The organism is Halorubrum orientale, from assembly GCF_059623105.1.
Genome location: NZ_JBSPSR010000001.1, coordinates 170,573 through 281,093, shown reverse-complemented (window position 1 = coordinate 281,093; position 110,521 = coordinate 170,573). Strand labels below are relative to the sequence as shown.

The 110,521-nt window shown below is 66.1% G+C and carries 114 protein-coding genes, 2 tRNA genes and 2 pseudogenes (2 of these 118 cut by a window edge); 49 read left to right on the top strand and 69 right to left on the bottom strand.

Annotation, left to right across the window (positions count from 1 at the left end):
* The 7 genes from ACWUI7_RS01405 to ACWUI7_RS01375 form a co-directional block, all read right to left on the bottom strand.
* Positions 1-947, bottom strand: partial view of a methionine synthase gene (locus tag ACWUI7_RS01405; RefSeq protein ID WP_496640370.1) — the 5' portion only. It extends 127 nt beyond the left edge of the window; only the first 947 of its 1,074 coding nucleotides appear in the window; its start codon is at positions 945-947; its stop codon lies off the left edge, out of view.
* A complete protein-coding gene (locus ACWUI7_RS01400; protein WP_496640368.1) occupies positions 947-1,945 on the bottom strand; it encodes a 5-methyltetrahydropteroyltriglutamate--homocysteine methyltransferase in 999 nt (332 codons plus the stop codon). The genes ACWUI7_RS01405 and ACWUI7_RS01400 overlap by 1 nt, the downstream gene beginning before the upstream one ends.
* Before the next feature lie 45 nt (positions 1,946-1,990).
* The gene (locus ACWUI7_RS01395; RefSeq protein ID WP_496640367.1) at positions 1,991-2,569 is read right to left on the bottom strand and encodes a HemK2/MTQ2 family protein methyltransferase; all 579 of its coding nucleotides are present in this window, start codon (positions 2,567-2,569) and stop codon (positions 1,991-1,993) included.
* Complete coding sequence (locus tag ACWUI7_RS01390; protein WP_496640585.1) at positions 2,566-3,759, bottom strand: mechanosensitive ion channel family protein; 1,194 nt, start codon at positions 3,757-3,759, stop codon at positions 2,566-2,568. The genes ACWUI7_RS01395 and ACWUI7_RS01390 overlap by 4 nt, the downstream gene beginning before the upstream one ends.
* Before the next feature lie 65 nt (positions 3,760-3,824).
* The gene (locus tag ACWUI7_RS01385; RefSeq protein ID WP_496640365.1) at positions 3,825-4,745 is read right to left on the bottom strand and encodes a 16S ribosomal RNA methyltransferase A; all 921 of its coding nucleotides are present in this window, start codon (positions 4,743-4,745) and stop codon (positions 3,825-3,827) included.
* A gap of 134 nt (positions 4,746-4,879) precedes the next feature.
* A complete protein-coding gene (locus ACWUI7_RS01380; protein WP_496640364.1) occupies positions 4,880-5,236 on the bottom strand; it encodes an RNA polymerase Rpb4 family protein in 357 nt (118 codons plus the stop codon).
* Position 5,237: 1 nt separating this feature from the next.
* Positions 5,238-5,528 carry a 50S ribosomal protein L21e gene (locus ACWUI7_RS01375; protein WP_496640362.1) on the bottom strand — a complete coding sequence of 97 codons (291 nt, stop codon included), beginning with the start codon at positions 5,526-5,528 and terminating at the stop codon, positions 5,238-5,240.
* Between the two features lie 177 nt (positions 5,529-5,705).
* Between ACWUI7_RS01375 and mptA the strand changes: the two genes are divergently transcribed.
* Positions 5,706-6,632 (top strand): GTP cyclohydrolase MptA, encoded by a 927-nt coding sequence (mptA, locus tag ACWUI7_RS01370; RefSeq protein WP_496640361.1) that lies wholly within the window; start codon positions 5,706-5,708, stop codon positions 6,630-6,632.
* 18 nt (positions 6,633-6,650) lie between these two features.
* Here mptA and ACWUI7_RS01365 read toward each other — a convergent pair whose 3' ends face one another.
* Together ACWUI7_RS01365 and ACWUI7_RS01360 are read right to left on the bottom strand one after the other, a co-directional pair.
* A complete protein-coding gene (locus tag ACWUI7_RS01365) occupies positions 6,651-8,321 on the bottom strand; it encodes a DUF255 domain-containing protein (RefSeq protein ID WP_496640359.1) in 1,671 nt (556 codons plus the stop codon).
* A 74-nt stretch (positions 8,322-8,395) separates the two neighbouring features.
* Complete coding sequence (locus ACWUI7_RS01360) at positions 8,396-8,695, bottom strand: DUF8028 family protein (RefSeq protein WP_496640358.1); 300 nt, start codon at positions 8,693-8,695, stop codon at positions 8,396-8,398.
* 224 nt (positions 8,696-8,919) lie between these two features.
* Between ACWUI7_RS01360 and ACWUI7_RS01355 the strand changes: the two genes are divergently transcribed.
* From ACWUI7_RS01355 to ACWUI7_RS01345, 3 genes are all read left to right on the top strand, one after another.
* Positions 8,920-9,951 carry an asparaginase gene (locus ACWUI7_RS01355; protein WP_496640357.1) on the top strand — a complete coding sequence of 344 codons (1,032 nt, stop codon included), beginning with the start codon at positions 8,920-8,922 and terminating at the stop codon, positions 9,949-9,951.
* 62 nt (positions 9,952-10,013) lie between these two features.
* The gene (locus tag ACWUI7_RS01350) at positions 10,014-11,210 is read left to right on the top strand and encodes a hypothetical protein (RefSeq protein WP_496640356.1); all 1,197 of its coding nucleotides are present in this window, start codon (positions 10,014-10,016) and stop codon (positions 11,208-11,210) included.
* On the top strand, positions 11,207-11,380 hold the full coding sequence (locus ACWUI7_RS01345; RefSeq protein WP_496640355.1) for a hypothetical protein: 174 nt from the start codon (positions 11,207-11,209) through the stop codon (positions 11,378-11,380). The genes ACWUI7_RS01350 and ACWUI7_RS01345 overlap by 4 nt, the downstream gene beginning before the upstream one ends.
* Before the next feature lie 63 nt (positions 11,381-11,443).
* Here the strand turns inward: ACWUI7_RS01345 and ACWUI7_RS01340 are convergent, their stop codons facing one another.
* The 4 genes from ACWUI7_RS01340 to ACWUI7_RS01325 form a co-directional block, all read right to left on the bottom strand.
* Positions 11,444-12,184 carry a hypothetical protein gene (locus tag ACWUI7_RS01340; RefSeq protein WP_496640354.1) on the bottom strand — a complete coding sequence of 247 codons (741 nt, stop codon included), beginning with the start codon at positions 12,182-12,184 and terminating at the stop codon, positions 11,444-11,446.
* Between the two features lie 89 nt (positions 12,185-12,273).
* Positions 12,274-14,124 carry a PAS domain-containing protein gene (locus ACWUI7_RS01335; protein ID WP_496640352.1) on the bottom strand — a complete coding sequence of 617 codons (1,851 nt, stop codon included), beginning with the start codon at positions 14,122-14,124 and terminating at the stop codon, positions 12,274-12,276.
* Positions 14,117-15,565: an ATPase domain-containing protein gene (locus ACWUI7_RS01330; protein ID WP_496640351.1), complete on the bottom strand. Its 1,449-nt coding sequence runs from the start codon at positions 15,563-15,565 to the stop codon at positions 14,117-14,119. Before ACWUI7_RS01330 ends, ACWUI7_RS01335 begins: the two co-directional genes overlap by 8 nt.
* 107 nt (positions 15,566-15,672) lie before the next feature.
* Positions 15,673-16,167, bottom strand: a complete 495-nt coding sequence (locus ACWUI7_RS01325) for a thioredoxin family protein (RefSeq protein ID WP_496640350.1) — start codon at positions 16,165-16,167, stop codon at positions 15,673-15,675.
* An 83-nt stretch (positions 16,168-16,250) separates the two neighbouring features.
* Between ACWUI7_RS01325 and ACWUI7_RS01320 the strand changes: the two genes are divergently transcribed.
* A complete protein-coding gene (locus ACWUI7_RS01320) occupies positions 16,251-16,703 on the top strand; it encodes a pyridoxamine 5'-phosphate oxidase family protein (RefSeq protein WP_496640349.1) in 453 nt (150 codons plus the stop codon).
* Positions 16,704-16,741: 38 nt separating this feature from the next.
* Here the strand turns inward: ACWUI7_RS01320 and ACWUI7_RS01315 are convergent, their stop codons facing one another.
* The 5 genes from ACWUI7_RS01315 to ACWUI7_RS01295 form a co-directional block, all read right to left on the bottom strand.
* Positions 16,742-18,799, bottom strand: coding sequence for a type II secretion system F family protein (locus ACWUI7_RS01315; RefSeq protein WP_496640348.1), 2,058 nt, complete (start codon positions 18,797-18,799; stop codon positions 16,742-16,744).
* Entirely contained in the window at positions 18,796-21,216 is a 2,421-nt protein-coding gene (locus ACWUI7_RS01310; protein WP_496640347.1) for a type II/IV secretion system ATPase subunit, read from the bottom strand. The genes ACWUI7_RS01315 and ACWUI7_RS01310 overlap by 4 nt, the downstream gene beginning before the upstream one ends.
* A 188-nt stretch (positions 21,217-21,404) precedes the next feature.
* Positions 21,405-22,592 carry a cell division protein FtsZ gene (ftsZ, locus tag ACWUI7_RS01305; RefSeq protein ID WP_496640346.1) on the bottom strand — a complete coding sequence of 396 codons (1,188 nt, stop codon included), beginning with the start codon at positions 22,590-22,592 and terminating at the stop codon, positions 21,405-21,407.
* Positions 22,593-22,596: 4 nt separating this feature from the next.
* Complete coding sequence (gene cdrS, locus ACWUI7_RS01300; protein ID WP_496640345.1) at positions 22,597-22,776, bottom strand: transcriptional regulator CdrS; 180 nt, start codon at positions 22,774-22,776, stop codon at positions 22,597-22,599.
* A gap of 193 nt (positions 22,777-22,969) precedes the next feature.
* Positions 22,970-23,548, bottom strand: coding sequence for a double zinc ribbon domain-containing protein (locus tag ACWUI7_RS01295; RefSeq protein ID WP_496640344.1), 579 nt, complete (start codon positions 23,546-23,548; stop codon positions 22,970-22,972).
* A 120-nt stretch (positions 23,549-23,668) separates the two neighbouring features.
* Here ACWUI7_RS01295 and ACWUI7_RS01290 point away from each other — a divergent pair, with 120 nt between their 5' ends.
* From ACWUI7_RS01290 to ACWUI7_RS01275, 4 genes are read left to right on the top strand one after another with little or no spacing between them, the layout of a single operon-like run.
* Positions 23,669-24,100 (top strand): DUF7518 family protein, encoded by a 432-nt coding sequence (locus ACWUI7_RS01290; protein ID WP_496640343.1) that lies wholly within the window; start codon positions 23,669-23,671, stop codon positions 24,098-24,100.
* A 15-nt stretch (positions 24,101-24,115) separates the two neighbouring features.
* A complete protein-coding gene (smc, locus tag ACWUI7_RS01285) occupies positions 24,116-27,685 on the top strand; it encodes a chromosome segregation protein SMC (protein ID WP_496640342.1) in 3,570 nt (1,189 codons plus the stop codon).
* Positions 27,678-28,622 carry a segregation/condensation protein A gene (locus tag ACWUI7_RS01280; protein ID WP_496640341.1) on the top strand — a complete coding sequence of 315 codons (945 nt, stop codon included), beginning with the start codon at positions 27,678-27,680 and terminating at the stop codon, positions 28,620-28,622. The genes smc and ACWUI7_RS01280 overlap by 8 nt, the downstream gene beginning before the upstream one ends.
* Before the next feature lie 51 nt (positions 28,623-28,673).
* Positions 28,674-29,894, top strand: coding sequence for a glycosyltransferase family 2 protein (locus tag ACWUI7_RS01275; protein ID WP_496640340.1), 1,221 nt, complete (start codon positions 28,674-28,676; stop codon positions 29,892-29,894).
* A 27-nt stretch (positions 29,895-29,921) separates the two neighbouring features.
* Here the strand turns inward: ACWUI7_RS01275 and mtnP are convergent, their stop codons facing one another.
* The 5 genes from mtnP to ACWUI7_RS01250 all read right to left on the bottom strand — a co-directional run bounded on the left by mtnP (position 29,922) and on the right by ACWUI7_RS01250 (position 33,542).
* Positions 29,922-30,782: an S-methyl-5'-thioadenosine phosphorylase gene (gene mtnP / locus ACWUI7_RS01270; RefSeq protein ID WP_496640339.1), complete on the bottom strand. Its 861-nt coding sequence runs from the start codon at positions 30,780-30,782 to the stop codon at positions 29,922-29,924.
* Positions 30,783-30,833: 51 nt separating this feature from the next.
* Entirely contained in the window at positions 30,834-31,829 is a 996-nt protein-coding gene (locus tag ACWUI7_RS01265; protein ID WP_496640338.1) for a YeiH family protein, read from the bottom strand.
* Positions 31,829-32,047 carry a hypothetical protein gene (locus ACWUI7_RS01260; RefSeq protein ID WP_496640337.1) on the bottom strand — a complete coding sequence of 73 codons (219 nt, stop codon included), beginning with the start codon at positions 32,045-32,047 and terminating at the stop codon, positions 31,829-31,831. The genes ACWUI7_RS01265 and ACWUI7_RS01260 overlap by 1 nt, the downstream gene beginning before the upstream one ends.
* A gap of 67 nt (positions 32,048-32,114) precedes the next feature.
* Positions 32,115-32,840 (bottom strand): HD domain-containing protein, encoded by a 726-nt coding sequence (locus ACWUI7_RS01255; RefSeq protein WP_496640336.1) that lies wholly within the window; start codon positions 32,838-32,840, stop codon positions 32,115-32,117.
* A 6-nt stretch (positions 32,841-32,846) separates the two neighbouring features.
* Positions 32,847-33,542, bottom strand: a complete 696-nt coding sequence (locus ACWUI7_RS01250; protein WP_496640335.1) for a phosphoribosyltransferase — start codon at positions 33,540-33,542, stop codon at positions 32,847-32,849.
* A gap of 101 nt (positions 33,543-33,643) precedes the next feature.
* Between ACWUI7_RS01250 and gatB the strand changes: the two genes are divergently transcribed.
* The 4 genes and pseudogenes from gatB to ACWUI7_RS01230 all read left to right on the top strand — a co-directional run bounded on the left by gatB (position 33,644) and on the right by ACWUI7_RS01230 (position 36,480).
* Complete coding sequence (gene gatB / locus ACWUI7_RS01245) at positions 33,644-35,131, top strand: Asp-tRNA(Asn)/Glu-tRNA(Gln) amidotransferase subunit GatB (RefSeq protein ID WP_496640334.1); 1,488 nt, start codon at positions 33,644-33,646, stop codon at positions 35,129-35,131.
* Between the two features lie 82 nt (positions 35,132-35,213).
* A pseudogene (gene samp2 / locus ACWUI7_RS01240) lies at positions 35,214-35,411 on the top strand (ubiquitin-like small modifier protein SAMP2); the annotation flags it as partial.
* Positions 35,412-35,546: 135 nt separating this feature from the next.
* Positions 35,547-35,906 (top strand): GNAT family N-acetyltransferase, encoded by a 360-nt coding sequence (locus tag ACWUI7_RS01235; RefSeq protein WP_496640584.1) that lies wholly within the window; start codon positions 35,547-35,549, stop codon positions 35,904-35,906.
* A 61-nt stretch (positions 35,907-35,967) separates the two neighbouring features.
* On the top strand, positions 35,968-36,480 hold the full coding sequence (locus ACWUI7_RS01230; RefSeq protein ID WP_496640333.1) for an RDD family protein: 513 nt from the start codon (positions 35,968-35,970) through the stop codon (positions 36,478-36,480).
* Positions 36,481-36,492: 12 nt separating this feature from the next.
* Here ACWUI7_RS01230 and phoU read toward each other — a convergent pair whose 3' ends face one another.
* From phoU to ACWUI7_RS01205, 5 genes are read right to left on the bottom strand one after another with little or no spacing between them, the layout of a single operon-like run.
* Complete coding sequence (gene phoU / locus ACWUI7_RS01225; protein ID WP_496640332.1) at positions 36,493-37,167, bottom strand: phosphate signaling complex protein PhoU; 675 nt, start codon at positions 37,165-37,167, stop codon at positions 36,493-36,495.
* On the bottom strand, positions 37,168-38,040 hold the full coding sequence (gene pstB, locus ACWUI7_RS01220; RefSeq protein ID WP_496640331.1) for a phosphate ABC transporter ATP-binding protein PstB: 873 nt from the start codon (positions 38,038-38,040) through the stop codon (positions 37,168-37,170).
* Between the two features lie 2 nt (positions 38,041-38,042).
* Positions 38,043-39,797, bottom strand: a complete 1,755-nt coding sequence (gene pstA / locus ACWUI7_RS01215; protein ID WP_496640330.1) for a phosphate ABC transporter permease PstA — start codon at positions 39,795-39,797, stop codon at positions 38,043-38,045.
* A complete protein-coding gene (gene pstC, locus ACWUI7_RS01210) occupies positions 39,797-40,771 on the bottom strand; it encodes a phosphate ABC transporter permease subunit PstC (protein ID WP_496640329.1) in 975 nt (324 codons plus the stop codon). Before pstC ends, pstA begins: the two co-directional genes overlap by 1 nt.
* A 55-nt stretch (positions 40,772-40,826) precedes the next feature.
* Positions 40,827-41,891 (bottom strand): PstS family phosphate ABC transporter substrate-binding protein, encoded by a 1,065-nt coding sequence (locus ACWUI7_RS01205; RefSeq protein WP_496640328.1) that lies wholly within the window; start codon positions 41,889-41,891, stop codon positions 40,827-40,829.
* Between the two features lie 242 nt (positions 41,892-42,133).
* On the opposite strand from ACWUI7_RS01205, the gene ACWUI7_RS01200 reads away from it, so the two are divergent.
* A complete protein-coding gene (locus ACWUI7_RS01200; RefSeq protein ID WP_496640327.1) occupies positions 42,134-42,982 on the top strand; it encodes a DUF7260 family protein in 849 nt (282 codons plus the stop codon).
* Positions 42,983-43,058: 76 nt separating this feature from the next.
* On the opposite strand, the gene ACWUI7_RS01195 is transcribed toward ACWUI7_RS01200, so the two are convergent.
* Complete coding sequence (locus tag ACWUI7_RS01195; RefSeq protein ID WP_496640326.1) at positions 43,059-43,517, bottom strand: DUF5796 family protein; 459 nt, start codon at positions 43,515-43,517, stop codon at positions 43,059-43,061.
* A gap of 106 nt (positions 43,518-43,623) precedes the next feature.
* Here ACWUI7_RS01195 and ACWUI7_RS01190 point away from each other — a divergent pair, with 106 nt between their 5' ends.
* Entirely contained in the window at positions 43,624-44,526 is a 903-nt protein-coding gene (locus ACWUI7_RS01190) for a shikimate kinase (protein ID WP_496640583.1), read from the top strand.
* Positions 44,523-44,819, top strand: coding sequence for a chorismate mutase (locus ACWUI7_RS01185; RefSeq protein ID WP_496640325.1), 297 nt, complete (start codon positions 44,523-44,525; stop codon positions 44,817-44,819). Before ACWUI7_RS01190 ends, ACWUI7_RS01185 begins: the two co-directional genes overlap by 4 nt.
* Before the next feature lies 1 nt (position 44,820).
* Here the strand turns inward: ACWUI7_RS01185 and ACWUI7_RS01180 are convergent.
* The 7 genes and pseudogenes from ACWUI7_RS01180 to ACWUI7_RS01150 all read right to left on the bottom strand — a co-directional run.
* A pseudogene (locus ACWUI7_RS01180) lies at positions 44,821-45,033 on the bottom strand (type II toxin-antitoxin system PemK/MazF family toxin); the annotation flags it as partial.
* A gap of 196 nt (positions 45,034-45,229) precedes the next feature.
* Positions 45,230-45,607, bottom strand: a complete 378-nt coding sequence (locus ACWUI7_RS01175; protein ID WP_496640324.1) for a DUF5811 family protein — start codon at positions 45,605-45,607, stop codon at positions 45,230-45,232.
* Between the two features lie 115 nt (positions 45,608-45,722).
* On the bottom strand, positions 45,723-46,268 hold the full coding sequence (locus tag ACWUI7_RS01170) for a pyruvoyl-dependent arginine decarboxylase (RefSeq protein ID WP_496640323.1): 546 nt from the start codon (positions 46,266-46,268) through the stop codon (positions 45,723-45,725).
* A 118-nt stretch (positions 46,269-46,386) separates the two neighbouring features.
* Positions 46,387-47,610, bottom strand: a complete 1,224-nt coding sequence (gene pan2, locus ACWUI7_RS01165; protein ID WP_496640322.1) for a proteasome-activating nucleotidase Pan2 — start codon at positions 47,608-47,610, stop codon at positions 46,387-46,389.
* A gap of 141 nt (positions 47,611-47,751) precedes the next feature.
* Complete coding sequence (locus ACWUI7_RS01160) at positions 47,752-48,840, bottom strand: aminopeptidase (protein WP_496640321.1); 1,089 nt, start codon at positions 48,838-48,840, stop codon at positions 47,752-47,754.
* A 110-nt stretch (positions 48,841-48,950) separates the two neighbouring features.
* Complete coding sequence (locus tag ACWUI7_RS01155) at positions 48,951-49,565, bottom strand: LysE family translocator (RefSeq protein WP_496640320.1); 615 nt, start codon at positions 49,563-49,565, stop codon at positions 48,951-48,953.
* A gap of 145 nt (positions 49,566-49,710) precedes the next feature.
* Complete coding sequence (locus ACWUI7_RS01150) at positions 49,711-49,998, bottom strand: HPr family phosphocarrier protein (protein WP_496640319.1); 288 nt, start codon at positions 49,996-49,998, stop codon at positions 49,711-49,713.
* 135 nt (positions 49,999-50,133) lie between these two features.
* Here ACWUI7_RS01150 and ACWUI7_RS01145 point away from each other — a divergent pair, with 135 nt between their 5' ends.
* The 4 genes from ACWUI7_RS01145 (at position 50,134) to cofH (ending at position 54,457) form a co-directional block, all read left to right on the top strand.
* Positions 50,134-51,075 (top strand): HFX_2341 family transcriptional regulator, encoded by a 942-nt coding sequence (locus ACWUI7_RS01145; RefSeq protein WP_496640318.1) that lies wholly within the window; start codon positions 50,134-50,136, stop codon positions 51,073-51,075.
* Between the two features lie 183 nt (positions 51,076-51,258).
* Positions 51,259-51,480, top strand: coding sequence for a DUF3311 domain-containing protein (locus ACWUI7_RS01140; protein WP_496640317.1), 222 nt, complete (start codon positions 51,259-51,261; stop codon positions 51,478-51,480).
* The gene (locus tag ACWUI7_RS01135; RefSeq protein WP_496640316.1) at positions 51,473-52,948 is read left to right on the top strand and encodes a sodium:solute symporter family protein; all 1,476 of its coding nucleotides are present in this window, start codon (positions 51,473-51,475) and stop codon (positions 52,946-52,948) included. Before ACWUI7_RS01140 ends, ACWUI7_RS01135 begins: the two co-directional genes overlap by 8 nt.
* Positions 52,949-53,065: 117 nt before the next feature.
* On the top strand, positions 53,066-54,457 hold the full coding sequence (gene cofH, locus ACWUI7_RS01130; protein WP_496640315.1) for a 7,8-didemethyl-8-hydroxy-5-deazariboflavin synthase subunit CofH: 1,392 nt from the start codon (positions 53,066-53,068) through the stop codon (positions 54,455-54,457).
* Between the two features lie 433 nt (positions 54,458-54,890).
* On the opposite strand, the gene hmgA is transcribed toward cofH, so the two are convergent.
* The gene (gene hmgA / locus ACWUI7_RS01125) at positions 54,891-56,111 is read right to left on the bottom strand and encodes a hydroxymethylglutaryl-CoA reductase (NADPH) (RefSeq protein ID WP_496640314.1); all 1,221 of its coding nucleotides are present in this window, start codon (positions 56,109-56,111) and stop codon (positions 54,891-54,893) included.
* Between the two features lie 73 nt (positions 56,112-56,184).
* Positions 56,185-56,658 (bottom strand): GNAT family N-acetyltransferase, encoded by a 474-nt coding sequence (locus ACWUI7_RS01120; protein WP_496640313.1) that lies wholly within the window; start codon positions 56,656-56,658, stop codon positions 56,185-56,187.
* A 150-nt stretch (positions 56,659-56,808) separates the two neighbouring features.
* On the opposite strand from ACWUI7_RS01120, the gene ACWUI7_RS01115 reads away from it, so the two are divergent.
* Together ACWUI7_RS01115 and ACWUI7_RS01110 are read left to right on the top strand one after the other, a co-directional pair.
* Positions 56,809-57,237 carry an archease gene (locus tag ACWUI7_RS01115; protein WP_496640582.1) on the top strand — a complete coding sequence of 143 codons (429 nt, stop codon included), beginning with the start codon at positions 56,809-56,811 and terminating at the stop codon, positions 57,235-57,237.
* A 126-nt stretch (positions 57,238-57,363) separates the two neighbouring features.
* Complete coding sequence (locus ACWUI7_RS01110; protein WP_496640312.1) at positions 57,364-58,872, top strand: RtcB family protein; 1,509 nt, start codon at positions 57,364-57,366, stop codon at positions 58,870-58,872.
* A 17-nt stretch (positions 58,873-58,889) separates the two neighbouring features.
* Here the strand turns inward: ACWUI7_RS01110 and ACWUI7_RS01105 are convergent, their stop codons facing one another.
* The 3 genes from ACWUI7_RS01105 to ACWUI7_RS01095 form a co-directional block, all read right to left on the bottom strand.
* Complete coding sequence (locus ACWUI7_RS01105) at positions 58,890-59,519, bottom strand: thymidine kinase (RefSeq protein ID WP_496640311.1); 630 nt, start codon at positions 59,517-59,519, stop codon at positions 58,890-58,892.
* 92 nt (positions 59,520-59,611) lie between these two features.
* Positions 59,612-60,067 (bottom strand): hypothetical protein, encoded by a 456-nt coding sequence (locus tag ACWUI7_RS01100; RefSeq protein ID WP_496640310.1) that lies wholly within the window; start codon positions 60,065-60,067, stop codon positions 59,612-59,614.
* A gap of 63 nt (positions 60,068-60,130) precedes the next feature.
* On the bottom strand, positions 60,131-61,378 hold the full coding sequence (locus ACWUI7_RS01095) for an HD domain-containing protein (protein ID WP_496640309.1): 1,248 nt from the start codon (positions 61,376-61,378) through the stop codon (positions 60,131-60,133).
* 99 nt (positions 61,379-61,477) lie between these two features.
* On the opposite strand from ACWUI7_RS01095, the gene ACWUI7_RS01090 reads away from it, so the two are divergent.
* Positions 61,478-61,876 (top strand): universal stress protein, encoded by a 399-nt coding sequence (locus ACWUI7_RS01090; RefSeq protein ID WP_496640308.1) that lies wholly within the window; start codon positions 61,478-61,480, stop codon positions 61,874-61,876.
* Positions 61,877-61,888: 12 nt separating this feature from the next.
* Here the strand turns inward: ACWUI7_RS01090 and ACWUI7_RS01085 are convergent, their stop codons facing one another.
* Both ACWUI7_RS01085 and ACWUI7_RS01080 read right to left on the bottom strand, forming a co-directional pair.
* Positions 61,889-63,061, bottom strand: coding sequence for an HD domain-containing protein (locus ACWUI7_RS01085; protein WP_496640307.1), 1,173 nt, complete (start codon positions 63,059-63,061; stop codon positions 61,889-61,891).
* A 25-nt stretch (positions 63,062-63,086) separates the two neighbouring features.
* The gene (locus ACWUI7_RS01080; RefSeq protein ID WP_496640306.1) at positions 63,087-63,632 is read right to left on the bottom strand and encodes a helix-turn-helix domain-containing protein; all 546 of its coding nucleotides are present in this window, start codon (positions 63,630-63,632) and stop codon (positions 63,087-63,089) included.
* A gap of 135 nt (positions 63,633-63,767) precedes the next feature.
* Between ACWUI7_RS01080 and ACWUI7_RS01075 the strand changes: the two genes are divergently transcribed.
* Positions 63,768-65,054 carry an MFS transporter gene (locus tag ACWUI7_RS01075; RefSeq protein WP_496640305.1) on the top strand — a complete coding sequence of 429 codons (1,287 nt, stop codon included), beginning with the start codon at positions 63,768-63,770 and terminating at the stop codon, positions 65,052-65,054.
* Between the two features lie 58 nt (positions 65,055-65,112).
* On the opposite strand, the gene ACWUI7_RS01070 is transcribed toward ACWUI7_RS01075, so the two are convergent.
* Positions 65,113-66,087, bottom strand: a complete 975-nt coding sequence (locus ACWUI7_RS01070) for a nucleoside recognition protein (protein WP_496640581.1) — start codon at positions 66,085-66,087, stop codon at positions 65,113-65,115.
* A 133-nt stretch (positions 66,088-66,220) separates the two neighbouring features.
* Here ACWUI7_RS01070 and ACWUI7_RS01065 point away from each other — a divergent pair, with 133 nt between their 5' ends.
* Complete coding sequence (locus ACWUI7_RS01065; protein WP_496640304.1) at positions 66,221-67,126, top strand: HVO_0234 family beta-propeller protein; 906 nt, start codon at positions 66,221-66,223, stop codon at positions 67,124-67,126.
* Positions 67,127-67,160: 34 nt separating this feature from the next.
* Here ACWUI7_RS01065 and ACWUI7_RS01060 read toward each other — a convergent pair whose 3' ends face one another.
* A complete protein-coding gene (locus tag ACWUI7_RS01060; protein WP_496640303.1) occupies positions 67,161-68,111 on the bottom strand; it encodes an aminopeptidase in 951 nt (316 codons plus the stop codon).
* A gap of 194 nt (positions 68,112-68,305) precedes the next feature.
* Between ACWUI7_RS01060 and ACWUI7_RS01055 the strand changes: the two genes are divergently transcribed.
* The gene (locus ACWUI7_RS01055) at positions 68,306-69,373 is read left to right on the top strand and encodes a type II glyceraldehyde-3-phosphate dehydrogenase (protein WP_496640302.1); all 1,068 of its coding nucleotides are present in this window, start codon (positions 68,306-68,308) and stop codon (positions 69,371-69,373) included.
* 17 nt (positions 69,374-69,390) lie between these two features.
* On the opposite strand, the gene ACWUI7_RS01050 is transcribed toward ACWUI7_RS01055, so the two are convergent.
* Both ACWUI7_RS01050 and ACWUI7_RS01045 read right to left on the bottom strand, forming a co-directional pair.
* Positions 69,391-69,582: a hypothetical protein gene (locus ACWUI7_RS01050; RefSeq protein ID WP_496640301.1), complete on the bottom strand. Its 192-nt coding sequence runs from the start codon at positions 69,580-69,582 to the stop codon at positions 69,391-69,393.
* Positions 69,583-69,654: 72 nt separating this feature from the next.
* Positions 69,655-71,157, bottom strand: a complete 1,503-nt coding sequence (locus ACWUI7_RS01045; protein WP_496640300.1) for an amidase — start codon at positions 71,155-71,157, stop codon at positions 69,655-69,657.
* Positions 71,158-71,409: 252 nt separating this feature from the next.
* Here ACWUI7_RS01045 and ACWUI7_RS01040 point away from each other — a divergent pair, with 252 nt between their 5' ends.
* The 5 genes from ACWUI7_RS01040 to ACWUI7_RS01020 all read left to right on the top strand — a co-directional run bounded on the left by ACWUI7_RS01040 (position 71,410) and on the right by ACWUI7_RS01020 (position 77,423).
* Entirely contained in the window at positions 71,410-73,116 is a 1,707-nt protein-coding gene (locus ACWUI7_RS01040) for an ABC transporter substrate-binding protein (protein WP_496640299.1), read from the top strand.
* A 102-nt stretch (positions 73,117-73,218) separates the two neighbouring features.
* Positions 73,219-74,178 (top strand): ABC transporter permease, encoded by a 960-nt coding sequence (locus ACWUI7_RS01035; protein ID WP_496640298.1) that lies wholly within the window; start codon positions 73,219-73,221, stop codon positions 74,176-74,178.
* A 2-nt stretch (positions 74,179-74,180) separates the two neighbouring features.
* The gene (locus ACWUI7_RS01030) at positions 74,181-75,077 is read left to right on the top strand and encodes an ABC transporter permease (protein ID WP_496640297.1); all 897 of its coding nucleotides are present in this window, start codon (positions 74,181-74,183) and stop codon (positions 75,075-75,077) included.
* A complete protein-coding gene (locus tag ACWUI7_RS01025; protein ID WP_496640296.1) occupies positions 75,074-76,303 on the top strand; it encodes an ABC transporter ATP-binding protein in 1,230 nt (409 codons plus the stop codon). Before ACWUI7_RS01030 ends, ACWUI7_RS01025 begins: the two co-directional genes overlap by 4 nt.
* Positions 76,293-77,423, top strand: coding sequence for an ABC transporter ATP-binding protein (locus ACWUI7_RS01020; protein WP_496640295.1), 1,131 nt, complete (start codon positions 76,293-76,295; stop codon positions 77,421-77,423). The genes ACWUI7_RS01025 and ACWUI7_RS01020 overlap by 11 nt, the downstream gene beginning before the upstream one ends.
* A gap of 87 nt (positions 77,424-77,510) precedes the next feature.
* On the opposite strand, the gene ACWUI7_RS01015 is transcribed toward ACWUI7_RS01020, so the two are convergent.
* The 3 genes from ACWUI7_RS01015 to ACWUI7_RS01005 form a co-directional block, all read right to left on the bottom strand.
* On the bottom strand, positions 77,511-77,810 hold the full coding sequence (locus ACWUI7_RS01015) for a WNWW family protein (RefSeq protein ID WP_496640294.1): 300 nt from the start codon (positions 77,808-77,810) through the stop codon (positions 77,511-77,513).
* A gap of 108 nt (positions 77,811-77,918) precedes the next feature.
* Complete coding sequence (locus ACWUI7_RS01010) at positions 77,919-80,303, bottom strand: heavy metal translocating P-type ATPase (protein WP_496640293.1); 2,385 nt, start codon at positions 80,301-80,303, stop codon at positions 77,919-77,921.
* Between the two features lie 113 nt (positions 80,304-80,416).
* On the bottom strand, positions 80,417-80,920 hold the full coding sequence (locus ACWUI7_RS01005) for a DUF367 family protein (protein ID WP_496640292.1): 504 nt from the start codon (positions 80,918-80,920) through the stop codon (positions 80,417-80,419).
* Between the two features lie 171 nt (positions 80,921-81,091).
* Here ACWUI7_RS01005 and ACWUI7_RS01000 point away from each other — a divergent pair, with 171 nt between their 5' ends.
* Entirely contained in the window at positions 81,092-81,847 is a 756-nt protein-coding gene (locus ACWUI7_RS01000) for a coenzyme F420-0:L-glutamate ligase (protein ID WP_496640291.1), read from the top strand.
* 32 nt (positions 81,848-81,879) lie between these two features.
* Positions 81,880-82,863 carry a 5,10-methylenetetrahydromethanopterin reductase gene (locus ACWUI7_RS00995; RefSeq protein WP_496640580.1) on the top strand — a complete coding sequence of 328 codons (984 nt, stop codon included), beginning with the start codon at positions 81,880-81,882 and terminating at the stop codon, positions 82,861-82,863.
* A 4-nt stretch (positions 82,864-82,867) separates the two neighbouring features.
* On the opposite strand, the gene ACWUI7_RS00990 is transcribed toward ACWUI7_RS00995, so the two are convergent.
* On the bottom strand, positions 82,868-83,107 hold the full coding sequence (locus ACWUI7_RS00990; RefSeq protein ID WP_496640290.1) for a DUF8024 family protein: 240 nt from the start codon (positions 83,105-83,107) through the stop codon (positions 82,868-82,870).
* 106 nt (positions 83,108-83,213) lie between these two features.
* On the opposite strand from ACWUI7_RS00990, the gene ACWUI7_RS00985 reads away from it, so the two are divergent.
* The 3 genes from ACWUI7_RS00985 (at position 83,214) to ACWUI7_RS00975 (ending at position 85,402) form a co-directional block, all read left to right on the top strand.
* Entirely contained in the window at positions 83,214-83,396 is a 183-nt protein-coding gene (locus ACWUI7_RS00985) for a hypothetical protein (RefSeq protein ID WP_496640289.1), read from the top strand.
* A gap of 115 nt (positions 83,397-83,511) precedes the next feature.
* Entirely contained in the window at positions 83,512-84,909 is a 1,398-nt protein-coding gene (locus ACWUI7_RS00980; protein WP_496640288.1) for a cryptochrome/photolyase family protein, read from the top strand.
* A gap of 43 nt (positions 84,910-84,952) precedes the next feature.
* A complete protein-coding gene (locus ACWUI7_RS00975) occupies positions 84,953-85,402 on the top strand; it encodes an acyl-CoA thioesterase (RefSeq protein ID WP_496640287.1) in 450 nt (149 codons plus the stop codon).
* Positions 85,403-85,416: 14 nt separating this feature from the next.
* On the opposite strand, the gene ACWUI7_RS00970 is transcribed toward ACWUI7_RS00975, so the two are convergent.
* Positions 85,417-86,241 (bottom strand): ABC transporter permease, encoded by an 825-nt coding sequence (locus tag ACWUI7_RS00970; RefSeq protein ID WP_496640286.1) that lies wholly within the window; start codon positions 86,239-86,241, stop codon positions 85,417-85,419.
* Positions 86,238-87,287, bottom strand: coding sequence for an ABC transporter ATP-binding protein (locus tag ACWUI7_RS00965; protein ID WP_496640285.1), 1,050 nt, complete (start codon positions 87,285-87,287; stop codon positions 86,238-86,240). The genes ACWUI7_RS00970 and ACWUI7_RS00965 overlap by 4 nt, the downstream gene beginning before the upstream one ends.
* A gap of 56 nt (positions 87,288-87,343) precedes the next feature.
* Between ACWUI7_RS00965 and ACWUI7_RS00960 the strand changes: the two genes are divergently transcribed.
* A complete protein-coding gene (locus tag ACWUI7_RS00960) occupies positions 87,344-87,802 on the top strand; it encodes a DUF8743 domain-containing protein (RefSeq protein WP_496640284.1) in 459 nt (152 codons plus the stop codon).
* 4 nt (positions 87,803-87,806) lie between these two features.
* Here ACWUI7_RS00960 and ACWUI7_RS00955 read toward each other — a convergent pair whose 3' ends face one another.
* The 3 genes from ACWUI7_RS00955 to ACWUI7_RS00945 form a co-directional block, all read right to left on the bottom strand.
* Complete coding sequence (locus tag ACWUI7_RS00955; protein WP_496640283.1) at positions 87,807-88,739, bottom strand: ABC transporter substrate-binding protein; 933 nt, start codon at positions 88,737-88,739, stop codon at positions 87,807-87,809.
* A gap of 93 nt (positions 88,740-88,832) precedes the next feature.
* Complete coding sequence (locus tag ACWUI7_RS00950) at positions 88,833-89,144, bottom strand: DUF8101 family protein (protein ID WP_496640282.1); 312 nt, start codon at positions 89,142-89,144, stop codon at positions 88,833-88,835.
* On the bottom strand, positions 89,134-89,748 hold the full coding sequence (locus ACWUI7_RS00945) for a class I SAM-dependent methyltransferase (RefSeq protein WP_496640281.1): 615 nt from the start codon (positions 89,746-89,748) through the stop codon (positions 89,134-89,136). The genes ACWUI7_RS00950 and ACWUI7_RS00945 overlap by 11 nt, the downstream gene beginning before the upstream one ends.
* A 111-nt stretch (positions 89,749-89,859) precedes the next feature.
* Here ACWUI7_RS00945 and ACWUI7_RS00940 point away from each other — a divergent pair, with 111 nt between their 5' ends.
* On the top strand, positions 89,860-90,873 hold the full coding sequence (locus ACWUI7_RS00940; protein ID WP_496640280.1) for an aldo/keto reductase: 1,014 nt from the start codon (positions 89,860-89,862) through the stop codon (positions 90,871-90,873).
* A 17-nt stretch (positions 90,874-90,890) separates the two neighbouring features.
* Here the strand turns inward: ACWUI7_RS00940 and hisH are convergent, their stop codons facing one another.
* The 8 genes from hisH to ACWUI7_RS00900 form a co-directional block, all read right to left on the bottom strand.
* A complete protein-coding gene (hisH, locus tag ACWUI7_RS00935) occupies positions 90,891-91,547 on the bottom strand; it encodes an imidazole glycerol phosphate synthase subunit HisH (protein ID WP_496640278.1) in 657 nt (218 codons plus the stop codon).
* Between the two features lie 43 nt (positions 91,548-91,590).
* Positions 91,591-92,559, bottom strand: a complete 969-nt coding sequence (phnE, locus tag ACWUI7_RS00930) for a phosphonate ABC transporter, permease protein PhnE (RefSeq protein ID WP_496640277.1) — start codon at positions 92,557-92,559, stop codon at positions 91,591-91,593.
* Positions 92,556-93,398 (bottom strand): phosphonate ABC transporter ATP-binding protein, encoded by an 843-nt coding sequence (locus ACWUI7_RS00925; RefSeq protein ID WP_496640276.1) that lies wholly within the window; start codon positions 93,396-93,398, stop codon positions 92,556-92,558. Before ACWUI7_RS00925 ends, phnE begins: the two co-directional genes overlap by 4 nt.
* Before the next feature lie 24 nt (positions 93,399-93,422).
* On the bottom strand, positions 93,423-94,484 hold the full coding sequence (locus ACWUI7_RS00920) for a PhnD/SsuA/transferrin family substrate-binding protein (RefSeq protein WP_496640275.1): 1,062 nt from the start codon (positions 94,482-94,484) through the stop codon (positions 93,423-93,425).
* Between the two features lie 133 nt (positions 94,485-94,617).
* Positions 94,618-95,241: a uracil-DNA glycosylase gene (locus ACWUI7_RS00915; RefSeq protein WP_496640274.1), complete on the bottom strand. Its 624-nt coding sequence runs from the start codon at positions 95,239-95,241 to the stop codon at positions 94,618-94,620.
* Positions 95,242-95,281: 40 nt separating this feature from the next.
* The gene (locus ACWUI7_RS00910; protein WP_496640273.1) at positions 95,282-96,703 is read right to left on the bottom strand and encodes a glycerate kinase type-2 family protein; all 1,422 of its coding nucleotides are present in this window, start codon (positions 96,701-96,703) and stop codon (positions 95,282-95,284) included.
* Positions 96,704-96,778: 75 nt separating this feature from the next.
* Positions 96,779-97,426, bottom strand: coding sequence for an endonuclease dU (locus ACWUI7_RS00905; protein WP_496640271.1), 648 nt, complete (start codon positions 97,424-97,426; stop codon positions 96,779-96,781).
* Positions 97,423-97,602: a DUF5786 family protein gene (locus ACWUI7_RS00900; protein WP_435161985.1), complete on the bottom strand. Its 180-nt coding sequence runs from the start codon at positions 97,600-97,602 to the stop codon at positions 97,423-97,425. Before ACWUI7_RS00900 ends, ACWUI7_RS00905 begins: the two co-directional genes overlap by 4 nt.
* 89 nt (positions 97,603-97,691) lie before the next feature.
* On the opposite strand from ACWUI7_RS00900, the gene ACWUI7_RS00895 reads away from it, so the two are divergent.
* The 4 genes from ACWUI7_RS00895 to ACWUI7_RS00880 are packed head-to-tail and all read left to right on the top strand — an operon-like array spanning position 97,692 to position 101,317.
* Positions 97,692-98,318: an MBL fold metallo-hydrolase gene (locus tag ACWUI7_RS00895; RefSeq protein ID WP_496640270.1), complete on the top strand. Its 627-nt coding sequence runs from the start codon at positions 97,692-97,694 to the stop codon at positions 98,316-98,318.
* Positions 98,319-98,365: 47 nt separating this feature from the next.
* Positions 98,366-99,874: a stage II sporulation protein M gene (locus tag ACWUI7_RS00890; RefSeq protein ID WP_496640269.1), complete on the top strand. Its 1,509-nt coding sequence runs from the start codon at positions 98,366-98,368 to the stop codon at positions 99,872-99,874.
* Between the two features lie 39 nt (positions 99,875-99,913).
* Positions 99,914-100,471, top strand: a complete 558-nt coding sequence (locus ACWUI7_RS00885) for an Hsp20/alpha crystallin family protein (RefSeq protein ID WP_496640268.1) — start codon at positions 99,914-99,916, stop codon at positions 100,469-100,471.
* Between the two features lie 48 nt (positions 100,472-100,519).
* Entirely contained in the window at positions 100,520-101,317 is a 798-nt protein-coding gene (locus tag ACWUI7_RS00880) for a protein-L-isoaspartate O-methyltransferase family protein (protein WP_496640267.1), read from the top strand.
* Here the strand turns inward: ACWUI7_RS00880 and ACWUI7_RS00875 are convergent.
* Complete coding sequence (locus ACWUI7_RS00875) at positions 101,314-101,781, bottom strand: DUF7382 domain-containing protein (protein ID WP_496640266.1); 468 nt, start codon at positions 101,779-101,781, stop codon at positions 101,314-101,316. The two genes, ACWUI7_RS00880 and ACWUI7_RS00875, sit on opposite strands and share 4 nt — an antisense overlap.
* A 96-nt stretch (positions 101,782-101,877) precedes the next feature.
* Between ACWUI7_RS00875 and ACWUI7_RS00870 the strand changes: the two genes are divergently transcribed.
* From ACWUI7_RS00870 to ACWUI7_RS00855, 4 genes are all read left to right on the top strand, one after another.
* On the top strand, positions 101,878-103,002 hold the full coding sequence (locus ACWUI7_RS00870; protein WP_496640265.1) for an ATP-binding protein: 1,125 nt from the start codon (positions 101,878-101,880) through the stop codon (positions 103,000-103,002).
* A gap of 64 nt (positions 103,003-103,066) precedes the next feature.
* Positions 103,067-103,426 (top strand): fluoride efflux transporter FluC, encoded by a 360-nt coding sequence (locus ACWUI7_RS00865; RefSeq protein WP_496640264.1) that lies wholly within the window; start codon positions 103,067-103,069, stop codon positions 103,424-103,426.
* Positions 103,423-103,782: a fluoride efflux transporter FluC gene (locus ACWUI7_RS00860; RefSeq protein ID WP_496640262.1), complete on the top strand. Its 360-nt coding sequence runs from the start codon at positions 103,423-103,425 to the stop codon at positions 103,780-103,782. Before ACWUI7_RS00865 ends, ACWUI7_RS00860 begins: the two co-directional genes overlap by 4 nt.
* A gap of 49 nt (positions 103,783-103,831) precedes the next feature.
* Positions 103,832-104,182, top strand: coding sequence for a hypothetical protein (locus tag ACWUI7_RS00855; RefSeq protein WP_496640261.1), 351 nt, complete (start codon positions 103,832-103,834; stop codon positions 104,180-104,182).
* Positions 104,183-104,204: 22 nt separating this feature from the next.
* Here the strand turns inward: ACWUI7_RS00855 and cca are convergent, their stop codons facing one another.
* Complete coding sequence (cca, locus tag ACWUI7_RS00850; protein WP_496640260.1) at positions 104,205-105,635, bottom strand: CCA tRNA nucleotidyltransferase; 1,431 nt, start codon at positions 105,633-105,635, stop codon at positions 104,205-104,207.
* 147 nt (positions 105,636-105,782) lie between these two features.
* Between cca and ACWUI7_RS00845 the strand changes: the two genes are divergently transcribed.
* Both ACWUI7_RS00845 and ACWUI7_RS00840 read left to right on the top strand, forming a co-directional pair.
* Positions 105,783-105,855: transfer RNA gene (locus tag ACWUI7_RS00845), tRNA-Asn, on the top strand.
* 87 nt (positions 105,856-105,942) lie between these two features.
* Positions 105,943-106,017 (top strand) — tRNA-Ile (locus ACWUI7_RS00840).
* Between the two features lie 307 nt (positions 106,018-106,324).
* Here the strand turns inward: ACWUI7_RS00840 and ACWUI7_RS00835 are convergent.
* Positions 106,325-107,323 (bottom strand): radical SAM protein, encoded by a 999-nt coding sequence (locus tag ACWUI7_RS00835; RefSeq protein ID WP_496640259.1) that lies wholly within the window; start codon positions 107,321-107,323, stop codon positions 106,325-106,327.
* Positions 107,324-107,473: 150 nt separating this feature from the next.
* Here ACWUI7_RS00835 and ACWUI7_RS00830 point away from each other — a divergent pair, with 150 nt between their 5' ends.
* Complete coding sequence (locus tag ACWUI7_RS00830) at positions 107,474-108,583, top strand: DUF373 family protein (protein ID WP_496640258.1); 1,110 nt, start codon at positions 107,474-107,476, stop codon at positions 108,581-108,583.
* 19 nt (positions 108,584-108,602) lie between these two features.
* Here the strand turns inward: ACWUI7_RS00830 and ACWUI7_RS00825 are convergent, their stop codons facing one another.
* Together ACWUI7_RS00825 and ACWUI7_RS00820 are read right to left on the bottom strand one after the other, a co-directional pair.
* On the bottom strand, positions 108,603-109,568 hold the full coding sequence (locus tag ACWUI7_RS00825) for a cell division protein CdpA domain-containing protein (RefSeq protein WP_496640257.1): 966 nt from the start codon (positions 109,566-109,568) through the stop codon (positions 108,603-108,605).
* Positions 109,569-109,629: 61 nt separating this feature from the next.
* On the bottom strand, positions 109,630-110,521 hold the 3' portion of the coding sequence (locus ACWUI7_RS00820) for a phosphotransacetylase family protein (RefSeq protein ID WP_496640256.1). The gene runs 170 nt beyond the window's last position; only the last 892 of its 1,062 coding nucleotides appear in the window; its start codon lies off the right edge, out of view — the gene reads right to left on this strand; the stop codon is at positions 109,630-109,632.

Sequence of the window (110,521 nt, the reverse complement as noted above, 5' to 3'; positions counted from 1 at the left end):
CCACAGTCGGGCGAGATCGTGAGTTTCTCTGGCGGCACGACGCGCAGGCCCTCTCTGATGTTCGCTTTGATCTCCTCGACGGGCTCGACTTCGGCGGTGTGGGCGTCGACGACGCCTAACGCGAGGTCGGGTTCGAACGTGGGGTCGGTGAACGTCGGGATCTGCTCGTAATCGCCATTACACAGCTCAACGTCAAACTCGTCGATTGGGTAGTCGTTGATCTCGGGGTAGATCCGCGAGTAGTCGCCGTAACAGACGTGAAGTCCGATCCGCACCTCCTCGGGAATGCCAGAGACGATCCGGTCGAGGGCCTCGCCGACGATGGCGTGGTCTTCGGGCGTCGTCGCCAGCGCGGGCTCATCGATCTGGATGTACCGCGCGCCGGCATCGACGAGCTGCTCGACCTCCTCATTCACGAGGTCCGCGAGGTCGTAGACCAGCTCCTCGGTGGAAGGATACGCCTCGTTGAACGCCCAGAAGCCGAGCGTGTACGGCCCCGTAATCGGGACCTTCACCGGGCGCTCGGCCACACCAGTGGTGAAGTCAAACTCGTCGACAAGCCACGGTTCGTCGTAGGTGACCTCCTCGACGACGCTCGGCTTATCGAAATAGTTGTGCCCCCACACCTTCACCGGTCCGTTGAACTCGTAACCGTCGATGCGGTCGGCGAAGAACTCCACCATCTCGTTGCGGCGCATCTCGCCGTCGACGACGGTGTCGAGCCCGGCGCGCTCGTGTTCATGGGTTATCAGCCGGCAGGCGTCGTCGTGTGCCTCTGTAAGGTTTGTCGCGTCAAACTTCGAGTCGGGGTCCTTAACCAGCTCGTCAACGCGGTTCAGCCACTTCGGCTTGGGATACGAGCCAACGACGGTAGTCAACAGGAACGTCTCGTTCGGGTGATCTGCGGGGCGGAACTGCGCGCGGTTGCCAGCAGGGGTGCGAACCATTACGCCACCACCTCCGTGGCGGCCGCGAGCGCCGCGAGCTTCGCGCGGTACTTGTTCTCTGGGAGATAAAACAGCTCGGTGTTCGGGAGCAGGTATGTGGTCTCGTACGATTGTGCCGGCGCCTTCGACTCGAACCAATCGACCCGCTCGGCTATCGTCTCTGGCTCCTCAACGAGCGTGTTCTGGCCGTCAACGAGCCCCAAGGCGACGGAGTCGGTCGCGCCGTACTCCTGAACGTTATACACCGTGTCGTCGCGGTCGCCAGCGATAAGATCGAGCCCCAACGCGTCTGCGCCTGCCTCGTCGACGAGGTGCGCGTAGAGTTTCTCGTCAAGCGCGCCCCAGTAGGTGTGAACAACCACGTCGGCGTCGGTAGCGTCGGCGACAGTCCGGATCGCGTCGGTCGCGCGCGACTCGGTGCCGTCAACTGGCGGGTTCTCGACGAGCGACGGCTCAAGGAGGAACAACGTCTCGTGTTCGGGGAACCCGGTGACCTCACCGGCGAGGTAGTCGGCGATCGCGGCCTGGAACGTCGCCTCGTCACCGTAGTGCTCGTCGGTCGCGAGGTCAGCGAGTGAGTAGGGGCCGGGCAGCGTCGCCGCGAGCGGTTCGTCGGGCGCGATAGTGGCTGCCGCCTCGAGTTCGGCCGCGACGTCGCCGGAGGCGTCGAGCGCCCCGGTGACCCGCGGATCGCGGTAGAAGTTGTTGTTGTCGTAGTAGCGGACGATCCCACCGGTCTCGACAGCGTCGTGGAGCGTGAGCGGATGCGCGAGCATGTCGTCCCACCGGCCCTGTCCCTCGACGAGCAGGTCGAGGCCGGCCTCGAGTTGGTCGTCGACGTGTTCGATGCGTACCTCGTCGTACGCTTCGGCTATCGCCCCGCCCTCGTTGCCGCCCAAGAGATCACCCTTCTGATGTCCCTTGAGCTCAGATAACGACTCTTTCGCCCAGTCCGGGAGCGGGTAGATTCCCGGCGTAGCCGCGACTCGTTCGGTCATCACCGAGCATTCGGTATGCCGCTGTATAATATTTGCGAACCGTATTTATGCGCCCGAATTATCTACCGCCTCGAGTCGCAACACGGTGAGCGTCTCGAACGGGAACGACGCCTCACGCGCGACGGTGTGTGAGAAGCCCGCGGCCGTGACCAACTCGAGTACTGCCTCGTACTCCGTGAGCGACGAGACGAGGAGGAAGACGACGCCACCGGGCGCGAGCACTCGACCGACGTCGGTCAAGAACGGCTTGATGACCTCCCGGCCGGATTCACCACCAGAGAGCGCTTGTTCCATCCAGTCGTCCCACTCGTTGTCGGGGTCTGTCGGGAGATACGGCGGATTGAAACACACTGTGTCGAAGGCGTCGGCACGAAACGGCTCGAGGAGGTCGGCGACGACCGCCTCGACGCCACGGTCGCATGCCTCACGGGCCGCGTGCGGATTTCGGTCGCTGCCGACGACGTGGAGACCACGCTCGGTCGCGAGCTGTTCTGCGACCCACCCGGACCCGGTGCCGACCTCGAGGACGCGGCCGTGGGCTCCCGCGACCGCTGCCTCGGCGAGGAGCCCCGAGTCTTCTGCGGGACGGTACACCGTCGGCTGGTCGCGATCGAGTCGGGTCACGTGTCGGACTCCCCGGTGTCGGTCGTCGACGCGCCCGTGTCGGCCGGTGCGTCCGCCTGGGTCGGATCGGCCTCTGTGTTCGCGTTGGTCTGTACGGCGTCCGTCGCCTCGCCGCCGACCCGGGCGTCGAGGGCGGTGTCGACGGCATCGGTCCGGCGCGACAGCGTCTGTTGTGGGAACGGGATGGTGATCCCTGCCGCCTCGAGGGCGGCTTTGATACCGTGCATCGCGTCGGTCTGTGTCCGCCATCGCTTTCGCATGCTCGGATTCGAGATCCAGTAGCGGACGCCGAGCACCACCGCCGAGTCGGCGAACTGCTTCGTCACGGCGTTCGGCTGTGGCATCCGGGTGACCCCGTCGACGTCGACGACGGCGTCTTCGACGACCGCGGTTGCCCGCTCGAGGTCGGCCGCGTAGTCGACGCCGACCTCGACTTCGATACGGAGTCGGTCGCGCCGCGATCGGTCGACGATCGCGCCGGACCGCACCTCGTCGTTCGGAATGGTGACCGTCTCACCGTCGAACGACCGCAGTCGTGTACTGAGGATCGATATCTCCGTCACCGTGCCCTCGTACTCGGCGACCGACACCCAGTCGCCGACCTCGAACGGGCGCGAAAACATCAAGACAAAGCCAGCGAGGACCGCCCCGAGCGTCTGGCGGGCGGCCATCCCGACGACGATCCCCAAAAACCCAGCCCCAACGAGGAGGCCGCCGACGTTGTCGGTGAAGAGCCCGACGGTCACCAGCCCGACTGCGGTGTACACCGAGAGTTGGAGCACCCGCCGAAGCACCTCTTCTTGGTGGTCGGAGACCGCCGTGCTCTCGGCGGCAACTTCGCGAATCACCCCACCGAGGAAGTCTGTGAGGGCGTACGCGCTCGCGAGCAGGATCACCGCGAGCACGACGTTCGACAACTGGTCTGCGATCGCCGCCGACTGGACAGCGTCTACGATTGCGCCGCTTCGCTCCCACACCACGAGGAGCGCGAGCACGCCAGCCGCGGTGGTGGCCGCCACCGACGTCGAGAGGAGTAGCCGGTGCGTCGTCGAGAGGGCGTCAGCGCGACGCTTCACACGGCCGACGACGAGACGGGTCGCGAACACGGCGGCGGCGACGGCAACAGTGACCGCGATCCGTCGAAGTGTGGCGGTGTCGAGTCGATCAACGACGCCAGTAGCGACCGGCATATCCGGTAGGACGACTAACAGCTCGATCGCGGCAAACACGCTGCCAGCGCCGGCCGCAGCGACCATTACGACGGGTCCGCCTCCGGTTCGCCGTGGGTCGCCGCGAGCCGCGCGAGCGCTGCGAATACTGACGGCGAGAGGTCACCCGGTCGACGCGAGAGTCGCGACTCCTCGGCCGCCTCAACGACCGCCTCGGGGGTGCCGAGCCCGGAAATGTGGGCAGTGTTTCGGATGGCGTTTCGAACCGTCTTCCGGCGCTGGGTGAAAAGCGCTTTCACGAAGCGTAAAAAGAACGCCTCATCGTCGACTGTATACGCCGGCTCCCGTGGCACACAGCGGACGACCGCGCTCTCGACGGCGGGCTGTGGGTCGAACGCCTCCTTTGGAATGCGCTCGACGATCTCGACGTCGGCGTAGTGCTGCGCAGAGACGGAGAGCCGGCCGTACGCCGACTCTCCGGCCGACGCGACCATCCGGTCGGCGAACTCGGCTTGAAACATCAACACAAGTGGCCGGCCGGTCGGCAGGAGTCTGAAGGCGATCGCAGAGGAGACGCCGTACGGCAGGTTCGCGACACAGGCGGAAAAGGACGGCAGCGATACGTCGAGAGCGTCTCCCTCGACTACCTCGAGCGCGCCCGTCTCGACGGCCCCCGAGAATTCCGTCTGCAGAAACGCGGCGAATGCCGGATCTCGCTCGACGACCGTAACCCGTCCAGACGGCGACGTCGTCGCCGGGTCGTCCGTACCGTCACCCGCGTGTGCGAGCAGTCGGTCGGTGAGGGCGCCGGCGCCGCCGCCGATCTCGAGGAGGTGGCTCGTGTCGGTGGTTTCCGGAAGGTAGGTCGGGAGTCGGTCGAGCACGCGATCGTCGACGAGGAAGTGTTGATCGCGGTCGGGGTTCGCCTGGGCGCCGGCGCGGCGCGCAAGGCCGTCCGGATCGCGCGACCCGTACGCGGGCGTGGGTCTCGTCGATCGATCGGTCATACCTGAGTGTAGGCCGTCAGCCGGCGTAAACCCCACGTTTGCCGGCTAAAGAGTGTCGACAGCGATACCAGGGAATCCCGAGCGTCTCAGCGACGTTCAAATGCGTTCCGCGACGGTGACGACCGTCGGATCCGTTACGCGTACTTGGCGACGATGGCGAGGACCTCGTCGAGCTCCTCGCCGTCGAGCGAGTAGCGCTCCTGGGCGAACACCGACCGAAGCTCGGTGCGGTCTTCGGGGAGGAGGTCGGTGATCTTCACCGCGGTCGAGACGTCGATTGGATCGAGGTCGATGAGCGCTTCGACGAGCTCGCGGGATTCCTCGGCGTCGAGGTGGCCGAATCGATTCACGTGTTCGATCGCGCGAGCGAGTTCGTACCGAAGCTCTCGCTCCTCGTCGGCTGCGCGGTCGGCTTCGATCTCGGCGAGGATGGCTTTCGCCTCGGCGGTGGTCAAGTACTCCTCGTCGACTTTCTCCTTGAATATCGTCATCTTACTGCTGCGAGCGCATGTGCGCGGCGCGGACGATGAGCGTCTTCGTCGTTCCGCCGTCCGATATCTCGACGGTGAACGCGGCCCCCTGTTTCCCGGTGACGGTGCCGGTGCGACCGTCGAACCGCGGGTGGTACCGCCCGTCCTGCACGCTCGGGTCGATCTTGAGGTGGACGGTCTCGCCGGGTTCGAACTCCTGGATCGCTCGCTGTGGCGGAGACGTGCCACGGTCTCGTGGGTCGTTCGACAGCTTGTTTCGGGTCGCCTTCTGGGGGCCATTGGAACTCGGCATAGTCGTTGAGAAATGATTCCGCTGCCGAGGGTATAAATCGTGCGTTACGCGACGAGGGCGGTATCAGGCGGCACGACAGCTGTCGGGTGCTCTCGAGGGAGCTGTGTGATCGGTCGACCAACCGAGGTGTCGTGGTATCGAAAGCACTAATCACGTCGCTACCGTGGAATATGCGTAATGAGTCATCAGCTGCCGGACGTACAGGCGTCGGCTCCCGACGTGACGGTCGGGCTCTCGCAGGTCGGCGTCACCGGCGTAGAGAAACTCGTCAAGCTCGCGCGCAAAGACGAGCGCCCGATCGTTCTCATGGCGGAGTTCGAGGTGTTCGTCGATCTCCCGAGCGGCCGGAAAGGAATCGACATGTCACGGAACCTCGCGACGATAGACGAGATCTTAGAGGAGATCACCCGCGAGGAAGCGTACCGAGTCGAGGACGTCTGTGGCGACGCCGCAGAGCGACTACTCGAGAAACACGACTACACGACCACCGCCGAGGTGTCGATGACGGCGGAGCTCGTCACACGCGAGGAGACGCCTGCTTCAGGGCTCGAAACCCAGAGTACGGCGACAATAATCGCGAGTGCAACCGCGACAGATGAGGGGACCCGCGCGGAGATTGGCGCGGAAGTCACAGGGATGACGGTCTGTCCGTGCTCACAGGGAATGTCCGAATCACGCGCCCGCGAGGAGCTCAACCGGTTGGGCGTCGACGAGGAGACCACAGAAGCCTTCCTTGAGGCCGTCCCACAGCCGGGCCACTCCCAGCGCGGCCACGCGACGCTCACGGTCACGACCGACGGAAATCCAGCGGTCGACCTTCGTGACGTGATCGACGTCGCCCGCGACTCGATGAGTGCGCGGATCTACAACATGGCGAAGCGTCCCGACGAGGACCACATGACGTATCAAGCACACGCCGACGCAAAGTTCGTCGAAGACTGTGTGCGAGCGCTCGCTGAGGGGACGATAGCCGAGTTCGACCACCTGAATGACGACGCCGTGATTCACATGAAACAATCGAACGACGAATCGATCCACCAGCACAACGCCCACGCGGAGCGGGAGGTCACCATGGGCGACCTCAGAGGCGAGCTCGGGCGATAAGCAGGGTCGAAACGGCGTCTACGCCCACGACTCCGCGACGGCTGCGACCCGCGTCATCAGCTCGTCGGGTGTCGTCGCCGGCTCAGAAATATCGTCATCGACGACCACAACTGCCGATCCGGGCGCCACGCGGTGCGGCGTCGGCGCCCCCTCACGATGGGCGTTCGGAACGACTACTTTCTCGTGGTCTGCGACCCGCCAGGCGGCACGGTGGAGGTTACTCCCCGGCTCGTCGCCGACGACGATCGTCGTCGTTCCTCGCTGGAGCCGACCGACGAGACTGCCGTACGCGGCAACTTGGACGCCGAGTCGGTCGGTCGCACCGGCGAACGCCGCGGCTGTCTCGCGGGCGACCACACGGTACCGGTCCTCGCCGGTGATGGCCGCAAGGTCACACAGCCCCAGTGCTAACTCCACGTTACCATCGAGCGGCCGAAACGGCCGGTCGAGGAGGGCCGGTCCGGACCGCGGCCCGTCGACGAACGAGCCGTCGACGCGAAGTCGGTCGATCGCGCGGTCGGCGACCGCCCGGGCGACGTCGACGCCGGATCCGAGCACGCCGCCGGCCCGAACGAAGGCACTCACGACGCGGGAGACGTCTTCGAGGAGGTCGACGGGGGCGGTCTCGTCGTCGGCCGGCCGGAAGTGGCGTACCCGTCCGGTCTCCGTGTCAACGAGGTCACGCGTGAGCCCGTCGAGGATTCGGTCGGCGTACTCCCGGGACTCGGTGTCGTCCGTGTACGCCGCAAGCGTGAGCAGCGCGTCAGCCGCAAGTGCGTTCACCCCCGCGAAGACGGTGAGGTCTCGACGCGGAGGGTCAAGGTCAGTCCGATCTTCGGCCGGGGCAGCGTAGTACGCACGGCCGAGTCCGGGGCCGAAACTTCCCCCGACGCCGTAGCCAGTCCACAGGTCGTCAGTGAGGAAGCCAGCCGCAGCCGCGGCAGGCTCGCGGTACGCGGATGCACCCGTGTAGAGGTACGCGTGAGCGAACGCGCGGACGACCGCCGCGTTCGTATCGGCGGTTTTCTCGTAGGCCACGTCACTCCAGTCACGTGCACCGGCGAACCGAAAGAAGCCGCCGGCGACGTCGTCGGCGAGGTGATCACGGACCGCATCGAGGGTGCGGAGCGCACGGTCGCGATCGCGGGTGAGCGCGAACTCGACGGTACGTGGGAGCGGGAACTTCGCGTCGGTGCCCCAACCGGCGTGGCGCTCGTCGTACGCCGACTCGAGTTGGCCGACGAGGTGACGCTCAACGGCCCCCGAGAGATCTCCGGCGGGCGGTCGGTCGTCTGTCAGCGCCCGGGGAACGCGGCCGGCATCGCGGCCCTCCTCGCGCCACATCTCTCCAACGGACTCGAGGACCTGGCGCATCCCAGCGACACCGAGGTACCCTGCACCCGTGAGGAGCTCGCCGTCGGGGGTGAGAAACGCCGTGGTCGGGAAGCCACCCATGTTGTACCGCTCACGAACGCGTGGTCGGCGGTCGATGTCGACACGGACCGGCACGAACCACTCGTTGACGTTGGCGGCGACCCTGGGCTCGGCATACGTCGTCACGTCCATCTCATGACAGCCCGCACACCAAGTGGCCGAAAGCGAGAGCAGCACGGGACAATCGCGCTCGTCCGCCTCACGGAACGCCTCAGGCCCCCACGGCCGCCACTCGACCTGCGTCGCGTCGGTCATACGATTTGCTCGGGCCGAGAACCGGTAAGCGCTTCGAGACCGGGAGCATGCGGCCGCGTGGGTCGACTGGCCCGTTAGCGAGTGTTGGCGGTGCCGTCGCGGGTGCCGGACGGCTCCGTGCTACCAGTACCACCGGTATCACCGCCCCCGCTCGGGTCGTAGTCGTGGCCGACGGCGAGCGCGAGCGCGTTGAGACAGAGTAAGCCGAGAAACGCCAGTCCGGTCGTGCCCTCGAGGCCAACCGAGAGCAGTATCGGGTAGCCGATAGGCGAGACGACGGCCGTCCAGAACGCGGCTGCACGGACGGTGTGCGTGAGCTGAGCGGCGAGGGGAACGCGGTGAGCGAGTGCCGGGAGGGAGACGCGAGTGGACATCTGACGACTGGACACACGGGTGGTGGCCACATATAGCCCACAGAGCGTTCGACGAGATTCACGGATTTCACGACGGTTTCGGAACCGTTTACGAGCCGACGAGATCAGCGTAGACATTTTACAAACGCCTGAGAGCCGCCGTTTCGATATCTGTGTTGTGCCGGCAGCCACACGACGACTGCCGAGGGGCGAAACCATTTGTCCATCGCCCGAGCAGCACGGTCATGGACCACGACACCGACGAGCCGGGCGCACACGTATGTGTCGTCGCCTGCGGCGGCACCATCGCTTCGGAGCCGGACGCGGACGGCGCGGCACCGGCGAAAGACGGATCGGACCTTATCGACGCGGTGCCGAGTGTAACCGACTACGCGACTGTGTCGGCGCGCGAAGCGTGTGCACAGCCCGGGTTCGACGTTCGCTGGCGAGACCTCTTTGCCGTCGTCACCGTCGCACGCGAGGCCGTCGCCGATGGTGCGGACGGGATCGTCGTAACACACGGGACCGACACGCTCACCGACACCGCCTATGCGCTTGACCTGCTGACCGACCTCCCCATTCCGGTTGTCGTAACCGGAGCTCAGCGACGGCTCGATGAACCGTCGAGTGACGTTTCAGCGAACCTGTCGCTCGCAGTGAGAACAGCCGCTGACGAGCGGTTCGCTCCCGGGGTTCACGTCGCGTTCGACGACGAGGTCCACGCCGGTCGCGCTGCAGTGAAGACTCACAGCAACGCGCTCTCGACGATGGCGTCGCCGGCGTCAGCCCCGGTCGCGACGGTTACACGGTCGACGACGCGACTGCTCCGGGAGCCATGCCGGGGCGTCGCAAGCGAGCCACTGTGTGCGCCTGACGGATCAATAGACGCGTCAGACCCCGAGGCGGCCGAGGAGTCGGTGCCAGCGGTCCCGGTTATCCCGTCGGGGACGGGCGTCTCGGGGGCCGGGATCGAACGGGCGCTCGATGCCGATGTCGGCGGAATCGTCGTCGAGGGGACCGGCCTCGGTAACGCAACCGGTGCCATCGGTGACGCCATCGCCGAGGCCGTACCGCGGGTACCGGTCGTCGTTGCTGGGCGGCCGGTAGGGCCAACCGAACCGGTGTACGGCACGCCCGGAGGCGCGGTCACGCTGTCCGAGCACGGTGTCGTCTTCGCCGACGACCTACCGGCAGCAAAGGCCCGGGTCGGCGTAGCGCTTGGACTGGCAGCCGGCGTCCCGAGAGAGTCGCTCGGCAAGCTCTTCGTGCGGCCCTGAGCGCGACGCGGCTGTCGCCTGCGCCCCCGACACACTTATTCGATGGCGACGTACCTCGACCCATGCATCAGCTATCCAGACGGTCGACGCTGTCGGGCGTCGGGACACTCGGCGGACTCGCGACACTTGCCGGGTGCGTGGACGACGGCGGAGACGGATCGACGGACGGCGGGTCAAACGCGGGAGTCGACACCAACGCGACCGGCACCGACGTCAACGAGGGCGGCTCGTCGTCTGCAGTCACCGACGTGACCGTCCACCAGGTCGGACGGGCACTTTCGGGTCCCGCCTGGCGACGGGACGAGCGACCAGGGTTTTGTACGTTGATCGAAGCGCGCGATGACGCGGCGTGGCTCCTACGCGACGCCGATACCGAGACGACCGCTTTCGTCGAAGAGACGGACTTCGACGCGGCGGTGCTCCTCTACGTCGAGTCGGTTGGACCAAACACCTGTTACGGGCATATCACAGTGGAAGATGTTTCTGTCGACGGTGACCGGCTGACGGTGACTGCGACCGCCGTCAACACGGGCGACGAGGGAGCGATCTGCGGACAAGCGATCACGTTCGTGGGTGTGTTCTGTCGGGTTGCGGTTGCGTCGGCGCCGTCGACGACGCGTGTCACCATCACTGACGGGTTCGACACGACTACCACCCTGTCGGCGGCCGACGGCGTCCGCGACCCCGCCGCGCTCAACGGTGTCGTAGAGCCGAGCGGTGACCCACCGGCGGTCCCGGCTGCATTGACCTGCTCGGATGAGGCGTTCGAGCGCGTAGGGGGTGGCTACGAGCCGCCGGTAAACTGGGGAGCAGGTGGCGGTGTGACGACTGACTCCGGTCTAGCGCTTCGGGTACACAAGCCCGACGGGAGCAACGAGACCACGAGCAACGGCGGCGAGCGTGAGAATGGGTCAGTACGGTTCAATCGAGGCGATACGGTCCAGATCCGGTTAACAAACGTCTCGGCGCGGCCGATAGGCGTCGAGAACCGGCACAAATACGCATTCGAGGTACAGACCGCGGACGGCTGGGTCGACGTGCGCGGCGACGACGACGGCGTGTTCGAGTACACCGACGAGCTGATCCGGCTCTCCCCAGGAGCTGGATTCGAGTGGTCGATCGAACTGACCGAGTCCGGCGTCGTCGCCGACCATCCGCAGTCGAGCGCGCGGGTGTGTCCGTCGCTGCAGCCGGGACGATACCGCTTCGTCTTCCGGGGCGCGAACAACCTCGCTGTCGCCTTCGACTACCTCGGATGACGGGGCTCCGATTCGTCGCCTGCGACCGCTGTGCGACGGTGTTCGCGCGGCCGTCACCACCGGCATCGGCGGAGCGATGTGACGTCTGCGACCGCGGCCACCTCGAAGATATCACGGACCGACTCGGTGGTGACGACTACTTCGCGAGCGCGCTGCGTGAGGACCCGTGAGCTGAGCCGCGTGGGTATCGGGGTGTGAACCACGTCGCGTGAGCGACGAGGCGTCACACGCGGTCACACTGCGTCGGTCGGCGTTGAACACCGCAGACAGAGCGTCGTGTCGGCGACGTAGTTGACGTCGTCCGACCCGCAGTCCGGACAGCGGAACCGTCCCGTGTTGTACTCGGTCGACCCACGCGGCGCGTGGAGTTTCCCGTCGGAGACCCGAGCCTCGACGATGGTCGCGGTTCGGGACCGTTTGAGCCGAACGCGGCGGTCGAGTGCGTCGTCGCCGCTGCCGTGGAGGTCGTCCCACGAGAGGTCGTCCGGCCGTGAGAGGTGTGCCGCGAGTTCCGTGCCGGCCTGGAGGAACGGGCGACCGGTCTCGGCGCCCGGCGAGTCGAGCGTGAGGTCGCCGTACGCTGCGGCCGCACGGTCGTACGCCTCGCTCGCGCGCTCCGTATCGCCGATGGTTGCACGGAGGTCGCCGACAAACTCGTGACACGCCGCTTGCTCGACAGGCGTCTGAAGCACGTGCTCACGGAGCTCGCCGGCGACGACGATACCCTCTGCAGCGTGTGCACGAGCCCGTCCCGCCGCGCCGGCGATCCGACGACACACCGCCGCGGTGGCGAAGGCGGCGAGTGCGCTCCCAGCCCGGGAGCGTTCGGTCGACTCGTACGCGCCGTGTCCGGTCGGTCCGTGACCGGCGAGGCCGGCCCTTGCGGCGGTGACGTAGGCGTCGGCGGCTGCGTCGTACCGCGAGTGGCCGAGTTCGCGGATGGCTACGTCTCGTGCCGGGAGGTCGTCGTCCATACAAACGGGTGGGGAGACGGCCGGTTAACGGGTCCGATCTGGACCGTCTGCGGGCCGCGATTCGCGGGCAGCGATCGGCCGCGCACCGGTCAGTCGTCGGCTCGCGGCAGCGACAGAGTGACGCGCGTGCCGCGTGGGTCGCGGTCGGTGACCGCGATCGACCCCGCAGACCGGTGGACGATCCAGTATACTAACCAGAGCCCGAGACCGCTCCCGTGTGAGAGCGACTCGATTGCACGTCCCGAGACGAGCACCTCGCGGTCGAGATCCGGCATCCCGGGGCCGTCGTCGGTGACAGCGATGGTCACGGCGTCCTCAGCGGGACGGTCGGCGACGCAGATCTCGACGTGCGGCGACTCCCGGTCGTGGTGTGTGGTCGCGTTCGCCGCCAGCTCTGTGACCGCCGTCTGGATCTCGTCGGTCACGAGCGCGAGCGTCTCGGTTGGCGCGTCGACGGCGACGGTCGCCGCCGGATAGTCGTCGTCGAGGTCGGCGGCGACCTGCCGCGCCGTCTCGGCGACGTCTATCGGCCGACGGGTCGCATCCTCGCTGAGCACGGCCGTGATCGCCCGCGACTTCTTGCTCGTCGAGAGGAGGTCGTCGGCGTGCGAGACGATGGTGGCCGCGGCCGCCGCCGACTCACCGGTCGTCTGCTCGCGGATGTCGACCGCGGTACCGCGAATCACGTTCATGTCGTTGCGGATGTTGTGGCGCAACACGTTGTCCATCACCCGAAGCTGTCGAGTCCGCTCTTCGAGGTCGGTGACGTCTCGGCAGATAGCGAGGGTGCCGGCGAGCTCGTCGTCCTCGTCATAGTACGGGTAGCGGCTCGTGCTGAAGAACGCCTCCTTGCCGCTGTGTTCGAACGTCGGAGAGATGGCATAGTGAGCCGGTGACTCGGTCCGGAGCACCGCTCGCTTCTGTCGTTCGATCCGCGTCGCGGTCTCGTCGTCCATGAACGCGTGTTCGTCGGCGCCGACGAGCGCCGACCCCGAGAGCCCGGCGAACTCGACGAGCGCCTCGTTGAACAGGACGAACGCGCCGGAGCGGTCTTGTAACATGATCGGGTCGTCGAGCCGTTGGACGATGTCGCGGTGTCGCTTGAGCCGGTCCTCGAGCGCCCGCTCGTCGGTGACGTCGACCAGGACGGCGACCGTCGCGGTGACCACGTTGTCGTCGACGATCGGCGCGACCGTCTGGTCGACGACGGCCCGCTCGCCGTCGGCCTGCCGATGAATCACCTCGCCGCGCCACGTATCGCCCGCCTCGACCACGTCCCAGACCCGCTCGTCGCGGCCGCCGTCTGGCGAGGAGGCCCGCAACATCGACGCGTGTTCGCCCACCGCCGCTTCGGCGGCGTACCCGGTCGTCGCCTCGAACGCGGGGTTGACGTACTCGATCGTGCCGTCTGCGTCGCCGATCCAGATCGCGTGTCCAGACGCCTCGACCGCCTCGCGAAACCGACGGAGCGCCCTCGCCCACGAGCGCAGTTCGAGCGACTGGTCGCGGAGCCGCAACAGCGCCCGGATGCGCCACGCGAGCTCCGCCTGTCGGATCGGCAACGAGATCAGCTCATCGACCGTCGTCGAGAAGGCGTTGTCGGCGAGCTCGCCGCGGTCAGTTTCGAGAAGGTCGGGCGTCACCTCTGAGACGAGCAGCAACACCGGCACCAGCGCGGGCGTAGCCGCCGATTTGACCGCCTCGATCGCGTCGGTGTATCGGCGCAGCCCGCCCTGGTCGGTGATACAAAGGTCGAAGGCAGCAGCCGTCAGCGGCTCATCGGTGTCCGCGACCGCGTACGCGTCGTGGTCCTCGAGCCACTCACGTAACACGCGTCGGTTCCCGTCGTCGGCGACGAGCGGGTAGATACGGGGCGGCTCCGCAGTGGGTTGCGTGTCGAACGTTACCCCGCCGAGGGGTGTGTCGAGGTCCTCAGCCATTGTCGTGCCAGTCCGGCGTCCCCGTCAGGATGCCGCGGAGCTCAGAGAGCGGCTCACCGACGACGATACCCTCGTCCGTGACCTCGAAGAGGCGAAGACCGGTGTCGACCGCGCTGGTTCGTCGTTTAAGTACCCCGACAACTTTCTGCAGTTCGCCGCGATACTCGACATGGCGGAACACGACGATGTCGTCTGCGAGGTGGCTCACGCGTTGTTCGGTCGCATAGAAGTCGCCGGTGATCTGGTGTACCTCGTTGGTGAACAGCCCGGTGACGCCGATGTTTCGCAGATACCGAGCAACGGCGACGAGTGCGTCAATCGGGTCGCCGGTATCCTCGGCAAACGCCCGCTCGAAGCCCGCGACGCCATCGATCGAGACGACAGTTGCTCCCTCCTCAACCCGCTGTTGGAGCCGGGCGGTGAACTCGTCGACGGTCATCTCGTTAGGACCGATAGACTCGATCGCGACGGTACCCGCCTCACGTAGCTGGCTGAGTGGAATCCCGATCGATTCGGCGCGTGCGACCATCGTTTGGGGGCTCTCCTCGAAGCTGTAGAGCACGGACTCCTCGCCGCGGCGTGCGGCCTGTGTGATGAACTGTAGTGCCGTCGTCGTCTTGCCGACGCCCGTCGGCCCACTGAGAAACGTGAGCGCACCCATGGTGATACCGCCATCGAGGAGCCCGTCGAGGCCCGCGACACCCGAGGCGAGCTCATCGAGTGGGCGGTCACGGTGGTGGCGTTCCGGGTCAAGCTGTGGCCATAGACGCATTCCCGCATCGTCGATCGTCACCGTGTGGGGACCGCGGCGGGCCGCCGATCCACGAAATTTGGGCACCGAGAGTGTCCGGCGGTGCTCGTCGACGTCGAGTGCGATCACGGCGTCGACGAGGAACTGAAGATCGTCGTCTGGAACTGAGCTCGCCGCCTGTGAGGTCAACACGACCGTGACACCGCGCGCTTTCAGGAAATTAATGAGTCCGAGCACCTGCGTCCGAAACTGCCGCTCATCCGGGGCGAGGTGCCTGAGCTCTGTGATCGGATCGACGAGGGCCCGGTCCGGCTCAACGCGGTCGACGCGATCGCGGATCGACTCGGTGATCGGCGACCGTTCGACTTCGTCGGCATGAAACAGATCGTAGGCGCTGTCGCCGTGGAACGCGTCGCCCGACGGCGAGAGGTCGAGAACGTCGACGGTGTCGGTCGGCCGATCGAATCGGTCGGCCGTCTCGTGAAGATACGCGGGTGGCTCACCGAGGTTGATGTACAACCCGGTGTCGGCCGGGTCGGCCGTGAGAAAGTGGAGGCCGAAGATGGTCTTGCCGGCGCCAGGAGCACCCCGAAGCAGGGTCGCGGACTCCGCGAGGAGTCCACCGTCAAGCACCCGGTCGGCGTTGGGGACGCCCGTCGAGCACCGGTCGCGCTCCGTCGCCATCGTCATTGACGGATTTCACGCGGCCGCTAATATAATACGATCGGTCGGGAGACCAATCACCAGTCGGGAGAGACGATCGGACGGTTCACCCGAGCGCCGACAGACGACGGCGGTTAGCCCGCCGCGCTCGTGATTGCTCCTTCGAGCGTGGTTCGGTCTTGGGCACCGACGAAGCGGTCGACGGGTTGTCCGTTTGCGTAGAGGACGAATGTCGGGACGCCGCGGGCGTCGAGCTGTTGGGCGAGCCCCTGGTTGGCGTCGACGTCAACCTTCGCGACGACCGCACCGGTCTCGCTCGCCAACTCCTCGATGGTCGGCTCCATCATCTGACAGGGCCCACACCAGTCGGCGTAGCAGTCGACCAATACGACGTCGTGCTCGTCGACGAGTGTCTGTAGCGCGTCCGGTCCGGATACGTCGACTGGGTCTGTCGGCGCTTCGGTCGCGTCGACGTTCCTGGCCCCGTCTGCGTCGGTGCTGGCTGCATCGGCTCGGGCGCCCCCATCTTCGAATCGCTCGCGAAGCTGTCGGCGTTTCCGTTCGCGAATCTGTTCGCGCTCGTTGCGGGCAGCCTCGTCGCTCGCGTCTGTGTTGTCGGCGTCGCTCATGCAGCAATATTGTCTATATTGAACAATATGCTTTGCGGTCGGGTGGCCGACCACATATATGTCGCGGGAGCGAACAGTTCACCATGGCCGAGCACGACGCGGTTCGGATGGACGACGACCAGCGCGACGAGTTCCTCGAGCGTGCCGGAACCGGCGTGATCGCTCTCGGGACTGACGGCGACGAGCCCCCACACGGCGTGCCGGTCTCGTACGGCTACGACCCGGTCGAGGAGGTGTTCTACTTCCGGCTCGCCGTGGGCCCGACGCGGTCGAAGGGCGCCCTCGATGACCGCCCCGTCACGTTCGTCACCTACGGGGATCCGGACGACCGATGGCGGAGCGTTGTCGCTGCCGGACGGCTCGTCTCGACGACAGACGACGCGGTCGCCGACGAGACGATCGCCGGCCTCGAGCGAACCGGCCGGATACCGATCGTCGACATCTTCGGCGAGCCGACCGCAACCGTCTCGTTCGCGTTTTACCGGCTCGATCCGGACGAGCTTACGGCGCGGATCGAGCGATCACTCGAGCCATGAATACCGAGTGGTGTGGGTGAGTGGTCTTCCGATCGAGCTCACACCACGCCGAGCCCGACGAAGCCGACGTAGCAGGCGCCGACCAACAACCCCGAGTGGAGCAGGGCGCCATACCGACCACCGGCGGCAGCCCCGGCAAACCACCCCGAAGCGATCAGCGTCGCCTGCGCGACGACATATAGTCGAAACCGTTCTAGCGCCGGCACCACGGAGACGACGTCGAACGGTCCGCCGAGCGCCCTCGCAATCGAGACGAGTCGGTCAGCGTCCATCACGCCGGCGGTTATTACCGCGATGAGCCCGGCAACCGACAGCGCCGCCACCCAGCCGCCGACGACGTACCGCCACATCGCCTCTCGAAGCGCACGCTTCTCGTGGGTGAGTCGGTCGACCTCAATTTGAAGCGTCTCGAAGACGGCGTCGACTGCAGCACCCGCGTGGAGTGCACCAGCGACGAGCCCGACCGTCCGGTCGGCGAGGGGCGTGTCGACGCGGTCGACGAACCGGTTGAGTGCGGCCGTCCGAACGTCCCCGGCAGCGGGCTCTGACAGATCCGACTCGCCAATGCTGTCGGCTCCGCCGGTCGTGCTCATCGACAGCGCAAACGCGAGTGACGCAACAGTGGCCGAGAGCACGCCGAGATCGGTCTCGCGCGCCGCGGTCTTCACGGCGGCGGGAAACGGCCGGCCGATCGACGTCTGGCGTGCGACCGCGTAAACAAAATCGGCGAGCCGGCGGTCTTTCGCGTTGTCAATCCGGCGGCGTCGAGCCGCCACGAGTCCGACCGGCAGGGCAAACGCAACGTACGAGAGCAACGCAACCGTCACCAGCGGGTACCCGGCGTACGCGAGCCACCCGCCGACGAGGGCGGCTTGTGGGAGCGCCACCACGGACGTGCTTGCGGGATTCGACAGCGCGGTCTGCATTGCCCCACGAATCCCGGGGGGACGGCGGTAGATCGGATGTGACCCAGTCGGTCTGAGGGCGCTCGTCGCTGTGACACCCACGATTCCGACACCAAGGAGAACACAGACGGAGAGATACACCGCCAGCGCACGGGGTGAAACGGTGCCAACCGGTGTCACAACCGGGCGAGAAAGCGCCGGAACGAACGCACTGGCGACAGTCACCCCAACGACAAACAGCGCAGGGACGACTAAGACGAACACAAAGAGCTCAGCGACGGGTTGTAGATATCGCCGCGCCCGCGTTTGTGCATGCTCCTGTCGATGCGCGAGGAGGCGACTTTCCGTCCGGAGGAATCCCGCAAGTGCCTCGTCGCCCTGTGAGAGATGCTGGCGGAACTTGAGTAAGAATGGGGCGAGCAGGTCACGAGAGGGCGTGTCGCGCGCGACACGCCTGAGCCCTGCGTCGAGGCTTCCCGTGATCTGTGCCGCATTGAGCGCTTTCCGGAACGAGACCGCCGTCCCGCCGTACGCCTCGTTACTAGACACTCGTGTGACCATCGTCCGGGCGTCATCGCTGCCTGCGGCGAGGACGTCGAGATACCGAACCGCTCCTGGAAGCGTGCGTTCGATTCGCGTGCGCCGCGCATCGACGAGCCAGCGAAGGTAACGACCGCCGAGAGCAATCGTCGCGCGTTTAGCTACGATCCCGGCGAGAACGGCGAGAACGGCGGCAATCGACGTCGGCGAGAGACTGGGTGTCACAAACGGTGCGTCGCGAGCGAACGCCCGCGTGGCTTGGGTGGCGATCGTCGGAGCCACCGTCGAGGCAAAAACGAATGCCGGCGGAAGCGCGAGGAGACACCCGACCCACGAGAGCGCGTACAGCCGAGCAATGAAGATACTGAACGGAGTGGACGCGGTCGCCCCACGGTACCGGACGCGGTCGCCGTCGTGTCGACGATCGTCGGCGTGACGAGCGAACAGCGTGTACGCCGCCTCGTCGAGTCGAACGAGCGGTCCCCACCGATTCGGTCGGTCGAGGGGCCCAGAGTGGTCTACGAAACCGGCACGAACCGAAAGAGCGGGACGAGCTGAAGACCCACGTCTGTCCTCCGTCGTGCCACCGCGATCGATCGGCTCGTCCACAACAGCTGACCGAGCCGCCTCGGTCGCTCCATGATCGGTCACGAGGCGCCCCCTGGGACGTCGCCACCGCCATCACCGACGCCATCTCGTTCTTCTGACCGTGGAGACCGCGAGGTCGCCGCAGTCACGTTGTCGGGATCGACGGCAGCCGCGGCTCGGTCAGTGCGCAGCGAGCGCGCAACGCGCTCGACGGTCGCCGCCTCGTCCGCCCTGAGATCCGCGAGAAATTCGAACAATTCGGTGAAGTCGTCGATACTGTCGCGCACGAGGTACTGCACGTAGCGGTGTTTTGTGTGAAACTCGGTCTCAACCTCGGCGACATCCCGGTCGGTTCGGTCCGCCAATCGGGCGAGTGCGTGCATCCCCCGACCTGCATCGGCGTTCGATGGCTCGTCGGTCGGGAGCCCCGTCGTCTGAACCGTCCCGTCCGGATCTCGCCACGCGATCGTATTGTAGTGAACCGTCGCACCGGGTCGCTCGACGACGCCGGCACCACCGTGTTTTGGATTACCGGTTCGGCTTGTTCGTGCGGCCGGGTCGAGCGCCTCGTACTCGGCCGGAGAGAGCGGTTCGACAGTCTGGGTGACGTATCGATCACCGCCGACCTGCCTCAGGAAGACGATGAGGTCGACCTCACGCAGGAGGTACGGGGGAAGCCCCCGCTCAATAGCGCGGTTGACGAGGGTGTCGACGTCGGCCGCGTGCGTGGTACCGACGACGCCATGGCCCGCATTTACCGTTTCTGCGAAGGTCTCGAAGCTCGCTGGGGTGTTGATCTCTGCTATCACCTCGACGTCCGGGTTGAGGTAGTTCGCCTCCGTCATCAACGCGGCCATGTGCACCGATTTGTACTCGTGTTCGTGGTCGCGCGTCGTGAGCGCGACGCCGGTCTCGTGGGGCAGTCGAACCTCCCGGGATCCCTCGTCGATCGAGATGGGCCGGTCATCAAAGGGGATAAACGGCATATGCGCGTTCATCAGCGTCGTCTTGCCGGCCCCGGTCGGTCCCGCAAAGAGGACCACACCGTGGTGTTCATACAGCATCCACAACAGCGTGACGAGCGGGGTGGACAGCGCGTTCTGGCGGACGAGATCGACTGGTGTCAACGGGTTGGCTGCCTGCTTCCGGATAGAGACGTGTGGACCGTCTGCTGAGATGGCGGGTAACGCGACCGCACAGCGGACCGTCTCCGGGACGGCCTCAAGCTCGAGGTTCACTTTCGCCGAAGGGACTGCCGGGGTGAGCTCGACACCATCACGAGCCGCCAGGCGGGTAACGACGTTGACGAACGACGCTTCGTCGGTGAACGCGAGGTTGGTCGGGACCCGACCAGCACCACCGAGGGGGGCGACGCCGGTGTGACCCGGCGACCCTTCCCCGTCAGCATCGAGCAGCGCCGGCCGGGGGACCACTTTCACGCGCTCGTCGACGCGATTCGCCTCGATATCTTCGAGGTGGGGGTCACGGATCGGGACGGTGAGCACGCCCTCACCGACGAAATCGCGCACCACGTAGTACACGAGGTCGTCGATCCGGTCAGTTTCGGTGGGTGGATCCACCGGCTGGGATCGGGATACGCGACCCGTGAAAAGACGGCGAATACGAGCGGCTGCGCGGTCGAGCAGGCTATGAGAGGGACTTCCCGCGAGTCGCCGTGAGAGGTACCGTTGAGCGTGGTCGGCCACAAATCGGTTGAGGTCGTCGATCACGTGGTCGACGGGCGTCTCCCAAATGCGTCGTTTACACTCGCGGATCAACAAGTCGTCACCCGGGAGCAGGTCGGGCTCGAGTGCGGCGTACTTCACCTCGAACGCGTCAGAGCCAAGCAGTCGCTCACGGTACACGACGACGTCGACGGTAAAGCCGGCAAACTCGACGGTGTACCGCGCCAACCGCTCGCCGGCGACCCGCTCAATAAAGTCGGCGTCCGCGTCGACACCCGTCTCGAGCGGGGCAAACGCGTCCGTGTGTACGATGAGTTCCTCGTCGTCACCGACGTCGGCGACAGCGATCCGTTCGTCCAGTGCGATCGGGGTGAGGTCGCCGAATAGCCGAAGCGCACGGAGCGCGTGGTAATCGAGTCGCCGTCGTGCCGCATCGCTTACCGAGAGCAACCGGTCGAGCACCCGGGTGTACTTTGGTTCGAAGCCGGTAGCGGCGAGTTCGATCGCCCCTGCACGGGTGAGCGGACGGCGACCGCGTGCTGATGCGAAGTGCGCACGGACCGCATCGAGAGCGGATTCGTCAGCCGATGAGAGCCGAGGCTCGCGGACGTCATACGCGAAGCCGCCGGTCTCGAGTGACCGAATCGTCGCTACAACGCCAGGTGCCGATTCGTACTGGGCGCAGACGTCGGGCGCGTACCAGGCGTCCGGGTCGGCTGGCGGAATCGGCGCCGGAACCGTTGCCTCCTCGTCGTCGCTACCACCGCCGATCTGTAGGGTTGGTCCGGGAGTCACGTCAACCTTGTCCAATCGTGGTGGCTCCCGCGAGTAAGATAAACTTCGTTTCATGATTCTGAAACCAGAATAGAGAACGAAACCGTCGGCTCAGCCGGTGAATAGCGGCCGTCTATGGGAGTCGTGACTCACGGGAGACAGTCAGTCGGCGAAAATGCGATCGGTGGCGATGTGGTCGGTGTCCGTCGCTACCGAATAACGTCGAGTCCGTTGTTGGTCTCGACGGGATCGGTGCCGCCGTCTTCCCAAGCGGCGCGGTCGGCACTTCCGTTCGCCTCGGCTGCACGCGACCCTGTATCACCGAGGTCGCCGTTGATACTGGCGCGCGACCGGTCCGCCTGCTTTTGGGTTGACGGGCCGAGCACTTGTGCACTCTGGACACCCGTCATGATCGCCATCACGCGGACTTTCCCCTTGTACTCGTCTTGAATTCTGGCACCCCAGATCACGTTGGCACTGGCCTCAAGCCGGTCGGTGATGTTGTTCGCGATCCCTTCGGCCTCTTTTAGTGTCAGGTCCGGGCCGCCGGTGATGTGGACGAGTCCGCCAGAGGCGCCGCGGTAGTCGACGTCAAGGAGTGGGTGATTCATCGCGTCGTTGACCACCTCTTGGGTCTTGTTTTTGTCCTGTGTCTCGCCGACGAGCATGACTGCCACGCCGCCTTGGTTCATAATCGTCGACATGTCGGCGTAATCGAGGTTGATCAGGCTGGGCTGGGTGATCGTCTCGGAGATGCCTTTCACCGTCTCGGCGATGATTTGGTCCATCACCGAGAACGCCTTGCCGATCGGGAGATTCGGCACGTAATCGAGCAGCCGGTTGTTGTCGAGCACGATGATCGAATCGGCCTCGTTCCGAAGCGACTCGAGGCCTTCTTCTGCTTTCACCGTGCGGGCGCGCTCGACGTTGAACGGCGTCGAGACCATCCCGACGACGATGGCACCTTGGTCTTTGGCGATCTGCGAGACGACGGGTGCCGCACCGGTGCCGGTGCCGCCGCCCATCCCCGCGGTGACGAAGACGAGATCGGCATCACCGAGAACCTCCTTGATCGTTCCCTGGGCCATCTCGGTCGCCCGCTCACCCATCTTGGGATCGCCACCGGCACCGAGTCCCTGTGTGAGTGACTTACCCACGAGGATCTTGGTGTCGGCTTCGATCATCTTCAGGTGCTGTTTGTCCGTGTTGATCGCGACTGTATCGGCACCGTCGACGCCGATGTTGTACAGTCGGTTGACGGTGTTGTTACCAGCGCCGCCCGCACCGACGATAACGATTCGGGGATCACCGAACTCGTCGTCGTCGTCCGTGCTGGTGTCAAGCTCGCGCTTTTCTGCCTCCGCGTTTTCGAGGGCGTCTTGAACGAGATCTTGCATCGGTTTACACCTTCGCCCAGCTGTGTGCGCGGCCGCGGTCGTCGCGCTCTGTGTCTTGTTCGCTCAGCATCTCGCGAACGGCCGACCGGATTGCCTCGCTCCGATTCGGGAACTCTCCCGTCTCGACCATCTGTTCCACCTCGTCGATCTGCTGTTTCGGAATGCGCAGTGTCACACGCTCCATATGTTGTATTCCCCCGGTAAGACGACGGACTGCGTGTCTTACAGAACACAGCGGATTCACCGGGGACATCCCCGATTACGTCGCCGGCTGTAAGACGGTCGTCTTACACAGGCGAGACGTCTGAAGCTAATGATATAAATCTACCGGCGGATGTATGACACCACCACCCTGTAGGTGTTCGGTTTGGGACTGTTCACGGGTCGTGTAACACGTCTGCAGCGGGGGTCCGCCGACCGCATCCCGGGCAGAACGCCCAGTCCGTCCGCACCTCGTCTCCGCACTCACAGAACGCCCGGTGTGACTGTTTCTCCCCACAGTTTGGGCAGTACACGTCTCCGTCCGGAACGTGTTCACCACAGCCGACACAGGCGCGCTGTCCTTCGGGCGTCGCTCCGGGGTCCACATCCTGTGTCTTACGTGTCGCTGGGTCGTCGGTCGGATCGCCGTCTCTGGTTACACGCGCGTCGTCGATATCAGCGCCAGGAGCGTCAAGCGTGACGTTTACGGTCACATCTCCGGGTGCATACGAGTGTGTAGCGTCCGGCGGTCTGGCAGCGCCACGGGCTGGTAATGCCGCATCGAGTCGGTCCTCGATCAGTTCGTCGACGCGATCAGCGAGTATCGCTTCGAGCGAGTTGGCGTCTGCGTCGTCTTCGGGGTCGTCCGCGAGGTGCGTCCGAAGCGCCTCGCGCATCACCTCGCTCTTTGAGGCGTCACACGCTTCCAGTCGCTCGACGAGTTCGTCGTCGGCTCGGAAGGTGATCTTGCTCATCGTTCGTGATAACGCAACCATCGGTATAAGTCCTTTCGCTCAGGAAGCGGAGTTCATGCGGTGTGGTCACACGTCTGTCTGACGCAGATTTATACCTCCCGCGCGGGCATACGAGTGTATATGAGTAATCGAGTTGAAGACCTCGAACGCCAGGTTGCGGAGCTGCAGGCAGCGGTAAACGGACTCACCGAAGAGCTCGTCGAGACCAAAGAACGCGTTCGTCAGCTCGAAGCCGACCACGAGGCGCAGACCGTCAAAGCCGAGCGCCGGACCACGTCAGACGACCACGCTGAGGTCGTCGAACAACGGTCGACCGACGACGAGACAGCGGTCACCGATGAGACGGAAGCCGGCGAGACAGCCGCAGAACAGCCGACAAGCGACAACGCACAGGCCACCGATAGCGATGGTTTCATTGTCGCGGGTGTCGATGAAGTCGGTCCCGAGTCGACAGCGACCGACGGGGATGGGTCAAGCGAGACCGCCGAGTCTGGTGACGGCGACCGCGAGTCGGAGACAGACAACGCAAGCAGCGACATTATTGTCGCGTAAGACGTCACCGCCGTCATGTACATTACCGAGGTCGTCCTCGACGGATTCAAGAGCTTCGGACGGACGACGCGGATCCCGTTCTATGAGGATTTCACCGTCGTCACCGGACCGAACGGGTCCGGAAAGTCGAACATCATCGACGGGGTGTTGTTCGCGCTCGGGCTGGCACGGACCAGAGGGATCCGCGCCCAGAAGCTCACCGACCTCATCTACAACCCTGGTCACGACGACGAGGTCGACGGAAGCGGGCCGAACGAGGCCGCGGTCACCGTCGTGTTGTCCAACGAGGATGGGGCTCTCGACCGATCACAAGTCGTCTCCGCGGCCGGCTCGGAGGACGTTGGTGACGTCTCCGAGATCACGATCAAACGACGGGTCAAAGAGACAGACGACAACTACTACTCGTACTACTACCTCAACGGCCGCTCGGTGAATCTCTCGGACATCCGCGACCTTCTCGCCGCGGCCGGGGTGACCCCGGAAGGGTACAACGTCGTCATGCAGGGCGACGTGACCGAGATAATCAACATGACGCCGTACCAGCGGCGGGGGATCATCGACGAGATCGCAGGCGTCGCCGAGTTTGACGAGAAGAAGGAGGCCGCCTTCGGCGAGCTCGATACGGTCGAAGACCGGATCGGAGAAGCCGACCTTCGCATCGAGGAGAAACGCGGGCGGCTCAACCAACTCGAAGCCGAACGGGAGACTGCACTCGAGTACCAATCTCTTCGCGAGGATGTCGAAGAGTACCGCGGGTTCCGCAAGGCCTCCGAGCTCGAGGAAAAACGCGACGCCCTCGCGGACGTCGATGAGGAGATCGAGTCAGCGCGCGAAACGCTCGAATCGCGTCAGACCGAACTCGACACGAGACAGGGAGCACTTACGCGGCTCGAAGAGGACCTCGAAGACCTTACCCACGAGATAGAGACCAAAGGCGAGGACGAACAAATCGCGATCCGCTCGGAGATCGAATCACTTCGAGGTGAGCGCTCGCGGCTCGAAGCGCAAATCGAGACCGCACGCGAGCGAGTTGAGACGGCAGAAACCGAGCGGCGCAACGCGTTCGTCCAGATCGACCGCAAACAGGAGACGCTCGACGAACTCGAGAGTGAGATCCGCGAAGTGAAAGTCGAGAAGGCATCGATCGTCTCGGAGATCGCGACCAAACGCGCCGAGGTCTCCGACGTCGAAGCCGAGATCGAAGGCGCCGACACCGAGTTCGACGATCTGAAAGCCGAGCTCGCCGAGACGAAAGAGACGCTCGAGTCGTTACGCGAGAAGAAACACGAGACACAACGCGAGAAGGACCGACTTCTCGACGAGGCTCGAAGACGGTCCAACGCGGTCGAAGAGACGCGCGAGGAGCTCGCCGACGCCGAGGAGTCGATCCCAGACCTGCGAGCACGCCTCTCAGAGCTCCACGGTGAACTCGACAAGGCTGAGAAGAATCACGCAACCATCGAAGAAGCAATCTCCGAGCTGTTCGCGGAGAAAGCCGAAAAAAGAGAGCGGCTCGAGGCGCTCGAAGCGGAGCTGCGCGAGAAACAAAACGAGTACGCAACGCTGGAGGCGGCCGCGAGCGAGCGAGGAGACAGCTCTTGGCCACGGGCGGTGACCGAAGTAAAAAACGGCGGGATCGACGGTGTCCACGGGGCAGTTGGCGAGCTCGGCTCCGTCGACGGGCGGTACGCCGAGGCGTGTGAGACAGCTGCAGGCGGGCGGCTCGCAAACGTCGTCGTCGACGACGACGGCGTCGGCTCGACGTGTATCGACTATCTCAAGCGGCGAAACGCCGGTCGCGCCACGTTTTTACCGATCACGAAGATGGACGACCGGGGGTTGCCGCGGACCCCGTCGATGCCCGGCGTCGTCGACTTCGCGCGGAACCTCGTGACGTACGAGTCGACCTACGACCCGATTTTCTCGTACGTGTTGGGGTCGACGCTCGTCGTCGAGGACATGGCCACTGCTCGCGACCTAATGGGCGACTACCGGATGGTGACACGCGACGGAGACCTCGTCGAGAAGTCGGGTGCGATGACCGGTGGCTCCGGGGGCGGTTCGCGATACTCGTTCACCAGCGCTGGCGGGGGGAAGCTCGAACGGCTCGCGACCGAGATCGCGACACTCGAAGACGAACGCCAGACACTCCAGGCGACGATCGACGAACTCGACGCCGACATCGACGACGCCCGCGCCCGGAAGGTCGAGGCCACAGAGCGGGTTCGGTCGCTCGAAGCCGACGTCGACCGCGCAGAACGTGATCTCGAGGAAACCACCGCTCGGATCGAGGAGTTAGAAGACGAGCTCGAGTCGCTCGCGACGGCGCGTGAGGACGTCGAATCCGAGATGACCGCACTCGACGAGCGGCTCTCATCACTCGACGAGACGATAGCCGATCGTGAAGCCGACATCGAGGAGCTGGAGGCGGCGCTCGGAGACTCGAAGATCCCGGCGCTGTCGGCGCGGGCCGACGAGCTCAGCGAGGAAATTACCGGGCTCGAAGAGCGGACCACCGAACTCGACGGACGGCTCACAGAGCTGGAGCTCGAACAGTCGTACGCCGAAGACGCCGTCGACGACCTCCACGACACCGTCGAGGAGGCACAAAATACGAAAGCCGAAGCCGAGGCGGCGATCGAAGACCACGAGGCGGCGATCGAAGAGACGGAGGCGACACTCGAGACGAAACGCGAGGCCATAGCCGATCTCGAGGACGAGCTTGCCGAGTTGAAGGCGGAGCGTGAGTCACTGCGAGAGGATATACAGGCTGCAAAACAGCGTCGCGACGAGCAGCAGTCACTCGTTACGGATGCGGAGTCGACACTCGAAGAGCTGACCGACCGGCGCGACCGGCTCGAGTGGGAGGTCGACGAGCTCAACTCGCAAGTCGGAGACTACGACCCAGACGCGATCCCCGATCTCGACGTTGTCGAATCGAAGATCGAGTCGCTCGAATCAGAGATGGAGGCGCTCGAACCCGTGAACATGCTCGCAATAGACGAGTATGACGAGGCGGCTGCCGAACTCGAGCAACTCGAAGCGCGGCGCGACGTACTCGTCGAAGAGCGTGATGCTATTCAGTCGCGCATCGAAGGGTACGAAGCAGAAAAGAAGGACGCGTTCGTGGAGACGTTTGAGTCGATCAACGACCACTTCGAAGATATCTTCTCGCGGCTCTCGGCGGGAACCGGGGAACTCATCTTAGAGAACCCAGACGACCCGTTCGAGGAGGGGCTCACGATGCGAGCCCAGCCCGCAGACAAGCCAGTGCAGCGGCTGGAGGCGATGAGTGGTGGAGAAAAGTCGCTCACGGCGCTTTCGTTCATCTTCGCGGTCCAGCGACACAACCCGGCGCCGTTTTACGCACTCGACGAGGTCGACGCCTTCCTCGATGCGGTGAACGCCGAGCGGGTCGGCGAGATGATAGAAGAGCTGGCCGCCGACGCGCAATTCGTCGTAGTCGGGCACCGCTCAGCGTTGTTAGAGCGGGCCGACCGGGCGATCGGCGTCACGATGCAAGGCGACAATCGATCTGCGGTGACCGGCATGCAGTTCGGCGAGGGGGCGAGCGCAGATGACTGACCCTGACGACGGCATACCCTCGCTGGATCTGACGACGAAACGCGACGGCGACACGCCGGGGGCGGGTGCGATCGACGAGTTGGGGCGCGACGACGACGATAGAGACGTGAAGGTGACCGACGACAGCGAGGACGAGGCGATGGGCGACAAGGAGGTCGAGCCCGTCGAGATCTTGGTCCAGCTCGCCGAGGAAGGCGCAATCGAGCCGTGGGACATCGATATCGTCCGCGTGACGGACGCGTTCTTATCGAAGCTCGACGAGATCGACCTCCGAACGACCGGCCGGGCGCTCTTTTATGCGAGCGTCCTCCTCCGGATGAAGAGCGACGAACTGCTCGTCGACGACACAGACGAGGAGCCTGAACCAGAGCCGTGGGAGGTGGCGATGGAAGGCGGCGTCGAGGATCCGGCCGACCCGGGCTACGACCCGATCGACGCGCTCGAATCGGAGATGGACCGGCGACTAGAGCGCAAGCGTGCACGCGGCACCCCGGAGACGCTGGACGAGTTGGTTCGTGACTTACGCGACGCCGAGCGCGACTCGTGGTGGAAGTCTTCACGCGAGTACGACACCACTGCCTCACCGAGCGGCTACGACCGCGGGACACAGACGCTCGATTACCACGCGGGCGACGAGTTCCGTCGCGAGGGCGAGCCGACCGCCGGGGAGGCGACTGACCGTACCCACGACGAGGAGATCGAGACGGTCATCGACGACGTCGAAACAGCTGTGCGACCGCACTTCGACGCCGGCCGTGTAGAGGTCCTATTCGCCGAGGTGTCCGATGCCGGCGGGCGGCCGTTCATGACCTTCCTCGGGCTGTTGTTCATGGCACACCGCGGGAGCGTCGTCCTCCGACAGGACGAGCTGTTCGGCGACCTCTGGATCCGCGATCCCGCGGCGGCAACTGGCGAGTCGGAGGCCGTCGCGGACTGATCGCGCGGCACGTCTCGGTACGTTGATGTCGTGGCGAGCCACATTACGACCGTGATCGACACGCTCGCCGCCTCACCGGTGGGAGTGGCCGTCGCGGCCGTCCTCTGGAGTGCACTCGGCCTGTACGGGCTCTCGGCGCTCTGGTGGACGCTCGAGGCGACGGTACTCGCGCGGGGCGGTCGCGTGGCACCCGAAGACGTACGCTGGGGGTACGACGAGGTGCAGGTTCGGATCCTCACCGTCGACGCGGCCGCCGTGGTACGAGGAACCGTCGACGCGGTCCCCGACGGTATCGACGACGTCGTCGTCGTCGCCGAGACGCCGATGTCAATAGACGACGCGGCGGTTCGCGTCGTTCCCGAGTCGTTCGAGTGTACGGCGACGCACAAGGGCCGCGCCCTAGAGTGGGCTCGACGGCACGTCGCGTGTGATCGAGAGTACGTCATGTACCTCGACGAGGACACGATCATGACCGATTTCGTGGGGCTTCCAGACGCCGACATCGTGCAGTTCACCGAGCTGCCGCTGTACACTGGCTCCTGGGTGACGTACGTCTGTGAGGTGTTCCGGATCGGGTACCAGTACGAGCAGTTCGCGTTTCACCGTCTCCGGTACCCACTGTACGCGTGGGGGGGCTGTCTCGCCGTGCGGGCGTCAGTCGAGGACGCGGTGACGTGGGACGCGGCGACCGTCACCGAGGATACGAACTTCCTCTGGCGGGCCGCCGCACGCGGGCGGCTCGACTTCGCGGTGCTCGACGTTCGATTTCGCAACCAGGCACCGCCATCGATACGAGCGATGGTGGCCCAACGTCGACGGTGGATCTCGGGGACCCGCGCCGACGGCGGACTGCTCCCTCGTTCGTACCGGCCGCTGTACTACACCCGGATCGTCGCGTGGGCGTTCTCACCACTCGTCCCCGTCTTCGTGGTCGTTTCGGCGGCGACGCCGGGAGCGGTTCCCGCGTCTGGGGCGTACCAGGCGGCGTCGGTGGCGCTGTTCGGGCTCCTGTTCGTGTACACGAGCGTGGGGACCGTACGGTATCGGAAGTCAGTGGGGCGGGCCCTCGCGTACGTGGTCGCGACGCCCCTCGCGTTCCTCGCTCACTCGGCCGGCGCCCTGTGGGGGGTGGTGTGCCCCGTCGACTCGTTTGCCGTCACACAGAAGGTCGCACCCGAGACCGTCGAGTCCGTCAACGCCCGGCTCGAAGCGGGCGACATCGAAGCGCACGACGGCAGCGAGCGGCTCGTCGAGGAGCGGCGCGTCAAGTAGTGACGCATCGAGTGGCACGCACACGCCTCAGAGGTACGTCCCAACGAGCGGTTCGACACGGTCGCGGGTCGCTTCTGGGATCGCCTCCGTCGGCGTGTTGATCGTCCCCTCAAGCGCAGAGTGAGCGGCACACTCGTGATCCGCAGGGAGGGTGCGAACTGCTTCCTCGACCGCCGCCTCGATCGCTGCCTGGTTCGCCTCGGCGTTCTCGAGTACCTCGTGTAGCGTCACCTCGTTGTCTGTTTTCCAGACGTCGTAGTCGGTGACGCCCGCGATGGTGGCGTACGCGATCTCCGCCTCCCGCGCGAGTTTCGCCTCAGGTATCGCGGTCATGCCAACGAGGTCCCACCCTTGATCCCGGTAGAACGCCGACTCGGCTCGCGTCGAGTACTGTGGCCCCTCGATACAGACGTACGTCCCACCACGGACGACGTCGGTGTCGGTCGCCGATCGCGCGGCGGCGGTCAGGTGGTCGACGAGCGATGGACTGTACGGCTCGGCGAAGGGCTGGTGAACGACGATGCCGTCCCCGTAAAATGAGAGCGGTCGTCGCTTCGTCCGGTCGTAGATCTGGTCGGGGATCACAAGCGTGCCGGGTGAGAGATCCTCACGAAGGCTCCCAACTGCATTCGACGCAAAGACGTGAGTCACGCCCGCGAGCTTAAGCGCATACATATTCGCGCGGTACGGGAGGTCGGTTGGCGAAGCGCCGTGATCGCTCCCGTGTCGAGGGAGAAACGCGACCTCGCGGCCGGTGTCGGCGAACTCACCGATGGTGACCGCGTCGCTCGGTGTGCCGTAGGGCGTCTCGTACGTGACCTCACGGACGTCGGACAGCGGCAGGGCCTCGTAGATACCGCTGCCACCGATGAAGCCGATGGTGCTCATACGCGTCTTCGGTGCGCTCGCCACTTAGGTGTGTACAGCCGCATTCCTCAGTCACAATACCAGTTGGACGGCCGCGAGCGTCAGCCCACTCACCACGAGCAGGTGGACGAGGACAACACCTACAGGGGCGAGACCGACCGTCTCGAGCTCCCGGAGCCGTATCGAGAGGCCGAGCCCGACGAACGCGACGAGGAAGAGTCCGTCCGAGGCGGTGCCGATCGCGGCGAGCGCGGCCGGCGAGAGAATACCGGCGTTGGCGACGGCAGCGACGAGGAGGAAGCCGATCAAGAACTTCGGGAACTCCGCCCACAGCCGGCGAGCCTCGGGGTCGGTCGCCGACCGAGCGGCGTACAACGTCGAGTAGCCGATGGCGACACCACCGAGGAGCGCGTTTCTCGCGAGCTTCGTCACCGTCGCCCACTGACCCGCCTCCGGCGAGTGCGCGAACCCGGCAGCCGCGACCGGACCGGTCGAGAACATACTCAATCCGGCCCAGACGCCGAAGGTGCGGTTACTGAGCCCGAGCCACTCGCCCGCGATCGGGAAGGCCACGAGCGTGATCGCATCGAACAGCAGGACCGTCGCGGCCGCAAAGGTGAGCGTCGCCCCACGAGCATCGAGGACGCGACCAATGGCGACGACCGCGGACACGCCACAGATGCTCGCGCCCGCGGCCAACAACGACGGGGCGACGCCGTCGAGTCGGAACCACAGTCTGGCGACAGCCTCAGACAACAACAGTCCGAAACCGACCGTACAGACCACGAGCCCGAGCACCGTCGGTCCTGCGGCGACCAGTTCGTCCACGGCGACGGCCGCACCAAGCAAGACGATCCCGGTCTCTAACGCCAGCTTGTGGACGCCGACGCCCGGCTCTGCCACCGCCGGGACGCCGACGGTGTTGCCGACGACTGCACCGACGACGACTGCGACGACGAGCGGCTGGAGTCCGGGGACGGCCCGGCCGACCAGCCAGGCGACGAGCGCACCGGCTGCAAGGAATCCCACGCCGGCGCCGTATGGTCGAGCGTCGGTCGCGATCGACATCAAAACACCAGGGCGCTGAAGCCGACGACCACGAGGCCGAGCGCCAACGCCTGCCACCCGCGATCGAGGGCGCGCCAGCGACGGGTGATCGGCGAGGAGGCCGACAGCCGTCCACCGTCATCGCGGTCGTCTGCACTCTCGTCACAGGCGTCCGCGCGATCGTTCTGGACGTCCCCACAGTCATCGCCCATCGTCTCACGTTGCGTCCCGTCAGCCATACATGTGTGATCGCGCCGGGGGCGGCTTACGCGTGTCGTTCGACCCCAACGAGCGACGCCTCTCTCGTCACCGGTCGGCCGACGCTGTCTCGTCGCCCGTGGCCGCTCGATACTGTCGGTATCGGGAACGAAGCCGGTCGAAGAGGGCGTGTCCTGCGTCGGTCTGGAGTCGCCGCTCGGTCGTCGCAAAGAACTCGTCAAGCGCGTCGTACTCGGTGAACGCCCCCGGCTCACCCGCGGCGGGATCGTACCGATCCTCGCACTCGTAAGCGACCGCCTGCACGCAGGTGTCGAGGAGGTCACACTCCTTCACCAACACCGCCTCGGGCGTCTCGCGGGCCTCGTACGTCGCGAAGGCGTCGTCGATTCGGTCGGGGAGCGGGTCGGTAAGCGTCGCCATCGCTTCTCGCTCCGCGGCGGCCTTCGCCTCGCGGTCAACAGGGTCGGCCGTCTCGTCTGCCCGCGTCGCCACGTCGCCGGTCAGCGCCTCGGCGACGTCGTGGACGACCGCGAGCCGAAGCGCCCGGTCGAGGTCGACGCCGGGCAACTCGTCGCGAAACCGGTCGCCGAACGCCAACACGAGGTACGCGACGCCCCACGAGTGTGCCGCGACCGACTCAGGGTCGCAGACGCCACGGAGCTGCCACCCGGTTCGTCGCTCGTCTTTCAGCCCGTAGGCCGCAAGCATCGCGTCGATGGCGGGAGCTGCCGGATTGTTCGGGGCAACCGCGTCGGCCGGGTGAGCGGGGTCGCTTGGGTCGCCCGCGTCGCCCGAGCCCGTGTCGTCGCTCATCCTGGGTCACTCAGCGAGCGTCCACGTCTCGGGACCCGCCGCCTCGACGACTCCGCGTCGCTCCATCTCAGCGAGCACCTCGTCGAGCCGGCCAGGTTGGGCCACTTCCATCTCGATACGGCCGACGCCGTGGTCCGCTTCGAGGTGGTGACGGATCGCCTCGCGGTCGAACGAGTCGACCTCCGCACGCGCCATGGCGCCCGCGATGATATCGATCATGTCCTCGATGAAGTTCCACGGGTAGACGACCCATGTCCACTGTTCGAGGTGCTCGCCGACGAAGTTGGGTTCGAACGACGAGGTGTCGAGCAGCTGGAGTGTCGCGGTCCGGATCGTAGCCGCGTCGCGCTCGTCGACGTACTCTGCGGCGCGTCGAATCGAGCCACCGGTGTCGGCGATGTCGTCGATGACGAGGACGTCTTTGCCAGCCACCGATCCCTCCGGCATCGGGTACCGGATCTGTGCCTCGTCGGCCTTCTCGGCCGTGCCGACGTAGTGTTCCATCTTGAGGCTCGTGAGGTCGTCGAGGCCGAGGAAGTCACAGATACATCGTCCCGCGAACCAGCCACCGCGCGCGAGTGCGACGACGACGTCCGGCTCGAACGCGTCGCGTTTCACTTCGTTCGAGATGACGCGACAAAGCCCGTAGATGTACTCCCAGTTCGTCAGCGTGCAATCGAAGTCGTCCGGGAGGTCGCTCATATCGTACGCGTCGAGCCCACTCACATAAGCGCTTGTGGACGCGCGTCGCCCCCACGGGTGTGCCGACACGATTTAGGTGGCCCACTCACAACCGATCGGTAATGAGTACGCAGGCCGTGAGCGAGGAGACGGCGGTCGTCATCGGGCTGGAGGTCCACGTCCAGCTCGAGACCGACACCAAGATATTCTGTGGCTGTTCGACCGAGCCGGCCGACGACGAGGCGCCGAACACCCGGACCTGCCCCACCTGCCTCGGGCTCCCGGGGGCGCTCCCAGTGATCAACGAGGCCGCCGTCGAGGCGGCGGTGAAGGTCGGGAAGGCGATCGACGCCGACATCCCCGAGACGACGACGTTTCACCGGAAGAACTACTACTACCCCGACCTCCCGAAAAACTTCCAGCTCACCCAGTACGACGCCCCGATCTGTGCGGACGGTGAACTCGAGGTCGCCGTCGACGGTGAGCCGCGCACCATCGGGATCACCCGCGCACACATCGAAGAGGATCCCGGGAGCCTCCAACACGTCGGTGGCTCGATCGAGTCGGCCACCCACACACTCGTGAACTACAACCGAGCCGGAACCCCGCTCATGGAGATCGTCACAGAGCCGGACTTCCGTTCACCCGCAGAGACGCGTGCGTTCCTCGCGAAGTTAGAAGAGGTACTCGAGTACCTCGGCGTCTTCGACCCAGGCCGCGACGGGAGTCTCCGGGTCGACGCGAACGTCTCGCTCGTCGATACTGACGCGGTGGCCGCAGACGGGTCCGTGCCCACACCAGTGCTCGAATCGACGAACCGGGCCGAGGTGAAGAACATCTCGAGTCATAAGGGCGCAGAGAAAGCGCTCGCGTACGAGGCCACCCGACAGCGAAACGTGCTTCGGCGCGGCCGCGAGATCGATCAAGAGACCCGTCACTGGGACGAGGGGCGCGGCGTGACCGTCTCGATGCGCTCGAAGGAGGCTGAAAAGGACTACCGCTACTTCCGCGAGGCGGACCTCCCGGCGCTCGAGGTGGCCGACTGGCGCGAGTCGATCGCGATTCCCGAGCTACCGGACGCGCGGCGCGAACGGTTCCGTGAGGAGTACGGCCTCGACCGCGAGTCGGCCTCGAAGCTAACCTCGACAAAGGCGGTAGCGGACTTCTTCGAGGACGTCGCCGCCGAGTTCGACCCAGAGCTCGCCGCGACGTGGGTCGCAGACAACCTCCTCGGTGAGCTCAACTACCGGGAGTTGGCGATAACAGACGTCGAGGGGCGACTCAACGAGTTCACGCGGCTGATCGGGCTCGTCGACGCCGGTGAGGTGACGGTCAAGAACGCCGAGGAGGTCGTTCTCCGCGAGATGCTCGACGCCGGCGACGACCCCGACGCCGTGATCGAACGCGAGGGATTGGGGAAAGCCGGCGCAGGCGAGGTTGAGTCCGCCGTCGACGCCGCGATCGACGAGAACCCAGAGGCGGTCACAGACTACCACGACGGCGACGAGGGCGCGATCAACTTCCTCGTCGGGCAGGTGATGCAAGCCACCGGTGGAAGCGCCGACCCGAGCCAGGTGAACGGGCTCCTCCGTGATCGGCTCGAAGAGTGAGCCGATGGCGGTGACCGTCGAGGTGCGTGGATGCAGGTGACCGTCGAGGTGCGTGGATGCAGGTGACCGTCGAGGTGCGTGGATGCAGGTGACCGTCGAGGTGGTCGGCAGGGAGACACAGACGTGTGTCGTAGCCGACGACGCCACGTACGCCGACCTGATCCGCACTGCCGGATACCACCCGCAGGAAACGCCGATCCTCGTTGACGGGACGCCCGTGCCTGGCGACGCCACGGTCGACACCGACCGCGTCCGGCTGCTTCGGCTGATCCAGGGAGGGGGTGACACCGAAGTGAGAGAACAGATCAGCACGAACGCGCGGACGGACACGACCGAATCGCTTCCTGCCGGCGTCTCAACCGAACCAGCGACCCCAGCCGACCGCCTCGATATCGTCCGCGTGCTCGACGCGGCGATGTTACAGACGGACGTCTCGGCGCTCACAGAACGGATTGCGGCCGACGCCGTCATCTGTGCTCGATTCGAGCGGACCGGAGCAGTCGTCGGAGCGGTCATCATGACGCGGCCGGCAACCGACACGGCTCACATCGACGCGCTTGCGGTGCGTCGCGCCCGTCGTGGGAACGGCATCGGGTCGGCGCTCGTCGCCCGCGCGGTCGCTGCTGCGAGCGCTGACCCGGCGGTGGGACGGGTCACAGTCGGCTTCGACGACGCTCTCACACCGTTGTACACCGACTGCGGCTTCGATATCGCACAGGACGACGGTGAGAACCGATGGGTCGGATGGCAGCGCGTCGACATCGGCCGCGACTGAGTCGGTCTGTCGCCCGGTCGACCGGCGATCACGTTTTAACACAATCCGCACCACCCTGCGTATGCGATCGACAACAACACCCGCGGATGCGAGTACAGACACGAATCTCTTGCTGCGGCGATTTGGTGCGCTCATCGTTGACGGACTTCTCATCTCAATGCTTGTCGTCATCACCGTACTTGCACTCGGATTCGTCGGCGAGCGACTCATCAGACTCTTCGGCGGACCGCTCAGTACCGTGTTTATTGGACCCATCGGCTCTCCGATGTTCGCGCTATTGAGTAACCCGCTCGTCGGATTCTGGGTGATCGGTCCCGCGTGGTTCCTCGGATACTACGTCCTCTTTGAGGGGGCTGTCGGGCAGACACCCGGTAAGCGGCTCTTCGGGCTAGTGGTGCTCGGGCGCGACGGCTCACGGTGCACGCTTCGGGCGGCAGCCGTCAGGACGGTGCTCAGAGCCGTCGACGGAGCCGCCTTCTATCTGGTCGGCGCCGGAATCGCCGTGCTCACCGACGGCAACAGGCGACTCGGTGATGTGGTCGCCGGCACGCAGGTGGTACACACGAGACGATGACACACGCCTCGCTCAGTAGAGCAGCTCGTCGTCGTTTTCGATCATATACAGGGTCCGTGCAGCAACGTTGACCGCGTGGTCACCCACGCGCTCGACGTCTCGAACCGCGAGGAGCCCGTTCGAAACGGCATCGAGCCCCTCGGCAAGCGCCTCCGAGGAATGGTCGCGCACACGGTCGGTCTCGACGAGGTGCCGCAAGACAGCCTGGCTGGCGCGTCGACAACGCTCGTCGAGGTCCTCGTCACGGGTGGCAATACGGTAGCAGGCGTCGACATCACCCGTCTCGTAGGCGGCCATCGCGTCGGCAAGCATATCGCCGGCCGACTCGGCGAGGCCGCGGAACTCCATAGCTGGGTGGAGTCCGTCGTCGCTCCCGTAAGCCGCGAGGTTCGTCGCTAGGTCGCCGACACGCTCGAGGTCGGTGATGATCTTGAACGACGCCGTCACGAGCCGAAGGTCACTCGCGACTGGCTGTTGGAGTGCATGAAGTGCGACGCACTCGTCTTCGATCCTGAGGTAGCGCTCGTTCACGTCGTCGTCGCCGTTGACGACCCGCTGGCTGAGGGTCTCGTCGCCGTCGATCGCCGCCTCGATCGCCAGTTCATAGCGATCACACACGAGCGCGCTCATCTCGAGGACGGCCTCACGGAGCGCCTCGAGTCGGCGCTGGTAGGTTTTACGCGGCACCTACCCGAACTTGCCGGTGATGTAATCTTCGACGCGGTCGTGTTCGGGGTCCTCGAAGATGGTCGTCGTGTCGTCGTACTCGACGAGTTCGCCGCCGGTGAGGAACACCGCCGTCCGGTCGGAGATCCGAGCCGCCTGCTGCATATTGTGCGTGACGATGATAACCGTGTACTCCTCGGCGAGGTCGTCGATCAGGTCCTCGATCTTCGAGGCAGCAACCGGATCGAGCGCTGAGGTCGGCTCGTCCATCAGGATAACCTCCGGGTCGGGCGCGATCGCTCGGGCGATACACAGCCGTTGTTGTTGCCCGCCAGAGAGGTCAAGTCCAGAGGAGTCGAGCTGGTCGTTCACCTCCTCCCACAGCGCCGCTCCTTTGAGCGCCTCTTCGACGCGGGCGTCGATATCGCCGCTGTATCCCTGTATCTCAAGGCCGTACGCGACATTGTCTCGGATCGACTTCGGGAATGGATTGGGCTTTTGAAACACCATCCCGATCTTCCGCCGCAACGCGACAGGGTCGACATCGTCATCGTACACATTCTTCCCGCCGAAGGTGACGTCGCCCTCGACGCGACAGACGTCTATCATATCATTCATCCGGTTGATACATCTGAGGAACGTCGACTTGCCACAGCCCGATGGGCCGATAAGCGCGGTCACGCGCTTTTCCGGAATCTCCATCGAAACGTCGTTTATCGCCTGCTCGTCGCCGTAGTACACGTTGAGGTTACGTGCGGCAACCGCAGTGAGCGCTGGACCCTCGTTCGCGGTCGCGTCGGTCTGAACCTCCGTCGTGATGAGCGAGTTGCTGGTGTCGCGGTCGGTTCGTTCTCGGTCGGTACGGTCGTCGGTGTCTTCTCGTGCGTTGCTCATGATTACTCACCTCGCTCTGCGCGGTTGCGCAGTAGTATCGCCGTGCCGTTCATGCCGATCAGGATCACGAGCAGGGAAATGACCCCCGCCGCGACGACGCCGTAGCGGAACTCGGCCTGCGGGAATCCCGCCCAGGCGTAGATCTGCATCGGCATCGCGCTGAACTTGCTGAACAGACTGTCTGGGGCGTTGAACACGGTCGTCGCCGCCCCGATCATGATGAGCGGGGCCGTCTCGCCGATCGCCCGACCGAGCGCCAGGATTGTGCCGGTCAGAATCCCGGGGAGCGCCTCCGGAAGGACGACATTCTTTGTCGTCTGCCACCGCGTCGCACCCATCGCGTCCGAGCCCTGCCGCAAGTCGTCTGGAACCGAACGGATCGCCTCCTGTGCGGAGATGATCGTGATCGGTAAGATGAGAAGCGACAGCGTCAGCGACGCGGTCACCGCGGTCCCGAATCCGAACCCGAGCAGGTTCGCGAACAGCCCAAGACCGAGCAGGCCGTACACAACCGACGGGATTGCCGCTAGGTTCGCGATGTTGATCTGGACGAGTCGTGTAAGCGACCCGACGAGGCCGCCGGCGGCGGTGTACTCCTCTAAGAACACCGAGGTTCCCACACCGAGCACGAACGACAACACGGCGACGAGTGCGATAATGATCACGGAGCCGACGATAGCCGGATACAGTCCGGCTTCGACGGCGTTTCGTGAGGGTGCCTCGGTGAGGAACGAGCCGTCCAGCCACGGGGTGGGCGCCCCCAGTCCGAACGTCTCGACGACCAGCGCTCCCGCGAGCGCACCACCGACGAGGACAGCGGGGAGCGCCAGTCCGGCACGCCCCTGTCCACGCTCGACCACGCGGTGGAGGTAGACGGCACACGGTACGCCGACGAGTGTGAGCACCAAGATCGAGACCGGTCCGGAGGGACCAACCAGTCCGCCGGTGGCTGCAACGAGAAGGGGGACACCCCCGGCGATAAGCCCGGCTCGTCTACTCGAGCGCGAGGCGACGATCCAGCCACCGACGGCCGCGATCGGAACGGCGAGCGTCCAGAGGTAGATGTACGGGGTCGTCGGGTACGTCCGAATGATGTCTCGGAGCAGCACGGCGACGACGACGCCGACGAGCGAGAGCGGGGCCGCAGCCGTCACCGCCCGGGGAGTCGACCGAACTGTACCGTATGTGTACAACAGGGCGGCTGGCACGACACCGAGTGTGTACGCGAGAAACCACAACCGCGGGTCGAACACCAGAAACAACACGCCGAGTGCGAGCCCGATCGCCGTGCCGCCGAGCAGTCGCCCGACGAGGCCGAAGCCGACCTGGCCGGCGTGACCGCGGGCTCCGACGTAGGTCACGTAGCCGGTCACTGGAACGCCGACAGCAAAGAGGTACGCGAGCTGCCACGAGAGCCGTGGTATCGGTCTGATGAGCGCCTCGATGGCGGTGAAGCCGGCAGCGACGACGACGAGCCCACCGCCGAGCACGCCGAGCACGCGTCGTGTCAACTCGCGGTCAGCCGCGCTGTACAGACAAAAGGCGAGGTAGGGACCGATGAGCGTCACGAAATACGTCAACAGCCAGCCCGGACTCGCACTCGTCAGGTCGAAGGCGTCGATTGTGACGTACACCAGCAACACCGCGAGCGCGATAATCCCGAACACGGACGCCGCAAGCGACAGGTACTCGAAGACGACGCCGCGCACCCGGCTCACGTGGCCGAAGACGTCGACGTCGGTCGTATCAGTCGCCATCAGTACTCCTCTCTGTATCGTTCCGCGATGATGTCACTGAGTACGTTCATCAGCAGGGTAACCACGAACAGCGTCAGTCCGAGCGCGAACATCGCGTCGTACGGGAGCGTCCCGCCGACGAGGTCGCCACCAGCGATCTGGACCATCGCGACGGTGATCGTCATCCCCGAGTCGAGGAGGATATCGGCTGGATTGACCAGCGGGATGCCGAACGCGAGCTCTGTTACTGGTGGCATGCGCGCCTGTGCGCCCATCGCGACGACGACGATCATCGTTTCGCCGATGGCGCGTGAGATCGCGAGGATGTACGAGGAAGCGATCCCCGAGATAGATGCCGGGACGACGATCGCCGTCGACACCTCGAACTTCGTCGCGCCGAGACCGTAGCCGGCCTGTCGGAGCGAGTCCGGGACCGCACTCATCGCGTCTTCGGATATCGACGACACCATCGGTATCGTCATGATTCCAACCATGAGCGACGCCGACAGCGCGTTGAACGTGCTCATCTCCGGGAACAGTGTCGCTTTCAGCGCCGGGGTGACGTACACCAGCGCGAAGTAGCCGTACACAACGGTCGGGATGCCCGCGAGCACTTCGAGGAGCGGCTTGAGAATCGCGCGTGCGTTCGACGAAGCGTACTCGCTGAGGTAAATCGCCGTCAGCGTGCCGACCGGGAGCGCGATGAACGCCGCGGTCACGGTGACGACGAGCGTCCCGATCAAAAGCGGCACGATCCCGAACGTTTGACCGCCACCGCGCGGGTTCGGGCTCCAGTCGGTGCCCCCGAGATACTCCAGTATCGGTACCTCAGCGAAGAACACGAGGGCGTCCGACAGCAGGGTCGCAAAGATAGCGACCGTCGTGAGCAGGGTGAGCGCCGCGCACGCGGCGAAGAACCCGCCGTACGTCCCTTCTTTCAGTCGTGTGAGTCCGCTCCGTCTCGTGAGGTCCGGACCCGCTGTGCGCTCTGTCACAGGTGTGGGGGTATGGAACGCTGTCGTAAATCAATACACCGGTTCATCGCGGCGATCAGCCCTGCGCCTGTTCGATTGCGTCCTCGAGCACGCTCATCTGCTCTTCTTGGGTCGCTTCGGTAGCGGGCACGTAGCCGACGTCGCCGGCGACGAGATCCTCGTTCGTGGTCTGCTCGACGAAGTAGCGGGCGAACTCGGCGACGTGTTCCTCACCGAGCGAGGAGATCGACGGGTAGGTGAAAAGCGGCCGCGAGAGCGGCGTGTACTCGCCGTTCGACGCCGTCTCGAGGCTCGGCTCGACCGGGCCGTCACCGTCGTCGATCCCGAGTGCTTTGAGCTGGTCGGGGTTCTGGAAGTAGTACGCGAACCCGAAGTAGCCGATGCCATACTCACTGCCGGCGACGCCCTGTGCGATCGTGTTGTCCTGCTCGGTCGCCTGGTAGTCGTCGGTGTGGCCGCGCTCGCCGAGAATCGCCTCAATAAAGTAGTCGTACGTACCGGAGGTGTCGGCGGCACCGTACCGCTCGATCTCCTCGTTCGGGAACTCCTCACGGACCTGGTCCCACGTCTCGACGGCGTCGGACTCCCAGATGGTCGCGAGCTCCTCGACGGTGAGCGAGTCGATAAACTCGGCCTCGGGGTTGACGACGACGGTGAGTGCGTCCGTCGCGGCGACAAGCTCGACGTACTCTACGCCGTTTTCGGCACACAGCTCCTCTTCTTCGGCTTTGATCGGCCGACTCGCGTTGTTGAAGTCGGTCTCACCGACACAGAAGAAGTTCGCGAAGCCGCCACCCGACCCGGTCGAACTGATGTCGATCGAGACGTCGGGATTCGCTTCGGAGAAATCCTCTGCAACGGCCGTCATCAGCGGGAAGACGGTCGAGGAGCCGGCGATGTTGATCGAGCCGGAGAGTCCCGTGTCGGCGCTCTCGCCCGCGTCGTCGGAGCCGGCGTCACTCGAGCTGTCGCCGCCCGAATCAGCGTCGCTCGAGCCACTCGAGTCACCTCCCTCGGTCTCGGTACAGCCGGCAAGCGCGAGTGCACCGGCACCCGCGAGGGCTGCGAGTGATCGACGTCGAGTGATTCCGTCCTCGGTCAGGGGCTGGCTTGGTGCCATCACCTGTCTCATTGTAGAAGCCGTGTAAATACGATGCTATGAGGAATATACGGGAAGGTATAGTAGACGATAGTGATATATAGATTAGTGAGATTGCAGAATATCGGCTTATTGGGGCGCAAGACGGCTGTTATGAGCCAAACTACGCTGCACTGAGAAGAATATATAGCAATCAGGTCTCAATGCAAGTCGTCTAGAGACCACATATAACCGGCTAAGAGGGTGGACAGGCGACCGACGCCATGGGCACGTCCGAACCCGCCGACGATACGGATCCAGCGGACGTCGCAGACGACGGTATGACGCCGCTGTGCCAGCTGCGGCGCGCACACGAGGTCGTCCGTGTCGAGCGGCGGCGCACCGCCGACGAGCGGGCGGCCTTCACAGCGTTCCGATCGCGGGTTGACGCAATTCCCGCAACGACAACAGCTCGGACGACGAGCCAACCAATCGGGACCCAACCGGCGATCGGTCACGGGACGCCACGAATGGGAACCGAGCTGCTAGCCGTTCGAGACGCCTACCAGTCGACGGTCATGTCGGTACCACACTACGAAGAGGAGTACAACGACACCTACGCGGCGAGTCTTGCCGCCGAGTTTGGCCCAGAGCTCGCGGCCGCGCTCACCCGCGAGTCGGCCCTCCACGAGCATGTTCGGCGATCGGTCCTCGATCAGACCAACACAGCGATCGAAACCCGCGACGAGTTCGAGACCGTGCTCGAACGAGAACAGGCATCAGTGCGGACCGCAAGCGAGGAGCTCCGCTCGCTGGATGACTCGGTCACGTCACTCGGCGAGACGGCGGTCGACCGGCTCGACTTCGGCGGGCTCGACGCTCACCGAGCACGCCTCAAGGTGCTCGAGCGTCGGTGTGACGAGGTCGCGACGACGCGCCAACAGGAGCGAGTCGCCGTCGAGCGGTCGATGCACTTCGACGGAGAGACCGATGACGTCCAGACGTACCTCTACCAGGACCTTCCGGTCACGTATCCGGTGTTGGCCGCGGTCGCTGCTGTCGGCCGTCGGATCGATGCGGTACGCCGCGACGTCGAACGCGCGATCATCGAGGTCGCCGGCGACGAGGCGTGAGCACGGATCCCAATCGGTAGCGACGCGTTGATCTACTGCGGCAGGTGTACACAATCAGGTCGAGACGACGCCCACGCTACCGGTGTGCGTCGAGTCCCGCGTCGGGTCCGTCGACGATCTCATAGCTTTGTTCGCTCCAGCCGTCTTCGACGAAGACGAAGACCCGTCCGCCCGCGACGTCGGGATCGGCCGTTACGCGGTTGCGCTGGCCCTCACGACCGACGATGACGCCCGGGAATACCTCGTCGGTCCCGCCGTCGTCGACCACGACGCGACCCACACCGGAGTCGCGGAGGATCGACTCGTCGGTGCTGTAGTCGTTAACGTACGTCACCACCCCTTCGGTCTCTGTCGGATCGGTCACGAGCACGTGGGTCTCTTTGCCGGGGCCGGCCGTCACCGTCCCTTCGACCGACTCGGGAACTCCCCGGTACAGCGTCGTCCGACCGTCGAGGTACTCGACGACGACTCCCGCGTCAACGAGGTCGATGCCGATAGAGGTTGGCGGCACGTCGCTGCGTGTGGACGCAGACATACCGATAGATGAGACTGGGACGGTCAAAAGGTCCTCGTTCGGTGCGAGAGCGGAGCCGCTCGCGGCAACCGCTAACGCTTTAGGCCCGGTCGCCGCGAGTGCCGTCATGGAGGGACGGGCGACCGCACTCGGCGCGGGAACTGTGTTGAACGCGCTCGCGACGGGTGCGGGCTCGGCATTCGGACTCGACATCGAGACCCGCGCGACGGTCACGCTCGACACCGCCAGCGACACGGTCACCGGCACCATCGCCGAGGAGCCGGACGGCGACACCACCCTGATTGAGCGCTGTGTCGCCCTCGCGACCGAGCGGTGGGGCGACGGCGAGGGCGGACACGTGCAGACCGAGAGCGACGTACCGCTCGCTGCTGGGCTCAAAAGCTCGAGTGCGGCCGCCAACGCGACCGTCCTCGCAACCTGTGCCGCGCTCGGACTGACCGTCGGCGACGACCCAGACGACCCGGCCGTCGACGTCACCCGGCTTGCAGCCTGTCGACTTGGCGTGCGCGCGGCCCGCGAGACGGGCGTGACGGTCACCGGCGCGTTCGACGATGCGACCGCGTCGATGCTCGGCGGCGTCTGTCTCACCGATAACGACGCCGACGAGCTCCGGTCGCGAGAAACGGTCGACTGGGACGTCCTCGTGTGGACACCACCAGCGCGCGCGTTCAGTGCCGATGCCGACGTCGGTCGGTGTGCGGCGGTCGTACCGATGGCCGATCTCGTCGCCGACCTCGCTGCTACCGGCCGCTACACCGAGGCGATGACCGTCAATGGACTCGCCTTCTCGGCTGCGCTCGGCTTCGACGCCGACCCGACAGTGGAGGCGATGCCCCACTCGTCCGGCGTCTCACTGTCGGGCACCGGACCGAGCGTGGTCGCGGTTGCCGCGGATGCGGACCCGACCGCCAACCTTGAGGCGGTTGCCGAGCGCTGGGGCGATCGCCCTGGGACACTGCGACGAACGACGACACGAACCGACGGCGCCACCATCGACTACAGCCTATGAGCTCAGAGACACCCACCCCTGAAGAGATGACGCTCGACGAGTTGCGTGGAGAGATAGAGGCTATCGACCGCGAAATCGTTGAACTGATCGCCCGCCGAACGTACGTCGCCGACACCGTTGCCGAGGTGAAATCGCAGCGCGACCTTCCGACGACCGACGAGTCACAGGAGACGCGCGTGATGGACCGCGCAGGCGCGAACGCCGAACAGTTCGACGTCGACGCGAACCTCGTGAAAGCCATCTTCCGGCTGTTGATCGAGTTGAACAAGGTCGAACAGCGGGAGAGTCGGTAGCTCACTTGAGGTCGAAACTCAGTTGTACCGCCTCGTCGACGTAAGCCATCGTGGGTCCGTCGAGTGACCCGACGACTGAGTGAATCCGTTCCGGAATCGAGACGGTTCGAATCTGATCGAGTCGGATTGACGAATCCGTTTTCAGCGGTGACCCATTCGCCTCGACGAACACCTCGAACGGATACTCACGGTAGGTCCCTGTGACGGGTGCAAGATGGTCGTGGTGGCGCACGCCTCACGAGTCGCCGGCGGCTTGCTCGCGAGCGCGTGCGCCGCTGGTGGTAGTGATACACAGGGGATCACGTGTCGACGTCGGTCAGCGCGGGGGCTCCGTGTGCGAAGAATACCGTGAGCGTCACGCGGGGAAGAATCAGGCGTCTGTCCCACGGATTCGGCTCGTCGCGGCCGCCTTACTTCGCGGTCGGGGTCACGTCACCGACGGCGTCCATCACCTGCGCCGCCGCACTCGCGGCCAACCCACGAGCGACCTCGTCGGCGTCGGCCTCGGCAATGCCCGTCTCTAACTCGTCCCGGTCGGGTGTGAACCCAGCAGAAACGGGGTGGCCAGCCGGGGGATTCACCGCGACGGTGGCTTGCGGGCCGTTCGAACCGACCGAGAGCTCTGAGCCGACGGCGTAGCTGTCCGGGAGGTACGACTCGGTGCGCGAGACGATGCCGGCCACCGTCTGTCGCAGCCGCCGCTCCTGTTCCGGCGAGAGGTCGACCGGCGTGGGTTCACCGGCATCGGTGACGCCCGGCGATCCCGCATACGGGTTATTGCCGTTCATCGAAGACATTATTGGTATGTGAACCGTCGGTAAAAAGTCGTCGACACGTGTCACCGAGAACCACACCATGGGTCGCCTAACGGATCGCCTCTACCCGATCGAGCGCTCGGGTATCTCACACAACCGGCTCTGCCTCGCCGTAGGCGGCGATCACGACAGCCGTGGTAAACCGCGTCTCGTCGGCTGTCGCAGTCTCCACGTGCGTCGCACGGTCCGTGAGATTCCAGTCGCGGAGGGCTGCACCGGCGTCCAAGCCGGCGTGGATCCGGTCGCGAACGTCGTCCGGGTCCTCACCGGTGACTTCATAAAAGAGCCCAGGTCCCGGACCGGTCGCCCAACCCAGACCGGCAGCGACGTCCGGATGACGGCGGGGTGCGCGCGTCTCCGCGGATCCCGTCGCCCCCGACCGTCCCCCTTCACGGAAGTCGACCGCGTCGCTCGGCCCGACAGTCCGACGCGCTTCAACGACGGTGATCGCCCCACCCGCGGGTCCGAGGTCGGGGGCGGCCTCAACATGCGTCACGGTCGCGTCAGCGGGGACGACAGACGACACCGCGACGAGGTTGTAGTTGTGAAGGTTCGCCTCGGCGAGCGCGGCGTCGTACGAGGCCATCGCAGTCTCGGCGACACCGACGCCGCCGGCGACGTGAATCGGCTTCATCACTCGTTCGTCGACCGCGAAGGATGTAATGCGTTACGAGCGCGACCGGCCGCGGGAGTGCAACGATACACGGAGGCGGCGATACGCGGAGGCGACAACAGGGCAGTGTGTCGGCGGCTCAGTACTGGTAGTTTATGACCTGTTCGTCGGTGCTCTCTGCGTCGGCAAGCTTCTCGCGGGCGCGTTCGAAGTCAGACTGGACCACTTCGGTGCGGCCGTCACGGATCGCAAACATCCCGGCCTCGGTCGCGAGCGAAGCGATGTCTGCGCCGCTGTATCCCTCAAGATCCGAAGCGACCGTACGCACATCAACGTCGTCATCAACGTTCATATCGCCGGTGTGGATGTCGAGGATTCGAGCGCGGCCTTCAGCGTCCGGCTCTGGTACCTCGATAAGCCGGTCGAATCGGCCGGGTCGCAAGATCGCCTCATCGAGCATGTCGAAGCGGTTGGTGGCCGCCATGATCCGTACCTCGCCGCGCTCGTCGAAGCCGTCCATCTCCGAGAGCAGCTGCATCATCGTGCGCTGGACCTCGGCGTCGCCGGAGGTCTTCGAGTCGGTCCGTTTCGAGGCGACCGCGTCGATCTCGTCGATGAAGATGACCGCGGGTTCACGCTCTGCGGCGAGTTCGAACAGATCACGGACGAGCCGTGACCCCTCGCCGATGAACTTGCGGACGAGCTCGGAGCCGGCCATCTTGATGAACGTGGCGTCGGACTCGTTGGCGACCGCCTTCGCCAGCATCGTCTTCCCAGTGCCCGGCGGCCCGTGGAGCAGGACGCCACTCGGCGGCTCGACTCCGACCGTCTCGAACTGCTCCGGGTTCTCGAGTGGGTCCTCGACGGCTTCACGCACCTCGCGTATCTGTTCGTCGATGCCGCCGATATCGGCGTACGCGACCGACGGTGACTCTGTGACCTCCATCGCCTGTGCGCGCGAGTCGGTCTCGTCGTCGAGGACCTGCTGTACGGCGAAGGAATCGTTGATCGCGACCCGGTCGCCGGGACGGAGGTCGGCATCGAGCCGGGTCGCCGTCTGTGTCAGTACCTCCTGGTTGTTGCCGTGCTGTTTGATAACGACGCCGTCGTCGGTGATCTCTTCGACCGAGGCGATGTACAGCGACGACGTCTTCAACACCTCGTTCTCGCGTTTGAGCGTGTCGACGTCCGCTTTGAGGTCGCCGCGACGGCCCTCCGCCTGCGAGAGACGGTCTTCGAGTTCGTCGTTCACGTTGACGATCCGCTGATAGTGTTGCCGGATCGCCTCGAGGCGCTCCGCCTCGCTCATCTCCGGATCGAGTTCCAGACGCGGGCGGTCCGGTAGTGAGGGGCTGTGAGACATTCGCTGAATACAGATAGGAGACGCGCGTAAATGTGCCTTTGGGTCACGGCGGCGAGACGGGTGTTCAACACGTTGACCACGGCGAGACCGACGACTCACGGCACAGGCGAACGGCGACTCACAGCACAGACGACCCGTGATTCAGGCCGCCTCGAAGCCGTCTTCGAAGACGAACGCGCCGTCACGCTGGACGACTTCGCCGTCGACTTCGATCACCGAGTCCTCGCTCATGTCGACGATCATGTCCACGTGTTCTGCGGATTCGTTGACCATGTTCGTCTCACCGACCGTCTCCGGGTACGCCGATCCGACCGCCATGTGGACGGTATCACCCATCTTTTCGTCGTACAACATGTTGTACGTGAACCGGTCGATCGCACGGTTCATTCCGATACCCAGCTCCCCGAGGTACCGGGACCCTTCGTCGGTCTCGAGGATGCCTGTCAACAGCTCCTCGTTTCTGTCGGCTGCGTGTGAGACGACGCGTCCGTCCTCGAACCGAAGCTCGACGCCATCGATTTCTCGGCCGTACCGGTACAACGGGAGGTCGAAACGGACCACACCGGAGACGCTCTCGCGAACCGGCGCCGTGAACACCTCGCCGCCGGGCAGGTTCGCCTCGCCAGTGTCGTTCTCTGCGGTGTTGCCGGCGATCGACATCGTGAGGTCCGTCTCATCGCCCGATCGTATCCGGACCGTCTCGGCGTCGTCGAGTATCTCGACTAGCTGTGCCTGGAAGGCTCCCTGCGTCTCCCAGTCGATCGAGACGGCGTCCCACACGAAGTCCTCGTACGCCTCGGTGCTCATCCCAGCCAGCTGGGCGTGGCCCGCGGTCGGATACTGCGTGAGACACCAGCGCTTCGAGAGGCGTTCACGTTTCACTGCCTCCATCGCCCGGTTGTACGCGGCGTTCGTCTCGGGGGCGACATCGGCACCCTCGGCGACGTTCGCGCCGCCGCGGGCGATTACAAACACGTCGGTCTCCTCGTACAACGCCCGGCGGTGTGCCGGCTCCTCGAACGAGTCCGCCGCGCGCTTGTACGCCCGGTCCGCGCGCTGTGAGTACGAGAGGAACACCGGCTGTGCGCCGCGGTCACCGCAAATCTCGTGAAGTGCAACGGCGAGGTCCTCGGCGGCCGGCGGGAGCTGGACGACGACCGTGTCGCCAGCCTCGATGCCGGTCGAGTGCGTCGCGATAGTCTCGGCGTGTTCGCGTATCCGTGGGTCCATACGACCCGTTCTCACCGCGACGAATTACCGCTTGTGGCCGGTCGTCCTCGCTAGTCGGCTTGCCCCGGTCGTCTTGGGCCAGTCGTTCCGTGTCGATCGGCCCGCGCCGGTCATCCAAGTAGCACCCAACCGCCGAGTACGAGGAGGAGCCCGCCGGCGACGCGGTCGAGCCACCGGCCGGCCCGCGGTGAGCGAAGTGCCCTCGCGGCACCGTCCGCGACGACGGCCACACCACCGAGGTACGTCGCCGTGAGCCCGGCGTAGGTCACGCCGAGAACGGCGAGCGACGTCTCACTGGCTCCCGTACCGCCCGCACTCGCCGCGAAACCGGGCAAGAACGCGAGAAAAAACAGCGCGACCTGCGGATTCAAGACATTGACGAGGAACCCCTCGCGAACCCCACCGGTCGCAGCGGCGGGCGCGTCGTCGTCGGCAGCACGAAGCGTATCGACGCCGAGGTACCAGAGATACAGCGCACCGGCGACCTGTATCACGCGGGCTGCGCCCGGGATGGTCCGGTATACGGCCGCAACGCCGACGACGACGAGCGTCGTGTGAAAGAGGATGCCGCCGGTGACACCGATGGCGGCGCGGAGCCCTGCATCCCGGCTCTCGAGACCGCGCGAGAGGACGAACAGCGTGTCCGGACCAGGAACGACGATCAGCGTCGCGGCCGCGAGGACGAAGAGGACGTACGTCGAGGGATCGACGGCGAAGGCGGTCACTACACCGGGGGTGTGACGCGTTCGGGCAAAAACGCCCCGGGTCGTCCCGGTGGTGACCGGCCGCGAACGTCTTCCGTCGATCGCGCGGGTCTCCGGTGACCGCGCACGCCCGCGAGCGGCGTGCTCCCCACGCCGGTCAGTGTCCTCACGACGCCTCACCCTCATCTTCGACCGTGCTCGCCAGGATTGCCGCGACCGCGTCGAGCGCCGCGACCGCGTCCGGCCCCTCGGCGACGAGCCTGACCGACTCTCCCTGGGTGACGTTCAGTCCGGTCACCGCGAGCATGCTGTTCGCACTCACCAGCTCGTCGGCGCCGTCCGTGGCCCGTCCGATCTCGACTGTCGCGTCGAACGTATTCACGGTCTGGACGAGCGAGGAAGCGGGCCGCGCGTGGAGTCCCGCCGCCGGGACGACCTCGACAGTACGTTCCATACCGGTCGATCGTGAGTGATCGATATGACGCTGTCGTCGTCTGTGGGACCGTCGGCGGCGACGCGGTCACATCCAAGCGCGTCTCGTCGACGCGAAGTGTCGTGTTTTTTACCCCGACCGGCCGTTTCCTCGAATATGCAGACCCACATCGTCCCCGTGGGGTTCGATTACGATCGGATGATCGCGCCGCTCATCCGCGACCAGTTCGACGTCGATCGGGTGATTCTGCTCGAGGGCACAATCGGCAGCGAGGCCAACGTCGAGTACTCACGGAGCCTCGCACGGAAGCTCGAGCAGGACTTTCAGAACTTACTCGACACCGAGACCGAGCGAGTCGCTGTCGACGACGTGTACGACTACGACGCCGCCTTCGAGCAGGCGTACGACCGCATCACCGCCGAGCTCGACGCCGACCACGACGTGTGGGTGAACGTCTCGTCGATGCCGCGGCCCGTCTCGTTCGCCTTCGCGACCGCCGCCCACTCGGTCAGTCTCGAACGCGAGGACGACCGCGACCGCATTCACACCTACTACACAGCCCCCGAAAAGTACCTCGAGACCGAACTCGCCGAGGAGCTGCGCGCTGACCGCGACCTCCTCGCTGACCTGCTCGCCGGCGTCGACGACGACGACGACGCTGCGACCGTCGCCGGCGTCGACGCGGGCCGGATCCGCGAACGACACGAGACCGCGAGCGACCTGCTCACCGAGTTCGACGAGCGCGGGACGACAATCGGTGCCAAAGAGATAGACGGGACCCACCTCATCGAGCTGCCGGTGGCCTCCATCTCGAACGTCAAGCCGTTCGAGGCCGTCATCCTTCACAAACTCGAGGAGGACGGCGAGTTCGAGTCCGTGAGCGAGCTCGCGAAGGCGCTGGCGGCCGATCTCACCGAAGAGTATACCGACTCGTTCCGCTCGAAGGTGATCTACACCGTCGACCGGCTCGGCCCCGGCGGCAAAGGCTACGTGGAGCGTGAACCACACGGAAACTCCTATCGAACCCGCTTGTCGCGCACCGGCGAGCTGTGGGTACGGACCCACGGTCGAGCCGAGTCCGCCGAGTACGACGGCTGAGCAGGGCGCAGGCGTTCACCACGCGAGACGGGCGGCGAGCGATCGCCAAACGCGTATCACACAGCAAGACGCTTGTGAGCGGGTGATCTTCGGGCCCGTTTTGAAGAAATATTTTCTTCAGGCAGACGCATCGATGAGACTAGAACAATATTTATCCGGATCGAAGGTTGATCGTAGCTCACGATGCGCGATCGAACGGACGCGTTGTGGATCGGTGGATTCGCGGTGCTCGTGGCGTTCGCAGTGCCCTGGTTTCTCTGGGGAGACGCGACGATCGTCGCCGGACTTCCCGCCTGGCTGTGGTGGCATATCGGATGGATGGCACTGGCGAGCGTGGTCTTCGTCGTCTTCAGCAGACGGGCGTGGGACCGGGGGATCGACGCCGGGGTGATCCGACGTGGCTGACGTCGGTACCAACCTCGGTATCGTCGTCGGGTATCTCGTGCTCGCACTCGGTGTGGGTCTCGCGGCGTATCGGGTGACGGACCGCTCGGCGACGGACTACTACCTCGCCTCTCGCTCGGTTGGGCCGCTCGTGTTGTTGTTCACGACGTTTGCGACGTTGTTGTCGGCGTTCACCTTCTTCGGCGGTCCAAACCTCGCGTACGGCTCGGGCCCGGAATGGATCCTCGTGATGGGCGTGATGGACGGGCTCCTCTTCGCGCTGCTGTGGTACGTCGTGGGATACAAACAGTGGCTCGTCGGACGCGAACACGGCTACGTGACGCTCGGCGAGATGCTCGGTGACCGCTTCGACTCGACACGGCTGCGGGGGCTCATCGCCGGGGTGAGCCTGTTGTGGCTCTTCCCGTACGTCATGCTCCAGCAGATCGGCGCCGGTCAGGCGCTTGTCGGGCTCACCGACGGCGTGGTGCCGTACTGGGCGGGCGCGGCGATGATCACCTTGTTCATGGTCGCGTACGTCGGGCTCTCTGGGCTCCGGGGTGTCGCGTGGACCGACACGCTCCAAGGCGTCTTCATGCTCGGTGCGATCTGGCTGGCCGTCACGTGGATCGCCGTCGACGCGGGCGGTGTGAGCGCGCTGACGGCGGGGATGGTCGAGGCGGAATCGTCGTTCGCGGCGCTCGGCGGCGGAGTGTACACGCCACAGTGGATGATCGCACAAGCGGTCGTGATCGCCTTCGGCGTCGCCGCCTTCCCGCAGGTGAACCAGCGCTTCTTCGTCGCCGACCGCGTCGAGACATTAAAGCGATCGTTCGCGCTCTGGCCGGTGCTCGTGCTCGCCCTGTTCGTCCCCGCGTTCCTGCTTGGGTCGTGGGCGGTCGGTCTCGGGGTGACGGTGCCAGAGGGGAGTAACGTACTCCCCGTGCTGCTCACCGAGTACACGCCCGGATGGTTCGCCGCACTCGTGGTCGCTGGCGCGCTCGCGGCGATGATGTCCTCGTCTGACTCAATGCTGTTGTCGGGCTCATCGTACCTCACCCGTGACCTGTATCGGCCGCTCGTCGCACCCGAAGCGAGCGCGGAGCGCGAGGGGTGGGTCGCCCGGGTCGGCGTCGCCGTCTTCGCGACCGCGTCGTTCGTCGCGTCGTTGTTCGCGGGTGGGGGCGGGCTCGACGCGCTCGTCACCCTCGGGAGCACGGCGTTCGGCGGGTACGCCCAGCTCACGCCGCCGCTGCTGCTCGCGCTCTATTGGGGTGGTACCACAGAGCGAGGGATGCTCGCGGGGATCGTCGGTGCGGAGTCACTCTACCTCGCACACACGTTCCTCCCGCTGCCGTCGACGTACCTCACCTGGGACGTAGCGTTGTGGTGTCTGCTGGTAGCTGTCGTCGTGACGGTCGGCGTCTCTACGGTGACGACGTCGGCGACCGAGGCGGGCGCCGCGAAGTTTGGCATTGGCGCGGACTGAGTGCCGCGTCGTTCGGTACGCGGTCGCTCTCGGTGTCTGGTGTGGAGTCGCTCTTGTCGGAGGCATATCGAACCGTGACCGCCTCGTTTTTACTCGTGCGACCGAAACACGTGTCGAATGCGCACCGAGCCTGACCTGGATCCAGCCGACTTCGGCTTTCCCGAGCCGTCGACCGACCAGTCGTTCGAGAACGCGCTCGCGAAGGCGCGTGATGGGGTCCGGCTCACCGTCGACGACGCCACAGAGCTGCTGGCGACCGGGACCGACACCGGGGGGATCGACCCGGTCCGTAAAGAGGCGGTGCTCGAACTCGCAGACCGGCAGCGCGCCGAGAGAGTGGGCGAGGCGGTGACGTTCGTCGCCAACCTCAACAACAACGTCACGACCGCGTGTAACACTGGCTGTCTCTTCTGTAACTTCAAAGACAGCGCACACGCGTTCGAGGCCGGGAGCGACGTTGACCACGGAGGCTTCACAAAGACGCCGCGCGAGTCGCGGGCGATAGTCGAAGACGCCCTGGACATGGGCGTCTACGAGGTGTGTTCAGTCTCCGGGCTCCACCCGGCGTTCGCGCTGAACGACGAGCACCACGAGATCCTCGCCGCCCACGACGACCCCGCCAAGACGGTGAACTACGTCCCGCCGTCACAGTACACGACCGACCCGGGCACCTACCACGAGCAGATCGCGGCGATGTCGGTCGGCGGCGTCCATCTCCATTCGATGACGCCTGAGGAGGCGTACCACGCCAGCCGTGGCACCGACTGGTCGTACGAGCAGGTGTACCGTGAGTTGGCCGATGCCGGACTCGACTCCGCACCCGGCACCGCCGCGGAGATCCTCGTCGACGAGGTTCGGGACGTGATCTGCCCGGGGAAGATCCGCACCGACGGCTGGGTCAACGCCATCGAAGGCGCCGTCGCGGCCGGGCTCGGCGTCACCTCGACAATGATGTACGGGCACGTCGAGACGGTCGCACACCGTGCTGAACACCTTGGTGTGATCCGCGATATCCAAGACCGTACAGGCGGGATCACGGAGTTCGTTCCCCTCTCGTTCGTCCACGAGCAGACGCCGCTGTACCGCCAAGGCGTCGTCGACGGCGGTGCCTCACGGGCTGAAGACGAGCTCGTCGTCGCCGTCGCCCGATTGTTTTTGGACAACGTCGAGCACATCCAGGCCTCGTGGGTCAAATCGGGCGACACCCACGGGCTCAAACTGCTCAACTGCGGTGCCGATGACTTCATGGGGACGATCCTCTCCGAGGAGATCACGAAACGCGCCGGCGGGCAGTACGGCGAGTACCGCTCGTTTGACGACTACGTCGAGATGATCACGGCGATCGGTCGCGTCCCCGTCGAGCGCTCAACTGACTACCGCACCCGTCGCCGGATCGACCCGGCAGACGGGCCACACGGGCCAGTACTCGGGCCGCGCGCAGATGGGACGCCACTGCTTCCCAGGAATGCGGGCGGCGCCGGCGGTGACCCCGCGTCTGCTGACGATTGACCACTCATCGTGAGTCGGTACAGAGGTGTAGTCACGTGTGAACCACTTCGTGGGATACGCCGACACATATCACACGATCTTGAGTATAGGCCCCGCGATTCAACGCGTGGAGGATGTCAATCAGCACACTCCAGCCGATTCAGTACGTATGTGATAGGGGCTGTGTGAACAAAACGATTCTGCGATAGCCGGGCACAAATTCGTCACACCTTCCGCGGCCGATTCTATATGTGGACGAGATTGTGAGGAACGTGACAAACACGACCACGCGACACACGGACATCACTTCGCCACTCCCTCCCCAGCTGATTCGCGAGTCGTCTGCAGCGACTCGCTCATCCCTCGCACGCGCTCGCGAGCACGCTTCCGCGGCTCGCGAGGCGCGCGCCATCGTGGTTGTCTCGGAGTCGAGAGCGGACGGTCGTGTGCGTTTCTATCGTCCGAGGTCTTCGTGTGCCGATGCGAGGTGGCGTGACCCGAGCGCCGCGAGCAACGAGAGTTCGCCGGCGAGCGCACCGACCGCGATCGCCTCCGCGAGGGCGTCAGCGTTGCTCCCTGGGGGATCGCCACCACCGCGAACACCGAGCACATCGAGTCCGGCTGCCTGCGTCGGAAGCTTCGTCCCGCCGCCGACGGTACCGACCTCCAGGCTGGCGAGTGACACCGAGACGTAGAGGTCGCCGTCAGCGGTCGTCTCGGCGGTGGTGATCGCGTTGGCCCCTTCGACCACCTGCGCCTCGTCTTGACCGGTCGCGAGGAACATCGCGGCAACCACGTTGGCAACGTGGGCGTTGAACCCGAGTGACCCGGCCTTTGCCGCCCCAACGTGGTTCTTTCGGGTGTTGATCTCGGCTATCGCCTCCGGCGTGGTGTGGAGCCGATCTTCGACGACCGCACGCGGGATCTCGACGTCGGCCGTCACCGACCGCCCGCGGCCCTCGACCGCGTTGATCGCGGCCGGCTTCTTGTCCGAACAAAGGTTCCCTGAGAGCGCGACAAGCGTCGCGTCCGTCGCGTCTTCGATGACCTCACAGGCCGCACGCGTCGCGATGGTGACCATGTTCATCCCCATCGCGTCTTTCGTGTCGAACCGAAACCGGAAGTAGACGTTGTTGCCGACGACATACGGGGTGATCCCGAGGAGCGCCCCGTGGCTCGTGGTGGATTCGGCGGCCTCCCGAAGCGACGCCTCGTTGGCGCGAACCCACTCAACGAGCGCCTCCGCCTCAGCGACGTCAGCCACGCGGAACACCGGCGCGCGGGTCATGCCACTCTTCGTGACCCGGGCGGTTGCCCCGCCGGCGGCGTCAACCACCGAGCAGCCGCGATTGACGGACGCGACGAGCGCCCCCTCCGTCGTCGCCAGCGGGAGGTACCGATCGCCGGCGAACGCGCCGCCGTCGACGGCCACGGGGCCCGCCACACCGAGCGGGACTGCGACCCCACCGATCATGTTGTCGATGTTGGGAGCGGCTGCTGCGGCGTCGAACCCGTAGTCCCCGACGGCGTCGAGGTCGACGCCGGACTGCGATTCGACGACCTGCCGGCGCACGGCTGCGGCCGTCTCGGCGTCCGTGTGATCCTCCAGTTCGTGAAGTCGGAGGTCGCCGTCGCGGACGCGGGCGAGAAGGGCTTCGCGTGTGGAATCGCTCATGCGCCCGTCTCGTCGTGGCGGGTGCTAATGCGTGTCGATTCCCGTGGTGGGGGGGATGCCGGCAGGCGAGCGGTCACCGGCTCACGAACTCAGAGAGTCGGTCGCGGAGGCTCTCGGTACCGAGGGTGAGGTAGTAGGCGTCCCCGCCGTCCTCGTAGTAGCTGTCGATCCGGCGTTCGACCTCGAAGCCGAGGTGTTCGTAGAACCCAAGGGCGCACTCGTTCGTCGTGCGGGCGTGACAGGAGACAGAGCGGTGCTCGGTGGCGACGTCCGTGATCAATCGCTCACCGAACCCCTGTCCTCGGTAGTCCGGGTCGACGGCGAGGAACAACACGTAGCCGTCCCGGCGAACGGAAGCAAACGCGACCACGTCGTCGTCGGCCACGAACAGGTGCGTCGTCGAACGGCGGTACGCGTCGGTGAAGAACCCCCGTCGCTGACGAAGCACGCCGTCGGCGCGCTGGATCCGTTGTTTGAGGTCCCAGGACTCGGCGAGGTGGTCCGTCGAACCGGGCGGATCCGTTCGTTTCTGCACGTCGACGCTCACTGCGAATACGTAACACGTCTGCGGAATATAACTCCACCGGCACGCCCCAGTTGCTCACAGCGGGGGGCCCGAACAACGGTGACGACGTGGTCCGCCGACGCCGCGTCGAACCCGACAAGACCAAGCCGTCTGCGGGCCGACGGTTCGGTCGTGCCGTACGAACTCCGCGATCACACGGCTGACGTCGCCGTCGCGGCGACCGGCGACACCCTCGACACACTGTTTGCGGCGGTCGCCGACGGGCTAACAGCCGCGAGCAGCGAGTCGATTCCCGAGGCGGGCGGTGAGCGATTTAGTGTCAAAGAAACGGCCGCGAGCCGCGAGGCAGTGTTGTTCGACTACCTCGATAGACTGATTTACGAGCGAGACGTTCAGCACGTGTTACCCGTCGATCATCAGTGTCGGGTCCGGGGGCCGGCAGCGTCCGACAAGGGGGGTGCGTGGACCGTCGAGGCCAGCACACGCGGGGTGCCGCTCTCGGCCGTCGACGCCCGAGAGATCAAAGCGGTCACCTACTCAGAAATGGCCATCGATCGGCAGGAAGACGGCTGGAAGACGTACGTCGTCTTCGACGTTTGAGACAGGTGGACGAGCGGAGGAAGTGGCGCGCGCTGGCTGATTGAGGACCCGCGCCGGCTGATTGGGGACCCGCGCTGGCCGATCGCTGACGCAACGCCCTTGCCTGCGCACCGCAAATCGAATCGCATGACTACACGTGAGTATGGCGGCGTTCGGCTTGAGCGAGTACGCGAGCACGTCTGGGAGATCCCGCGCGAGGGCGGGATGACCGTCCCGGCGCGGGTGTTCGCCAGCGAGCCGCTGCTTGAGTCGATCGGCGAAGACGACACGCTCCAGCAGCTACGCAACGCGACACACCTCCCTGGAATGGTTGAGCCGGCACTGTGTATGCCCGATGGGCACCAAGGCTACGGCTTTCCGGTCGGCGGTGTCGGTGCGATCGACGCCGAGGTTGGGTGTATCTCGCCGGGAGCGATCGGATACGACGTGAACTGTGGTGTCCGGATGCTGCGGACGACACTGGACTACGAGGACGTCCGCGGCCGCGAGGAGGAACTCGTCGACGCCCTCTTCGAGGCGATCCCATCCGGCTTGGGCGGTGGCGGCGTGGTCGACGGGACGGCAGACGCGATCGAGGGGGCGCTCGAACACGGCGTCGAGTGGGCGGTCGAGGCGGGCTACGGGATCGAACGTGACCTCGCACACTGTGAAGACGAGGGGTGTCGCCCCGACGCAAAGCCGGCGTTCGTGCCACAGAAGGCGAAAGACCGCGGTCGCAACCAGCTGGGGTCACTCGGCTCGGGGAATCACTTTCTCGAGGTCCAGCGGGTCACCGACGTCGAAGCCGGCGCGACCGCAGACGCGTACGGTCTCTCAGAGGGGCAGATCGTCGTCCTGATCCACTGTGGAAGTCGCGGGCTTGGCCACCAGACGTGCTCGGAGTACCTCCGTCGGATTGAGACCGAGCACGCAGACCTCCTAGCGTCGCTGCCGGACAAAGAGCTCGCGGCCGCGCCAGCCGGGTCGCGGCTGGCCAAGGAGTACTACGGCGCGATGAGCGCGTGCATCAACTTCGCGTGGGTGAATCGGCAGCTGATCACCCACCAGACTCGGGCGGTGTTCGGCGACGTCTTCGACGCCGACCCGATCGACGACCTCGGGATGGAGCTGTTGTACGACGTCGCACACAACGTCGGTAAAAAGGAGACCCACGAGGTCGGCGTCGGCCCGGACGGGCTCCCCGCCGTCGGCGACGACGTCGTCGACCGCGCTGAACGGGAGGTGTACGTTCACCGAAAGGGCGCGACACGGGCGTTCCCGGCCGGCCACGAGGCGGTTCCGGCGGCGTACCGTGACGTCGGCCAGCCCGTGATCATCCCCGGTAGTATGGGCGCTGGCTCGTACGTCCTCTCCGGCGGGGCCGCGTCGATGGAGACCTCGTTCGGGTCGACCGCCCACGGCGCCGGCCGTCTCATGAGTCGAACCCAGGCCAAACGCGAGTTTCACGGCGACGAGGTGAGCGAGTCGCTGGAGGCGGAGTCGGCGATCTACGTGCGAGCGCAGTCCGGCGCGACCGTCGCCGAGGAGGCACCGGGTGTGTACAAAGACGTCGACGAGGTCGTCGCAGTCAGCGACGCGCTCGGGATCGGCGACCGCGTCGCTCGGACGTTCCCGGTGTGTAACATCAAAGGGTGAACGGGGGACGCGCGTCTTCAATCGTCGGTGTGCGTCTCCGACCGGCGAATCGGTCGCTCGCCGTCGGTCCGAACCACGTGACAGTCGCGACACCGGGCCTCGTAGGACTCTTCGGCTCCGACGAGGATCGTCGGATCGTCGACGTGCGCGGGCTCGCCGTCGATGAGTCGCTGATTACGGGTCGCCGGCTCGCCACACACCGTACAGATAGCCCGGAACTTGTCGACGTACTCGCCGGTCGCCATGATCTGTGGGAGGGGTTCGAACGGCTCCCCGCGGAACGTCGTATCGGTCCCAGAGACGATCACGCGGACGCCGCGGTCGGCGAGCGCGTCACAGACCTCGACGAGTGCGGTCGAAAAGAAGTTCGCCTCGTCGACCGCGACCACCTCGGCGTCGGCTACCGACTCGAGGATCGCGAGCGGGCCGTCCTCCTCGTTGTCGACCACGGTCGCGTCCCACTGTCGGCCGGTGTGGGTGCCGATGGTGGTCTCGCCGTATCGGTCGTCGACGGCCGGCTTGTAGACGGCGACGGACTGGTCTGCGATCTCGGCTCTCCGGAGTCGGCGGAGCAGCTCTTCGGTTTTGCCGGAGAACATCGATCCAGAGATAACCTCGACCCACCCGGACCGGGTGATCGCGTGCATGCTCAAAGGGGCCAACCCACGAACTAAACGGTTTCTCTCACGCGTCGGCTCGGTAGACACGGCTCGCGCCGCACAGGCGGAGCGGTTCGCGCCTAGACGACACGACCGACCGCGGCGACGACGAGTGCGGCGACCGCGACGTACGTGGTCGCTTCGATCGCCCACGCACGTCGAACCCGAGCGCGGCGGCCCCGCGTCACGCCTCGCGCGCGGGGCAGCGGGACGAACGCGAAGAAGCTGACCATCAGCGCGAGCTGGACAACACTCGTCACAGTGAGTGTTGCGACGGGCCGATCAAGGACGAAGGCGAAAGCGGTCGCGATACCGACGAAGAGGAGCCCGGATCCGGCACCGGCGACGTAGTGGACCCACGTCGCCAGCCGAGTCGGTGCTGTATCGACCGGCTCGCCGGTTAGCACGCTCGCGGCGACCTTCGGCGGGGTTTCCCCTTCAGGCAGCCGAGCCATGACTAGGTCCATCGCCAGCGTGGCGAGCAGGCCGACCGTTGGACCGACAGCAAGGCCGGTGAGCAGTGAGAACTCAACCATGTGTGCCCGTTCGCTAACCATCCGTTTGACCCTACTGGTCCCGATCGGAGCGGTGAACCTGCTTCACTCGGTGTCGAACTCGGCGAGCGTCGTCGGCAGCGCTCGACGGACCTCGACGACGATTGCGTCGGGATCGAGTCCGAGCACCTCGGCCGCTGCCCGTCCGACGCGGTCGGTCGCCGCCGACGGCGCGTACACCCCGAGACGCCACTGGTTCTTCTGGGCGGTGCGGAGCGCGGCGACGAGCGGTGACTGGCGCCCCAGCCGGCGGATCTCGCCGTTGACCGTCACCCGTGCGGTCGACTCTCGCATCGTCGGCTCCGCCGGAACGTCGAGGATCACATCCGTACGATCGACGTCGGCGACCTCGGCGATTTCCGTCTCAAGTGACAGCGTCTCAGCATAGTCGGCGTCGCGGACGCGCTGTGGTACGTCGTCGTACTCTGCCCATACCGCCCGCTTATAGAGGGCTCGCTCGTCGTAGCGGCGCGAGAGGTCGGCTGTCTCCGGACACGCGCGGATCGCGGCGAGGAAGTCGTGGTCGTCCATCCGGCGGAGTTCCTCGGCGGTCGTCGGCGTCGCGTCGAGCAGGTCGGCCGCTGCCCGGCGCACCATCGCCTTCGAGATCCGCGCGACGTGGTGGGTGTACACCACGGGATTCATCAGCGCCCGGGCGAGCAGGAGGCTCTCTGCCGTCTGTACGTTCCCCTCGTCTAAGACGAGTGCTGGGCCGCCGTCCTCGGCGGCGCCCTCGACAAACGCGAGCTCTCTGACGAAGCGGCCGGTGTCGATGGTCCCGTATGGCACCCCGGTATGGTAAGCGTCACGCACCAGGTAGTCCATTCGGTCGACGTCAAGTTCCCCAGATATCAGCCCGGCGTACGGTCCCTCACCGGTAATCAGCGACGCAACGTGCGCCGGGTCAAGGTCGTGGTCGCGAAGCGTGTCACCGACGACCCCGTCGGTCACGAGCGCCTGCACGTCGTCGTGGTACTTCCCCGTTCGACGATGTGTGAGCGCCTCCAGGTTGTGGCTGAACGGGCCGTGTCCCACGTCGTGAAGCATCGCGGCCGCTTCGATGCGATCCGCGCGTCGCCCCTCAATGCCGAGGTGGTCGAGGGCACGGCGTGCGAGGTGATAGACGCCAAGACTGTGTTCGAACCGGGTGTGATTCGCCGACGGGTACACGAGTTGTACCGTCCCGAGCTGGGAGATGTGCCGGAGTCGTTGGACCGGCGGGGTGTCGAGGAGGGCCGCGCCGACACCGTCGACAGTGATGTGGTCGTGGACGGTGTCTTTGACCGTGACCATACGGTGAGTTGGGCACAATCAGGTAAAAACGTCCGCGCCGTGTTCGTCGACGCGGCAATGTCGGCACGGTTTAGTACCCCGCATGATGGATCGTGAGGTATGTACGACGTACTCGTGGCCATCGACGACGACGAGGAGCGAGCACTCGCACAGGCGCGGGCGATCGCCGACCTACCGGGGGCAGCCGACGGGATGACCGTCCACCTCTGTCACGTGTTTCGTGACAATCCGGAAGGCGCGTCGGTGAACCAGCTCGCTGCGGTTCGGCGTGCCAGCGAGGCCCTCGACGACGCGGCCATCGCGTACGACCACTACGAGGCCAGCGGCGACCCCGGAGAGGAGATCGTCGCCGCCGCCGAAGCCATCGACGCCGACGCGATCTGTCTGTCCGGCCGAAAGCGACGACCAAGTGGAAAGGCAGTCTTCGGGAGCGTCACGCAGAACGTTATTCTTCAGAGTGACCGGCCGGTGTTCGCGGTCCCGAAAGGCGAAAACTGACCCCCGAGCGGCTCACGTGCTGTCTTCGAGCCCGAGGACGGTCTCGGCTGCAGACCGCACCGCCGTGACGTGCTCGGCCGGACAGTACACGCCGAGTCGCCAGCGCTCGCGCTCGGCCGCCTGCAGTCCGGCCACCAGCGTCGAGGCGTCGTCGAGCCGTTGCGTCTCACCACCGACGGCGACGGCTGCACCCGAGCCTTTCACCGTCGGTCGCGGGGGGACGTCGACGATAACCTGATCACGGTCGAGCCCTGCCGCCCCGGCGATCTCGCGCTCAGCCGCGCGCTCGTCGGTCCGAGTCGCTTCGACGGTTCCCGCCGGAACGCGGTCAACCCCGACCCAGACCGCACGCTTGTACAGGTCGCGACGCTCGATCCGACGGCCGAGTGCCGGGACGTGCTCACGGAGCCCGACCAATAGTTCGTGGTCGGCCAGCCGACGGAAGCGCGAGGTGCCGATTGGAGCCCGCTCAAGGTACCGCTCGCAGGCACGTTCGAGCATCGCGCCCGCGACCCGCGAGACGTGGTGGCGGTACACCACCGCGTTCATCAACGACCGCGCGAGCAGCAGACTTTCCGCAGTAGCGACGTTTCCCTCGGCCAGCACGAGCTCGTCATCCGCCGTGGTCCGAAGCGCCGTCACAAGCCGTCCCGTGTCGACGGTCCCGTACGGGACGCCCGTGTGGTGGGCGTCGCGCACGAGGTAGTCCATCCGGTCGACATCGAGTTCACCAGAGACCAGCGGGCCGATCGCCTCCTCGCCGGCGATCAGTGACGCGACGCGCGACGGGTTGAGTCCGTGGCGTTCGAGGACCGCGGTGACCGCGCGGTCGGGGTCGGTTACAAGCCACGCAACCTCGTCGTGGTCACGGCCTGTCCGGCGACGGATGATCCCTTCCGTCTGGTGACCGTAGGGGCCGTGTCCCACGTCGTGAAGCATCGCGGCCGCCCGAACGTGTGCGGCGGTGTCGGCGTCGATACCGAGTTCCTCAACGGCGGCACACGCCAGGTGATAGACGCCGAGGCTGTGCTCGAATCGGGTGTGATTTGCCGACGGGTACACGAGCCGGACCGTAGAGAGTTGCTTGATGTGGCGCAGTCGCTGGAAGGCGGGCGTGTCGATCAGGTCAGTCGCAACCGGCCCCAGCCGCACGTGGCCGTGGACACTATCTTTGACCCGCATCACGCGCCGAAGCCGCCGTGTTGACCCGTCACTCGTCGACGAGCGTTACACCGAGTCGGTCGGCGAGTGCGCGCACCACCGAGCCGCCGACCGTCGCCGTCGCCGCCCGGCCGTCCTCGATTGCGAGGAGGTCTCGCTCCTCGACGTCGAGTTCGGCTGCAACCTCCTCAACGGTGAGGCCGGCCGCCTGACGCGCCTCGGTGGCCCGATCACCGTAGTCGGCCACGAGGTACGGCAACTGGTCGTCCTCGTAGCTCGTCCCTTCGGCCTCCCAGCGGTCAGAGCCGCCCGTCGCGGCGTCGTACATTCGCGCCTGCTTGTTCGCCAGCTCCTGTGTGCGACTCCGTGTTCCGGTCGACCCCCCGCCCGTTCCGGTGTGATCGGGACCGTCGGACGTGTCATCGGCGCTACTGGGCGCGTTGCCCGCGTCGTCGTGTGACCGACAGGCCGAACAAACAAGCAGCGTCGCGCCGGCCACGTTCGCCTGCCCGAGGTCGGTCGTCTCCCGGCCGCAGAGCTCGCAGGCGTCGCCGCCGGTGCCGCCTCCGCTACCGCCCGTCGAGTACTTCGGCATACCCCGAGATAGGGCGCGCTACCCGATAAAAGGTGACGGGATGGCGGGCGTCGAGCGCCGTCGACGGTCTCGACGCCATCGGCAACGCCGGCCGCATCTGGTACCGTTTTGTCGTGTCGACGGCGAGATGCGCCGATGGACCCGCGCGACGCGCTCGAGACGCTCCCGCGTGAGACCGCGCTCGTCGTCGGGCTTGTGAGCGGGTCACACGTCGTAAATCACCTCTACTTGCTGCTTTTTCCACCGATCCTCGCGACACTCGCGGGAGACTTCGACGTCGGGATCGGCGCGCTCGGCGTCGCGATGGGCGTGCAAGCGCTCGTGAACACGACGCTTCAGCTCCCGTACGGCTACCTCTCGGACGCGTACGACCGCGTGCTGACGCTGGCGCTGTGTCTCGGCCTCGGCGCGCTCGGCGCCGGGATCCTCGCGGTCGCCCCAAGCTACGAGGTGCTCCTCCTCGGACAGGCGGTCCTCGGTGCCGGCGTCGCCGGCCACCACCCGGCACACTTCCCCTTGCTGTCGGACGCGACCAGCGCGTCACGGCGCGGCGCGGCCTACAGTGCGCACGGCTTCGCCGGCAACCTCGGATTCGCTGCGCCGCCGGTCGTGATCCTCGGCGTCACCGCGCTGCCAGGAACGAGTTGGCGACACGCGTTCGGACTAATCGCCGTCGTCGGTGCTATGTATGGCGTCGTCGCGTGCACGGTGCTCGCCCAGCACGTGAGCGACGATATCACGCGGCCGAACACCGGCGCGACCGACGAGCGGCAACGGGACGACGACACAGTAGGCGGGCGGATCCGAGCGGAGCTCCGGGCGCTCGCCGACTCCGGGCCGATCCTCGGGTTGGGAGTCGTCTCGATGCTCGCGTCGATCGCGTTCTGGGGCGTCTCCTCGTACCTGGTGGTGTTCCTCACCGAGGGGTACGGTCTCGCCGACGAGCTCGCGAGCCTCTCGCTGACGGCGATGTTCGTCGTCGGCGCCGGGCTCATCCTCATCGGTGGGGTGTTGGCAGATCGGTTCCGCCCCGGCACGATCCTGGCGGCCGCCTACGGGCTCGTCGCTCTCGCGGTGTTCGGGCTCGCCGCGGCCGTTGCGCCGCCGATCGTCGCTCTCGGCGTCGGCGTCCTCGCCGGCAGCCTCGGGAGCCTTGGCCTCCCCGCCCGGGACAAGCTCGCCGATCGGCTCTCCGCGCGTCGCGACATCGGACGGAACTTCGCGGTCGTGACGATCGGCATCATGATCGGGAACACGGTTGCCCCGCCCGTCTTCGGCGCGCTCATCGAGGCCGTCGGGTACCAACCGACGTTCGGGCTCGTCGGTGTCGCCGCGCTCTGTGCGAGTGCCGCGACGGTCGTCATCGTGACCCGGTACGGTGACACGAGCGAATCGGAACCCACCGCCGTCGCCGGCGAGTGAGGCGCCAGTGCCAGCGCGGTGGCCCTCGGTGGCCGTGTCATGCGCGGGTCTGCCGGCGTCACCACACTGGAAGCAACAAGAGCGTCACGGTCACCGAGATGAACACGAGCTTTAACGCCGTGTTGACGGCGATGACTTTCGTCCCGAACGACGCGCCCCAGATACCGTACTGGAACGGGATCGAGCGTCGGAACGTCGACACCGCAAACGAGAGGATGCCGCCGATAAGCAGCGTCGCGACCGCGGTGCGTGGGATGAACGGGTCGCCGAGCAGCGGCTCGATCGTGACAGCGCCCGCGGTCGTATCGAGCGTATAAACGGCGATGACGGGCACCGCAGCGCCAGGGAGGCCAAGGAGACTCGTGGCCGGCTCCGCGACGGCCGTCAACGAGGAGACGTCGTAGCGGCTCACGAGACCAATGACAAGCGTGTACACGACCGCGAGCCGCGGAACGATACGTCGAAGCGTCGACCACGACTTCGTGGCCGCACCGCGGACGCGCGCTTTGGCCGTGCGGTCGTCCGCCCCCGGGCCGCTCGCATCGATGTTTGCGAGCGCCGAGCGATCGACGTTGCGCTCGGAGAGCAAGAACCCCCCGAGTACCACCCCGGTGATCGTGATCGCGAGCGCGATCCCCGCTCGCGCCGAGACATAGAGGACGCCTGTCGTCCGGCCGAGGATGGGGATGAGCACGGGGACGTAGTAGGTGAAGACGTGCTGGACGAAGCCAAAAAACGTGTTTATCACCACCGCAACGAGCGTCGCGCGGTCGTCAAGCAGCCCCGACTCTCGGTACTCCGCAAGCGTCGCGTAGCCCGCGGTCGTTGAAGCAGCGGTGGTGAGGATCGCCGTCCCGACCTCGTCTGGGAGGTTTGCAGGGTGCGTGAGGAGACCAGCGAGGCCCGCGACGTATCGGATCAGCCCGAACGCGACGGCGATATTGGCGAGGAACACACCAGCAGCGATGAACGCGGTGATGCGCGCGAGCCGCGGGAGGACCTCCGCGAGCAGCCCGAGGAGTTCGGCGACGATCGGAGTCACTCGCGACGGTAGTTGGGGACCGCTCAAAGGGGCGTCGGAACGCCGCGCGCCGCGCTGAAACGCCGTGCCGGACGGTCGCGATCGCTCGCGGAGCTTATACGAGTCGGGTGTGAATCGCCGGGCGATGGCACCCGCTGACGACGACATCTCGATCGACGAAAAGCGTGTGTACGCGGGGAGCACGGGCCGCAGCGACGTCTATGTCGCGACAGAGACCGGGCTCGTGCGGGTCGCGATTTCGGGCGACAAGGTCGGCACCTTCGAGCTGGTCGGCGACCGCGGCGTAGTCACGGACGTGGCCGTCTGTGCGCGCCCCGGACGCTCCCCGGTGATCGCGGCCGCGACAGCACACGGTCTCTACACCGGTCCAGTGGGGGACGAACCGACGCGGGTCGACATCGACGGCGACGTCCCGGTCGCAGTTGGTGACACCGATGGGGCGCTCTTGATTGCGGACGCAGACGGGACGCTCTCGCGAGTCACGGTCGACGACGACGGCACACTGACGGGAACGCACCGGGTGGGCCGCCTCGACGACGTCACCGCGATAGCCGGGCCGTTCGTTGCCGGGCGAAATGGGGTTCACCGCGTCGACGGCTCCACAGAGGGGGCGACGGAGCGCGGGTCTGTGCTCGTCTCGGTTGGCCTCGAAGACGCGCGCGACGTGGTCGCTGCGGGGATGCCACTCGCCGCAACCGCGACCGGGCTCTACTGGCTCGGGAACGGCTGGATGCCGGCCATCGAGGGGGACGCAACGGCTGTGGCGGCGGACGGCAAAGGGGCCGCGCTGGCGGTCGTCGACGGACACCTCCTCGCACACGAGACGGGCGAGACGGACTGGAGTGCGGTTTCGTGGGCCGAAACCGCGCTTCCAGTCGATGAGCGACCGGTTGCGCTTGCCGCCCATCCAGGGCTCGCCATCGTCGTCACCGAGGCCGGAACGCTGTGTGTTGAGGCCGGGGACGGATGGCGACACCAGGCGCTCGGCGTGCCTGGTGTCTCGGGAGTCACGGTCGCGCCTAGTGAGTAGTCGGACAGCTCGCCGATGGCTCCCCACAACGGGGTCAGAGAGTCGGTAGCTCGACCGGCTCGCCGTCGGCGTAGACGGTCGGGTCACGGACGACACCATCGAGATGGATCGGCGCGTCGGTGTTGCCGCCGATCCCCGCATTATCGCCAATAGCAACGTGGATCGTGCCGGCGGCCTTCTCATCGAGGAGGACAGAGCCGACGAGTTGGTCGACACCGACGTTGGTGCCGATCCCAAGCTCGGCGAAGGTGTACGCGTCGTCGCCGACGGACGCAGCGGAGGCCTCGACGTCCGCGCGAATCGCGTCGTCATCGATGGCTGTAACGAGTCCGTCAGCGACGTCGATCGTCACCGACTGAGCAGACTCGAGGCGACCGTGTGGCATCATCGTTCCATCGACGATGACAGTGCCACTCGCGGTGTCGGGCGCGAGAAACACCTCGCCGGCGGGGAGATTTGAGAACGCACCGGGCGTGTGGACGACCCCGCGGTCCGCGAGCCACTCGCGGTCGCCGACCTCGACGGTGAGATCGGTTCCGGCTGGCGCGGTGACGCGGATCGTCGAGGCGTCGCCGACGGCCTCAAGCACTGAGTCGCAAGCGGCGTCGATGGCGTCGTAGTCGGCGTCGAGGCCGGCCTCGAACACCGACTGCGTGATGCCGGGGAGGGTCGCCCCTCGGGCGTCCGCGGCGCAGGCAGCTCCTCGGGCGCGTGTATGACTCAAACTCTTCGTCGTTGGGGCGAAGAAGACGTCGCTCTCGGTCATCGCGGCTGCGACCGGCGCCGGCGGCTCCGTGCCGTGTTGGTCGCTCGGTGGATACCGGAGCAGCGTGACGTCGTCCGTGACTGCGGCGGCCGCGTCGTAGAGCGCTTCGCCGATCGGCTCACGCTCGTCGTCGGTGACGACGACGACGGACTCCTCGGAGCCGACACCGAGACACTGTCCGACCGCCGTGCGGGCTGCCGCCGTAAGCGCGTCACTCATGCCTGTTCGGTCGGTACCGGCGGGGTTAGCTCTTCTGCCGCCGGCTCGATGCGAATATTTTATTTTTACTGCGCAATGCAATAGAGTATCATTACGGAATTCGGCGGCTTTTCTGGCAAAGTACTCGAACTGTAGTTAGTTTCTGCCCTGTAATACCCGAAACAATTATGATGCGTTCGTCCGGTCGTAAAGATATGACACGTGTGGGCGTGAACGGATACGGGACGATCGGTAAACGGGTCGCAGACGCGGTCGCCGCCCAGCCAGATATGGAACTCGTCGGCGTCACGAAGACGCGACCGAACCACGGCGCAGAGACGGCCGTGCGACGCGGATACGACCTCTACGCGGCGACGGAGGCCAGCCTCGACAGGTTCGCCGACAGTAACCTTCCTACCGCCGGCGCACTCTCAGACCTCCTTGAGTCGGTCGACGTCGTCGTCGACTGCGGTCCGTCCGGCGTGGGCGCCGAGAACCACGCCACGTACGCCGCCCACGACACCCCCGCGGTGTTCCAAGGCGGCGAGGACGCCGCCGTCGCCGACACCTCGTTCACCGCGCGGGCGAACTTCGACGCTGCCCGCGGCGCCGACGCGGTGCGGGTCGTCTCGTGTAACACCACCGGACTTGCGCGACTCCTCGCACCACTCAAGGAAGCATACGGCGTCGAGAAGGCGCGGGTCACCCTGATTCGCCGGGGCGGTGACCCGAGCGAGACCGACCGCGGTCCGATAAACGACATCGTTCCAGATCCGGTCTCTGTCCCATCACACCACGGTCCCGACGTGAACACCGTGTTGTCAGACGTCGACGTCCACACGGCCGCACTGAAGGCCCCCGTCACCGCGATGCACACTCACAGCGTCGACGTCACGCTTCAGTCCATGCCGACGACAGCGGCGGTGCGTGAGCGTCTCGCCGGCGAGGACCGGCTCTTCCTCGTCCCACCGGACGCCGGTATCGACGGGGCAGGGGCACTGAAAGAATACGCGATGGACCGCGGACGGCCGCGTGGTGACCTCTGGGAGAACTGCATCTGGGCGGAGTCAGTGAGCGTCTCCGGGCGAGATGTGTCCTTGTTTCAAAATGTCCACCAGGAGGCCGACGTCGTCCCCGAGAATATCGACGCGATCCGCGCGATGACGACCGACTGCTCAGCGGCGACCTCCGTCACGCGAACGAACGAATCGCTCGGCGTCGGGCTTCGGAGTCTGCTCGACGCCGACCAGCGAAACCGCGACCCGGTCGCCGCAGACGACTGAAGCGGGTGATTGGCCCCCTACAACGAGCGGTCAGTGTCTGTCGGCGTCGCGACGAGGAACGTTCGGCCGCCCCGCCGTTCGAGGTGTACCTCGGCGTCGGCGACGCGATTCGACCGAACACGGTCGGCGATCCGGTCGGTGCGACAGTTCGTGACGTCCACACGGGTCTCCGTGGCGTACCGCGGTCGGCTCTCGAGAGTAGCGCTCATACCACCCCAGTCCGGTGGATCGAACCTATATCCGACCCAACCGCACAGTGAAACTGAAAGTAGTCGCGCGGCTCACTCGAAGTCGGCCGGGGGCCGTCGGTGGTCGGCGGCAGCCTCGTAGCCGGCGGCGAGTTCGAAGAGGCGCGGCTCGTCGAACGGCCGCCCGAGCAACTCGAGCCCGACGGGGATGTCGTCACCCGCGAAGCCGACAGGCACAACGATCGCCGGCAGTCCGGTGTGTGCGGCCAGCTCACAGCGCATCTCGGAGAACGGCTGGTGCTCGGGAATCTCGACTGGGAGGACAGCAGAAGGCGGGTAGACGACCGCGTCGAGGTCGGCGTCGACGAGCCCGGCGATCGCTTCAGTCCGAAGCGCCTCCCGGTCGGCGAGCGACCGGAGGTACGTCGGGTTCGTCTCGAGTGTGTCCACATCGGTGTCGAGGATGTCTCCATCCAGCAGCCGGCGCTCGACGCTCTCGGCTACTGTCCCACTCTCGGCGAGCTCACGAAGCGAGTCGACCGGGGTCGCCGGCCGTTCGGCGAGGTACCGGTCGAAGTCGCGCTCGAACTCATCACCCACTACACGTGCGGACTCAAGACGGTCCGGGTCGACGAGCGAGACGTCGTCCACCACGGTCGCGCCGGCGGCTTCCATCGTCGCGAGCGCCGCCTCGACAGTCGCGGTGACCGCCGGAGCCGTATCGGCCGCCGAGTTCGTCGGATCCGACGCACCGAAGAAGTCACGGAGGACACCAATTCGAGCGCCCTCAAGCCCGCTTGGGTCGGCGTGTGCGACGTAGCCATCGGCCGGAACCTGGTCTGCGCCGCGCGCGGTCACTGGGTCAGCGGGATCGAAGCCGACGAGCACGTCAAGCACCCGCGCCGCGTCTTCGACTGTACGGGTGATTGGTCCGGCAGTGTCTTGGGTCAGCGACAGCGGGACGATCCCTGTTCGGCTCACTAACCCAATCGTCGGACGGAGACCGACGAGATTCGTGAACGCCGGCGGTGAGCGTACTGACGAGCAGGTGTCGGTGCCGGTACCAACGACCGCAAGGTTGCTCGCCACCGCGACAGCGGTACCGCCGCTTGACCCCGACGGCCGCCGATCGAGGGCATACGGGTTGCGCGTCTCCCCGCCGAGTGAGCTCACGGAATCGACGCCAAAAGAGAGCTCCTGGAGGTTGGCTTTCGCGACGATCACCGCGCCCGCCTCACGAAGTCGCTTGACAACGACCGCGTCCGACTCGGGGACGAACTCAGCGAACCGGACTGACCCGGCCGTCGTCGGCATGTCAGCCGTATCGTGGTTGTCTTTGATCGCGACTGGGATCCCGTGGAGCGGCCCCGTGAGCCCATGCGATGTGAACCGTGTATCGAGCGCGCGTGCACGATCCATCGCCGCCTCGTTGGTCGTGATGACTGCGTTGAGCGCGTCGTTGTGTCGCTCGATGCGGTCAAGGAATACCTCGACGAGCCCCTCGGCCGTGAGCGTCGTCTCCTCGAACGCCGCGTGGACGTCCGCGACGGTTGTTTCTACGAGCTCGAAGTCGGCCGGAATCGGTCGGTCGGTCATCTGTTCGGGCAGACAGACGGGGCCTCAATAGCGCTTTCGGCGACACGGACAGGGCGAATGTCTAATTTCCAGACAGTCTCTTCAATTGTATAGTTAATTGGATAACTGTGGACATTCACCCGTGAGTCTCGGTTATTTTCTGCATGTATGCGTAGTTTTATACCCATTCGCCTAGCTCTGTCATTTGTTGTCATGACTGGCGATATTTCGAGATCTGATCTCGAAGGACCAACGATCGATCGACGAACTACTATGAAACTACTCGGTACGGCTGGAATCGGGGCAACTGCTGGGTGTCTCGGCGGTGGCGGTGAGTCGGGTGGGGGGAGCGGCGACGGAGAAATGGCGAGCGACGGGGACACTGGAAGCGACGAGAGCGGCGGTGAGTCCGGCTCAGCCGGTGGACGGATCACCGCCGGCTGGCTCACCGACGAGATCGAGTTCCTTGACCCGCACATGGTCGATCTCGGCATCCAAATCGAGGTGCACTCGAACCTGTTCAACGGCCTGTTGAAACTCGACCAGAACAACCAGATCGTCGGTGACGCCGCCGCAGACTGGTCGCTGCCGGACGACACCACGTACGTCTTTGAGCTCAACGAGGGGATGACGTTCCACAACGGCGACCCGCTCGACGCCGAGGCCGTCAAGTGGTCGCTCGAACGCCTCCAGGGGATGGAGACCTCACCACACACCGGAAAGGTGAGCAACGTGGAGTCTATCGAGGCCGATGGGCTCGAACTCACCGTTTCGCTCTCTGAACCCTACGCACCGTTCGTGGCGTTCATGCTCCGCGGGCCAGGACGCGCGGGAACTATCGTTCACGAGAGCGCCGCAGACGACCCGGAGGGGTACAGCCGCATGCCGATTGGCAGCGGTCCGTTCGAACTTGTCGACCGGACACCAGGCGAGTCACTAACACTCGACGCGTACGACGGCTACTGGGAGACTGATGCGGACGGCAACGCGCTCCCGTACCTCGACGGCGTCGACATCGAACTCATCCCCGAGCCGAGCACGATGTGGTCCGCGCTCCGCGGCGGCGAGATCGACTACGCGAACCTCCTCACCGGCGAGTTCGCCCGCCAGGGTGAGAGCACCGACTCGATTCGGGTCGAAAAGACGAGCTCCGGAGAGTGGTCCGGCATGGCGCTTTTGTGTACGAACCCAGCCGACCACGAGGAGGACGTCCGGTGGATAAGCGGGCTTGGAGAGGCACCGACCGACATGTGGAACGACCAGGATATCCCGACGACCGACCCACGCGTTCGACGGGCGATCGGGATGGCGATCGACCGAGAGGCGCTCGTCGAGCGCGCGCTGTTCGGCTACGCCACGGCCGCACACACGCTGTACAACCCCGCCATCGGCTGGCTGTACGACGCACTCGGCGGCGACGAGCCGTCTGCCGGCCACTATTACGACCCCGAGCGCGCCGCCGAGTTGCTCGATGAGGCCGGTTACACCGGTGAACCGCGCTTCGAGGCATCAATCCTCGCGCTGCCCGAGAACGAGCGCGAACTCACCGTTATCCAACAACAGCTGAGTGAGGTCGGCATCGAAGTCGAACTCGACATCCAACAACAGTCGTCGTACTGGGACAACACCTACCGGTACCAGCAGCTAATTACCGAGTACGGCGGTGCCGCCGACGTCGACCCGTGGATGTCCGATTTCAAGCAGTTCGGCTACCCGAACGAAGAAACGACAGAGGGTGCCTGGCAGCGGTCACTCTACTTCAATGAGGAGTTCAGCGAGTTGCTCGCAGAGGCGAACGCGACGCCCGAACTCGACGCGCGCGCCGAGGTGTACCAGCGCATCAACGAGCACTTTATCCAGGCCGCACCGTACATCCCGACCGTCTACCCACTCAACCCGAAGGCGTTCGCGAGCGGTGTCTCGGGCGTCGGCATCCAAGCCGGGCTGAGCAACTTCCACCGCGCTTCGCTGAATGAGTGAGCGGTCACCCCTCACAGTCAGACGAGTCGGCGTCTCGTCGACACGACACAGCGCCGCATCGGCGAGATGGCCGACCGTAATCGTCCGCGGAGGTGACGAGCTGTGGGCCTGAGGACGTACCTCCTGAAGCGGCTGGCTCACGCCGTGTTCGTGATGTTCTTCGTGGTCACCGTCGTGTTCGCCGCAGTGCGCTCGATTCCGGGCGACCCCGCACGGCTGATGCTCGGCGGTGACGTCGACACGGAGACGCTCAACGCGCTCCGGGCAGAGCTCGGATTAGACGCGCCGCTGTACATTCAGTACCTCCGATGGCTCGGTCGATTACTCTCCGGTAACCTCGGCGAGTCGATCCGAACCGGCGAGCCGGTCCTCGCCTCGCTCGCACAGGTCGCCGGCCCGACACTGAGCATCGCAGGACTCGGCATGGTCATCGCACTGGTGATCGCGGTGCCGACCGGCATCCTCAGTGCGGTCAAGCGGTACGAGATCGAAGACTACCTCTCGACGACGGTGGGCTTTTTCGGGATCAGCATGCCCGCCTTCTGGATCGGCATCGTGCTCATCCTGCTCATCGGCGTGAACGTGCCTGCGATCCCGACGTTCGGCTACACGCCAATCAACGAGGGGGTCGTCGCCTGGCTCAGTTCGATCCTGCTGCCGGCGTTCGCCGTCGGGTTCCCGTACGGCGGTATCCTGATGCGGATGATGCGGTCGTCGATGCTTGAGGTACTCAACGAGGATTACATTCGAACGGCCCGAGCGAAGGGATTGCCGACGAACCTCGTGTTGTTCAAACACGGCCTGCAAAACGCGCTGATTCCGGTGGTGACGCTGGCTGGTATCTTCTTAGCGGTGGTACTCGGTGGCGTCGTCGCCGTCGAGATCGTCTTCGGTGTCCGCGGACTCGGCCGGCTGTTGATCGGGTCGATCAACCGCCGCGACTTCCCGATGATCCAGGGGACGGTGCTGGTCATCGCGTTCGTGTTCGTGCTTGCAAACATCGTCGTTGACCTGTTGTACACGATGATTAACCCACGAATCAAGTACGGCGGTGGTGACTGACCGTGTCGAGTCGATTCGACGCCGACGCTGGCAAGCTGTTCGGCGTCCGCACAGACCTGCTCGAGCAGTTTGCCGAGACGGTCAGACGGGATCTCAAGGCGAAAGTCGGCGTAGTGATCGTTACACTGTTTCTCTTCGCGGCGGTGTTCGCACCGGAGCTCGCACCGCACGACCCGATGGCACAGGACTTCATTCCGCTCTCACAACCGGCGCTGTCGGCAGAGACGCCGCTTGGAACCGACTCGTACGGTCGAGACCTCCTCTCACGACTGATGTACGGCGCCCGGATCAGTCTCGGCGTCGGGCTCGGCGCCGTGGTGTTCGGCGCGGTCACGGGGGTCGTCCTCGGGTTGCTCGCCGGCTTCTACGGCGGCTGGATCGACGACGTGTTGATGCGCGGCGTCGACGTGATGTGGGCGTTCCCCTGGCTACTCATCGCCATCATGCTCGTCTCCATCTTCGGACAGGGTGTGTGGAACGTGGTTATCGCCGTCGGCTTTGCGTACATCGACGACTTCGCTCGGATCACCCGGGGTGAGGTGCTCTCGATACGCGAAGAAGAGTACATACTCGCCGCAGAGAGCGTCGGGCTGGGTGATCTCGAGATCGTCTTCGAGGAGGTGTTCCCGAACACCGTCGCACCGATTATCGTCCAGTTTACTGTGCTCGTGGCCCGCGCGATGCTTGCGGAGGCAACGCTCTCGTTCCTCGGGCTTGGCGTGAAACCCTCGACCCCGACGTGGGGTTCGCTGCTCGGACAAGGTCGTGACTTCATCACGCAGGCGTGGTGGATCTCGATCATTCCGGGCATCTTGATTATGATAACTGTGCTCGGAATCAACCTATTCGGCGACGCGCTTCGTGACGCTTTCGACGTCAGAGAGGTGGACGCCGAATGAGCGATCCACTACTTTCCGTTCGCGGCCTCTCAACGTCGTTCGAGACGGGACAAGGACGGCTCACCGCGGTCGACAACATCTCATTCGACATCGAGTCTGGAGAGGTGTTCGGCGTCGTAGGCGAGTCAGGCTCCGGCAAGAGTGTGACGGCGCTGTCGATCATGCGCCTGCTCGGCGACGCCGGCACCATCGAGGCGGACGCTGTCGAATTCGACGGCACCGACCTCCTCTCGCTGAGCGAGCCAGAGATGCGTGCGATCCGCGGTGGAGCGATCAGCATGGTGTTTCAGGACCCAATGACGAGTCTGAACCCGGTGATGACGATTGGCGAGCAGATCGCCGAAGTCGCGCGTCACCACGGTACCCTCGGCGAGCGGACGGGGTTCTGGAGTGAGATGCGACGGAAATACCTCACCGGCACAGACGCGGAGAGTCAGTCCTGGCAGCGAGCCATCGAACTCCTCGAGCTGGTCGGGATCCCGGAGCCCGAACAGCGTGCGACTGAGTATCCACACCAGTTGTCCGGTGGGATGCGCCAGCGCGTCGTCATCGCACAGGCACTTGCTGGTGACCCGTCTCTCATCATCGCCGACGAGCCGACGACGGCGCTCGACGTGAGCATCGAGGCGCAGATACTCAACGAACTGCTCGATCTGAGCGAGGAGTTCGGCATCTCCGTGCTGCTCATCACACACGACCTCGGTGTCGTCCGCGAGACGTGCGACCGGGTCGCTGTGATGTACGCCTCAGAATTCATGGAGACGGGGCGTGTGGACACTCTCTTTGAGGATCCACACCACCCGTACACAGAGGGGCTGCTCGCGAGTATCCCCCGAATCGACGACGAGCGTGACCGCCTCAGCGTGATCGAAGGGACGGTCCCGGATCTGATCGATAAACCGGCTGGCTGTCCGTTCCAAAACCGCTGTGCGTACGCGTTCGAGCTGTGTGATCGGCCGCTCGTCGAGTACACTGTCGAGACGCCCGGCACAGCCGAACACGTCGTGCGGTGTCATCGTGAAAACGAGTACGTCACCGTCGACGACGACGACACGGTCACCACGGTGGAGTCCGGTGCCACCGACTCAATCGAGCAGCGACTCGAGGCCGATACTGGCCGTCGCGACGACGCGGCTCCCCCCAGTGCGGACGCAAGAGCCGACGGCGGTCAGACGGCGCGTGACGCAGCGGCCGATGCGACGAGGGGTGACACGAATGGCTACTGAGTCTCCTACCCCAACAACAGCGGACCAGCCGTCGAGTGAGGAACCGCTCCTCCGTGCAACGGGGCTGAAAAAGTACTTCGAGACCGAGACAGGTATCCTGAGTCGGCTCTTCGGGGAGCCGACACACGTGAAAGCAGTCGACGGAATCGACCTCGCCGTCGGCCGCCAGGAAACGCTCGGGCTCGTCGGCGAGTCGGGCTGTGGGAAGACGACGCTTGGGCGCGTGCTCTCGCGGCTGTACGCGCCCACAGCGGGGACGCTCTCGTTCGACGGCACGGACATCACCGACACCGACGGGGCCGACCTCAGGGCGCTCAGAAAGCGCGTGCAGGTCGTGTTTCAGGACCCGCTCTCGTCGCTTAACCCACGGAAGACCGCGGGTGAGATCGTCGCCAAGCCGCTTGCAGTCCACGACATCGCGACCGGCAAGGCAGCGCGCGAGCGCGTCCTCGAGCTGTTCGAGGAGGTCGGGCTCCAAGAGACACACCTCGACCGCTACCCTCACGAGTTCTCCGGCGGGCAGCGCCAGCGAATCGGCATCGCCCGCGCGCTCGCCGTCGAGCCGGACCTGATCGTCGCCGACGAGCCGGTGTCGGCGCTCGACGTGAGCGTTCAAGCGCAGATCATCAACCTGATGAAGCGGCTCCAGGAGTCGTACGGCCTCTCGTACGTCTTCATCGCACACGACCTGAGCGTCGTCAAACACATCAGCGACCGCGTCGCCGTGATGTACCTCGGGCGGATCGTCGAGCAGGGGACGAAATCGGATATCTTCGGGAACCCACAACATCCGTACACGCGGGCACTGCTCCACTCGATCCCACGGGTCGACGGGGGCGAAAAGCGCCGGGAATCACTACTCAAGGGGAATCCCCCGAGTCCGATCGATCCGCCGTCCGGCTGTCCGTTCCGGACGCGCTGTCCGGAGTACCTCGACGACCGGTGTGCCGAGACAGAGCCGGCGTTAGCGCCCGTCGCCGGGGCGTCCGGCACGGTCGACCCGCCAGCACGCGTCGAGACACTCACAACCGACGGCGACTCGTCGTCGGCACACGCCGTCTCCTGTCACTGGCTCGGTGAGTCGAGCGCTGAGCGGGCGGCCCGCGACCCAATGTCGTGAGCGCAGTACGCTGCGCTCTCGATCTATCGGGGCGTATCAAGCGACCGGTACACTAGTACGCGACCGGCACACGAACGGCCGGTCCACTCACCGGTAGCGGTCGGCCGTCTCATTTTCCTCGACGAACCGTACGGTGAAGTAATCGTAGCCACCGTAGGCGGCCTCGAGTGCCCCCATCCACCAGTTCCACCTATCGACAACAGAAGAGCCGTCTGGGGCGTCTGCGAGGTGGCGGCGCGCGTCGGAGACGCTGAGCGCGTGGCCCCGGTCCTCGGCGGGCTTTCCGGAGTCGGCGAGGTCGCGTGCGGCTCGCGCCACCGCCCGTCGCTCCGCCTGCGTACCGCCAAACGACTCGGCGAGGGCCGCCTCAAGCTGCGCTCGTTCCATACCGATAATACCGCCCGTAGACACTTGACTCGCCCGGTGGGAACGATCACGGCCTCGGCCAGAGCGGGGCACCGTCGCGGTTGCAGCCAGCGTCGACGGGGCGGCGGCTCAGCTCCTGTTGACGGCGTCGGGAGACGGCGACTCGGACTCATGTGGCGCCGGCGGCTCCGCCGGCTCGACGCTTCCGAGCCGGAGCGCGTTGCTCGTCACGCCCAGACTCATCCCCATATCGCCGACGACGACCGCCATCGCGACCGTCACGTAGCCGAGCGGTGCCCCGACGGCAAGAAGCGCCTTCACCGCGAGCGAGGCAGCAATGTTTGTTCGGATCGTTCGGCCTGCACGCCCGGCGAGGTCGAACGTGTACGGGAGTCGGCGAAGGTCCGCTCCCATGAGCGCCACGTCTGCGGTCTCGATCGCGGTGTCGGTTCCGGCAGCCCCCATTGCGATCCCCACGTCGGCGGCCGCGAGCGCCGGGGCGTCGTTAATCCCGTCGCCGACCATCGCGACACCCCCGTTGGTCGTTGAGGCGAGCTCTGTGACGGCCGCAACCTTCTCTTCAGGAAGGAGCGACGCGCGAACCTCGTCAACGCCGACGGTGGCGCCGATTGCGCGGGCGGTCCGCTCGTTGTCGCCGGTGAGCATTACGACGCGCTCGACCCCGAGCGCGTGGAGGCGGTCGACGACCCACGACGACTCCGGCCGGACCGTATCCGCGACCGCGACGACGCCGAGCAAGCGATCGGCCGTCCCGACGACGACGACTGTTTTACCGTCCGCCTGGAGGTCTGGGATTATCTCACCGGCCAAGTCGACGTAGCGACCGTGCTCGCACTCGGTCGCTGCGGGAACCGGCGACCCCGCTGTCGTCGCGTCGGGAGCGGCCGTCGTGGCTGCCGCGAGCCCACCGTCGGTTCGGACGTGTGCGTGCCCGAGGTCGAAGCCGAGCGACTCGAACAGTGAGGGCTTGCCGACGTAGTGCGTCTCGTCGTCGAGGTCAGCCCGGATGCCCTCGCCTGCGAGCGCTTCGAAGCTGGAGACGGCCGTGTCTGCGGCGGCCCCGTCATCGAGGTCGCACTCGCGGCCGCGGTCGACGATCGCCGCGGCGACCGGGTGTTCGCTCCGTTGCTCGAGGGCGGTCGCCCGGACGAGCACCGCGTCCGCGTCCGGGGCATCGAGCGGGATCACGTCGGTGACGGAGAGGTCGCCGGCGGTCAGCGTGCCCGTCTTATCGAGCGCGACGGTGTCGACGTCGCCGGCCGCCTCGAGGTGCTCGCCGCCTTTGATCAACACCCCGTTGCGCGCCGCCGCCGTCACGCCCGAGACGACGCTGACGGGCGTAGAGATCACGAACGCACAGGGACACGCGATCACGAGCAGCGTGAGTCCGCGAACGGTCCACGTCTCGACGGAGCCGCCGAGTGCGACGGTGCCGACGAGAACCGTTGTGACCGCGGCGGCGACGACGATCGGGGTGTACACGCGGGCAAAGCGGTCGACGAACCGCTCGGCTCGGGTCTGCTCGGCGGTGGCAGACTCGACGAGGTCGATCACCCGCGCAATCGTCGAGTCCTCGGCGGGTGCGGTCGTCTCGACCTCGAGGTAGCCGGCCTCATTGATCGAGCCGGCGTACACCTCGTCGCCGGGTGCGACCTCAGCTGGCACCGACTCGCCGGTGATCGGCGATTCGTCTACCGCGCCCGTGCCCTCGCGGACGACTCCATCGAGTGGGACTCGGTCACCGGGACGGATGGCGAGCCGCTCGCCGACCGCGACCGCCTCAACCGGGACCGTTGTCTCCTCACCGTCACGAAGCACGACCGCCTCATCCGGTGAAAGCGCAAGCAGCTCCCCTAGCGATCGTCGCGCCCGGTCGATAGAAAAGCGCTCTAACAGCTCGGCGACAGAGAACAACACCGCAAGCGTCGCCGCCTCGAACGGCAGATCGACGATCAACGCGGCGACGATCCCGATCGACATCAACAGGTCGATATCGAGGTGCAGGTTCCGGAGTGAGTAGGCGCCGTTTCGCAGTATCGGCGGCGCGGCGACACCGATTGCGGCGAGGTATGCCACAGTCGCCCCGGTCACCTCCCACGGACCGAAGGCGCCGACGCCCTCACCGAGTGTCACAAACGCTGGGTCGAGTCCTGGCACCGCCCACTCGAGTGCGAGCCCGACGAAGAGAAAGACACCTCCCGTCGCGGTCGCGATCGCCCGCCGGCTCGAGAAGAGTCCGTCCGCGACGGTCGACGCGTCCGTGTCAGCAACGTCGTAGCCGGCCCGCTCGACGGCCGCGACCAGCGCGTCCGGCGGACACACGTCGGGGTCGTGAGTCACGTCGACCACGCCGGCGGTCGCGCGGGTGTCGACGGCCACCACCCCCTCGCGGTCGAGGGCCGTCTCGACCTTCCCAGCACACGTCGGACAGTCCATGTCGGGGACCGTCAGCCGAATCTCGGCGGTCTCCCCCGTCCCCTCGCGGTCGCTCATACCCTGACGTAGCTCCTGGGTATATATTAACTCGGCTGCTATTTTCACCGAGAATTTTGCAACGTGCTCACAAGAACTCGGTGTCAGTTAGTATATTGTGTTCAGCATGTTGATCACCCGCGGTCGAGGTACGCCTGCTGGACGGCTACGACCTCGGTCGAGTCGGCGCAGTCGGCGTACCGACGGAGCGGCTCCGCGTTGAGTTCGAGAAATGTCTCTCCCCAGGTGAACTTCGCGAGGATCCGCGCCGCGTGGTCCGGTTCGCCGAGGATCGAGAGGGCGGCCGCGAGCGCCTCGACGGTCGTGAGTCGCATCGGGCGGCCGAAGTTCACGGGGTTTGCAGCGACGAGATAGGGTAGCGCGCGGTGAGCGCCCGACAGCGAGAATCGCTTCTCGCCGGCCGACTCCCACGAACAGTCGAGCGCAACTAGTGTGCGGTCCGTGGCGCGCTCGGTGTCAGCCGGCGAGAGTGCGCGCTCGGCGTGGGGATTCAACACGACCCCAGCGGGCGTCTCGCGGTCGCGGCGGTGGAGCGTCGCGAGGTCGAATCGCGAGAGCTTGCGGGCCGTACACTTGTCAGGGTCGTCGTCGCCCTCGTACCGGACGTGGAGTTCCACGTCGACTCGGAGCAGTGGACGGCGCTTAAACAACACGGAGCCACCGTCGTCGAGCCGATGCGATCGAACGAGGAGGGTGGCCCGCGATGGCCCAGCAGCGCGTCCACTGCGGTAGCGTCAAACCACCCCGGTACCGGCGAGGTTTTTCATCGTCGCCGTTCAGTGGGCAGTATGGAGCTGTTCGCCGTCCCGGACCTCCCCGAGATTTGGGAGGGAGACGACCTCGCCGCGCTGATCGACGACGCGGTCGACCTCCGGACGGACGACGTCGTCTGTGTCGCCAGCACGGTCGTCTCGAAGGCGGAGGGTCGAGCGTTCGACCTCGACGCGTTTCCGCCGAGTCCGCGCGCGGTCGAGGTTGCCGAGCGGCTCTCTGACTGTACGGGCGAAGAGAAGGACCCACGCTTCGCACAGGCCGTCTTAGAGGAGTCCACGGAGCTGATCATGGAGGCACCGTTTCTCCTCACCGCGACGCACTTCGGCCACGTCGGCGTCAACGCCGGCATCGACCGCTCGAACGTTCCCGATCACGATCTGTTGTTGCTCCCGAAACGCCCCGCAGAGAGTGCAGCGCGAATTCGCGCCGGAATCACCGCTGATCGCGTCGTCGTCACCGACACCTCCGGGCGACCGTTTCGACACGGTCAGCGCGGGGTCGCCATCGGGTGGGACGGGCTGCCGGCGAGCCGGGACTGGCGCGGCGAGGCCGACCGCGACGGACGCGAACTCGGTGTCACTGTCCAGAACGTTGTCGACGAGCTTGCCGCCGCCGCCAACCTCGTCGCCGGCGAAGGCGACGGCGGCACCCCCGTCGTCGTCGTCCGCGACTGGTCGTTCGGCGACCACGACGGCTCTGACGCCCACTTTCGTGCGGTCGCCGGCGACTTCGTTCGGCAGGCGCTCCGCGAGTGGAGCTACGACCCGTAGCGACGACCGACCAGCCGTCCGCCACCACACCCATGCTTGGAATCGAACTCACTCCCGAACACGACCCGCACCGCATCGTCAACCTCGGCGTCCGCGCCGAAGCCGCCGGCTACGACGTCGTCTACTCAACGTGTCACTACAACAACCGCGACCCTTGGGCCGTCCTCTCACAGCTCGCGACCGCGACCGAGTCGGTTCGGCTCGGCCCGGGCGTCGCCAACCCGTACGAGACGCACCCCGTCACGCTCGCCTCGAAGGTCGCGACCCTCGACGAGCTCTCCGAGGGACGCGCCGTCTTCGGGCTCGGCCCCGGCGACCCGTCGACGCTCTCGAACCTCGGATTAGCCGACGAGCGCGGACTCCGGTCCGTACTCGAGGCGTTCAAAACTGCGAAGCGGCTGTGGGCCGGCGAGCGCGTCGACGCCGACGGCACGTTCGAGGCCACGGGCGCCGGGCTCAACTACGATCCGCCCCAAGGCGCCGACATTCCGGTCCACGTCGGCGGCGAGGGGCCACACATGTGCCGGATGGCCGCGAAACACGCCGACGGCCTGCTCTACAACGGCTCACACCCGATGGACCTCGCGTGGGCCCGCGAGCAGGTCGAAGACGGCCTCGCGGACCGACCGAGCCACCGTGGCGACTTCGCGCTCGTGGCGTACGCCGCGGTCAGCGTGGACGAGGATCCAGCAGCCGCCAGAGAGGCCGCACGGCCGCCTGTGGCGTTCATCACCGGCGGCGCGGCCCAACCGGTCCTCAAGCGGCACGGCATCGACCGCGACGAGGCCACGGCGATCGGCGAGGCGATTACTGCCGGCGAGTTCTCCGCCGCGTTCGAGCGCGTCACTCCCAAGATGATCGACGCGTTCTGTATGGCCAGCACACCAGAGAAGGTCCGCGAGCGGGCCGTGGCACTCGCCGAGCACATTGACGGGCTCGTCATCGGCGCCCCGCTCGGTCCAGATCTCGAAGCGAGCGTCGACCTCGCCGCCGAGGCGGTCGACGGTGTATTCTGAGCGGCTACTCGCCTCGACCGCGGCCGCCAAGCGCTGGGAGCGTTATCCCAACTTCGTTGAGGAGACTGCCGACTGCGGCGTAGCCGAAGACGCCGACTGCGGTGAGTAACAGCGCCTGGCCAGTGACAATGAGGACTGCAGACAGCGGGTCACCGGCCCCGAGAATCAGGTCGTTCACGAAGACGTCGAGAAAGCGTCCGACGTCGGTGACGAGTCGCACCACGAAATCGAGGAGTGCCATCATTATCGATTGTTCGGGAGCGGGGTACTTGGCTCTTTCAGCTTCAGCGAGGCCGCCACGGGAGAACAGCCCAACGGTTATGTGTCCGAAGTCCGTGTATATAGCTGTCATGTGTCATCACATGGGCGAGGCGCTCTCGTGGGAGGAACTCGCGGAGCGTCACCGGGCAGACGCCACGGACGACCGACCGGACGCGACCAACGAGTCTGTCGAGCCGGCGGCCGATCGGCCGGACGAGGAGCCGGCCGGCGAGGAGCCACCCGCTGAGCCTCGCGCGCCCGCCGACGACTGACGCGTCCGGTTTCGTCTCGACGCGAGTCCTGCGTATCTTTCGACCGACGAGCGACGCGAGCGACGTGTCTGTGCCAGGTCGAAGGACATTATCGGCTCGGCCCCCAATCGATTGTATGCCGATCTTCTGGCACCGACGAGACCCACGAACCCGAGACAACGCCGGCCTCGCAGCCGCCGCACGCGACGCGACCCCGTCTGACCCGGTCGTTCCCGTCTTCGTGTACGACGCCGACCTGCTCGCCACGGTGGGCGCCCGGCAGCGCGGGTTCTTCCTCCGGCACGTCGCCGCCGTAGAGGACCGCTACCGCGACATCGGGAGCGACCTGATCGTTCGCGCCGGCGAGCCCGACGAGGTGCTCCCCGCGCTCGCGGAGACGTTCGACGCCGAGACGGTCTACTGTAACGACCACTATCGGGCGGCGAGACGCAACCGCCAGCGCCGCGTCGAGGAGGCGCTCGCTGCCGACGGCGTCGACCTCGACGGACGGACCGATCTCGTGTTGGTCGACCCGGGTCGTCTCGAGTCGTCGTACCCGAACCACAGTCAGTTCCACGGCGACTGGGAGGCGGTGCCAAAGCGAGGCCCGTACGCCGAGCCGGACTCCGACGTCCTCGCCGACGTCGCCGACGGCAAGACCGTTCCCGAGCCGGACGTCGACGTGGACCTCCCGCCGGCGGGGTACCGGGGCGCACGCGATCGATACGACGACTTCCTTGACGCCGGCATCCTCTCGTACAACGACACCAGAGACGACCTCCCGCGGGCGGTCGAGGCTCCAGCGCAGGGTGTCTCGCGCATGTCGCCGTATCTGGCGACGGGCGCGATCGGCATCCGTGAGGTGTGGGCGGGCGCGAGCGACGTGTACGACGCCGTCACCGGCGGTGAGCGCCGAAACGTCGATAAGTACCGCTATGAGTTGTCCTGGCGCGAGCAAATGTACCACCTGTTGTACTACAACCCGGACCTCGCCGTCTCGAACTACACGTCGTTCCCCAACGAGATCGCGTGGCGGGACGACGACGCCGACTTCGAGGCGTGGACGCGCGGTGAGACCGGCTACCCGCTCGTCGACGCCGGGATGCGACAACTGAATGCAGAAGGATACATCCACAACCGGCCGCGGCAGGTCGTCGCGAGCTTCCTCACGAAACACCTCCTCGTCGACTGGCGGCGGGGAGCGCGCTACTTCACTAAACAGCTGATCGACCACGACTACGCCTCGAATCACGGCGGGTGGCAGTGGACCGCCTCGACGGGGACCGATTCGGTCGACGTGCGGATCTTCGATCCTGTGAGTCAGGCGTCGAAGTACGACGACGGTGCACGCTATATCAGCGAGTACGTCCCAGAGTTGCGCAACGTCCCGGCCGACAAGGTGATCGACTGGCCAACGCTTTCTCGCCGCGAACGCGAGGAGCTCGCCCCCGAGTACGCCCACCCGATCGTCGACCGCAACGGGGGGTACGACCGCGCACAGCGGGTGTTCGAGGAGGCGCTCGGCAAGCGGTGAGCCCCGGCGACGGGGCTTTGTGTGGGTCGCCCCACACACCTATATGTCGAACGTCAGCGACACGTACATCGAGAACCGCCAGCGGGTACAGCCGACCCACACGAACAACTACGAGGCCGCACACGGCGGCACGGTCGTCAAGTGGATGGACGAAGTGGGTGCGATGTCGGCGATGCGCCACGCCGGCGAGACGTGTGTCACCGCGAAAATAAGCGAGCTTGATTTCGTCCGCCCGATTCCACAGGGGGACACCTGCGTGATCGAGTCGTACGCGTACGCCGCTGGCCGGACGAGCGTCCGGGTGCGGTTGCGCGCGTACCGCGAGGAGCCGCGGACCGGTACCCGCGAGCAGACGACCGACTCGTATTTTGTCTTCGTTGCCGTCGACGAGGCGGGCTCGCCGACATCGGTACCCGACCTTACCGTCGAGGGCGACCAATGTCGGAAACTTCGCGATGCCGCGCTCGCCGCGGAGCCGGACGAGACGCGGTGAGGAGTCCTCGCCGCTCAGTAGTCGCCCAGCACGCCGAGCCGTCGGGCGCGCCGCGTCGCGTAGTGGAACACGGCGTACCCGCCGGCGAGATAGACGCCAGCAACGGCAACGAGAAGCGTGAGGTCGCCGAGGCCGAACTGCCACAGTCGGACGCCGTCGACCATCGCCCGCTGTAACAGCGCGCTACCGTGTGCCAGCGGGAGCACTCTGAGCCAGGGGGCATCGAACACCGGTGCCGACACGAGGACGACGAACCCGAACTGCAGCAGGTTCAACCAACTGCCGACCCGCTTGTACAACACGGTGAGCCCGCCGGCGGCGAAGCCAAGCCCAAGCACCGAGGTGACCGCGAGCCCCGCGACAACGACAACCGTGAGCGGGTCGAGTGCGAGCCGCGTACCGGTGAGAAGCAGCATCACGGCGAGGACGACTGCCGAGGTAAGAAACGTCCGGACGACTTTCGCGACGCCTTTGATCAGCGCGACCGGTGCGAACCCGAACGGGGTGGTGACGTGTCGTTCGAGCGTCCCCCACTGCACCTCGCTGCCGACGTCGTTCGAGATCGACGAGTACGCGCCGACAGACAGCGTCCAGAGGAAGTAGCCGACGACGATCCCCGACAGCGAGTTGGCAAGCGCCTGGCCGGCGAGCAGCATTCCACCGTAGAACAGCACTCCGAAAAAGAACACGGCGACGATGACCCCGCCGACCGCGTTCGCGGGGTACCGGACAGTGATGAGGAACTCACGGACGAGGACCGCCCGTAGGAGGTGCCAGCGAGTCGCCGGGCGCGGGTCCGCGTCCGCGTCCGTTCGGGTCGACACGCGGTCGTCGGTCATCGTGACCGCCCTCCGTCGGTGATGTCGAGGAACACGTCCTCGAGGTCGGGTGTGACGGTCCGAACCTCGGACGGTGTTACCCCGTGTTCTCGCAGCACGTCCAGCAGCGCGTAGAGGTCGTCACCACTCGCGTCGACCTCGACGACAGATCGGCCCTCCGAGGCCGACGCACTGGATCGTTCGACGACCTCGACGGCGAACCGGTCACGAAGAGTGGCGACGACCGACCGGTCGAGATCGGGACTCGCGATCCGAGTCACGCCACGACCGGCAGCCGACAACAGTGCGTCCGGCGCGTCGTCGGCGACGATACGGCCGTCGGCAAGCAGGACGACACGGTCACAGACGGCCTCGACGGTGGGCATGTCGTGGGTACTTAAAAGCACGGTGAGCCCCTCCTCGCGCGCGAGTCGGCGGATCTCGCGTCGGAGGACGCGGGCGCTCTCGACGTCGAGCCCGAGGGTTGGCTCGTCAAGAAACACGAGCGACGCGCCGCCGGCGAGCACGCTCGCTAGCGACACCTTCTGTTTCATCCCACGCGAAAGGTCCCGGACCGGCGTGTCTGCCTCGTCAGCGAGCCCGAGTCGGTCGAGCAGGCGGTCGTGGCGGGCTGCGACCGAGTCGGGGTCGACACCGCCGATCGTCGCGAAGTACCGGAGGTTCTCGCGGACAGTAAGCCGCCAGTAGTCGTTGCGTGCGCCCTCCAGCATGGCGTCGACGTCGGCGTACGCCGCCCGTGGATCCGCCCGGGCGTCGGTGCCGAACAACCGGATCGTGCCGGCGTCGGGGAGCACCGTCCCGAGGATGGATTTGATGAGCGTCGTCTTCCCGGCTCCATTCGGACCGAGTAGCCCCACGACTGCGCCGCGTTCGACCGTCAGGCTCACCCCGTCAACCGCGAGGACCGACCCCTCGCCGGTGCCGTACTGCTTCGAGACGCCGTCGACGACGAGCGCCGGATCCGCGGTCGACCCGTCCGCAGTCGTCTCCTCGGCCGTCGACCCACCAGCCGTCCGATTCCGCGTCGACGCCGCGTTCCGTGCCATCGGGATTGGTACGGGTCGAACGGGGATATATCCGCGTTCGGTGCGCACGATAGCGCATGGATCTCGACCGGTTCGCCGCCGACACGCCGGCGGACGACGCCCCCGACGACGCCCGGGTCTGTGTGGTCGCGACGCGTCCGGACACCTTCGAGCGGTGTCGCGGCGGCTTCTATCCGGCGCCGCGTTCGTACGACCGGACGCGGGCCGACGTCGCCTACATGGCCTTTTATCGCACCGCGCCGGTGTCGGCGATCACCCACTACGCGCAGATCGTCGAGCGAACCGAACAGACCCGCGGCGGGCCCGGTCGGTTGGACGAGTCCGACTGGGAGGACCTCATCGACCCGTTCTCCGAGGAGCGCGTGGTCATCGTCTTCGAGTTCGAGTCGCTCGTGCCGTTGGATGCCCCAGTCGAGAACGACGGCAACGGGGTTCGCGGCGCGTGGTACTGTACAGTCGATGACCTCCGAACAGCCGACACGCTCTCCACGCTCGCAGCGCGGGCGGAGACGTGACGCCTCACACCGACGCGACCGACACCCGCCGCATTCGAGGAGCCTCCTCGGCCGCATCCTCGAACAGCCCCGCGGCGTGCTCGGGGTGCAGACACGCGAACACCGTCTCGAGCGACTCGACGAGCCGGTGGCTCGGCCGGTTCACGAGGGCGTTGCCGTCGACCGCGTACACCCGACCGGTCTCGACGGCCGTGAGCTCGGACCAGCCGGGGCGGTCCCGGAGCGTCGCGACCGCCTCGGTGGCCCGGTCTACCTCGAAGCCACAGGGTGCCACGACGAGAACCGCAGGGTCATATGCGCGGAGAGCGGCCCACGCGACCGGCTCCGAGGCGCCCGCCGGCTGGAACGACGGGTCGCCGCCGGCGAGCGCGATCATGTCCGAGACCCAGTGGCCGCCCCGGATCGGCGGGTCGGTCCAGTCGAGCACTGCGGTTCGCGGACGGCCAGTCGCGTCGACCGCCGCAGCCGCGCGCTCGCGAACCCGGTCGACGCGGGCCGAAAGCGACGCCGAGAGCGACGCGGCGGCCTCGCGTGCGTTCACCGCCGCGCCCAGCCGCGTGACGTCTTCGAGGACCTCCTCGAAGGAGTGCGGATCGAGCGTCACCACCTCGGGCGTGGGAGTGAGCGACGCGGCCGCCGCCTCGACCGCACTCGCGTCGACAGCACACACGTCACACGTCGCCTGGGTGACGAGACAGTCCGGGTCGAGCGCTCCGAGCCGGTCGACGTCGAGGTCGTACACTGCGCCCTCGACCGACCGCATCTGGGCGTCGATGTCGGCCGCCGAGCTATCGGCGTGGTCGACGACAGTGCTCGTCAGCGTTGGGAGGGCGTCGACGACCGGCGGGTGATCACAGCTGTGTGAGACGCCGACCGGTTCGACGCCGAGCGCGACCAGGAGTTCGGTCGCGGACGGGAGCAACGAGGCCACGCGCATGGGCGGTGAACTGCCTCGGGGTCAAGCCCCGAGGCACTCTGCCTCGAACTCTGTAGACGGTTCGAATCGACAAAGCGATTTGGACCAACGAAGTCACTCCGCGGCGACGTACGACCGCGCCGCCTCGGCGTACGCGGCTGCGAGTGTGGTATCGGGAAGCACGTCGGCGGCGGAGACACAGCCGCGGCGGATCCGGTCGCGCCGGTCGCCCGGCGGCAGCTTGTTCGTCGCCACCGTCTCGGCGGTCTCGAGGAGTGCCGTCGTGGTCTCGATGTCGTCGGCCCGCGCCGCCGACCGGGCCTCCGCGAGCAGCTGTGTGAGCGCCGCCCGAACGTCGTGTGGGACGTCTTCGATCGGTGTCTCGTCGGGAGCCGCGTCGTCGGGGCCGTCGACGTCAGTCGGCATCGATACTCTCCTCGGTCGCCGCGGTCACGAACTCGGTGCTGCTGCCGAGTGGGTCGGTCGCGGTCGTCGTCTCGAGGTCGACGAAGCCGGCCGACCGGAGCTGGTCGAGCGTCTGGGTGCGCCCCGGTGCCGAAAAGAACATCCGGCCGCCCATCCACCCGCGGCGCACCGTCTCGAACCGGCCGGCCGGCAGCGTCATCAACAGCCGGCCGCCGGGGCGGAGCACCCGAGCGAACTCCCGATAGGCCGCCGGATGTCGTTCGCGCGCGACGTGGAACACCGCGTGGTACGCCGTCACCGCGTCGAACCGCTCGGCCGCAAACGGGAGCGTGGACAGCTCACCGTGGACGAGCCGGGCATCTTGGACGGTCTCGCGTGCGAGTTCGAGCCCCCGTCTGGAGATATCGAGGCCGACGCTGCCCGCGGGGAGGTTCGCGAGCGTTCGGGCACCGTCGCCACACCCGACGTCGAGGACGACCGGGTCCGCCGGCAGGTCGGCCTGGAGGTCATCAAGCAACGCCGCGTCAGAGCCGGACGGGTCACGGCGCTCGGCGTACGTCTCTGCCACCTCGTCCCAGGCGCGCCGTACCGCGGTGCGGTCCATGCCGTGTGAACGGTCGCCACGGGTTTGTGACTTGTGTCGAACCGACCGGGTCGTTCGGCGTGTGCCCGCGGGTCCTCCAGGTTTTTCTCGTCGGGCGATGAGTACCAATCGATGACGAACACTCCGACCCAGCGGACCCTCGAGTTCACGCCGCTCACGGGGACCGGCCTCCAGACGAGCGAGCTCCAGTTCGGCACCTGGCGGTTCGGACGGGTGAACGAGGCGGGTGAGACCGAGATCGACGAGTCGCGCGCACACGCGCTGCTCGACGCGTATGCCGACGCCGGCGGCCGGTACATCGACACCGCCGACGTGTACGGTGGCGGCAGCTGTGAGCGATGGATCGGCGACTGGCTCGCCGAGCGGGACCGCGAGCGATACACGATCGCCTCGAAGATTTACTGGCAGATCCGCGACGGCGACCCGAACAGTCGCGGCACGAACCGCAAGAACGTCCGTGCCCGGATCGACGCGCTGCTCGACCGACTCGACACGGACTACGTCGACGTCCTCTACATCCACCGCTGGGACGACCAGACTGACGCCCGGGAGCTGATGAAGACGCTCAACGGCCTCGTCGAGTCAGGCCGCGTCCACTACCTCGGCGCCTCAACGCACCGACCGAACGCCTGGAAGGTCGCCCGGGCGAACGAGATCGCCCGCACGAACGGATGGGAGCCGTTCACCGTCCTCCAGCCGCGGTACAACCTCGTCGACCGCGAGATCGAAGGCGATTACCTGGCATTCGCCCGCCAGCAGGGGCTCGCCGTCTGCCCATGGAGTCCGCTCGGGCAAGGGTTTCTGACCGGGAAGTACGACCGCGACGCCGACGTGCCGGCCGGCTCGAAAGTGGCAGCTTCGAGTCGCTTTCGGGAGTCGTACCTCACCCCAGAGAACTTCGACGTCCACGAGGAGCTTGACGCGGTCGCCACCGCAGTCGACGCCACGCCGGCACAGGTCGCGCTCGCGTGGCTGTGTCACCGCGACGGGGTCACCGCGCCGATCGTCGGCGCACGGACTGTCGAGCAGCTCCACGAGAACCTCGCGGCCGCGTCGATAGACCTCTCACCCGCACAGGTCGACCGGTTGACAGCGGCGAAATCCGGGCCGTACGACGGACTCTGAGCAGGTGATCCGGCGGCCTACTCAGCGCAGTACTCGACGAAGTTCTGGAGTATCCGAAGCCCAGTCTCCCCGCTCTTTTCGGGGTGAAACTGTGTGCCAAAGACGTTGCCGGCGTCGTTGGCGACGACCGCTGGGAAGTCGACACCGTAGTCCGCTGTCGCGACGACCGCGTCAGGGTCGGCAGGCTCGGCGTAATACGAGTGGACGAAGTAGGCGTGGTCGCCGTCAACCCCGGCGACGAGGGGATGATCGCACTCGACGACCAACTCGTTCCACCCCATGTGGGGCACCTTCCGGTCGACGTCGAACCGGACGTTGGTGCCGGGAATCAGGTCGAGGCCAGTCACCTCGCCTTCGCCCTCGTGGTCGGCTTCTTCACTGGAGGTGAGAAGCATCTGCATACCGAGACAGATGCCAAAAAGCGGGCGACCCGCCGCGGCATGGTCAGTGAGCGCCTCACGAAGCGGGCCGGCGTTTTCCATCCCCTCGCGGAACGCACCAACACCGGGGAGCACGACCCCGTCTGCGGCCGCGAACGCTTCGGGGTCGTCGGTGATCTCGACGGCCGCGCCCGCCCGCTCCAGCCCGCGAGACGCAGAGCGGAGGTTTCCGAGGCCATAGTCAACGAGGACGACGTCCGCCAGCGTCTCCGCGGGCGGTTCAAACGAGTGCATACGTTCCTGTTATCGGGCGAGGAAAAGTCGGTTTCCCTTCGGCTCACTTCAGCACCGACTCGGCCATCCGCTGGGGGAACCCAAGCAGGAGCGAGACGAGTCCCTGCGTTTCTTCGTCTGCGCGCAGTGTCGACCGAACCCGCTGAGAGACGACCTCCACGCTGATTATCAACGCCAGGATGACGAGGATCGTCGCCATCATGTTGGTGAACGCGAACAGCCCCTGCTGGACGCTCAACACCTGTCCGAGGCCGCCACCACCGATGATGCCGAGTGAGACAGCGATCCGAACGTTGATTTCGAAGATGTACAGGGTCCACGCGATGAACGGCGTCGTCACCTGTGAGAGCATCCCAAAGGTGATCGTCTGTGGTTTGTTCGCGCCGGTCGTCTCCATCGCCTCGATCGGACCGTCTTCGATCTCCTCGAGTTCGTCGGTAAAGAGCCGTCCGAGGTTACCGATCGTGTCCGTCGCAATCGCGAGCGTCGCCGTGACGGGACCGATGCCGCCAAGCGGGATGAAGATCAGCGCCCACACTAATGCGGGGATCGCACGAATAGACGACATGACCCCGCGAAAGAGGAAGTTGAACGGGAACGGCGTGACCCGTCCCGATCCGAGGACGCCGAACAACAGCGCCAACGGGAACCCCATGACTGTGCCGGCAAAGCCCATCGCCAGCGTGATGCCGGCCTCTCCGAGCAGCGGTGTGTCACCGCCGAACCCGCCCCAGATCAGGTTCCGTTCCTCGATGAACGTCCAGTATTCGATGAACCCCGCCGGGTCGACGTACGGAAACGAAAGGGTGAGAAATGGGAAGAAGTCACCGAGAGCACCGAGGAAGTTCGGGAGGTACCGCGGGATATTTGCCGCAAAGAACCCGACCGACGTGAGGGCGTAGTAGAACGCCGCAGTCGTGACGACGACGCCAATCGCGAGCACCACGACGCGGACCTTGCGCGCGAGGGCAATGTCGGCGTACCGGTCGCGGACGCGGTCAGAGTGACTCACTGTCGACTCCCCCCGTCAGGTGCCGCCTCCGTCGTGTCACCCGTCGGCTCCGTCGTCGCGGATCCGTCGGCCGAGGCGGCATCACCGCTTGTCGAGCCCTCAGGCGCGAACAACTCGTCGGTGTCGATGTCGCCGTATATCTCGTCTATCACGTCCATATCGAGCGCGTCTCGATAGCCGTCGAACACCTTCCGGCCGTTCCGGAGCCCGATAAAGCGCTCACCGAACTTTCGCGCGAGGTTCACCTGGTGGAGACTGATGATCGCGGTCAGTCCCCGATCGCGTGCGGCGGTTCGGAGGTACCCCATCACCTGCTGGGCGGAGCCCGGGTCGAGACTCGCGACCGGCTCGTCAGCCAGCAGCACGCTCGGGTCTTGGACCAGCGCACGGGCGATTCCGACCCGCTGTTGTTGGCCGCCAGACATCTGCCGGGCCCGCTGCTGGGCCTCGTCTAAGAGGCCGACCGTTTCCAGTGCATCCAACGCGTGGAGTTTGTCGTCTGCGTCCTGAAACTGGAGCAGCGAGCGCACGAACGAGTTGCGGTTGAGCGAGCCGGTGAGCGCGTTCGAGTACGCGGTCATCTGTCCGATGATGTTGTGTTGTTGGAAGATCATCGCGATGTCGTCACGCGGACCCGTGACCGGTGCATCGTCGATACGAACCGTCCCCGCCGTGGGCGTCTCCAAGCCGTTGAGACACCGGAGCAGCGTCGACTTCCCGGATCCGGAGATGCCGAGCACGACGACGAACTCGTCGCCGGGGATCTCGAAGGAGACGTCGTCGAGCGCGACGGTGTCGCCGAACCGCTTCGTGAGGCCGTCGACCGTAATGCGACTCATGTAGTGTGTGGTGGTCCGCTGTCGTTACGAGAGGTCTTCGAACTCGAGACCGAGCTCGTCCATCACGGTCGCGATCATGGTGTAGTCCTCGTAGTCACCCGCCTGGACGCCGGTGAACCAGAGCGGCTCGCCGTCGTAGTCGTCGCCGTGGCTGAGATCCGACTCGGTCACGTTCAGTATCGCCTCCTCGATCTCTGCTTTTACCGGGGACTCCCAGTTGCTACGGGTAACGAGTGGCGCTCGCGGGATCGGGTCAGAGACGGCAATCAGCTGGAGCTCGGTGCCAGACGACTCGATCTCGTCGCCGGCGCCCTCGTACTCCGCAGAGATGTCGACGAAGTCCTGTGACAGCTCCTCGAACTGCGCCTGTGGAACGAACGGGGCAGACGAGAACGCGCCGGTCGTCGCCGCCATCACGTCGTCGCGCTGAGCCATCTGTTCGCGGGCCGTGGTGTGATCGGAGTACTCTGCGTCGAAGTCAACGGCGTCCCCGTCGGGGGCACTTCCGATGTCGAGTCCGGCATCTTGTAACACGGTGAGTGGCACGAGCGTCCCCGACACAGAGAGGATATCGCCCATGTAGATCAGCTCGCCCTCGAGGTCGCTCAGCGACTCGATCCCCGAGTCGGGTGTGGTGGTGATAGTCGAGAAGTACTGGGCCGCGCCGTAGGCGATCCGGACGCCAACGATATCGACGACACCCTCGCCAGCGACCACCGCAGACGGCGAGATATCCGCGATCTCCCCCTGATCGTTGCGCATCGCCTGGAGCGTCGCCGTGTAGCTCGCCGCGCGATCCGGTTCGATCGCGACGTCGACTTCGGACTCAAGGTACTCAAACATCGGCTGGTACTGTTGTTCGATCTCAACGTCCGCCTCTGCGGGATTCAAGATGAACTGTGCCGTCGGCGTCGACTCGGTCGACCCCGTCGTCTCACCGTCACCTGATGCGTCACCCTCCCCGCTAGACCCCTCGTCACCGGCGGAGCCGCCGCCGCTGGAACAGCCGGCGAGCCCAGCGACTCCGGCCGCGCCCGCTGTCGTGAGAAACGTTCGCCGATTCGCCGACCACCTGTTGTCGGACATACACGGAGAAACATCGTCTCGGACGACTAATCGTTTACTATGTTGCGTATGTACTCGTCCACAAACCGACACGTGCACCCCGAGAGCCGACAGATAGTGGCACCTTGGTGACCCCACACCGAGCAGCCTCCACTCAGAACTCACCGAGCCGCGATTGACCGTCGCCCCCGGTTCCGGTGGCGCTGCCGGCCCCAGTCAGTTCGGCCGCCATCGCGATCGTCTCGAAGAATCCCGCCCGCTGGCTCCGGTCGTACAGCGTCGCCGCCGGATGGACGGAAAGCAAGATGCGACGCGACGCGTCGGCGATCCGGACGTCGACGATGTCGCCCGATTCGCCGGTTATCGCCACCGATCGGTCGAGCAGGTGTTCACTCGGCACCTTCCCGAGGGTGACGATGAGCGTCGGGTCGAGCCGGTCGATCTCCGCCTCAAGGTAGCCACGACAGTTCGTGAGCTCCTCGGCGGTCGGATCGCGGTTGTCCGGCGGTCGACACCGTACGCAGTTCGTGATTCGGACATCCGGTCGGGCGAGTCCAGCGTCGCGGAGCGCCTCGTCGAGGACGTCGCCGGACCGCCCGACGAACGGCTCACCCTGTTCGTCTTCGGACGCCCCCGGGCCCTCGCCGACAAACAGGAGGTCCGCGTCGACCGGTCCGACCCCCTCGACAATCTGCGTGCGCGACGCGACGAGCGCCGGACATCGCTCGCAGGTTCCGACCTCAAGGTGTTCATCGAGCTGCGGTGGATCTTCGCTCATGGACCAGATCGGCCCGGCGGCGGCATAAGTTCGGTCGGTCTCACCGGGCGTCCGAGTCGATAGCATTCACCGAATCGTCACCGCCATCGGTGACACCGGGCCCGACAGCGACGACGCGAAGGTCGTTTACGTTCGTACCTGTGGGTCCCGTTCGTACCAGCGCGTCCGCGTCGGCCAACAGCGAGGCGGCATCGTGTCGTGCGAGCGCCTCGCGAGCGGCCTCGTCGGCTACCGTCTCGGCGTCAACGATGCCGCCGGCCGCGTTGCTCGCCCCGTCGATTCCGTCGGTGTCAACGGCGGCGACGACGATATCCTCGCGGTCAAGCGCGAGTCCCGCGCGCACGACGAACTCAGCGTTTGGACCGCCGACGCCCGGTTCGGTCGGCGTCTCAGAGAGCCGTACCGTCGTCTCGCCGCCGGAGAGGAGCACCGCGGGTGGCGACACCGGTGAGCCGGTGTCGACACACCCCCCGGCGAGCGCAGCGTGCTCGCGGCCGGCCGTGCCGGCGTCATCCTCGATGTCGGCCGCAACGATCGTGGCGTCGTAGCCTTGCCGCTCAGCTGCGTGGGCCGCCGCCGTCAGCGCTGTCTCGCCGTTGGCGAGCACGGCCCCCAACGCGCGGTCGAACGCCGGGTGAGAAGCCGTCGGCGTCTCGGGGCGCTCGCCGGAGACTCCCGCATGAAGGTGTGTGTCGACCACAGATGGGAGATCGAGGTCATAGCGCTCGGCGACGTCGATGGCGTTCGCGAACGTGGTGGAGTCGGGCGTCGTCGGACCGCTTGCGATCACGGCCGGGTCGTCACCGACCACGTCGCTCACGGCGAGCGTCACCACCCGCGCGGGGGCAGCGAGTGCCGCGAGGCGGCCGCCTTTGACCGCCGAACAATGTTTTCTGACGGCGTTTATTTCCCCAATTGAGGCGCCGGACGCGAGCAGCTCGTCGGTGAGTGTTCGGAGGGCCGCAACAGGGATCCCGTCGGCCGGGGCCGCGAGGATCGCGCTCCCACCGCCGGTGAGCGCGACGAGGACGAGGTCACGCTCGCCTGCCGCCGCAGCAACCTCGCGGACTCGTTTTGCGCTCTCGGTCCCACGGGTAGTCGGCCGAGGATGGTCGCCAGGCAGCACCGCGAACGGCTCGCTCGCCGCGTCTTCCGGATCCGTCGTGATGACTGCCCCACCGTCAATCCGGTCGCCGAGCCGCTTGGCGAGCGCCGACGCGAGGTCATCCGCAGCCTTCCCCGCGCCGAGGAGGAGGATCCGGTCGTACGCGTCGAGAGTAACGGCCGTGGTCGTCCCGTCGACGTCGGCGATCTGAAGTGTCCCGCTGTCGACCGTAACGGCGTCGGCGACGACCGAGGCGGGGAGCGCGGCGTCGATACCGGCCGCGAGACAGTCGAGCGCGGCCGCGTGTGTCGGTGTCCGCTCGATCGTTGCACGGTCAGCGAAGCGGCTGTCGGTCACACCGAGGGCCTCGGCTGGCGGTGGATTATATCCATCGGCACGGAGACCCGGTTCCTGCCGTCGTCACTCCACCCACTACGCGGAGTCGATGTGGTCGGGCGTCGCCGCGCGGTGGGCATCTGCCGCGATTCCAGCGACGCGAAGCGGCTCGGGTCGGCGGAATCCCGCTCGGACGAGAGACCGGACGACCGTCGCGGCGCGGTCGGCATCGATCCCAACGGCCCGGACAAAAAGCGGCGCGAGATCGCGATTCGGGTCGGCGGCGGTCGTAGGTGCGGTCGACCGACCAGTCGCGGATGCGGCCGACTCGTCGTCAGTGAGCGGGTCGACGCGATGGCGCGACGGAAGCGACCGGTACGTCGACAGTCGGGTCTCGAGTGCCTCACCGTCGAAGGCCTCACAGAGCGTCGGCTCGAGGCCGTCGCTCGCCTCGTAGCTCACGGCGGTGACGGGACGGTCGATTGCCGCTTGGAGCGCTTCTAGGTCGATTAGGTTGAACCACGCGGGGGCAACACCGGCGAGTGAGACGTGGCGAACGTCCTCGCGGCCGAGGTCGGTGACGAGTGAACGAACCGCCTGGGTTGCGTCGGTTCCACCGACAGTGCACGCGTCGTACGCAAGGCCATCGACGGTACCATCGGCTCGACAGATAGCGCCCGCGATTCGGCTCACACGGTCACCGTCGGAGAAGGCGACGCCGAGCGTGCGACTCGGCGGTGTCACTCCTCAGCTTTGATTTCTTCGAGCCGATCGAGGAGTTCGTCGTTCGATGCGCCTGGTTCGTACTCGACGGATCCGTCGTGGGTCTCCTGGGCAGCGCGAACGCCGTCTTCGTCGTCGAAGTCCGCGTCGAGGTCCTGGTTCTCCTGTTCGGACTCGTCGTAGCTCCCGAAACCCATGTGTATGTGGTACTACTGGCCTGCGCGGAATAAATCCCTCGCCGGGCCCGCACGTGCGGTTTTTCACCCGGCCGGCGCCAATCAGACACATGGAGCCGATCTGTGTCACCGCCGATGCGACGTCGTTCACCTGTAACGCGTACCTCGTCCCCGGCGAGCGACCGACGCTCGTCGACGCCGGAACGATGCCCGGTGTGGACGCCGTGATCGCCGACCACGTCGACACGGTCGACCAGGTAGTGGTAACCCACCAGCACCGCGACCACGTTGGCGAGCTCGACGCGGTGCTCGATCGGTTCGACGCGCGTCTGCTCGCGGCCGCCGACCACCCGCGTAGAGACGACTCGCTCACCGACGGCGACGAGATACGCATCGGCGACGAGACGTGTACCGTCGTCGAGACGCCAGGCCACGCTCCCGACCACATCTCACTCGTAGGTGACACACGGGTTTATACCGGCGACGTCGTCGTCTACACCGACGGCGCCTTCGACGACGGATCGTTTGGCCGAACCGATGCCCCTGGACAGTCACGCGAGCGACTGATCGCCAGTCTCCAGCGACTCCTTGAGCAGCTCCCGGACGCGGTTGGGGCGATGTATCCGGGCCACGGCGACGTCTATCGGGCTGCTGACGGGACGGATAGCGTTCGCGCCGTGATGGAGCGCGCGCTCTCGCGTGCCGAGCGACGCGAACCAAAGTACCCTGACGAGTGATCGACGCCCGCGGCGGGAATTAAGTGCGAGACGACCGAATCGCCAGTATGGACCTATCGACGGCCGTCGCCGTCACCGTGACGACCCTTCGACGGCGGCCGGCCGACCTCCTGCCGTTTTATCTTCTCGGGACGGCCGTGCCGGCAATCGCTCGTACCGGGCTGTTGCTCGCACTCGCCGGGGCATACCTCCACGCCGAGCTGACCGGTCGAGTAGACGCTGCCGTCGACGCGCTCGCAGGAGCGGACCTGACACCGCCATCTACGGAGGACCCGGAGGCGATCGCTCGCTGGGCGCGCGACGTCGAACCGGTCGTCGAACCACTCGCCTCACCGACCGCGGTGGGGCTCCTCGGTGGCGGCGTGCTCCTCACGGTACTCATCGCGATCCTCGCGTACGCGGCGGTCTCAGCCGGACAGATGAGCGCCGTCGCCGCCCGAATTCGTGGTGATCGCGGCGGGACAGCTGGGGTCGTTGGGAGTCGCCATCGGTGGCGAACGTTTCTCGGCCTGTACGTCGCAGAGATCGTTCTCTGGATCGGTATCACCGCGCTTGCCAGCGGTGTCGTCGGTGTCATCGGCCTCGTCGCCGGACCATTCGCCGGAGCGCTCGTCGGGCTCGGTATGGTGCTCGTCGCAGGCAGCGCGCTAGTGCTCGTCCGTGTCGTCTTCGCGTTCGCGCCCGCGGCCGTCGTCGTAGACGACGTCGGCGTCTTCGATGGTGTGTCTAGCGCCGGGGGGTTCATCCGGGCGAATCCCGTCGACGCCGCTGCGTACCTCGTGGTGGCCGCGGGCGTCTTGGTTGCCATCTCGTCTGCGGCCTCCGGCGCCGTGTATCTCGGCGGAAGCGCCCTCGTCGCATTGGGAAGCGCCCTCGTCGCTGCGCCGGCGCTCGACATCGTGAAGACCGCGCTCTACGGCGACCACCGCGGGGTGGTCGCCCCCGTTGGGGCGCCCGCTGTCGACCCGGTCGAACAGCTCACCCGTGGGCTCCGTCGTGGGTGGGACGAACTCACCGGATTCGTCCGGCGGACACCGGTGACCCATCTCTTCGTGGTTGCCGTCGGCGTCGGGGCCGGGATCGGTGGCTGGGCCGCTGCGGAGCCGTTCGCCGGCGCGGTGTCGACGTCGATCGAGGCCCGACTCGTCGGACACATGCCACCGGTTGCCACGGTCACGTTTTTCGGCAACAACTGGACGGTTGCGATGGCGACCGCGTTCGGCGGGATCGCACTGGCCGTCCCAGCGGTGATGTCGATTGCGCTCAATGGGGCCATCCTCGGTGGCGTCGCCGCACTGGAGGTGAACCGCCAGGCGCTCGTTGCGTTCGTCGCGCCACATGGGCTCCTTGAGATCCCCGCGATTATCATCTCCGGAGCTGTCGGTGTCCGTCTCGGTGTCGTCGCCTGGCGCACGTACCGTGGTCGTCTGCGGCGAACAGCGCTCGCAGACGCGCTTGAACACGCATTCTGGGTGATCGTCGGAGTTGGCGTGCTCATGGCCATCGCGGCCGTAATCGAGGGATTCGTGAGCCCGTACTACTGGCGGCTCTTGTGACCACATATTGAAGTCGATCGGGCACCAATTTTGACCTATATGAACCGACGTGATCCGTTCACAGACGTCGAAGAGCTGGTCGAACGCGTTGATCAGGAGCTCGGGAAGATCGGTGCGAGCTTCGAACTACCCGGTGGCCGCCGGGTGCCGGTCGACGTCATCGAAGGTCCAAACGCGGTGACCGTAGCCGCCGACCTCCCCGGCTACGAGGAAGAGTCTATCACCGTCGAATTCGACGACGGCGTGCTCACGATCGCTGCGACTCCGGCCGAAAACGCTGCCTCGATCGGGGAACCGGAGGCGGCCGAAGCGAACCACGGTGACGACGAGGCGAGCCACGATGACGCTGGGGAAGACCACGGAGACGATAAGCCACCCCATGATAACGCTGGGGCGACTCACGATGGTGAATCGCCATCGACCGACGAGCGCACCTACCAGATCCGCGAGCGTCACCGCGGAGACGTCTCCCGTCGTTTGCCGGTCGGTGCGACGGTCGACGCGGGGGGAGCGACCGCCGCGTACGACGCCGGCGTGCTCACCGTCACGCTGCCGAAGCGATCCGCCGCCGACACCCACCGGATCGACGTCGAGTGACGCCGGGCGAGGCGTGCAGTTTTAATCGCCACACCGCCGAGGTCGGGTATGGACGAGGCGGCGCTGCGTGCCGACATGATCGAGGGGCTCGAACACCGGCTGGGCGAGCCGCTCGGCGGAGCCGTGTTGAGCGCGCTCCAAGCGGTCCCACGGAAGGCGTTCGTCGACGACGCGCCGTACGCGGACCGCGCAAGTGAGGCCGTCGGGACGCGGGCACTCGCACCGACGACAGTCGCACGGCTGCTCACCGCGCTCGACGCCACCGCCGGCGACGACGTGCTCGTCGTCGGCGCGGGCGTCGGCTACACCAGCGCGGCGCTCGCGGAGATCACCGGCGCGCGACACGTACACGCGATCGACATCGACCGACGAGCCGTTCACCTCGCACGCTCGAACCTCGCCGATGCCGGCTACGACGCGGTCTTCGTCGACTGTCGTGACGGCGCACAGGGGGTTCCAGAGTACGCGCCGTACGACCGGATCCTGATCGAGGCGGCCGTGGTGACCCCGCCGCGTGCGTTGTGCGGTGAGCAGCTCGCAGACGACGGGCGCGTCGTCTATCCGCGCGGCGTTGGCGATCAAACGATCGTCGCCATCGAGCGCCGGGCGGGCGACGAGCGTCGACCGGACAGCGACGCCAGTACGGCCGTCAAGGAGGCCCCAGACGGCTTTCACACTGTGGAGACGGGCGGACCAGCTCGGCTACGGCCGATGCTCGTCGACGGCGAGCAGGCCGGTGTCGAGCGGAATCGCACCCGTCGTGAGGACGCGGAGTTAGCCCGTCAGGGGCAGCGTGCCCGCCACGGCTGGGAGCAGGAGTGGATCGACTGGGAAACCCAGCGTTAGTCAGCCACGACGAGCACCTCCGTGTTGCCCCGCTCGTCGACGTACGTGCTCCCTGCCGGCGGTTTGACCTCGATCGTAAGCGTGCCGTCGAGCTGATTCGCCCCGAGTGTCGGCTCGACCTCGACGCTGGCGACGCCGTCGGGACCGGTTCGTCCCGTGGCGATCCCGTCGAGCCTTGCGGACCCACCGCGGACGATAACCGTCGCGTCCGAGACACGGTTGCCGTCTGGATCGACGACGGCGACCTCGATAGTTTGTGTTCCCGCCGTCGTCACCTCCGGGTCCGGTCGAACATCGACTTCGGTCGCCGCGAGGCCATCGATGTCACTTATCATCCCCATCATCACGCTCAGGCTCGCGACGCCAACGACGAGGGCGATCACCAGTCTGACTGGGAGCCCCTCGATGGCGCGGCGGTCGGCGAGAAACGATCGAACGCGTGTCTGCGGCCGTAACTCGGGCATATACCCGATGGCCGCGGTATCGCGTATAAATCGTCGGGCGCGCTGACGAGGCCGGCTCTGGCGACCGTTTTTATCCGAGAGCGCGGCACGCGGCGTATGGAGGTGCTCGGGCGGGAACGGGGAATCGACAATCCACCGCGCAAACTGGCGGAAACCAAACTGGACGATAGCGAGCGCATCGAGAGCGATCGGCCGCCGAGAGCAGTGCGGCTGGGGTCGTTTCTCGCCCGCGACGGCAGCGACGGAGCGCCCGTGTGGGTGGACGCGGACACACCGCACGCGGGCGTCGTCTTCGGCAAGCGAGGGACGGGGAAGTCGTACACCCTCGGCGTCCTCGCCGAGGGGCTGTCAGCAGCGCCGGGAGTCACACCGGTGATCGTCGACCTGATGGGCGTCTTTGCGGGGGTGACGACCGAAGGCGGCCGGGTCGTCGAGCCAGCGGTGCAGCCAGCAGCGATCCCGCCGTCTGTGTGGCCGGATCTCGTGGGGCTCGACCCGACGAGCGGGCCGGGGAGCCTGCTGTGGCGTTCCGTCGCTGACGCGGTTAGTGACGGCGCGGACGCGGGACGATGTCCGTCTCTCGAGGCGATTGGTGCCCGCGTCGCGGCCGCAGACGCCCCGGGCCGAACATGTCGGGCGGTCCGTAATCACCTCCAGCTGGCGGCGTCGTGGGGCGTCTTCGACGCCGAGGCGCCGCCGGTCTCGACGCTCGTCTGTGACGGCAACCCGGTCGTAATCGATCTCGCAGACGTATCCGAACAGGCGGCCGGGGCGGTCGTTCGGGCCGTCGCTCGCGAGCTCTACGAGGCACGACTGGCCGGTGTGATAGCGCAGCTACCGTGGCTGCTCGTCGACGAGGCGCACGCGTTCTTCGGTGGGGTAGCCGACGCGGCGCTCCGAACGCTGTTGACTCGCGGACGCGCCCCTGGCGTCTCGCTCGTGTGTGCGACACAGCGACCGAGCGCACTGCCGGACGTCGCCGTCTCACAGGCGGACCTGCTGATCGCCCACCGACTCACCGCCGGTCCCGACGTCGACGCGCTCGCGGCCGCCGAGGCGACGTACCTGACCGGCGATCTCGCCGCACGACTCCCGAGCGGGACGGGCGAGGCGCTCGTCGTCGACGACGCGAGCGAGACCGCCCATCTCGTTCGGGTCCGTGAGCGACGGACGCCACACGGCGGTGGGAGCCCACGAGCGAGCGACGCAGCCGGCGGGTAGTCGCCGTGTTCGCGTGTCACGTCGACACCGGAATCGCCAAGCGACGCTGGTCAGTCAGGCCTGTATGGATCGATCAATTCGGGGTATCGCGCTCGTCGCGGTCGGCGGGTTCGTCGGCTCGGTGAGCCGATACGCTGTCGACGTCGGCCTCGCTGCCGTCCTCGGAGACGTGACCGGGGTGGCAACGCTTCTTGTGAACGTCGTCGGCTCGTTCGCGCTCGGGGCGCTCGTCGCACGCACGACGACGCCACAGGTGCGGCTCTTCGTCGGAACTGGCCTGATCGCGTCGTTCACCACGTACAGCACGTTCGTGACCGACGCGATTGCGCTGGGTGCGACGGGTGGGACCTTCTACGTGGCCCTCAGCTACGGCCTCGGCTTCGCCGCCGCGGTCGTCGGACTCGCCGTCGGGGGTGGCCGATGAGTGTCACCCCACTCTTCCAGGTGCTCGTAGTCGGCGGCGGTGGGGCGGCCGGCTCCGTCTGTCGGCACGTGGTCGGACTGTGGCTCACGGGACGGCGGTCGCTCGTCGCAGTCGACGTCGTCGGAAGCATCGCGCTCGGGGCCGTTCTCGCCGCACCGGTCGGACCCACGTTCGTGCTCGTCGCCGGCGTGGGTTTCTGTGGGGCGTTCACCACGTTCTCCTCGTTGGCGGTCGAAGCCGTCAGAACCGCCGCTGACGGCGACGTGGGCACCGCCGCGCGGTTTGCCGTCGGGACCGTGCTGCTCGCGGTCACCGGTGCCGTCACCGGGTCACGGCTCGTCCTCTTGCTGTGGTGACCGCAGGTGGAGCGACAGGTACAGAACCCACCAGAGTGTATCGACAGCTGTGACTGATGCCGACGCCGATGCCGATGCCGACGCGAGCACAGACGTCCCCGTCGACGGAGCGGGACCGTCTGTGCCCGACGCCGACGCCGCCTCGAACGACGCCGCCCCAGGCGAGGTCGGCGACGTCGACTTCGCCGATCTCTCGTTGCTCCAGCGGCTGTTCGTCGCCGCCGCACAGAATCCGACGCGTGGGGTCGTGATCGCCGCGCTCGCCGCCTTCGCGTTCTCGTTTTACGTCGCGTTGTGGCTGGCGTTCCCCCAGGTCGCGCTCTTGTTCACCGTGCTCAGTGTGGTCATCGTCGTAGTGCTCGTCGGTGTATACGTGGGGTTCGGCCGTCTGTCGCGGTGAGCAGGGTCGTCCGCGGCCGGGCTCACGGGTGTGGTTCGTAAAACGATCGGAGCGTCGAGCCAAAACGATCGGCGAGTGTTGTGACCGCCTCGCCGACGAGAACGTCGCGGTCGGCGAATGCTGACTCCACCTGGGCACCGAGTGCGACGTCGCCAGCGGCGTCGCTCTCGAGGTACCCGCGGACCGTAGTGAACTCGCGCTGCCGTTCGACGACGTATCGATCGGCGTCGATGAACGGTCCGTACGTCTCTGGGTCGACATCGTCGGCGTACGTCTCGTAGAAGCGTTCGGCGTGTTGTCGCACCGCAACGGGTGGCCCCTCATGACGCTCAACGGCTGGGCGGGTCGCTGTCTCGAGTTCGGCGTAGAGCGCCGCCATTTGTGTCGTCATCGCATCGGTGGTGGTCGCATCGGTGGTGGTCGCGTCGGTGGTGGTCGCATCGGTGGTGGTCGCGTCTTCGACCATCGCGCGGGCACGGAGCACACCGAACCCGCGGTCGTCGAGGCCGCGAACGATCCCGTCAAGTGACCGGCGAAGCTGTGGCCACAGCTGATCGTCGACGAGGTTCGGCGCCGGAAAGACCACGGCCACCGGTGTCGTCTCGCGGCGCGCAAGGTGGTTGCGAACCTCGGCCGCGTCGAGTGGCGCCGGTGTCTCCGGCTCGAACAGCTCGATACGCGGGGTTTCGAGGAGGTCGCGGGCATAGTGTTGGAACCGGGCGAGGTTCGCCGCCGAGAGCACGGCGGCGACGTTGCGGGTGGGGTCGGTGGGGTCGACGACGACGAGGGGGTCGTCAAACGTCTGTGTGGCGTGCGCCTCGGGGTCGAACTCCACGGGTGGATGCCAGCTTCGTGCCGACTCGACGAGTGGGACGAACCCGCCGAGTTCCGCGACGAGCAGCTCGGTGAGGTAGCCGGAGAACCCCTCGGTTCGGAGGTCGCTTCCGTACGCACCGATTCCCTTCAGGAACGCCTTCGCGAGGACGACGTCCGCCGCGAGGTCGTCATCGAGCCGGGCCGAGAGGTACGCGTCGTGGAACGGGGTGCGATCAACCGCCGAGACGAGGTCGCTCGCTCGCTCGACATCGTGACAAGGGACGAGGTCGACGTCGAACCCGTCGTACACGCCCTTGACGTACGGGTGTTCGGCGTACTCCTCGTGACCGCTTGGGAGGACCGCGTGACCGACAGCGAGTCCGTACTCTTCGAGTGCCTCACGGTCGAGGTCAGCCGGGAACCGCACGAAGAGGTCGATGTCACGGTCGCCTGAGACCCACGTACCCCGGGCGGTCGACCCGACTTGCACCACGTCGGCGTCGACCGGGACGTCGGCTATCGCCGACTGCGCGCTCGCCGTCAGCTCGGCGGCCACGCTCCGGAGTTGCGCTCGCTCCGTGTCGCTCGGGACGGCGCGGTCACGGACACGCGACAGTACCGAATCGAGGTCGGCCATGGCCAGCGTTCGCCCGGTTCGCTCGAAAGCGTGTCGGTCGGCGTGTAGCGGTGCATACGGGAATTCGAGCCTCGTCGAACCAGTCGACCGTCCGCGGGCGGGTGGAAACGAAAGCCCTATCAAATCGTCCCGAGTACGCTGAATCGAGCCGAAGTAGCTCAGTTGGTAGAGCGCCTCGCTGTTAACGAGGCGGTCCCAGGTTCGAGTCCTGGCTTCGGCGTCGTACGTTTTCATCTGAACGACGCCTCGCGTACTGGGCGTCCAAACCCGGTACGCTAAAGAGGAAACAACCGATATACACCCGTACGGGCCCTTAGCTTAGTCCGGTTAAAGCGACTCGCTCATAACGAGTTGATCGCCGGTTCGAATCCGGCAGGGCCCATCTCCTGCGGTGAGTCGGTTCAAATCTGGCAGGGCTCAGCTTCTGTGGTGACTCGGTTAGGGTGTGAGGCGTGTGAACAGGAGGACTCAACGACACCCAGACACCAGTTGGCCACACCCTCCCCAACCGGTTCCGTACGTCTGTGGCTGTGCGAACACCACGCTCTGTGACACACGGACGGCACTTCCCGCCACACCCTCCCCAACCGATTCGCTCATCGCCTGCGGCGACTCACTCATCCCTCGCACGCGCTCACGAGCACGCTTCGCGGCTCGTGAGGCGCGCGCCACCGCAGGGAGTCGATATCTTAGGCGACCGGTGTCCGCTCAACGACGGTCCCGTCAGCGGTCGGGTACTGTTCGACGATCTCCCCACGGTCGAGATCGCCCGTTTCGACCATCTCTTCGAGAAGCCACCAGGCGACCTCAACGTGGTTCGACTTCACTGTGTAGAACTCCTCGGGGACGCCAAGCGACTCGAACCGCGTCCCCGGCGCGAACGCTTTGCCGTACACCAGCGTTCCGTCGTCAGTGACCTCGTCGAACTCGCGCCGGATGTTGCGTGCCATCCGTTTGAGCCGGTTTCGGTGTTGAGCGGCGTCTTTGAACACCGACGTACAGAAGTACACCTTCTCGTGGCCTGCCATGTCCTCAAGGATCGCATCATCTTTCGACCCCTCGACAGCGGACATATGACCCTCCTGAAGCTCGAAGCCTTCCTCTTGCATCCGCCGGTAGTTGCCGTCGCTCATCTCGAACTCGTTGACGTTACAGAAGTCGGCTGCGCCCTCATCGAGGAAGTCGAGAAACTCCGGCTCGGCCCGGATGCCCGGGATCTCGAAGGCGGGGGTGAGCCCTTCTTCGCGAGCGATGTAGAGGATGTCCTCCCACTCGGTGCCGTGGAGGTCACCCCACAGCTCGTACGGCGGGTGAAAGCGGATCTCATCGAGGCCGGCCTCGCTCAGCCGGCGCATGTTCGCTCGTCCACCGGTGATGCCGGTGTAGAGATGGGTGTGGTGGTCCTCGCCGAACTCATCTTTCAGTAGCGAGAGGTACCGCGTCGTCTTCGCCATCGCCTCTTGTGGCTCGCCGCCAGTGATCGAGGTACCGAGCGCGCTCATCCGTTTGGCCTCCTCGATCACGTCGCTGTCGGACTCGACGCGCCGCTCGTTGGCGTAGACATCGGTGACGTTCTTACGGTTCTCTCCGAGCGGGCAGTAGAAACAGTCCCGCTGGTCGCAGTAGCCGTAGACGAAGAGCACCATCTTGCCCCCTTTGGCGCACTGTTCACAGCCCTTGGAGATCATCTACGCAACTCTTTCGGCTCCGCGGTAAAAAAGCGTCCGAAGCGTCGAAGCCGGCGACACGTCAGCTAGGCTGAGATCGTCGATAGCGCTCGAACCGAAGGACGACGGCGAGCCGAAAGCATATGTCGACCCCTCGTGTACCCTCACTTTATGCTGCTCGTCCTCTGTGTGGACCTCGACGACGACCTCGGCCGAAAGACCGGGATCCCGACCCCGGTGCTCGGCGACGACAACGTCACCGAGGCCGCAGTCGCGCTTGCGACCGCCGACCCGGAGGACTCGGACGTGAACGTCCTGTTTCAGGGGGTTACGGTCCACGACGAGTTGGCAGCCAAGGGTGAGGCGGTGACGGTCGCGGCCGTCACAGGCGCCGATGGATCGGACGTGCAGGCAAATCGCGCGGTCGGCGCCGAAGTCGACCGCGTACTCGCCGAGCTCTCGACCGGCGAGGAGGTGTCGGCAATCGTGATCACAGACGGCGCCCAAGACGAGTCCGTGTTGCCCGTGATCCGGTCGCGGATGCCGATCGATGGGATGCGACGCGTGGTCGTGCGGCAGGCACAGGACCTCGAATCACTGTATTACACCATTAAGCAGGTGCTTGCGGACCCGGAGACGCGCGGGACGATCCTCGTGCCGCTCGGTATCCTCCTGCTCATTTACCCGCTTGTCGTGCTCGCAAACCGGTTCGACGTCGCCGGAGCGGCCGTCCTCGGACTCATCTCCGGCGGCGTCGGCCTCTACTCGCTGTTTCGTGGCCTCGGGCTCGAAGCGTCGGTCGACCGAACCGCCGACGCACTCCGAAACCTCCTGTATGCCGGTCGAGTGACACTCATCACGTACGTCGTCGCCCTCGCGTTGATCGTCGTCGGCAGTGTCCAAGGCACCGAGACGGTCGCCGCCGTCCGCGGCGTCACCGATGGCGCACTACCGCTCGGCACGACCGTCACCGCGTTCGTCCACGGATTCGTCCAGTGGCTCGGCGTCGCCGGCGTAACGTCGAGTCTCGGACAGATCACCGACGAGTACCTCGCCGGGCGCTTCCGCTGGCGATACCTCAACGCGCCGTTTTATGTCGTCGCCATCGCTGTCGTCTCGTACGGCGTGACCGGTTTCGTGCTACCGTCGACACCCAGCGTTACGTCACTGACGCTTGCCGACCTCGCGCTGGTGCTCGCCGGCGGAACGCTTCTCGGCGTCTTGAGCACGCTCACCTTCGCGATCGCCGAGTCACAGCTGCCGTCGGGAGACCCCACGTGAGGGCGCACTTTGGGACCGCTTACCGTGGCGTCCACTCGTCACAGGCCGTCATATCCTCCATGAGTTCATCGTGGAGGCCGCAGTACGGAGCCATTCCGTCCTCAGTGCGGACGTAGTCGAACTTGGCACAGTTGCCACAGTAGACGTCCCCGGGCCCGTCAGCCGTCGTTGGACGTGATGGCGACGAGGGTGTCGCCGTCGTCCGCGCCGACGAGGTCAGATTCGATCGTGACCCAGGAGCGGCCGAACTCGACGAAGAGGACGTCTCCCAGGGGCCGGGCGACGGGGATTGTTGATCCGCTTCGTCGAGCGGCGAGGAGATCTCAGGTGTCGCGTCTCCACCGTCACTGACGCCGGCTGCACCGCTCGATCCGAGTGACGCGCCGCTGGTTTGCGTCTCGACGCTACCGTCGGGCGCCTCCCCAACCAGTCCGACGCCGCCGAGTCCACGGATGCTGTTGCGGTCAACTTCGATGACCCGTGTCTCGCCTTTGTGGGTCACCTCCATCGTCACCGTCCCACCCGGGTCGTTGCGCGTCTTGAAGTTAGCGACGCCGACGAACACCGACCACATAGTGGTCGCCGCGCCGAGGAAGTAGACACCTGCAGTCGGCAGGGTGAGGTCGACGAGCTCCGGTCGCGGTCCCCCAACCCAGTGGTTCGGGTACGCCTGTGAGAACAGCGCTACGCCGAGCGCCATAATCGCCGCGCCGACAACGGCGGCAACTCGGGTGCGACGGTCAGCCGGGAGGACCGTCATCACACCAAGCGTAACGAGCGGGACGCCGATGCCGCCAAGGATACCGCCGAGCTGTCTCGCAGCGCCAGACGTGGTGCCAACCGGGACGAACACCTCCGCGGCGGCGAGGATGCCAGCAACGAGGAGCAGCGTCCCCCCGAGGAACAACCCCACGCCAAGCGACAGGCGCCGCGGGCCGACCTCGGACCCCCCGGCGCCCCCGTACGTCTCCGAGAGACTGGTCATACGAGCAGTTTCGACGTCCTCCCTGAAAACAGTATGTCAGACAATGTCGTCGAGTAGAGCGTCAGATCACGGCATCGACGTCAACGTGGGCGTCGAGCAATCCCAGCATGCGGTCGACGGTACGAGCGTCACTGGTTCGACCGCCGTGGATCACGGATTCAACGCGGTCGATCGCGGTCGCCGTGTCGGTGTTGACCGCGATCACGGCCGTATCAGCCTCCGCTGCACGGCCGAGCACCGCGCCGGATGGCCGGTGGCCTCCAGTGAGGAGCAGACACTTGACACCTGATGCATCGAGCGCCGCGGTCTGGACGTCTGCGCGGTCGCCGCCAGTGATCACGACCGCATCGCGGGCGCGTCGGAAGTGTCGAAGCGCCTCGTCTCCGCCCATCGCGCCGACGAGGAAGCGCTCGACGAACACGTCGGTCGAGACGTCAGTCAGGACGTCTGCGCCGAGTTCATCGCCGAGCGCCGCCACGGTAACGCCTGCAAGCTCTTTTTCGTGTGGAAGTGCCCCGAAGACGGCGATACCCCGGGACTCCAAGAACGGGATGCCGTCCTGGCCGAGTGAGTCGTAAGCCGCGTCCGAGACCTTGTTGAAAACGACGCCCGCGAGTCGGTCACCGAACGCGTCGGCGGCTGCAAGCACCGCGTCGAGGTCGCCGGGCGAGTTGTACTCAGCGACGAGAACGACGCGCGCGTCTAACAGCTCCGCTACGTCCGGGTCGGTGAGTTCGACGACACCGCCGGTTCGCCACTCGCCGCCGCCTTCGACGAACACGTGGTCACGGCCATCAGCGAGCGTCTCGAACGACGTCGCGATCCGGTCGCGGAGCGCGTCGGTGTCTTCGGTGCCGCGGATGGCGCCCTCGACGAACGTGGGCGAGTAGACGACCGGCTCCATCTGGTGCATCTCGGCGTCTAAGCCGAGCGTCTCGCGGGCGAGCATCGGG

Coding starts and splice junctions, on each gene's coding strand:
- cdrS (WP_496640345.1), bottom strand. CDS start 22,776: ATGGAGCGTGTGACACTGCGCATTCCGAAACAGCAGATCGACGAGGTG.
- ACWUI7_RS01185 (WP_496640325.1), top strand. CDS start 44,523: ATGAGCTCAGAGACACCCACCCCTGAAGAGATGACGCTCGACGAGTTG.
- ACWUI7_RS01325 (WP_496640350.1), bottom strand. CDS start 16,167: ATGAGCGACGCCGACAACACAGACGCGAGCGACGAGGCTGCCCGCAAC.
- ACWUI7_RS01095 (WP_496640309.1), bottom strand. CDS start 61,378: ATGGTCACGGTCAAAGACACCGTCCACGACCACATCACTGTCGACGGT.
- ACWUI7_RS00915 (WP_496640274.1), bottom strand. CDS start 95,241: ATGAGCGAAGATCCACCGCAGCTCGATGAACACCTTGAGGTCGGAACC.
- ACWUI7_RS01385 (WP_496640365.1), bottom strand. CDS start 4,745: ATGACCGATCGATCGACGAGACCCACGCCCGCGTACGGGTCGCGCGAT.
- ACWUI7_RS01345 (WP_496640355.1), top strand. CDS start 11,207: ATGACGGGGCTCCGATTCGTCGCCTGCGACCGCTGTGCGACGGTGTTC.
- ACWUI7_RS01050 (WP_496640301.1), bottom strand. CDS start 69,582: ATGAGCGCTACTCTCGAGAGCCGACCGCGGTACGCCACGGAGACCCGT.
- ACWUI7_RS01390 (WP_496640585.1), bottom strand. CDS start 3,759: ATGCCGGTCGCTACTGGCGTCGTTGATCGACTCGACACCGCCACACTT.
- ACWUI7_RS01190 (WP_496640583.1), top strand. CDS start 43,624: ATGGAGGGACGGGCGACCGCACTCGGCGCGGGAACTGTGTTGAACGCG.
- ACWUI7_RS00920 (WP_496640275.1), bottom strand. CDS start 94,484: ATGTCCGACAACAGGTGGTCGGCGAATCGGCGAACGTTTCTCACGACA.
- ACWUI7_RS01170 (WP_496640323.1), bottom strand. CDS start 46,268: ATGAAGCCGATTCACGTCGCCGGCGGCGTCGGTGTCGCCGAGACTGCG.
- ftsZ (WP_496640346.1), bottom strand. CDS start 22,592: ATGCAAGATCTCGTTCAAGACGCCCTCGAAAACGCGGAGGCAGAAAAG.
- ACWUI7_RS01000 (WP_496640291.1), top strand. CDS start 81,092: ATGGAGCTGTTCGCCGTCCCGGACCTCCCCGAGATTTGGGAGGGAGAC.
- ACWUI7_RS00895 (WP_496640270.1), top strand. CDS start 97,692: ATGGAGCCGATCTGTGTCACCGCCGATGCGACGTCGTTCACCTGTAAC.
- mtnP (WP_496640339.1), bottom strand. CDS start 30,782: ATGAGCACCATCGGCTTCATCGGTGGCAGCGGTATCTACGAGGCCCTG.
- ACWUI7_RS00830 (WP_496640258.1), top strand. CDS start 107,474: ATGCTGCTCGTCCTCTGTGTGGACCTCGACGACGACCTCGGCCGAAAG.
- mptA (WP_496640361.1), top strand. CDS start 5,706: ATGAGTCATCAGCTGCCGGACGTACAGGCGTCGGCTCCCGACGTGACG.
- ACWUI7_RS01010 (WP_496640293.1), bottom strand. CDS start 80,303: ATGAGCGACCGCGAGGGGACGGGGGAGACCGCCGAGATTCGGCTGACG.
- ACWUI7_RS00990 (WP_496640290.1), bottom strand. CDS start 83,107: ATGATGGCACTCCTCGATTTCGTGGTGCGACTCGTCACCGACGTCGGA.
- ACWUI7_RS00880 (WP_496640267.1), top strand. CDS start 100,520: ATGGACGAGGCGGCGCTGCGTGCCGACATGATCGAGGGGCTCGAACAC.
- ACWUI7_RS00925 (WP_496640276.1), bottom strand. CDS start 93,398: ATGAGTCGCATTACGGTCGACGGCCTCACGAAGCGGTTCGGCGACACC.
- ACWUI7_RS01295 (WP_496640344.1), bottom strand. CDS start 23,548: ATGAGCAAGATCACCTTCCGAGCCGACGACGAACTCGTCGAGCGACTG.
- ACWUI7_RS01160 (WP_496640321.1), bottom strand. CDS start 48,840: ATGGACCCACGGATACGCGAACACGCCGAGACTATCGCGACGCACTCG.
- cca (WP_496640260.1), bottom strand. CDS start 105,635: ATGGCCGACCTCGATTCGGTACTGTCGCGTGTCCGTGACCGCGCCGTC.
- ACWUI7_RS01350 (WP_496640356.1), top strand. CDS start 10,014: ATGCATCAGCTATCCAGACGGTCGACGCTGTCGGGCGTCGGGACACTC.
- ACWUI7_RS01360 (WP_496640358.1), bottom strand. CDS start 8,695: ATGTCCACTCGCGTCTCCCTCCCGGCACTCGCTCACCGCGTTCCCCTC.
- ACWUI7_RS00860 (WP_496640262.1), top strand. CDS start 103,423: ATGAGTGTCACCCCACTCTTCCAGGTGCTCGTAGTCGGCGGCGGTGGG.
- hmgA (WP_496640314.1), bottom strand. CDS start 56,111: ATGAGCGATTCCACACGCGAAGCCCTTCTCGCCCGCGTCCGCGACGGC.
- ACWUI7_RS00970 (WP_496640286.1), bottom strand. CDS start 86,241: ATGACCGACGACCGCGTGTCGACCCGAACGGACGCGGACGCGGACCCG.
- ACWUI7_RS01015 (WP_496640294.1), bottom strand. CDS start 77,810: ATGGAACGAGCGCAGCTTGAGGCGGCCCTCGCCGAGTCGTTTGGCGGT.
- ACWUI7_RS01075 (WP_496640305.1), top strand. CDS start 63,768: ATGGACCCGCGCGACGCGCTCGAGACGCTCCCGCGTGAGACCGCGCTC.
- ACWUI7_RS01230 (WP_496640333.1), top strand. CDS start 35,968: ATGCGATCGACAACAACACCCGCGGATGCGAGTACAGACACGAATCTC.
- ACWUI7_RS01140 (WP_496640317.1), top strand. CDS start 51,259: ATGCGCGATCGAACGGACGCGTTGTGGATCGGTGGATTCGCGGTGCTC.
- ACWUI7_RS00995 (WP_496640580.1), top strand. CDS start 81,880: ATGCTTGGAATCGAACTCACTCCCGAACACGACCCGCACCGCATCGTC.
- ACWUI7_RS00950 (WP_496640282.1), bottom strand. CDS start 89,144: ATGCCGACTGACGTCGACGGCCCCGACGACGCGGCTCCCGACGAGACA.
- ACWUI7_RS01025 (WP_496640296.1), top strand. CDS start 75,074: ATGAGCGATCCACTACTTTCCGTTCGCGGCCTCTCAACGTCGTTCGAG.
- ACWUI7_RS00865 (WP_496640264.1), top strand. CDS start 103,067: ATGGATCGATCAATTCGGGGTATCGCGCTCGTCGCGGTCGGCGGGTTC.
- ACWUI7_RS00890 (WP_496640269.1), top strand. CDS start 98,366: ATGGACCTATCGACGGCCGTCGCCGTCACCGTGACGACCCTTCGACGG.
- ACWUI7_RS01080 (WP_496640306.1), bottom strand. CDS start 63,632: ATGCCGAAGTACTCGACGGGCGGTAGCGGAGGCGGCACCGGCGGCGAC.
- ACWUI7_RS00940 (WP_496640280.1), top strand. CDS start 89,860: ATGACGAACACTCCGACCCAGCGGACCCTCGAGTTCACGCCGCTCACG.
- ACWUI7_RS01055 (WP_496640302.1), top strand. CDS start 68,306: ATGACACGTGTGGGCGTGAACGGATACGGGACGATCGGTAAACGGGTC.
- ACWUI7_RS01105 (WP_496640311.1), bottom strand. CDS start 59,519: ATGCACGCGATCACCCGGTCCGGGTGGGTCGAGGTTATCTCTGGATCG.
- ACWUI7_RS01110 (WP_496640312.1), top strand. CDS start 57,364: ATGACTACACGTGAGTATGGCGGCGTTCGGCTTGAGCGAGTACGCGAG.
- ACWUI7_RS01380 (WP_496640364.1), bottom strand. CDS start 5,236: ATGACGATATTCAAGGAGAAAGTCGACGAGGAGTACTTGACCACCGCC.
- ACWUI7_RS00870 (WP_496640265.1), top strand. CDS start 101,878: ATGGAGGTGCTCGGGCGGGAACGGGGAATCGACAATCCACCGCGCAAA.
- gatB (WP_496640334.1), top strand. CDS start 33,644: ATGAGTACGCAGGCCGTGAGCGAGGAGACGGCGGTCGTCATCGGGCTG.
- ACWUI7_RS00875 (WP_496640266.1), bottom strand. CDS start 101,781: ATGCCCGAGTTACGGCCGCAGACACGCGTTCGATCGTTTCTCGCCGAC.
- ACWUI7_RS01365 (WP_496640359.1), bottom strand. CDS start 8,321: ATGACCGACGCGACGCAGGTCGAGTGGCGGCCGTGGGGGCCTGAGGCG.
- ACWUI7_RS01280 (WP_496640341.1), top strand. CDS start 27,678: ATGACTGACCCTGACGACGGCATACCCTCGCTGGATCTGACGACGAAA.
- pan2 (WP_496640322.1), bottom strand. CDS start 47,610: ATGTCTCACAGCCCCTCACTACCGGACCGCCCGCGTCTGGAACTCGAT.
- ACWUI7_RS01195 (WP_496640326.1), bottom strand. CDS start 43,517: ATGTCTGCGTCCACACGCAGCGACGTGCCGCCAACCTCTATCGGCATC.
- cofH (WP_496640315.1), top strand. CDS start 53,066: ATGCGCACCGAGCCTGACCTGGATCCAGCCGACTTCGGCTTTCCCGAG.
- ACWUI7_RS00965 (WP_496640285.1), bottom strand. CDS start 87,287: ATGGCACGGAACGCGGCGTCGACGCGGAATCGGACGGCTGGTGGGTCG.
- ACWUI7_RS01235 (WP_496640584.1), top strand. CDS start 35,547: ATGTTACAGACGGACGTCTCGGCGCTCACAGAACGGATTGCGGCCGAC.
- ACWUI7_RS01100 (WP_496640310.1), bottom strand. CDS start 60,067: ATGGTTGAGTTCTCACTGCTCACCGGCCTTGCTGTCGGTCCAACGGTC.
- ACWUI7_RS01260 (WP_496640337.1), bottom strand. CDS start 32,047: ATGGCTGACGGGACGCAACGTGAGACGATGGGCGATGACTGTGGGGAC.
- ACWUI7_RS01065 (WP_496640304.1), top strand. CDS start 66,221: ATGGCACCCGCTGACGACGACATCTCGATCGACGAAAAGCGTGTGTAC.
- ACWUI7_RS01400 (WP_496640368.1), bottom strand. CDS start 1,945: ATGACCGAACGAGTCGCGGCTACGCCGGGAATCTACCCGCTCCCGGAC.
- ACWUI7_RS01200 (WP_496640327.1), top strand. CDS start 42,134: ATGGGCACGTCCGAACCCGCCGACGATACGGATCCAGCGGACGTCGCA.
- ACWUI7_RS01330 (WP_496640351.1), bottom strand. CDS start 15,565: ATGACGATGGCGACGGAGCGCGACCGGTGCTCGACGGGCGTCCCCAAC.
- ACWUI7_RS01145 (WP_496640318.1), top strand. CDS start 50,134: ATGCAGACCCACATCGTCCCCGTGGGGTTCGATTACGATCGGATGATC.
- ACWUI7_RS01355 (WP_496640357.1), top strand. CDS start 8,920: ATGGACCACGACACCGACGAGCCGGGCGCACACGTATGTGTCGTCGCC.
- ACWUI7_RS00900 (WP_435161985.1), bottom strand. CDS start 97,602: ATGGGTTTCGGGAGCTACGACGAGTCCGAACAGGAGAACCAGGACCTC.
- smc (WP_496640342.1), top strand. CDS start 24,116: ATGTACATTACCGAGGTCGTCCTCGACGGATTCAAGAGCTTCGGACGG.
- pstB (WP_496640331.1), bottom strand. CDS start 38,040: ATGAGCAACGCACGAGAAGACACCGACGACCGTACCGACCGAGAACGA.
- ACWUI7_RS01150 (WP_496640319.1), bottom strand. CDS start 49,998: ATGGAACGTACTGTCGAGGTCGTCCCGGCGGCGGGACTCCACGCGCGG.
- ACWUI7_RS01090 (WP_496640308.1), top strand. CDS start 61,478: ATGTACGACGTACTCGTGGCCATCGACGACGACGAGGAGCGAGCACTC.
- ACWUI7_RS00945 (WP_496640281.1), bottom strand. CDS start 89,748: ATGGACCGCACCGCGGTACGGCGCGCCTGGGACGAGGTGGCAGAGACG.
- ACWUI7_RS00835 (WP_496640259.1), bottom strand. CDS start 107,323: ATGATCTCCAAGGGCTGTGAACAGTGCGCCAAAGGGGGCAAGATGGTG.
- ACWUI7_RS00825 (WP_496640257.1), bottom strand. CDS start 109,568: ATGACCAGTCTCTCGGAGACGTACGGGGGCGCCGGGGGGTCCGAGGTC.
- ACWUI7_RS00955 (WP_496640283.1), bottom strand. CDS start 88,739: ATGCGCGTGGCCTCGTTGCTCCCGTCCGCGACCGAACTCCTGGTCGCG.
- ACWUI7_RS01205 (WP_496640328.1), bottom strand. CDS start 41,891: ATGGCACCAAGCCAGCCCCTGACCGAGGACGGAATCACTCGACGTCGA.
- ACWUI7_RS01320 (WP_496640349.1), top strand. CDS start 16,251: ATGGCCGAGCACGACGCGGTTCGGATGGACGACGACCAGCGCGACGAG.
- ACWUI7_RS00980 (WP_496640288.1), top strand. CDS start 83,512: ATGCCGATCTTCTGGCACCGACGAGACCCACGAACCCGAGACAACGCC.
- ACWUI7_RS01290 (WP_496640343.1), top strand. CDS start 23,669: ATGAGTAATCGAGTTGAAGACCTCGAACGCCAGGTTGCGGAGCTGCAG.
- hisH (WP_496640278.1), bottom strand. CDS start 91,547: ATGCACTCGTTTGAACCGCCCGCGGAGACGCTGGCGGACGTCGTCCTC.
- ACWUI7_RS01040 (WP_496640299.1), top strand. CDS start 71,410: ATGAAACTACTCGGTACGGCTGGAATCGGGGCAACTGCTGGGTGTCTC.
- ACWUI7_RS01045 (WP_496640300.1), bottom strand. CDS start 71,157: ATGACCGACCGACCGATTCCGGCCGACTTCGAGCTCGTAGAAACAACC.
- ACWUI7_RS00885 (WP_496640268.1), top strand. CDS start 99,914: ATGAACCGACGTGATCCGTTCACAGACGTCGAAGAGCTGGTCGAACGC.
- ACWUI7_RS01060 (WP_496640303.1), bottom strand. CDS start 68,111: ATGAGTGACGCGCTTACGGCGGCAGCCCGCACGGCGGTCGGACAGTGT.
- ACWUI7_RS01255 (WP_496640336.1), bottom strand. CDS start 32,840: ATGAGCGACGACACGGGCTCGGGCGACGCGGGCGACCCAAGCGACCCC.
- ACWUI7_RS00985 (WP_496640289.1), top strand. CDS start 83,214: ATGTGTCATCACATGGGCGAGGCGCTCTCGTGGGAGGAACTCGCGGAG.
- ACWUI7_RS01375 (WP_496640362.1), bottom strand. CDS start 5,528: ATGCCGAGTTCCAATGGCCCCCAGAAGGCGACCCGAAACAAGCTGTCG.
- ACWUI7_RS01340 (WP_496640354.1), bottom strand. CDS start 12,184: ATGGACGACGACCTCCCGGCACGAGACGTAGCCATCCGCGAACTCGGC.
- ACWUI7_RS00975 (WP_496640287.1), top strand. CDS start 84,953: ATGTCGAACGTCAGCGACACGTACATCGAGAACCGCCAGCGGGTACAG.
- ACWUI7_RS01020 (WP_496640295.1), top strand. CDS start 76,293: ATGGCTACTGAGTCTCCTACCCCAACAACAGCGGACCAGCCGTCGAGT.
- ACWUI7_RS01335 (WP_496640352.1), bottom strand. CDS start 14,124: ATGGCTGAGGACCTCGACACACCCCTCGGCGGGGTAACGTTCGACACG.
- ACWUI7_RS01265 (WP_496640338.1), bottom strand. CDS start 31,829: ATGTCGATCGCGACCGACGCTCGACCATACGGCGCCGGCGTGGGATTC.
- pstA (WP_496640330.1), bottom strand. CDS start 39,797: ATGGCGACTGATACGACCGACGTCGACGTCTTCGGCCACGTGAGCCGG.
- ACWUI7_RS00960 (WP_496640284.1), top strand. CDS start 87,344: ATGGATCTCGACCGGTTCGCCGCCGACACGCCGGCGGACGACGCCCCC.
- ACWUI7_RS01175 (WP_496640324.1), bottom strand. CDS start 45,607: ATGAACGGCAATAACCCGTATGCGGGATCGCCGGGCGTCACCGATGCC.
- ACWUI7_RS01250 (WP_496640335.1), bottom strand. CDS start 33,542: ATGAGCGACCTCCCGGACGACTTCGATTGCACGCTGACGAACTGGGAG.